This window comes from Micromonospora sp. DT68 (genome assembly GCF_049847245.1).
Lineage (GTDB): Bacteria > Actinomycetota > Actinomycetes > Mycobacteriales > Micromonosporaceae > Micromonospora > Micromonospora profundi.
In genome coordinates this window covers 319,997-435,339 of sequence record NZ_JBNCNZ010000005.1, presented here as the reverse complement: position 1 = coordinate 435,339, position 115,343 = coordinate 319,997, and the positions used below count along the sequence as shown (strand labels likewise).

Genomic DNA, 115,343 nt, shown 5'->3' with positions numbered 1-115,343 from the left:
GCCGGCGGTGTCCCGCATCGATCCGGCTGCGGCGGCGATGCCGTTGACGAGGGTCCGTTGCAGGCCGTCGAGCATCATCGGCATCATCGCGCAGAGCTGACCGTAGGCGTCGGTGCCCAACCGGATGTGCTGGCCGGCCTGCTGGGCGGTGTCGAGGCCGGTGGCGCAGCGGTCGAGACGTGCGGCGTGTGCGGTCAGGTCGGCTGGGTCGACCTGGATCCCGTCACCGGCGGGCATCGTCTCGCCCCTCGTCAGCTGTCAGCCGATTGCGATATGAGTCGATGACGGCGCTCGCGTCGTCGCCGAGGGCGGCTGTGGTCACGGCGGTGAGCTGGGTGAGCAGGTCGGCTCGGGCCGCTTGTGTGGTCGCCAGGATCTGCCGGGCGGTGCTGGCGGCCGGATGGTCCCGGACACGTTCGTCGAGCCGCAGGCCGATCAGCAGGCCAGCCGAGTCGACGGTGACCTCCACCGTCCGGTCAGGGCTGCGGGCGGTGCCGGTCAGACCTTGGATCGTGCCCGCCAGTGTCTGTGCCCGTCGTGCCCGTTCGGCGAGCGACGACTCCCACTCGTCGAGCCGGCGTCCGGCCGCGTCGAGCGCGGCGTCGTCCGCCCACATGTCGACCCTCCCCAGGGGACCACCACCGGCGGCGGCGAGATCACCGGTACGCTACCAACCGGCGTCGATGCGTGTATGCCCCGATTGCCGGGCCGGCGGTACGGGCGCGCAACACAGTCGCCCCAATCCGAACCGGGTGGCGATCAACTCGGGGAGGATCATCCCGTGACGAGCAGCAACCCGCGCCGGGGATGGTCCGCCCGGACCACCTGGGAGGGCCGGTTCAACGCTCCGCTGCGCGCCTTCCTGCACACCGAGACCGGCGGCGCGCGGGTGGTGGTGGTCGCCGCGTTGGCGGCCCTGGTGTGGGCCAACCTGCACACGTCGTCGTACGAGTCGCTGTGGAGCACATCCTTCTCGGTCCAGTTCGGCGACTGGCGCGTGGCACACGACCTGCGCTTCTGGATCAACAGCGGCCTCATGACGTTCTTCTTCCTTGTCGTCGGGTTGGAGCTGCGCCGGGAATTCGACATCGGCGAGCTGCGGGAGCGTCGCCGGCTGGCGTTGCCGATGCTGGCCGGGATCGCCGGCATGCTGGTGCCGGTCGGCATCTACCTCGCGATCACCGCGGGGCACACCAGCGCTGCGGGCTGGGGCGCGGTGATGGCCACGGACACGGCGCTGGCGCTCGGCGCGCTGGCAGTCTTCGGGCCGCGCTTCTCGGATCGGTTGCGGGGTTTCCTGCTGACGGTCTCCGTCATCGACGACCTGGTCGCGATCGCGGTGCTGGCCATCGCGTACCCACACCATCCGTCGCCGACGGCGCTGCTCGTGGCGGCGGCGATCTTCGGCGTGGTCCTGCTTGTCCGGGCGTTGGGCGTACGCTTCGGGCCGGTCTTCGCTCTGCTGGGGGTGGCGGCCTGGGTCGCGGTGTCGGAGTCCGGTGTCGACCCGGTGGTGGTGGGCCTGGTCATGGGGTTGCTGACCTACGCCTACGCGCCCGGTCGCACCGAGTTGGAGCAGGCGAGCGACCAGTTCCGCCTCTTCCGGGAGCAGCCCACACCGCAGCTCGCCCGGATGGCTCAGGCCAGGCTCACCTCGACGTTGTCGCCGAACGAGCGGTTGCAGACCCTCTACCATCCGTTGGCGAGCTACCTGGTGGTGCCGCTCTTCGCACTGGCGAACGTCGGGGTCGTGATCGACGGCCAACTGCTGGCCGCTGCCGTTACCTCGCCGGTCACGATCGGCGTCGTGGCCGCGTACATCGTCGGTAAGCCGGTCGGGATCGTTGTCACCTCGTGGCTGGTGACGCGGCTGAGCGGCAACCGGTTGCGGCCACCTGTCGGCTGGGTCGCGGTCACCGGGGTGGGCACCATCTCGGGCATCGGCTTCACCGTCGCCCTGCTGATCGCCACCCACGCTCTCAGCGGCCCGGCCCTGGACGAGGCGAAGTTCGGCATCCTCGTCGCGACGATCGGCGCGTCCGCCATCACCTGGCTGGTGTTCCGCTTCGCCGCGCGGATGCCGCCGGCGCGGCGCGCGCGGGCGCTGCTGGGCGTCACCGAGGGGATCGTCGACCTGATGCTTCCGGTCGATCCGGAACGCGACCACGTGCGTGGGTCGGACGATGCGCCGGTGACGGTAGTGGAGTACGGGGACTTCGAGTGCCCCTACTGCGGGCAGGCCGAGCCGGTGGTGCGGGACCTGCTGGAGGCCTTCGCCAACGTCCGGTACGTCTGGCGGCACCTGCCGCTGACCGACGTCCACCCGCGTGCCCAACTCGCCGCCGAGGCGGCCGAAGCGGCAGGTGAGCAGGGCGCGTTCTGGGAGATGCACGACCTGCTTCTCACGCACCAGGACGCACTCGACGCCCCCGACGTGCTCGGCTACGCCGGCCAGCTCGGCCTTGACCTCGACCGGTTCCGTGAGCACATGGCCGAGCGAAGGGGAGTCGACCGCATCGGCGAGGACGTCGACTCCGCCGACCTCAGTGGGGTTACCGGGACCCCGACCTTCTTCGTCAACGGCCGGCGCCATCACGGCGCGTACGACATGGTGGCGCTCTCGGCGGCGGTTCAGGCGGCGTTCGCCAGCGCGAAGCTCCGCCCCGAATACCACAGGGAACCTGAGGGCGAAGGGTCCGAGGACGAACGCTCCGAGGACGAACGCTCCGAGGACGAACCGCCAGCTGACCGCCGGGGCGAGGCCGGAGTGGGTGGGTCGCCGTAACAGGGGCGCTCTACGATCCCCGGCATGCGGACCGAGCCCGCCGGCATGCCCTCTGCCCCTGACGTCGGGTCGCTTCCGCCCTCGTCGGACGTCGCGGACGTCGGGTCGCTTCCGCTCCCGCCGGACGCCGCGGACGTGTACCAGGACCTGTTGCGTCCTGCCTCGCGGCAGCGGCGACGACGCCGACGCGATGCTTGTGCACCGCTCCCGCCTGCTGCACGGGCTCTCCGAGTTGTTCGAGGTGTTCTGGCGGCTCGGCGCGCCCATCCACGCCACCACCGACGCCGCCCAGCCGGAAGCCGAGCCGACGGCCGCCACGCAACGGCTCCTCGCGCTGCTCACCGCCGGTCTGACCGATGAGGCCATCGCCCGTGACCTCGGCGTCAGCAACCGTACGGTGCACCGCCGGGTCAGTCGCCTACAGGAGTTGCTCGGCGCCCGGAGTCGGTTCCAACTCGGCGTGCAGGCCAGCCGCCGTGGCTGGTTGTGATTGGCCGGATCATGCCATGGCCGGTCTTCGTCACGCCGGAACCGTAGCGGCGAAACACTCCTGGCCCAGGGTGAAGGTCGTTCGAGCATCCGCTCCAGGAGAGGACGGGACGATGCCCCATCCCACGACCGGGTCGCGCCGCTCACGGCGGCCGGCCGCCCTGCTCACCGCGACGCTTGTCGCGGCCGTCTTGACCAGCGGTGCGGCCGTGACCCCGGCCGCCGCGGCAACGGTGGCCGAGCCGGACACCGCCGCCCTGGCCGCGTCACTTACCAACCAGCGCCTCTCCTGGGAGCCGTGCGGGTTGGACGGCGTCAGCCCCGAGGACGTCGCCGACCTGCGCCTGGCGTGCGCGACGGTCACCGTCCCGCGCGACTGGCACAACCCGCGCGACGGGCAGACGATCCAGGTACGCATCAGCCGCACCGTCGCCTCCGGCAGTGACCGCAAGGGCATCCTGCTCGTCAATCCGGGTGGCCCCGGTGGCAGTGGCCTGTCGCTGGCGCCGTACGTGGCGCGGTCCGCGCCGACGCTCGCCGAGCACTACGACGTGATCGGGTTCGACCCGCGCGGCGTCGGGCAGAGCACCCCGCTGCTGTGCCGGGTGACCTATCGCGACACCGACGTCACGAACGACCAGATCACCCAGGCCAACGTGGCCGGCTGCCGCAGCACCGGGCTGACGAGGTACATCACCACCGAGCAGACCACGTACGACATGGACTTCATTCGGGTGCTGCTGGGGGAGCGCAAGCTCAACTACCTCGGCTACTCGTACGGCACGTGGCTGGGCACCTGGTACGCGGCCACGTTCGGCAGCCGTACCAACCGCATGGTGCTCGACTCGGTGGCCGCCGTCGGCTCGCCCACGTTGCAGGAGACGTGGGACCTGCAACCGTTCACCCGTGACCGGGCGTTCCAGGAGCAGTTGATGCCGTACATGGCCCGCCATGACGACCTGTACGGCAGGGGCACCGACCCGATGAAGATCCGGGAGATGTTCGAGCGGGCCGGCGGCACCCGCGTCGGCATGGGTCCGTTCATGTTCGGCTGGTTCATTCTCGGCGCCCTCTACGACACCCAGAACTACCCGACCGCGGCGGCGGCCGTGAACACCGTGATCCAGTACTACGAGGAGTGGAACGGCTGGACGCCCGAGCAGATCCTCGCCGCCGCCATCGCGAAGCTGCTCGTCGCGCCCGGGATCACCGCCGACGACCGCGCCTACATCAAGCAGGCACGGGTCACCGCCGAGGCCGCGCTGAAGACCCAACGTGACCGGAGCCGGCTGGCGCAGGGCACCGGCGAGTACACGTACGACATCGACTACGTCTTCGAGGTGATCCGCTGCCAGGACGGGCAGTGGAACGACAGCATCGGGCACTGGAACGCGTTCAGCCGCCGCCTCACCCGCGACGCCCCGCTTGTCGCCCCGTACCTGCAGAACCCGCCGGCCTGCGCGTACTGGCCGACGAGCAACCGGATGCCCAAGTTCGACAAGAAGACGTTCCCCAAGGTGCTGATGCTTCAGGACGAGCTCGACGTCGCCACTGCCTACGAGGGTGCGCTGGCGGCGTCGAAGAAGCTGCCCGGCGCGTCGATGATCAGCGTCGACAACGAGGGCAGCCACGGCGTCTTCCCGTACTACACCCCGTGCGTGGACGACCCGGTCTACGCCTACCTGCTCGACGGCCGGCTGCCCGCCGAGACGTACACCGGATGTCAGGCGGTGCCGTTGCCGGGCGAGACGGCGGTCTTCGAGGTGGGCGGCAAGCTGACCGGCAAGGGAACGGTGCGCACCCGACTGATCACCGATGACATGCGGGAAGCCAACCGCATGCTCAAGCGGATGCTGCGGACCGAGCCGGGGCCCTCGTACCCGGAGTGATGGGGTGTCGTGTGCGGGCGGCGACCGGCCGCCCGCACATCCGCCACCTGATGAGGGCGTTTAAGGGCTTTGACCGCACCCCCAACCAAGGTCGACACCCATGCTGTACGCGGGGTCGGCCGCCACGGTGCGGGGATGTGGGTGGCGGTCCCGCCGTGATGGCCGAGCCCCGGAGGGACTGACCATGCCCAACGCCACCCACGCCGACGGCGCGACGGCACGGCCCAGGTCCACCTCGGCGGCGGTACGCGTCGCGTTCGCGTTCTGGATCACCCTGGTGGGGACCACGGTGCCGACGCCGCTCTACCCGCTCTACGAGGTGGAGTTCGGCTTCTCGTCGTTGACGGTGACAGTGGTCTACGCGTTGTACGCGCTCGGCGTGGTCGTGGGCCTGCTGCTCTTCGGCCGCCTCGCCGACCAGATCGGCCGCCGCCCGGTCATCCTCGCCGCGCTCGTCCTCTCGGTCGTCGCCGACGCGGTCTTCCTGGGCGCCGTGGACCTCGCGATGATCGTGATCGGTCGGGTGCTCGCCGGCCTGTCCGCCGCGCTGGTGATCGGAGCGGGAACGGCGGCGTTGAGCGAGCTGATCAGCCCGAGCCATCCGAGGCGGGCCGCCACCGTGGCGATCTTCGCGAACCTGGGTGGTCTGTCCGCCGGCACCCTGTTGGCGGGGATCGTCTCGGACGTCGCTCCCGATCCGCTGCGGGTGCCCTGGGCCATCGTGCTCATCCTGGCGATCGTCGCGATCGTCCTGATGATCGGAGTGCCCGAGACGGTGCCGCATCGCTCGCCGCTGAACCTGCGGCCGCAACGACTGCACGTGCCGCCGGAGATCCGTGGCGAATTCGTCCGCTCCGCGCTCACCGCGGGCGCCGGCTTCGCGGCGCTGGGCGTGCTCACGGCGGTGAGCGGCCTGTTTCTCGGCATGGAACTGCACAGGACGTCGCACACCCTGGCCGCGCTCGTGGTGTTCGTGGCGTTCACCGGCGCCGCGTTCGGGCAACTCCTGACCCGGGTGCTGCCCTCCCGCGCCGCACTGATCGCCGCCTGCGCCGGCCTGATCGTGGGGGCCGCCCTCATCGGGCTCAGCATGTCGATGGTGCTGCTGCTCCCACTGTTCCTCGGTGCGGCGGTCAACGGGGTGGCCTCCGGGGTGGCGGTGGGCGACGGCATCGCAACCATCACGGTGAAGGCCCCGCACGAGCACCAGAGTGCGACGGTGTCGACATTCTTCGCCATCCTGTTCACCATGCTGGGCGTGCCGGCGGTCGCGGTCGGCCTGCTCGCCCAGGCGATCGGCCTACGGACCGCCGCCGAGATCTTCAGCGCGGTCGTGGCGTTGCTCGCGCTGCTCGTGCTTGTCACGCTGGTCCGCGACGGTTCCGGCCGGGGCCGCACAGACGAGTGAGGTGTTGCCATGACGTTCACCACCAGGCCGACGCTGCGGGGAACCTTCGGCATGGTGTCCTCGACGCACTGGCTCGCCAGCCAGGCCGCCATGGGAATGCTGGAGCGCGGGGGGAACGCCTTCGACGCGGCGGTCACCGCCGGGTTCGTGCTGCACGTCGTGGAACCGCACCTCAACGGACCCGGCGGCGAGGTGCCCGCCATCGTGGCCACCGCCCAGGACCCGACCCCGAAGGTGCTGTGCGGGCAGGGACCGGCACCGGCTGACGCCACCATCGCGCACTTCCGGTCCCTCGGGATGGACCTCATCCCCGGCGCCGGTCCGCTCGCGGCGGCAGTACCGGGCGCCGTCGACGCCTGGCTCCTGCTGCTGCGCGAGCACGGCACGCTCACGCTCGCCGAGGTGTTGGCGCCGGCGATCGACTACGCCGACGCCGGTCACCCGCTTCTGGGCAGGGTCGTCGACACGGTGACGGCCGTGCGGTCGCTGTTCGAGGAGCACTGGCCGACGTCCGCCCAGCTGTGGCTGCGCGACGGCCGGCCACCGACGGCGGGGGAGAGGTTCGCCAACCCGGCGTACGCGCGGACCCTGCGGCGACTGGTCCAAGCCGGCCTTGCGGCCGGCACCGACCGGGAGGCCCAGATCGAGGCGGCGCGACGAGCCTGGGGTACGGGGTTCGTCGCCGACGAGATCGACAGGTTCAGCCGCAGGCCGTTCCAGGATTCCAGCGGACGCCCGCACGCCGGTCTCGTCACCGGCGACGACATGGCCGCCTACTCGGCCACCTGGGAGGAACCGGTGACCCTCGACTGGCACGGCTACTCGGTGGCGAAGACGAGCTTCTGGGGGCAGGGCCCGGTGCTGCTGGAGACGCTGTCCGTCCTCGACGCCCTCGACGACCCCGGCGCGTACGACCCGGCGACCGCGTTCGGCATCCACGCCCAGGTCGAGGCGCTCAAGCTCGCCTTCGCCGACCGTGAGGCGTGGTTCGGCGACGGCGCGGACGTGCCGGCCAAGGCGCTGCTGTCCCGGGAGTACGCGCGGGAGCGGGCAGCCCTCATCGGTGACCGGGCATCGTGGGAACTGCGTCCGGGGCGCCCCGACGGGGCGCAGCCGCGACTCCCGGCGCACGTCCGGGCCGGTGCCGTCGGGCGCGCCGACCGGTCGGACGCCACGACCGGGGAGCCGACGGTGCAGTCGGACGGTGTGACCCGGGGCGACACCTGCCACGTGGACGTTGTCGACCGCTGGGGCAACATGATCTCCGCTACCCCGAGCGGCGGCTGGTTGCAGAGTTCACCGACGATCCCGGAACTGGGGTTCCCGTTGGGCACCCGGTTGCAGATGTTCTGGCTGGAGGAAGGCCTCGCCTCGTCGCTCGCACCGGGCCGGCGACCCCGCACCACGTTGAGCCCGACGATGGTCCACCGTGACGGGCAGCCGGTGCTGGCCTGCGGCACCCCCGGCGGCGACCAGCAGGACCAGTGGCAGGTGCCGTTCCTGCTGCGCCACCTCGTCGGCGGCCAGAGCATCCAGGAGGCCATCGACGCGCCAGCGTTCCACACGGTCGGGCTGCCGGAGTCGTTCTATCCGCGCGACATGGAACCCGGCGTCATGGTGGTGGAGGACCGGCTCGACGAGGCGACGGTGGCGGCGCTGCGGGCGTACGGGCACGAGGTGCGGCTCTCCGACGCGTGGAGCCTCGGCCGCCTCTGCGCGGTGAGCCGCGACCCGGCCACCGGTGTGCTCGCGGCCGGCGCGAACCCGCGAGGCATGCAGGGGTACGCCTGCGGTCGGTGACGGCGACTCCGCAGTCACCGGCGGGCGGCGGCTACCCGAAACGCTGGATACTGCCGCCCCGACCCGCGTACCGCGGCCAGCCCTGCGCTGTCAACGCCTGCGCTCCGCTGGCGGCGAACGCCAGCCAGGCTGCGCGTAGCGGGCCACCCCGCGCGGCCACCTCGGCCCAGGTCTGCCCGGCGAGCATCGGCGCCTGCGCCCAGTCGGCCTCGTCACCGAAGAGCAGCGGAAGGTCGCTGCAGTGGCAGGCGTGGTACGGCGACGTCGGTGCCGGCCCGTCGATGCGGTACGCGAAGACCTGCGCGCCCGCCTGCGCCAACTGCCTGCCGAAGCGCAAGGTGGGTCGGGTGAAGACCGACCGGGTCGAGAGCCGGATGGCCGCGTTCTCCACTGCCCGTCCGACAAGCGGTACGTGCCGGGAGAGCGGGCCGCCGGCCAGGAAGTAGGCGATCTCGCGGTGGGTCGTGCCGAGCACCACCTCAAGGCCCGGGGCGCCCGCGCGCCAGGCGGCCCGCCAACCCGCCACGTCCGGGAGAGGAGACACGCCGGCCACCGGCTGGTACGCCGGGGCGAGCCCGAATCCGCTGCGCGCGGCCACATCCCGCTCGGCCAGCTGCTGCGCGGCGACGATCTCCGCGAGGGACGCCTCCCGTGGGTCGCGCCCCAGCCGGGCCATGAAACGGTCGGCGACCCGGCCGGCCGCGCGCTCGCCGGCAAGCCCGATGCCCAGCGGTGGACTCTGCAACACCGCCCGACGGAACAGCGGTCGGGCCTGCTCCACGCCGAGCAGGCAGGCGACCGAGTGGGCGCCCGACGACTGACCCACAAGTGTCACGTTCGCCGGATCGCCGCCCAGGTCGGCCGCGTTGTCGCGGACCCAGCGCAACGCCTCGATCTGGTCCAGCAGACCCAGGTTGCCGGGGGAGATGCCCGGCGCCCGCAGGTAGCCGAGCGCCCCGAGCCGGTAGTTGACGCTCACCACCACCACGTCGCCCTCGCGGGCGAGCCTGTCGGTGCGGTAGCGGTCCCAGGAGCCCGCGCCGGAACGGTACGAGCCGCCGTGCAGCCAGACAAGCACCGGCCGCGCGGCGCGGTCGGCCGCCGGGGTGACGACGGTCAGGTTCAGGCAGTCCTCCGACTGCACGCCCACCTCGCACCAGCCGCCGGCTGTCGTGGCCCGGGCCGGAGGTTGAGGGCTGACGGCACCGTGTTCCCGCGCGTCGCGGATCCCCGACCACTGCCGCTCCGGCACGGGTGCCGCGAAACGGTCGGCGGTTGCGTACCGGACGCCCCGCAGGACCGTCAGCCCGTCTGCTCGCCGGCCGCGCAGCGTGCCCCCGCGCACGGTGACCAGCACGTCCGCATCGGCCGCCGCCGCGTCCGGGACAGCCCGGATGACCTGCTCCGACGTCACTGCCGACCCCGCCATACGGACGTCACTGCCACTCCGCCCTTCGGACGTCACTGCCCAGACCCCGCCTCTCGTGGACCCGCCCGCCGCCCGCGCGGTGGCAACCGGCGACGGGACGCGACAGCCACGGTAATCCGCCGCCCGTACGCCCGGAGCCTGGCGTCGTCGCCACGAGACGCATGTCATCAGTGCGCGGCGATCAGTCGGCCGGAGAGCCTCAGCGGCTGCTGGCGAACAGGGCCAGGCGTACCCGATTGGGGCTTTCGGTCTTGGTCATGAGGCTCGTGATGTGGGTCTTGACAGTGGTGACGCCGATGTGTAGCCGTTCGGCGATCTCGGCGTTGGTGAGGCCCTCGGCGACCAGTGCGAGGACGTCCTGCTCGCGGGCTGTCAGGCCGTGCACCGGTCGCGGCGCCCCGGCGCGGGCGTGCACGGCGCGCTGGACGAGGCGTTGCAGCACCTCCGGGCTGAACGGGCTGTCGCCCGTGGCGGCGCGGCGGATGCCGTCCAGCAGTTCGGTCGGGGGTGCGTCCTTGAGCAGGAAGCCGCAGGCGCCGGCCGTGAGGGCGGGGTAGAGATGGTCGTCGTCGCCGAACGTGGTCAGCACCAGTACGCGGGCGGCGGGCCGCTCGGCGAGGATGCGGGTGGTCGCGGTGATCCCGTCGACGCCCGGCATGCGCAGGTCCATGACGACGACGTCGGGGACGAGCCGCGCGGCGAGGGTGACCGCGTCCCGGCCGTTGTCGGCCTCGCCTACCACCTCGATGTCGGGCTGCGCTTCGCACAGCATGCGCAGGCCCGCACGGATGAGGTGCTGGTCGTCGACAAGCAGGACGCGGATCATGCCGGCTCCGGTTCTGGCGAGGGCGACAGGTTCGGCGTCGCGCGGTCCCGGGGCACCGATCCGGCACGCGTCCCGGCGACGGATGCGTCGGTCACATGCGGGAGGACTGCGCGTACCCGCCACCCCGTTTCGGTCGGCCCCACCTCCAGCCGGCCACCGAGGACGTCGACGCGTTCCCGCATGCCGGTGATGCCGTGCCCGCCGCCGCCCGGCACCACCGGCGGCCGGCCGCCGCGCCCAGCGCTGTCCGGCCCCAACCCGCGCCCGCCGCCGTGGCGATCGTCGGTGACCTCCCAGTGCACGGTGTCGTCGTGGACGGCGACCGTCAGGTGCGCCAGCGCGGCCGGGCCGGCGTGACGGGCCACGTTGGTGAGCGCCTCCTGGGTCAGCCGCAGCACCGCCAGGCCCCGCACCGCGTCGAGCGCGCCAACGGCCGGGTCGATGTCGGCCTGCACGGTGATGCCCGCACGACGGGCCCGGTCCACCGTCGCGCCGAGCGCCGCCGGGAGCGCCGACGGGTCGATGGCGGTAAGCGCCGCGTCACCGCGTACCCCGTCGGGGTCGCGCAGCACCGCGACCAGCCGGCGCAGCTCCGACAGGGCTGCGGCGCCCGTGCCGTGCACGTCGTCGAACACCTCGTCCACCCGGGGGTCCAGGTCGGTGAGCACGTGCCGGGCCACGCCGATGCGCAGCACCATCGACGCCACGTGGTGCGCGACGACGTCGTGCAGTTCGCGGGCGATGGCGCTGCGTTCGTCGGCGCGCGCCGCCCGGCTCTCCGACTCGTGCCGGCGCTGCTCGGCCGCCGCCCGCTCCACTGCCTGCCGGCTGAGCTCCCGGTTGGTGCGGATGACAAGCCCGAGGAGCACCGGCACGCCGACCTCCAGGGCCAGCCCGACGACGCCGGAGGCCACCTTGTCGAGCGGGTCGCCGATCGAGTCTGTCAGGTTGACAGCGGCCAGCGCCACGGCGGCCATCCAGACAGTGCGGGATCGACGTGCCTGCATGGCGACCTCGAACAGCGCCCAACTCGCGCCCACCTGGTTGATCATGATGTCGTCGATCAGGCAGAAGGCGACCGCCAGCAGCGCGGCCTGCGCCGCCAGGTTGAGCACCGGCCGACCGTGCAGCAGCAGGCCGACCGTGAACGCGGCCACCCCAAGGATCCACTGCGTCCCCGTCGGTGGGTGGCTGCCCTGCGTGCCGAAGACCAGGTAGCCCAGCCCGCTGAGGTTGAGTAGCACCATCCGCACGAGAGTCTCCCGCGCGTCGAACAGTCGCCGCTCCCACGTCACCGGATCAGCCTACTGCGGGTGCGGCGGCACGAGCGGGCGCCGGCCAGCGGGTCCGCACGCCCAGGTAGGCGGCCAGACCGAGCGGTCCGAGCAGGATGGTCAGCACCAGCACCGGAGCCATGACCAGCGCCGGCACCTCCCGTTCCCGACTGTCCAGCCACGCCCAGCGACCCACGAACAGATCGAACGCGATCATGTGTGCCCAGCCGGCCGCCGCGCCGTCGGAGGTGCCCAGCAGGTCGCGCATCTCGTCCAGGGACGGTGCTGCCACCGCCGGCAGCACCTCCCCGAGCGCCGGGACCACCAGCAGCCCGTAGATCATCACGACCGGCAGCACGATCAGCGGCGAGCCGATGATCCGGGCGGTCCACGACCAGCGCGGCAACAGGATCATCAGCGCCCAGAACGGCGCGGCCACCGCGAACGTCAGTGTGAACAGCGTCGCGGTCATGCGGCCAACGCCAGATCCGGGTGGCGGCGTCCGCGCGCCAGCACCCGGCCGGCGGCGGTAGCGGTCGCGACCGCCAGGGCGGCCACGGCGACCAGCGTGAGGGCGTCCGGGCGCAGCAGCGGCTGTCCGCGCAGGGCCTGCCAGGTCAACAACAACGTGAGTACGCCGAACGCCGCGCCCGCGACGACCAGCAGCCGGGCACGGGTCCGTTCGTCCAGCCGCGTCGCGAACCGGTTCAACAGGATGGCCAGGATCGGCAGCGCCTGCAGGGCGTGCAGGCCCACGAAGTGCCCGATCCGCAGGTCGCCTCCGATGGTGCTCCAGCCGACCATCGGCAGACCCGCCTCGCCGTCAGTTACGCCCACACTGTGCGCCCCGCTGATTCCCTCGATCCCGGGGTTCTGGGTGGGTAGCATCATCGGCACCGCCAACAGCATGCCCAGCAGCGACAGGCCGAGCCCCCAGGCGACGGCGGTCGCGGCGACCCGGTCCGGAATGCGCTGTATCAGCACCACGATCCCGATGACGAGGTGTGCGAGGAACAGGATCGTGATCGACGCGCCCATCGCCGCGAAGATGATTCCGTTCAACGGGGTGGTGCCGTTGAAGTGGCTTGTCGTACCCCGTGCCACCTGCACGACCATCAGTGCCAACTCGACCACCGCCATCGCGACGATGACCGTGGCCGCCCACTCCGCGGCCCGGATCCGGCGCGGCAGCAGGGAGAGCATCCAGGCCAGCGTCGTCCCGTACAGCACGAAGGACACCGCGAACTTGAACGGCTTGAGCCAGATCGGCGAGCCGGTGAGGACCCGCGAGTCGACGACGATGCCGACCACGCAGGCGACGGCGATCACCGCCATCGCGGCGACGAGGAACATGAGTGGGCGGTGCCAGTGTGCCGCCCGGCGAAGTTCGAATCTCATGCCTGTAAGACTGCTGGCTGGGCGGATCGCCCGCGTCCGACCGGGAGCCCCGGCTGCGACCGGCGGTCGGAGCGCCGTCTCCTCCCCGGGTAGGAGACGGAAAGGCACGCGACACCTCGTCGATGCTGGCACAATGGCCGGCCTGTCTACGGGATCGGAAGTGGCATGACGACCGACGAGGACCGCGTCCAACCCAACGAGACCACCGTTCCGCTGCTGCACTGTGTGTCGCCCGAGGAGACCCTGACGTTCTGGCGCGCACTCGGGTTCGACGTGACCTACGAGCAGACCAGACCGTACGTGTACCTGGCGTTCGCGTGGAGTGGGTTCCAACTGAGCTACGGCTCCGCGCCGAAGAACCTGGACCCGACGAAGGAGACCACCGGCGGCTGCCTCGTGATGGTGGACGCGGTCGCGCCGTACCACGCGGCGTTCACCGAGGCGATGCGCCGCACGTACGGCAAGGTGCTGGTCAAGGGTCTGCCCCGGATGACCCGCTACCGTTCCGGCGCGTCGCGGTTCACCATCTTCGACCCGTCGGGAAACTCCATCGTCTTCATCCAGCGCGACGAGCCGCAGGATCTGGAGTACGGCGGGTCGAAGGAGTTGCAAGGGCTGACTCGGGTGCTCGACAACGCGCGGATCCTGCGCGAGTTCAAGATGGACGATCGGGCGGCCTACCGGGCGCTGGACTCGGGGATGCGACGGCGTGCCGAGGACGCCCCGGTGGTCGAGCAGGCGAAGGCGCTCGCCGGGCTGATCGAACTGTCAGTCGCGCTGGGCAAGACCGACCGGGTGCCCGAATGGGGAGCCCGGCTGCGCGAGCTCACGTTGACCGAGCCAGAGCGTACGCAGGTCAGGAGCTACGTCGCCGACCCGGCCCTGCTCGAACCGTGGTGGCGGCCCGAGGCGACCTGATGCCCGACGACCGGAGGCCGTGACCAGCGGCCTGACCGGCGGGGTATCGGCACCCCGCCGGTCAGAAGGGCCACTGGTCGCGGGACCCGGCCTCGATGAGCGGGATCATCGCGAACGCGGCGTCGGACAGGCCTCCGAAGGTGTGCCGGTTGTCGACGGTCGGCGTGTGCCCGGCCCGGTATCCGGCCAGGTTCCACGTGTACACGGGCACCTGTGCGGGCACCGCCGCCGCGACGTCCGCCCTGCCGTGCCAGTGAGCCTGCTCGTCGGTGAGGACGACCACCCGGTCGTGCCGGTCGTAGTGCTCCCGTACCGCCTTCTCGGTCTCCGTCCCCATGCCGTAGAAGTAGCCGTCGTCCTTGAACCGGCGCACCGCCGCCAGCACCGACTCACCCGCCACCGACGGGAACACCCGGCTGGCATTGGAGAACGACACCACAGTGGCAGCCTGCGCCCGTGTGGCCAGCGCGAGGCCGAACACCGTGGCGGCGTCCCAGAAGCGCAGCGTGCCGTCCTTGCTGAACGGACTCTGCATCGAACCGGACGTGTCGATGAGGACCAGGGTCCGTCCGTCCAGGGCCGGCACGTTCACCAGGGCGTGCTGCAACGCGGTCTCCAGCGGGTACGCCCACCGCAGGCTCGGCGCGGCGTTGAACGCCGACAGGAAACGCATCGGCAGCACCCGTGAGCCGGCGACCTGGCCCGGGTCGGCGAGCCTGGCCGCCACCGTCTGCGCGACCGCGTCACTGACGCCGGCCTGGTCGAAGTTGCGCAGGTTACGCAGCAGGGCCAGGTAGCCCATGTTCGGGATGATCGACTCCCACGCCGCGTCGTCCAGCGCGCTCTGTCGCCACCCGGCCAGAGCCTCCCACGTCATACCGGCCGCGCCCAGCACCGTCGGATCGGTGACCTCCCTGCGCTGCTCGACCGGCAGCGCCATGAGCGCGTGCCGCGCCGCCAGCATCGCGAGGGACGCCGGCAGCGGGTTGTCCCGCCCGTGCCGGCGGTCCAGCGCGTGCCGGAACAGGTCGCCCTGCCGCTCGTCCTTCGCTGTGGGGTGGGTCAGGTCGATGACGTCACCGAACCGCACCGGGTTTCCGACGGAGTCGTACTTGAGCAGGCTCCGCTCGGTGTACAGCCGCACCGCCGCGTCGGCAATGCCCCGCTTCACCGGCTTGGGCAGGGCCCGTCCGTGGCGGGCCAGCCAGTACGCCAGAGCCTCGCCCGGCTCGTCCGCACGCTGCAACGCGGCGTCCACGACCGCCCGCGAACCCGGCACACCTGCGGCGACCTGGGCGCGGGCGCCCTCCAGGGCCGCCACCACGGACGCCGAGCGCATCATCGCGCCGGTCCGCAGCCACGGTACGAAGCGGGCGAACCAGTCGGGATCGGCGACGGCGACGGTGGCGACGAGGTTCCGGAAACGGGCGTCCCGATCGGTGGCGCCCTCGTAGAAGGTGTCCTCGCCGACCATGTTCGACACACCGAGTAGGAACAGTTCGAGGCGCGGCTCACGGGTGAACGCGGGCGTACCCTCGGCGGTCACCGGCCGGAGGCGGCGCGGTTTGAGGTTGAACTTGGCCATGACGTCCCCCACGTCAGTCGGCCGGGGAGGCGCCACCGCACCACACACCCGAGATCAGAGTCGGCCACGGACTAGTCCGCCGTTCTGTCCGTTGAACCATCCACCCGAAGGTGTCGGGGGATTCGAACCCCCATCTGCGGATCCCGAAGTAACCGTTGCCTGCGCACCGGGTGTGTGGTGTGGTCGCGCTCCCCGAAATCGAGGCCAGTCACTGCTGTGCCGGGGCTTGGACCCCTTCGGAAGTGACAGTTGCCTGCGCACCGGGAGGTGCGGTCACGACCGTAGCGGTGGCGGTGACGGCCGGGCAACGGAGTTTGCGATCTTGTGATTGAGGAAGGTGGTCACGCCGCACGGCCGAGATCAAAGGGTGGACACGGTTTTAGCGGGCTCGAACCGCAGGCCCTAATCGGGCCTTGACCATGAAGTAGCCGTGCCCGTCGCACCGGCCGTGCGGCGTGGGCGCACATCCCGAGATCGAAGCGGCGACGGCGACCGGCCCTTGCGGGCCAAGGTGACCTGGGCCGCTGGTCGACACCACCGAAGTGGCGGTGGGATTCGAACCCACGTCTCCCCTTTTGAAGAGGAAGTAGCCGTTGCCTGCGCACCGGGAGGTGCCCCACGACGCTAGACCGACAGCCCTGCGCGGGCAAGCCGATTCGGAGCGCCCGCGAACCCCTGAGCCGCTGAGCCTCCACCGGGTCAGCCGCGATTGGCGGGGACGCCTACTCTCACGGCCATGGGAGCAATCAAGCCGTGGCATCTGATCCTGCTGTCCCTCTGCTGCCTCCTCCCGACGGCGGTGGCGATCGTCGGGGGAGTGTGGGCGCTTCGTCGACGTCGTACCCCTCGCTGAGGCCGCTCGGCGTCTCAGCGGGGCTGGAGCAGCCCACGGTCGGTAATGAACGCTCGCAGCGTTTCGTCGTCCTCGGCGGTCATCAGGCGGCGGGGGATCACCGTCGCCGGCATCCTGTCGACGTACACGATCCAGAACTCCGGGGTGTCCGTCACCTTGGCGACACCGTCCCAGGCGATGCCGCCGGACTCCGAGCCACTACGCATCATGATGTTGTCGTCGGTGATGTCGTAGGCGCCCTCGACGGCGTAGCCACCGGAGCGGCGTCGGGCGCGCCATCGGACCCATGGCGCGTACAGCATCGACAGCACGCCAGCCACGACAAGCGTCAGGTACAGCGACGAGAACCGGTCGCCCCCGGCGAAGCCCCGCGAGACGACGAAAGCGATCACCCCGACCGCCACCAGCACTGCGCCGATATAGCTGAACCGGCGCAGCCGGACACTGCTCAGCGCAGCGGCCACGCGGCCCGGGTACGCGGGATCGGCTGGGACGTCGAAACGAATGTGCACGCCAGAACGATAGTGCCCACCCGCCCCGGGGCCGCACCCCGCCGCCATGCGCTTGAGCTGAACCCTGGTTGAGGTTCTACGTTCGTCGTGACCGATCACCGGGGGAGGCGCATCTCATGACGATGCAGCAGTTGTCCGACGTCGAGCTCGCGCGCCAACCTGCCGCCTACTGGACAGGCGTCGCCTACGAAGCTCTCATCGCCTTCACCCGTGCCCGGCACGCCGAGCACGGCTTCACGCAGCCCCAGTTCTGGCTGCTGCGCAACCTCTCCGCGAACGACCTTCTGCCGCAGGGCGGCGGGATGACCGTCACCGAACTCCGCCGGGAGATGAGCTCGTATCTCCGGGCCGAAGACGATCTGGACGCCGAAGCGGAGGTTCTGCTGGAGCGCGGGTGGCTGGTCCGTGACGACGAGGGAAGGCTGCGGATCACCGAAGCGGGGGAAGAGGCTCGCGTCACCCTCGCGCAGCACGCGCCGGCCGTCCGGGCCCGCATCCACGAGGGCATCGATGACGCGGACTACGTTACGACCCTCAAGGTGCTCCGACAGATGATCCGGAACACCGGCGGCACGGTGTAGTGACCTCCAACCGCCGCTGCCGGTGTCACCCTGTCGCCGGGCACGGACGTTACGACGGCCCGGTGACGCAGGGTGGCGGTCGGACGCCTCAGCGGGCATGATCGTGGTTCGTCTCGACGGAGAGCCGAACCACGCATGGCGGGGAGGTGGGTGCGCCGATGACCCCGACGCAACTGCGCGCGTACGTCGCCGTGGTCCGGCTGGGGTCCGTCAAGCAGGCCGCCGCCGAGTTGGAGGTCTCCGAGTCGGCCGTCTCCCTGCACGTCGCGCAGTTGCGCAAGGAGTTCGGCGACAAGCTGTTCACCAAGACGGCGGCGGGGCTCGCGTTCACCCCGGGCGGGCTCCGGCTGGCCAGCCGCGCTGCGGAGCTGCTGGGCCTTCAGGACCGCACCATGCTCGAGGTGAGCGCCGCGAAACGCGGCCGTCGGCTGCTGCGGGTGGCGGCGTCCAACCTGTTCGCCGAGTTCGCCGCGCCGGGGCTCATCGAGCTGTTCGCGAAACGGGCCGCCGACCTCGACGTCGAGTTGAGCGTGCGCGACCCGGGCACGTTCGAGTCACTGTTGCTTACTCGTGCCGCGGACATCGCTGTCGGGCCACGGCCGCTCGTCGTCGACGAGGCAATCACCTGCCGGCCGGTGATGAACTACCGGCTGGTGCTTGTCGTCGGCCCGGATCATCCGCTGGCCGGTGCGTCGGCGTCCCCCGGGCAGTTGCGGGAGCAGACCTGGCTGCTCGGCCCGTCGGCGGCCACCGATCTGGGCGCGGTTCCGGCGCTGCTGCGCCGGCTGGCCGTGCCCGACGATCGGCAGCAGATCTTCCAGAGTCACGCTGCGGCGCTGGGGGAGGCCAAACGGGGCAGGGGCGTCGCACCGGCGCTCGCCTTCACCGTCGCACCGGACGTGCGCGACGGTCAGCTCAACCTGGTGATGGGGTCGCACGCGACGGTCGAGGCGGTGTGGTACTCGCAGGTGCTCACCAGCCCCGGTCCGATGTCGGCCGCCGCCGAACTGTCGCGGTTCTCGTCGACACCTCGGGCGATTCAGGCGATGATGCGCGGCGCGGGCGTCAGCGTGGGCCATTTCAAGCCGTCGGTGCACGTCACGCTCTGGAGCTGACCGGCGGCGGCCAGCAGGTCCTGGAACGTCCCGGCCGGCAGCATCCGATCGCAGTAGGGCAGCGCGGCGGCCATTCCCGCCGTCCGGGGGGCGAACCCGGGGGCGCCGGCCCGCGGATTCAACCAGACGATCCGGTACGCGCGGCGGCGCAGCCGGGCCATCACGGCGGCGAGTTCGTCGGGCGGGTCGCTGTCCCAGCCGTCCGAACCGATCACCACAACGGCCCCGCGAACGACGTCCGCCCGTTGGCTGGTGAGCACTGCGCGCAGGTTCGTGGCGATACGGGTGCCGCCGTACCGGTCGGTCACGGCAGCGCTTGCCTGCGCGACCGCCTCGGCCGCCGAGCGGTGCCGCAGCACCACAGTGAGCCGGGTCAGCGTCGTCGCGAACGCGAACACCTCCGCCTCGGCGACCACAGCGAACGCCCGCATCAGATGCAGGTACGCGGTGGCCTGCGCCCGCATCGACTCGCTGACGTCGCAGAGCAGCACTACCCGACGGGGTCGCCGTACCGCCCGTTCCCGGACGACATCGACTGGCTCCCACCCGGTGCGGCGTGCCCGATTGATGGTGGCCCGTAGCGCGATGCGCCCCCCTGCCGCGCTGACGGCGTGCCGTCTCGTGCGCCGGGTCGGCCAGTCGAGGATGGCTTCGCGCAGCGCCTCACCGAGCATCGTGACCTGCGTGGCGTCCAATTCGTCGAACGGCCTCTCGGCGAGCCCGGCGAGGGCACTGGGCCGCCGCTCGGGCAGCCGCAGCGCGGTGTCCGACTCCGGCGTGTGGGCGACGGCCGGCGGCAGCGTCGCCCACGGCAGGCCACCACCGGGCCCGTCGTCGGCGGTGGCGGTCGGCACCGGCACGTGGACGTCGTCGCGGTCTCCCGCCGGCGACGCGGACCGGTCCGGCGGCGGCAGCGGCGGCGCGTCCTCGAAGACCGCCGCGAAGACGCTGTCGAACGCCGCGAGGTCCGCGTGCCGCCGGACCAGGCTGACCCTGGCGGTCCAGTAGAGCGTGGACATGTCCCCGGGTGGGCTGGCGTCGAGAGCCCGAACGAAGTCGTCGATCTCGGTGAGCCCTGCCGCGACGCCGGCGTGCCGCAGCCGGCCCGCGAACGCAACGGCGAACGCGGCCCTGTCGACTCCGCGCAGCAGGCCTGGACTCACCGCCGCGCGACGATCCAGGCGATCACCGCGCCGACAGCGACGAGACCGACGACAGCGGGTACGAGTCGCTTGGTGATGGATCCACCCGCGAGGCTGAGCAGGTCGAGCGCCTCCGGTTCGGCAGCCGGCGCGGTGCCCCCGTCGACAGCCGGCGGCCCGCCCTGGGCTGGCCCGGCGGTGGGGTGCCCCATGACAGACCGCTCGTCCGTCGACGGGTCGGCGGGGGACGGCTCGCCGGCCGACGGTTCGGCGAGCGGCGACGGCTCGGCAGGAGCCTCGGTGATCGGGGACGCGGTGATCGGGGACGCGGTGATCGCTGTCGGCTCGATCGGCGACGGCGCGATCGGGGACGGGTCGACCGGGGAGGGCGCGACGGCGGCCGTGGCGGGGGTGGTGTCGACCGCAGTGGCGGACGCGGCCGGGGACAGTTCGGGTGCCTCCGACGCGACGAGAGCGGACGCGGCGGGATCGTCCCCGCTTCGCGCCGCCGGTACGGCTGCGGCGTCGCCTCCGGCTCCCCGCACGTCTGCGACGGTCTGCGGCGCTGCGACGGTCGGCACGCCCGCGGCTGCCGGTACCGCTGCGGCGGACGGCGTCGTCTGCTCGGCCGCCAGCTTCGCCTCCAGGTTGGCGACGAACTGGGCCAGCAGCTTGCCCGACACCTCCTTGATCATGCCGCTGCCGAACTGGGCCAGCTTCCCCGAGATCTTCAGGTCGGTGTCGACGCTCACCACCGTACGGTCGCCGTCGGGCCGGAGTCGGGCGGTGACCAGCGCGGACGCGTTCCCGGTCGACCGGGCGTCGCGGCCCTTGGCGTCGATCACCCCGCGGTACGCGGCGCTGTCCTTCTCGACGAACTGTGCGGTGCCCGCGAACTCCGAGATGACAGGCCCTACCTTGACCTTCACCTTGCCCCGATAGACGTCCCCGTCGACGCCTGTCAACTGCGCGCCCGGCAGGCAGGGCGCGATCCCCGCCAGGTCGGTGAGCACCGCCCACGCCCTGTCGATCGGAACGGCGACAGTGAACTCGTTGGTGATCTTCATGGTTGACTCTCCTGGTAGGCGCCGAGCGCGGCGGCGACCACTGCGCGGTCGTCGGGGGTCTTGGCGATGGTGCCGATGGTGTGCGCGACGTTGTCGGCGGCCAGGTCGGCGGCACCGAGCACGGACAGCGCGGCCACCCAGTCGATGGCCTCGGCCATCCCGGGCGCCTTCTCCAACTCCCGGCCGCGTACGTCGCCGACGAACTGCACTGCCGCACGGATCAGTGGTTCGCCGGCACCCGGTACGGCCCGGCGGACGATCTCCACGGCGCGTGCCGGTTCGGGGAAGTCGATCCAGTGGTAGAGGCAGCGGCGGCGCAGCGCGTCGTGCAGCTCCCGGCTGCGGTTGGAGGTGAGCACCACGACCGGCGGCGTGCGCGCGGTGAACGTACCGAGTTCGGGGATGGTGATGCCTGCCTCGCCCAGGAACTCGAACAGCAGCGCCTCGAACTCGTCGTCGGCGCGGTCGATTTCGTCGATCAGCAGCACCGGAGGGACCGGCCCCCGGTGGCGTACGGCCCGCAGGATCGGCCGTTCCTGGAGGTATTCGGCGCTGAACAGGTCCGCGTCGGTGAGTCGGGCGTGCTGTGCCTCGGCGAGCCGGATCGCCAGCAGTTGTCGCTGGTAGTTCCACTCGTAGAGCGCCTCACCGGCGGTCAACCCCTCGTAGCACTGCAACCGGATCAGCGGCGTCTCCAACGCCCTGGCCAGCGCCTTCGCGGCGGCGGTCTTGCCGACGCCCGGCTCGCCCTCCAGCAGCAGCGGCCGGCCGAGCCGCAACGCCAGGAACAGGGCCATCGCCATGCCGTCGTCGACCAGGTAGTCGACGGCGTCGAGGCGGTGCCGGACGGTCAGCGCGTCCTTCATGCCTCGCCCGCCAGCAGACGCTCGTAGTCAGCGCGGGTGTCCACGTCGATCGGCACCGGCCCGTCGACGGGCACCTCGGTCACCGGGTGGCGGCCGGAGTGCAGCAGCTTCCACACGGCTTTGTCGCCGTGCAGGTCGTACAGCTCGGGAATGACCTCGCGGCCGAAGCGGAACGGATGGCCCAACCCGTCGACGTACCGGCAGACGGCCAGCGGGGTGGCGGCCGTGGCGACCCGGCGGACGTCGGCGGCGCGGACGCCGGGCTGGTCGCCGAGGAGCAGCACGAGCGCGTCGGCGCGCGGGTCGACCGCCCGTGCGGCGGTGCTTACCGAGGACCCGCAGCCGCTGCTGAACTCCGGGTTCTCGACGATCTGGCAGCCGGTCAGGTCCACCCGGTCGCGCACGTCGCCCGCCGCGCCGCCGAGGGTGACGAGCAACTGGTCGAAGCCGCACGAGCGGGCCAGGTCGAGGGTGGCGTCGAGCAGTGTTCGCCCCCGGTACGGCAGCAGTTGCTTCGCCTCGCCGAGCCGCACCGATGCCCCTGCGGCGAGCACCAGGCCGGTCAGGAACACGGGTTATGCCGCCGTGTAGGTAGCGAGGCAGCCGGCGCAGCAGAACCAGACGTCCTGCCCGTCGACGCGGGCGTGCGGGGTGTCCGGCCCGATCAGCACCGTCATCCCGCACACCGGGTCGACGGACTGCTCGGGCCTGGTGACAACAGCGCCCGCGGCCGGGCGCAGACCGTCCACCCGGATGGCCCGGACCACCTCGGACAGGATGGACAGTGCGATCTCCTGCGGCGTACGCGCGCCGATGTCGAGGCCGGCAGGCGAGTGGACGAGGGCGCGTTCGGCGTCGGTCAACCCCAGCTCGTCGAGCACGGCAGCGCCGCGCTTGTGGCTGGCGACAAGCGCCACGAACCCCACGCCCGCGTCGAGCGCCGCCCGGATGGCCTCCTGCTCGCCTCTGCCCAGCCCGGCCACCACGACCGCCGTGCAGCCGGCGTAGTCCTCGGAGGTCACGACGTCGAAGTCGAGGAACCGGGCGAGGGTCGCCACCGCGTCACTGATCGGCGTGGCACCGACCACACGCAGGGCCGGCGCGGGCAGCCTCGGCTGGAGGAAGATCTCGATCGCGCCGCCGGAGTGGCACGGGTTGACCACCACCCGCGCCCCCGGCGCCTCGGGAAACGGTGCCGCGTCCTCCGGCAGCACCCGCAGCAGCAGGGCGGTGCCGTCGCGCAGCGCGTCCAGGGCGGCCGCCCGCACCGAGCCCTCGGCGCACACCCCGCCCACGAAGCCTTCGATCGAGCCGTCCGACCGGATCACCGCGGCGTCACCCGGCCGGGCCGACGTCGGCTCCTGCGCGCGGACCACTGTGGCGTGTACGAACGGCTCCCGGGTGACTGTCAGTTCCTGGGCGCGCTCCGCGATGGTGGTCATCGTCGGCCCTCTCAGATCGGCGGCCGAGCCTGGCCGCGCATCGCGTCCCAGACCCGCGACGGCGTCAGCGGCATGTCGGCGTGACGTACGCCGAAGGGCTTCAGGGCGTCGATGACGGCGTTGACGATCGCTGGCGGCGAACCGACAGTTGCCGACTCGCCCACGCCCTTGGCGCCGATCGGGTGGTGCGGCGACGGGGTGACGGTGAAGCCGGTCTCCCAGTCGGGCACTTCGAGCGACGTCGGGATCAGGTAGTCCATCAGGGACGCGCCGAGGCAGTTGCCGTCCTCGTCGAACGCGATCATCTCCATGAGGGCCATGCCGACGCCGTCGGTAAGCCCGCCGTGCACCTGCCCCTCGATGATCATCGGGTTGATCCGGGTGCCGCAGTCGTCGACAGCGATGAACCGGCGCACCGTCACCTGCGCGGTGCCCGGGTCGATGTCCACCACGCAGATGTACGCGCCGTGCGGGTAGGTCAGGTTCGACGGGTTGTAGCAGATCTGCGCCTCCAACCCACCCTCGATGCCCTCGGGCAGGTCACCCGCGCCGTGCGCGCGCATGGCGATGTCCTGGATCGTGACGGACCGGCCCGGGTCACCCGCGACGTGGAACGAGCCCTTGTCCCACTCCAGGTCCGCCACCGACACCTCAAGCATCGCGGAGGCGATGATCCGGGCCTTGTCGCGCACCTTGCGGGCCACCAGGGCCGCCGCCGCACCCGACACGGGCGTGGAGCGGCTGCCGTACGTGCCGAGGCCGAACGGGGTGTTGTCGGTGTCGCCGTGCAGCACCTCGATGTCGGCCGGCGGAATCCCGATCTCCTCGGCGATGATCTGCGCGAACGTCGTCTCGTGGCCCTGACCCTGCGACTGCACGCTGAGGCGTACCACTGCCTTGCCGGTCGGGTGGACGCGCAGCTCGCACCCGTCGGCCATGCCCAGCCCGAGAATGTCCATGTTCTTGCGCGGCCCGGCGCCGACGGCCTCGGTGAAGAACGCGATGCCGATGCCCATCAGCTCGCCGCGGGCGCGCTTCTCCGCCTGCTCGCGGCGAAGCTCGTCGTAGCCGGCCATCTCCATCGCCAGCCGCATCGTCGGCTCGTAGTTGCCCGAGTCGTACACCCAGCCGGTCTTCGTCGTGTACGGGAACTGCTCCGGCTGGATGAAGTTCTTCAGCCGCAGCTCGGCCGGGTCCATGCCCAGCTCGTCGGCGAGGCAGTCGACGATCCGCTCGACAAGGTAAACGGCCTCGGTGATCCGGAACGAGCAGGCGTACGCGACGCCGCCGGGCGCCTTGTTGGTGAAGACCGCAGTCATCTTGCAGTACGCGGCCTCGATGTCGTAGCTGCCGGTGAACACCCCGAAGAAGCCGGCCGGGTACTTCACGGGCGCCGCGGTGCCGTTGAACGCGCCGTGGTCGGCTAGCACGTTGGTACGGATGCCGAGGATCCGGCCGTCGCGGGTCGCCGCGATCTCACCGCGCATGATGTAGTCGCGGGCGAAGCCGGTGCTGATCAGGTTCTCCGACCGGTCCTCCATCCACTTCACCGGCTTGCCGGTGACGATCGAGGCGACGATCGCGCACACGTACCCGGGGTAGATCGGCACCTTGTTGCCGAACCCGCCGCCGATGTCCGGCGCGATCACCTGGATCTTGTGTTCGGGCAGGCCCGCCACGATGGCGTAGAGGGTCCGGTGCGCGTGCGGCGCCTGGGTGGTCGACCACAGCCGCAGCTTGCCCTCGACGGCGTCGTAGTCGGCGACCGCCCCGCACGTCTCCATCGGCGCCGGGTGCACCCGGGGGTAGACGAGATCCTGGCTGACAACGACGTCGGCGCGCGCGAAGACCGCCTCGGTGGCCGCCTCGTCGCCGGTCTCCCAGTCGAAGCAGTGATTGTTGGTCTTGCCTTCCAGGTCGTCGCGGATCAGCGGCGCGTCCGGCTCCAGCGCACGACGCGCGTCGATCACCGGCTCCAGGATGTCGTACTCGACGTCGATCAGCTCCAGCGCGTCGCGCGCCAGATAGCGGTCGTCGGCCACGACGAACGCGACCTCCTGGCCCTGGAAACGCACCTTGTCGGTGGCGAGCACCGCCTGCACGTCGTTGGAGAGCGTGGGCATCCAAGCCAGGTTCTGCTGCGCCAGCGCGGCCCCGGTCACCACAGCGCGCACACCGGGCGACGCCTCGGCGGCACTCGTGTCGATGCTGACGATGCGGGCGTGGGCAACCGGCGACCGGAGGATCGCCAGGTGCAGCATGCCGGGCAGTTGGACGTCGTCGACGTACCGGCCGCGCCCGCGCAGGAACCTCGGGTCCTCCTTACGCAGCATCCGGCCGTACCCGACGGGCTTCTGGTCGTTGTCGTGGAACGTGTCCACGCGCTCGTGCACGGTGGTCATGCGACGGCCTCCGCAGGCTGGCCGGCGTTGTCGATCTCGCCGGCCTCGGGCGATTCGGTGGTCTCGGTGACCTCGGCCGCGGCCTGCGCCTCGGCGACGGCGGCCCAGCGCACCGAACGGACGATCGTGGCGTACCCCGTGCACCGGCAGATCTGACCCGAGATCGCCTCCCGGATCTCCGCCTCGCTCGGATCGGGGTTGCGGTCGAGCAGCGCCCGCGCGGTCATCATCATCCCCGGCGTGCAGAAGCCGCACTGCAGGCCGTGGCACTGCATGAAGCCTTCCTGGACCGGGTCGAGCTGGGCGCCCTTGGCGAGACCCTCGACGGTACGCACCTGGTGGCCGCCGGCCATCGCCGCGAGCACAGTGCACGACTTCACCGGCTCGCCGTCGAGCCAGACCACGCAGGTGCCGCAGTTGCTGGTGTCGCAGCCCCAGTGCGTGCCGGTCAGACCCAGCACGTCCCGCAGGAAGTGCACCAGCAGCAGCCGGGCCTCGATCTCCCGGGTGACCTCGACGTCGTTGACGGTCATGGTGACCTGCATGCTCAGCTCCTCGCCCGTTCCACGGCCCGGCGCAGGGTCCGCCTGGTCAGCTCGGCGGCCAGATGCCGCTTGTAGTCGGCACTGCCGCGCTGGTCGGTCACCGGGTCGCAGCTGCGCGCCGCGATCGCCCCGGCCTGCTCGTAGAGGGCCTCCGAGGGCTCCTGCCCGCGCAGCGCGGCGGAGATCTCCGGGATGCCCGTCGTGTTGGGACCGACCGCCGCGAGCCCGACCCGGGCGTCGGCGATCACGCCGCCGTCGAGCCACACCGCAGCGCCGGCCGACACCACGGCCCAGTCGCCGGCCCTGCGCTCCACCTTGGCGTACGCGCTGCCGCAGCCCGGCCGCACCGGCAGCCGTACCTCGACGAGCATCTCGCCGTCGGCGACAGCGGTCTCGTACGGCCCGACGTGGAACTCCTCCATCGACACGACCCGCTCCGCGCCGCCCGGACCGCGGATCACGCACCGCGCGTCGAGCGTCGTGCAGACCGCCGACAGGTCCTCGGACGGGTCGGCCTGGCAGAGCGAGCCACCCAACGTGCCCCGGTTGCGCACCACCGGGTCGGCGATCACCCGCTCCGCGTCGGCGAAGATGGGGAACGCCGCCGCAAGCACCTGAGAGTCGAGCAGCTCCCGATGCCGGGTGAGCGCCCCGATCCGCACCTCGTCCGGGCCGGTCTCGATGTAGCCCAGCTCGCCGTGCAGGTCGTTGATGTCGATCAGGTAGTCGAAGTTGGCCAGCCGGAGCTTCATCATCGGCAGCAGGCTGTGCCCGCCGGCGATCAGGCGGGCTGTGCCGCCCAGCCGCTCCAACAGGCTGATCGCATGGTCCACACTGGTGGCTCGCTCGTACTCGAACGGTGCCGGTACCTGCATGTCGTACCTCCGCAGTCCGGTGCAATCTGAGCCCGGCGGTGGGCAAAGTCAACGGCGACCTAAGCAACTGCTTAGGTCGCCGTTGACGGTGCCGCAGGGCCTCGCGGATGGTGCGGGCCATGCGGGACATCGCCGACGGGCTGACGGACTGGCGCACTCGTGGCGTCGCGTTCGCCGTCGCGACAGTCGTCCGGACGTGGCAGTCAGCACCTCGGCCGCCGGGCGCGGCAATGGCGGTCTCCGCCGACGGCGAGGCGCTGGGCAGCATCTCAGGCGGCTGCGTCGAGGCTGCCGTCTACGACCTCTGCCGCACCGCCATCGAAACCGGAACGGCCCACACCGCGACCTACGGTGTCAGCGACGACGACGCGTTCGACGTCGGCCTGACCTGCGGCGGCACCATCCACGTCCTCGTGCAGCCGGACGTCGCGTTGACCGAGCCCGACGAGGTGCTGGCCGCGATACGCGACGGCCGTCCGGTCGCCACCGCGACGATGGCGAACGCGCAACTCGTGATCTGGCCCGACCGGGTCGCGGGCAGCCTGGGCGCACCCGACCTGGACGACGCGGCGGCCCGCCAGGCGGCCGGGATGCTCGCCCTCGGCACCACCGGCACGCTCCACCTTGGACGGCAGGGCGAACAGCGCGGCGACGACGTGAGCGTGTTCGTCCAGTCGTACGTGCCGCCGCCCCGGATGATCATCTTCGGGGCGATCGACTTCGCCGCCGCGATGGCGCGGATGGGTACCTTCCTCGGCTACCACGTGACGGTCTGCGACGCCCGGCCCGTGTTCGCCACCCGCTCGCGTTTCCCGGCCGCCGACGACCTCGTCGTCCAGTGGCCGCACAAGTACCTGGAGTCGACGACCATCGACGACCGCACGGTGCTCTGTGTCCTGACCCACGACCCCAAGTTCGACGTACCGCTGCTCCAGGTCGCCCTGCGTACCCCTGCCCGGTACATCGGCGTGATGGGCAGCCGCCGTGCGCACGACGACCGGATGCGCCGGCTGCGCGAGGCAGGTGTGAGCGAGGGCGCGCTGGCCCGGCTCTGCTCGCCGATCGGCTTGGACCTGGGCGCGCGGACGCCGGAGGAGACGGCGGTGGCGATCGCCGCCGAGATCACCGCGCGGGCCTGGGGTGGTTCAGGTCGCCCGCTCAGCGAACTCGACACCCCGATCCACCACGCCTGACCGGACGCGGCTCCGCCGGCATCCGCGGTGTGCGGAATCTGCTGGTCGCGCTACGCCCGCCCGCCGCGCGCTCACGCCCAGTCGTCGCCGCTGGGCATCAGGATCATCTGGTGGACATCCAGGGCCTCCGCCATTGCGGCGTACCTCTCGGCGGTCCACTCCGGAGGGGGATTGCCCGACGGGTCGGGATCGTCGGCGAAGTCGAGGAAGAACTGCTCGGCTCCGGCCGGCGTGTAGAAGACCATGAGCGTGCCCGTCTCGTCGCCCAGATTCTTGAACGCATGACGGGTGAGGCGCGGAACGTAGATGAAGTCACCGGGGCCGGCGTCGAAGGTGCCCGCGCCGTTTATGAACCGGAACTCGCCGGACGCGACGTAGAACGCCTCGTCCTCGGCCCCGTGGGCGTGCGGGGTGTTGCCGAAGCCCGGGGCGACGTCCATCGACATGAGGCTGAGCTTGCCGTCGGTCTGGTCTCCGGTGACCTTGACCAGTGCCGACTCCTTGCCGCCGTTGACGAGCTTTGGAACTCCCTCGTCCTTGCGTACCACGAAGCCGTTCGCTGCAGTCCATAGTGGACCGTCGGGATCCGGCGCTGGGCGCTGCTGATTCATCCCGCACACACCTTTGCTCGTTGAATGTTGACGGAAAACACCCGGACCGGTTGTCGGCGGGCGCCTGTCTCGGCGTCGAATTCCCGGAGTTTGACCTCGATTCCGGTTCCCTGCGCCATCTGCAACGCTAGCGCCGCAGTCCCGCGTGATTCAACCATGCGTATGCGAAAGGAGGCGTGAATAGCCACACGAAGGGTTAATTGAACTTCCGTGCGGCTCGTCCGTCTGAATCTGTCAGTGCATTGCCGAGGGTGGGCCGGCGAGCCGTCACCCCATGGTCGTGTCGGCTACTTGGCCCTGCCCCACGGGAAATAGAAGTCGTCGTTGTCGGCGAGCCACCAGTAGTATTCCGGGGCCTTGTGGTTCCTGCACGCGACACGCGTGACCGCTACCGACGCCGCCCGGATCCGATCAGCCGCCACCCCGGACTCGACCAGGCGCTCCCTCAGTGTCGTGAGGAAATCGCCGGACATCACGAAGTCGTCGATGATCAGGATATTGCCGTCTTTGTAGCTCAGGACGGCCTTAGGAATCGTGACGATCCATTTCGTCGTCGTGAAATAGAACGACCCGTCGGAAACCGCCGATTCCCAGCCATCGATCGATGTTCACATCCTTTGGGCAGAGTCGCCAATGGTTCGGCCGGCGGCAACCGAGCATAGTGGACGGTGCCTTGATCGCTTATCGTTCGTTCGCACGATTCCGTCGGTCCGTCTGCCCGGCCGGCCATCAGGCGGTGGCGATTCAGCACGAACACTGTGACTTCGGCTGATCCTTGTCGCGGGCGACCGCACGTTACTGTCTGCCGCATGGGATCCGTGGACCTTGTCCTGGCCGCCGCCGTTGCCGTGGTCAACCTCGCCTTCGCCGCCGTGCTGCTCGCCAAGAGCCGTGGCGGCACGGCGCCCCGCATCTTCGGCCGCCCGCAGTCGTCACCGCGCCTGCGGGCAGCGATGCACATCTGCCTGGGGCTGGGGTTGGGCGTCGGATCGCTCGTCGAGGACGTCTTTCCGCCTCATTCCCTGGGCGACGAGGTGGTGTTCACCGTGGCGCTGATCCTGCTGGCGGCTGGTGTCGTCACGGCCCTGCTGAGCGCCTTCCGGCACCCCCGTCCCGTCCGTGACAAGGCCGCCAGCTAACTGAACCTCTGCCGACATGGTCGAGCCTGCTCGTCTCTGACGATCTCGCTGCGGCAGGGCCGCCACCTCGTCTAACGTCAGGTTGTTCATATTTGGCAGGGTGGCCCGAGAGGTGCGGCGATGGGGGTGCGCAGCTGGATCGAGGGCTGGCCGCTCTATCGCCAGCTCACCGGCACCGACCCGCTCGGTCGGGGTGCCGCGGCCAAGTCCGCCCGTTCACTGTCGCTTACCGCCCGCACGGAGACCGCCGACTCGATGGCCCGGTCCGTGTGCCCGTACTGCGCTGTGGGTTGTGGTCAGCGGGTGTTCGTCAAAGACGGGCAGGTCAGTCAGATCGAGGGTGATCCGGACAGCCCGATCTCGCGCGGTCGGCTGTGCCCGAAGGGCTCGGCGAGCAAGAGCCTCGTGACGAGCCCGCTGCGGCCTACCAAGGTCCGCTACCGGCGGCCGTACGGCACCGAGTGGGAGGACCTCGACCTCGACACGGCGCTTAACATGATCGCCGATCGAATCTTGGCAGCCCGGGATGAGACCTGGGAGGACGTCGACGACGAGGGCCGGCCACTCAACCGCACGCTCGGGATCTCCAGCCTGGGCGGGGCGACGCTTGACAACGAGGAGAACTACCTCATCAAGAAGTTGTTCACCGCGATGGGGGCCCTCCAGATCGAGAACCAGGCGCGTATTTGACACTCCGCCACAGTCCCCGGTCTGGGGGCCAGCTTCGGTCGTGGCGGCGCCACCCAGTTCCAGCAGGACCTGTCGAACTCCGACATGATCGTCATTCAGGGTTCGAACATGGCCGAGGCGCATCCTGTGGGTTTCCAGTGGGTGATGGAGGCCAAGCGTCGTGGTGCGAAGGTGTTCCACGTCGACCCGCGGTTCACGCGGACCAGTGCGGTGGCCGACTCGTACCTGCCGATTCGGGCGGGTACGGACATCGCGTTGCTCGGTGGGGTGGTGCGCTACATCCTGGAGAACGAGCTGGACTTCCGGGAGTACGTCGTCGCCTACACCAACGCCGCGACGATCGTGACGGAGGAGTACCGCGACACCGAGGACCTGCACGGCCTCTTCTCCGGCTTCAACGAGGAGAACGCCAGCTACGACCAGACCAGTTGGCAGTACGAGGGAAACGAGGACAACGGCTCCCACCACGACACCGAGACGCAGCGGGAAACCGCAGCCGGGTTGGAGCACGAGTCGCACGGCGCGCCGGTGGGCGGGCAGACGCAGCGTGACGAGACGTTGCAGCATCCGCGCTGCGTCTACCAGATCCTGAAACGGCACTACGCGCGGTACACGCCGGAGATGGTGGAGCGGGTCTGCGGTATTCCGCAGGAGAAGTTCCTGGAGTTGGCGCAGGCGTGGACGGCCAACTCGGGCCGGGAGCGGACGAGCATGCTCGTCTACTCGGTCGGCTGGACGCAGCACAGCGTGGGTGTGCAGTACATCCGTACCGGCGCGATCATCCAACTGTTGCTGGGCAACATGGGCCGCCCCGGTGGCGGGGTGATGGCCCTGCGCGGCCACGCCAGCATCCAGGGCTCGACGGACATTCCGACGTTGTTCAACCTGTTGCCGGGCTATCTGCCGATGCCGCACCACGCCGACCACCCGACCTTCGACGAGTGGGTCGACAGCATCCGGCACCCCGGCCAGAAGGGCTTCTGGGACAACGCCCGCGCCTATGGGGTGAACCTGCTCAAGGCGTACTGGGGGGACGCGGCCACCGCAGAGAACGACTACTGCTACGGGTACATGCCCCGGATGACCGGCGATCACGGCACCTATCAGCAGGTGTTGAACATGATCGACGGGAAGATCAAGGGGTATTTCCTGCTGGGGCAGAACCCGGCTGTCGGTTCGGCGCACGGTCGGGCGCAGCGGCTGGGGATGGCGAATCTGGACTGGTTGGTGGTCCGGGATCTGTTCATGATCGAGAGTGCGACGTTCTGGCAGAACGGTCCGGAGGTGGCCACCGGCGAGATCGTTCCGGAGGAGTGCCGCACCGAAGTGTTCTTCCTGCCCGCTGCCTCGCACGTGGAGAAGGAGGGCACCTTCACCCAGACGCAGCGGTTGTTGCAGTGGCGGGAGAAGGCCGTCGAGCCGCCAGGCGACGCCCGCTCCGAGCTGTGGTTCTTCTACCACCTCGGCCGCATCATCCGGGAACGCCTGGCACAGTCGACCCGCTCCCGCGACCGGGCGCTGCTCGACCTCAACTGGAACTACCCCACGCACGGCCCGAACGCCGAGCCGAGCGCCGAAGCCGTGCTGTACGAGATCAACGGCTACGAGGTGGCCAGCGGCCGACCGTTGTCGAGCTTCACCGAGATGAAGGACGACGGCAGCACTGCCGGCGGCTGCTGGATCTACACAGGCGTGTACGCCGACGGCGTCAACCAGGCCGCCCGGCGCAAGCCCAGCTCGGAGCAGTCCCTGGTCGCCCCCGAGTGGGGCTGGGCCTGGCCGGCGAACCGGCGGATCCTCTACAACCGCGCCTCCGCCGACCCGGACGGCAACCCGTGGAGCGAGCGCAAGAAGTACGTGTGGTGGGACCCGGACAAGGGCGAGTGGACCGGATACGACGTACCGGACTTCGAGAAGACCAAACCGCCGTCGTACCGGCCGCCGCCGAACACCTCGGGTGTGGCGGGCATCGCCGGCGACGACCCGTTCATCCTCCAGGGCGACGGCAAGGGCTGGCTGTACGCGCCCAGCGGCGTCCTCGACGGGCCGCTGCCGACGCACTACGAGCCTGTCGAGTCGCCGGTGCGCAACCCGCTGTACCGGCAGCAGGCCAACCCGACCCGCAAGGTCTACACACACCCGATCAACACGCTCAACCCGAGCCCGCCCGAGGAGCACAGCGACGTCTTCCCGTACGTCTTCACCGTCAGCCGGCTCACCGAGCACCACACCGCCGGCGGGATGAGTCGCACCGTGCCGCACCTCGCCGAGTTGCAGCCGGAGATGTTCGTCGAGGTGTCGCCAGAGTTGGCAGCCCTGCGCGGCCTGAGCCACCTGGGTTGGGCACACCTGGTCACCACCCGTGCGGCAATCGAGGCGAAGGTCCTGGTGACCGACCGCGTCACGCCGCTGCGCGTGGACGGGCGGATCATCCATCAGGTGTGGCTGCCGTACCACTTCGGTTTCGAGGGTCTGGTCACCGGCGACTCGGCCAACGACCTGTTCGGCATCACCCTCGACCCCAACGTGCTGATCCAGGAGAGCAAGGTCGGCACCTGCGACGTGCGGCCCGGACGACGCCCGGACGGGCAGCCCCTGTTGGACCTCGTCTTCGACTACCGGCGGCGGTCGGGGGACCTGAGCCACCGCTACCCGCCGTTAATCACGACCGACGTCGCCGACAGCAGCAGCGACCAGGAGGCCTGATCGATGCCCCACGCCAACGCCCTGTACGGGCCGCTCGACCCGGCGGCCGACGCTGGCTACGAGGACGCGCCGCCGCGGATGGGGTTCTTCACCGACACGAGCGTGTGTATCGGGTGCAAGGCGTGCGAGGTGGCCTGCAAGGAGTGGAACCTCGTCCCGGAGAGCGGCCTGGACCTGCTGGGCATGTCGTACGACAACACCGGGGCGCTGACCGCGAACTCGTGGCGACACGTCGCGTTCATCGAGCAGCCCCGCTCGGCAGGCTGGGCGACCCCGGCGTTCGAGGGCGACCCGGACGGGCCGACGGTCAGCCCGGTCACGGCGGCGGTCGGCGCGCAGACCACTGTCGACACCGGCACGAACCCGGGCCTGCCGTCCGGATCGCCCGGCGCGGCGGCGCGGATGGCGGGCGGTCCGGAGTTTCTGGGGATGCCGGGTGCGCAGCCGCCGGGTCGGGGCACGGGCGCGGAGGGGCGGACGGATTTTCGGTGGTTGATGATGTCGGACGTCTGTAAGCACTGCACGCATGCGGCTTGCCTCGACGTCTGCCCCACAGGTTCGTTGTTCCGGACGGAGTTCGGGACGGTGGTGGTGCAGGAGGACATCTGCAACGGGTGTGGGTACTGCATTTCCGCGTGTCCGTACGGGGTGATCGATCAGCGTAAGGGTGATGGTCGGGCGTGGAAGTGCACGCTCTGCTACGACCGACTCGGCGCGGGTATGACACCGGCGTGTGCGCAGGCGTGCCCGACGGAGTCGATCCAGTACGGGCCGTTGGACGAGTTGCGGGAGCGCGCTGCCGAACGGGTGGCGACGTTGCACGGTCGGGGTGTGTCCGAGGCGCGGTTGTACGGGCATGACCCGAACGACGGTGTCGGTGGGGATGGTGCGTTCTTTCTGTTGTTGGATGAGCCGGAGGTGTATGGGTTGCCGCCCGATCCGGTGGTGACCACGCGGGATCTGCCGGCGATGTGGAAACGCGCTGGTCTTGCCGCACTGACGATGGCCGCCGTCACGGCCGTCGCGTTCCTCGGCAGGCGACAATGACCGGCACGACGCCACCGAACGAGCCCGTCGGCTCCCGGTTCCGCGAGTTCCAGACCCGACTCGACGGACGCGGGGGCGGGCGCGGACGGGGGCGCGGCGACGGCGGCGAGCAGCTCACTGTGCCGCCGGCCGACTTCAGCTCCTACTACGGCCGACCGGTGCTCAAACCGCCGGTGTGGAAGTACGACATCGCCGGCTACCTCTTCACCGGCGGCCTCGCCGCCGGAGGCGCACTGATCGGAGCGGGCGCCCAACTGACAGGGCGTCCCGAGCTGCGCACTGTCGGCCGGTGGACGGCCCTCGGAGGCGTCGCCGCCAGCACGTACCTGCTGGTTCACGACCTTGGCCGGCCGGATCGGTTCCACCACATGCTCCGGGTCGCCAAGCTGACCTCGCCGATGTCTGTCGGCACCTGGATCCTCGCCGCGTTCGGGCCACTGGCTGGCGTGGCGGCGGTCGCCGAACTCGCTCCTCGGCTCCCGCAGCACGGCGTGCTCGGGCTCGCCCGCCGGGTGGCGCCTCCCGTCGGCAACGCCGCCGGCTTGGCCGCCGCCGTCACCGCGCCGGCACTGGCCACGTACACCGGGGTGCTGCTCGCCGACACCGCGGTGCCGTCCTGGCACGAGGCGTACCCGTCGTTGCCGTTCGTCTTCGCCGGCAGCGCGCTCGCTGCCGCCTCCGGGGTCGGCCTGATCGCGGCGCCGGCCACGCAGACCGCCCCGCTGCGGCGACTCGCACTCGCCGCCGCAGCCGTCGAGTTCGCCGGCGGCCACCAGATGGAGCGGATGGGGCTGACCGGCGAGCCCTACACGCGCGGGCGCAGCGGCCGCCTGGTCAATGCCGGTCGGGTACTGCTCGCGGTCGGTACCGCAGCGGCACTGGTCAGCCGCCGCAGCCGATTCCTGGCGGCGGTCTCCGGTGCGGCCCTGGTGGCCTCGTCGGTCGCCACCCGGTTCGGTGTCTTCGAGGCAGGCAAGGTGTCGGCGCGCGATCCGAAGTACACGGTCGTGCCTCAGCGGGAACGCCTCGCCGAGAAGTCGACGACCCGGCTCTGAACAGTGCGAAGGCACCCCCTCGGGGTGCCTTCGCTGTTGTCCGCGTATGACCGCGTCAGCCGGTGAACAGCTTCGCGGCGGTGATTGCGGTCTGGACGACGCCGTACCCGAGGAGCACCGCCACGAGCAGCCACGACAACCAGAGCCGTCCGGTCTGCGCGCCCACGTGGTCGGGCACCGGCGGGTTGCTCTGCGGGCCGAGGGCGACCGGCTCGGTGATGCTTGCCTTCGCCACAGGTGACGTCGACCCCCGGTCCGGCTCGTGGAACCGCTCGGGCACCGGACGGACCAGCAGGTTGGCGATGAATCCGATCGCGAGGATGCCGACCATTGTGAACAGCGCCGGACGGTACGCCGACGCCGTGAGGGTGCCGGGTTTGCCCTGCGTGTCGAGGATGCCGTTGACGATCAGCGGGCCGGCGACGCCCGCGGCCGACCAGGCGGTCAGCAGCCGGCCGTGGATGGCGCCGACCTGGAAGGTGCCGAAGAGGTCGCGCAGGTACGCGGGCATCGTGGCGAACCCGCCGCCGTAGAAGGAGATGATCGCGGCGGCGATCAGCACGAAGACGGCGGTTGCGGAGTGCCCGGCCACGGCGAGCAGCGCGTACAGCACCATGCCGACGCCGAGGTAGACCATGTAGATGGGCTTGCGGCCGATGAGGTCGGACGTCGTCGACCAGACGAAACGCCCGGCCATGTTGAACAGCGACAGCACACCCACGAAGCCGGCCGCCGCCGACACCGAGACGGCGGTGGCCCCGTTGTCCCGGAAGAAGTCCTGGATCATCGGGCTGGCCTGTTCCAGGATGCCGATGCCCGCCGTGACATTGCAGAACAGCACGATCCACAGCAGCCAGAACGCCCGCGTACGCACGGCGCTCGTCGCGGACACGCTCGCCCTCGTCACCAGCGGCCGGCTGGCGACGCTCGCGGGGTCGAACCCGGCGGGCCGCCAGTCCGGCGCGGGAACCCGGACGTTGAACGGGCCGAACATCATGATCACGAAGTAGCCGATGCCGAACGTGACGAAGAGCGCCACGAGGGCGCTTCCCGACGCCACGGCACCTGGGTTGTTCGGGTTGTAGCCGGAGTCGTAGAGGGAGAGCAGTTGCCGCGCGAGCGGACCGGCGACAAGGGCGCCACCGCCGAACCCCATGATGGCCAGCCCGGTGGCGAGGCCCGGCCGGTCCGGAAACCACTTGATCAGGGTCGAGACGGGCGAGATGTAGCCGATGCCGAGTCCGATACCGCCGATGACGCCGTACCCGAGGTAGAGGAGCCAGAGTTGCTGGGTCGCGATGCCGAGCGCGCCCACCAGGAACCCGGTGGCCCAGAAGCAGGCCGAGGCGAACATGGCCCGGCGCGGTCCGTTGCGCTCCACCCAGCGGCCACCCACCGCGGCGGACGACCCCAACATGACGATGGCGATGCTGAAGATCGCCCCGATCGCTGTCTGACTGGTGTCGAAGTGCGCGATGAGGGAGTTCTTGTAGACGCTCGTCGCGTAGACCTGCCCGATGCAGACGTGCACGGCCAGCGCCGCCGTCGGGATGAGCCAGCGGCTGTATCCCGGGGGAGCGACGGTGTGCCGTGGGTTGAAGACCGACAGCATGGACATCGTCCGCGCCTCCTGCGGGTGCGTAGGCCGGCGGTGCAGGGCTGTCGTCTCGGCAGTGTGGCCGAGCGCCGCCCCGGTGGCGGCCCGTGCACGCCTGCGTCAGCCGTTGGCCGGCTGCATTCTCACGTTACGTGGCGGTCGGTTCGCGCCCTGTCGTAACGGCAAAACGCGAGCCGTGGAGACGCCGCGTCGGCCCGCCAGCGGTCGAGGGTCGGCCGGGGGTCAGCTCGTTCCCTTTGCTCTGCTTCAACCGACGCAACACTCACGGCCCGAAACCGTTGCGTGGGTTGAAGCAGAGCAAAGGCGGCAAACGATACCCCGCCGACCCCGCACGGGGACGGCGGCCCGCACGGCGGCGCTGGCCCCGTGCGGGCGCAGAGCGGGGGCGGGCCGTCCGGCCCGCCCCCGACTGTTGTCGTACGGCTCAGTGAACCGCGGCCTTCGCGGCCGCCTCCTCCTGGGCGCGTCGTTCGTCACCGCTGAGGGTGTGCAGCGGCTTCTCCTTGATGAACAGCACGACGATCAGCGCAACCAGCGCGATCGGCGCGCCGACCAGGAAGAGGTCGGCGGTCGCGATGCCGTACACGTCCTGGATGATGAGCCGTACCGGCTCGGGCAGGGTGGACAGGTCGGGCACCTCGGCGGTGCCGCCTCCGGTCGCCGCCGGGCCGAGCCGCTCGGTCGTCAGCGTGGTCACCCGGCTGGCCAGGACCGCGCCGAGCGCGCTGACGCCGATGGCGCCGCCCATGCTGCGGAAGAACGTCAGCACGGAGGTCGCGGCGCCGAGTTCGTGGGCCGGGACGTCATTCTGTGCGGCGAGCACGAGGTTCTGCATCAGCATGCCGACGCCGACGCCCAGCACGGCCATGTAGATCGACAGGACGGCGACGCTGGTCTGGGCGTCGATGGTGCCCAGAAGCGCCATCCCGGCGGTCATCACCGCGGCGCCGGCCACCAGGAAGGCCTTCCACCGGCCGTACTTCGTGATGAGCTGGCCGGCCACCGTCGACGAGACGAGCAGACCGAAGATCATCGGGAGGCTCATCAGGCCCGCGATGGTGGGCGACTTGCCCAGCGAGATCTGGAAGTACTGGGACAGGAAGACAGTGCCGCCGAACATCGCGACACCGACAAGCACGCTGGCGATGGTGGTCAGCGAGACCGTGCGGCTGCGGAAGATCGTCAGCGGGACGATCGGCTCCGCCGCCCGCGACTCGACGAACACCGCCAATCCCAGCAGGACCAGGCCGCCGATGACCATCAGCGCCGTCCAGCCGGAGGCCCAGTCGAACTTGTTGCCGGCGAGCGACGACCAGATCAGCAGCGTGGAGACGCCCGAGGTGATGAGCAGAGCGCCCAGCCAGTCGATCTTCGCCTTGCGGCGGACGACCGGAAGGTGCAGGGTCCGCTGGAGCAGGGCGATGGAGATGATGCTGAACGGCACGCCGATGAGGAAGCACCAGCGCCAGCCCAGCCATGACGTGTCGACGAGAACCCCACCGATCAGCGGACCGGCGATGGTGCCGACGCCGAAGACCGCGCCGAAGATACCGGCGTAGCGGCCCAGCTCACGCGGCGGGATCATGGCTGCCATGACGATCATGGCCAGCGCCGTCATGCCGCCGGCGCCGATGCCCTGGACGACGCGGCTGACAAGCAGCACCTCGACGTTCGGCGTGAAGCCCGCGATGAGTGAGCCCACCACGAACAATCCGAGCGAGAGCTGGATCAGCAGCTTCTTGCTGTAGAGATCGGCCATCTTGCCCCAGAGCGGCACCGTCGCCGTCATGGCGAGCAGTTCGCTCGTGACGATCCAGGTGTAGACGGTCTGGCTGCCCTCCAGGTCGGCGATGATCCGCGGCAGCGCGTTTGCCACCACCGTCGAGGCGAGGATGGACACGAACATGCCGACCATCAGCCCGGAAAGGGCCTGGAGAACCTCCCGACGCGACATGCGCGTGCCGACGGCGGCGGTGTCGGCGGGCGGGATGGTGCTGGTCATTGACGCTCCCTTGTCGGGTGTGCACAGAGTGGTGTGGGCCTCGGGCGGGACGCGGCGAGGCTGAACGGCGGTCAGGAGAGGGCTGGGTCAGCTTCCAGCTGGGGGATCGGGCAGGCCTGCGGCGATACCGCCGAACGCCTCGTCCACCAGCTCGGCGAGCGGCGGTGTCCCGTCGTCGGCGGCCCAGCGCATCGTCGCGCAACGGAAGGCGGCACCGGCCACGGCGGTGAGCAGCGGCGGGTAAGGGTGCTCGGGACCGACACCGAGGCGGGCGGCGATGACCGAGACCATGGCCCGCTCGGTGGCGACGTTGCCGGCGATCAGCCGGGGCAGCAGCGTGGGGTTCTCGGTGATGACAGTCAGCCGCAGCCGCCACAGCTCCCGGTCGGCCTGTATGGGGTCGATCGCCTCGTCCAGGGCGAGGCGGACGGCCCGTAGCGCCGGCACCTGCGCGGGAACGGTGGCCAGCCGCGCCACGACCCGGCTGCCGTCGAGCGCCGGATCGTCGGTGATCGCCTCGTCCTTGCAGGCGAAGTAGTTGAAGAACGTACGCGAGGAGACATCGGCGGCCTCGCTGATCTCCTCCACCGTCACGTGCTCCAGGCCGCGTTCGGCGGCAAGCCGTAGCGCCGCGGCGGTCAGCGCGGCCCGCGTCTGCGCCTTCTTGCGGTCCCGTCGGCCGGTAGCCACGTGGTCGGTGTCGGTCACCCGGCGAGGCTAGGAGCAAACTTGCAGAGCCTGCAAGTTTTTAGTTTGTGAAGTGATTTTCCTGACCCGCCCCGCCGGCCGGCGACCCGCGTCGCCCGCTGCCTGGCACTGCGCCGGTGGTCTCCAGGACCAGCGCGGCCACCAGGTCCGGGTCGTCGCTCATCGGCACGTGCCCGCAGCCGGGCAGCGTCACCACCCGGGCCGCCGGCAGCCCGGCACGGGCTCGTTCGGCCTGGTGGACGCCGAAGATGCGGTCGCACTCGCCCCAGCCGATGGTCACCGGCACCGCCGCCTCGGCGAGCCGTACACCGTCGAACCGGTAGTCGCGGGCGGCCCGGGCCACGGCGGTGAAGCCGAGGCCGCGCCGCAGGGCGAGCGCGTCGCCCAACGCGCGGTCGGCGTCCAGCAGCGTCGGACGGGCCACCAGCGACCCGAAGCACATCGCCCGCAGGTACGCCGAGCGCAGCGCGACCCGCATGAGCGGAGTGGGCAGGTACGAGTTGGCCCGCAGGAGCCGGAGGATGGCCAGTGCCCGGCGGCACTCGGCAGGCGTGAAGAAACCGGCGGGGGAGAAGGCAGTGGCGGAGGCGACCACCCCGCTGGCGGCAAGTTCCAGGCTGATCGCCCCACCGAGGCTGTAACCGGCCACGTGCGGACGATCGAGCCCCCACTCGGTCAGCACGGGCAGCATCGCGGCGACGGTGGCGGCCATGTCGGCGGGCATCCCGGTGCCGGGCATCGGGGAGTTACCGAAGCCGGGCAGGTCCAGCGCGATCACCTCGTGGTGGGCGGCGAGCCTGTCGAACACCGGCTCCCACGCCTGGTGGCGGTGGCCGATGCCGTGGATGAGCACGAGCGGCTCACCGCTGCCCCCACGACGGACGTGAACGCTCACGATCGGCCCCCCACCGACGTCCTGCCGAAGGAGCGTCCGAGCTGGCGAACCTCGTCCTCCATCTCGCCGACCATGCGCGGGCCGCCGACACGGGAGATCAGGGCGTCCGAGAAGCTGCTCAGTACCACCGGTCGCAGCGCCTGCACCAGGGCGAGCGACCGTGGGACGTACACCTTGCGCTTTCGGCGCTCGATGCCGCGCAGCAGGGCGTCGGCGCACTGCTCGACCGGGACGACGGTGGACAGCGGCCACGGCAGCCGGCTCAGCGTGGCGCGGAACGACGCCAGGTCGTCGCGGATGTCGCGGACCAGATCGGTGTCGATCCAGATCGGATGTGCCGTGCCGACGGTGACGCCGCGTGCCCGGGTCTCCAGGCGCAGCACGTTTGCGAACTGCTCCACGCCCGCCTTCGACGCGCAGTAGGCGGCCATGCCGGGCATGGCCGCGAAGGCGGCGGCCGACGAGATGATCAGGACGTGACCACGGGCGGCGGTGACGTGTGGCAGGGCCGCGCTTACAGTGCGGATCGCGCCGCAGAGGTTCACCTCGACGGTACGCACCAGCGCGTCGACAGGCCCGACCGCCACGGTGCCCAGGTTCGCGATGCCCGCGTTGGCGACGACCACGTCGATGCCGCCGAAACGGTCCACGGTGGAGGATACCGCCTCGTCGAGCGCCGCCTGGTCGGTGACGTCGCACTCGTACCAGTGGGCGTCGAGGTCGGCGCTGAGCTGCCGGAGCCGCTCGCCTTCCAAGCCCACGAGGGCGACCTGCGCGCCCCGGGCGACGGCGTCGCGGGCCAGTTGCGCCCCGATGCCGCGTGCCGCGCCGGTGATGAGCAGAGTCCTGCCCGCCAGGTCATACCGCATCGGCGTGCTCCCGTTCCGGTTCGTTGGGTGTGGTGTCGGCCGGAATGATCCGGTGGTCGGCGGGGCGGAACCGGCGCAGCCGCAGCCGGAAGCCTGTGGCGAAGCCCGGCCAGATGGTGGTGTTGCGGCCGGTGGCGTCGAGATACCAGCTCGAACAGCCGGTCTGCCAGACGGTTCCGGTCATCTTCCGGTCGACCCGCTGCGTCCAGCGTTGTTGCGCCTGCGGGGTGGGCTCGGTTGCCTGGACGCCTCTGGCCCGCATGTGCCGCAGTGCCGCGAGCATCAGGCGCAGCTGCGCTTCGATCATCAGCACCACCGAGGTGTGCCCGAGCCCGGTGTTGGGGCCGAGCAGGAAGAACAGGTTGGGGAAGCCGGCGACTGTGGTGCCCCGGTACGCGTGCATGCTGGGGGTCCAGGCATCGCCAAGGTTGCGCCCGTCCCGCCCGTGGATGAGCCGTACGACGGGGGAGTCGGTGACGTGGAAGCCGGTGCCGAGGATGATCGTGTCCGCCCTGTGGTGCACACCGTCGGCGGTGACCAGGCCGTCGGGCACGATCCGGGTGATGCCTGAGGTGACCACGTCGACGTTCGGGCGGGTGAGCGACGGCCAGTAGTCGTTGGAGATCAGCACCCGTTTGCAGCCCATCGCGTACCGGGGGGTGAGCTTGTCCCGCAGGGTCGGGTCGCTGACCTGACGTCGCAGCGTCCGCAGGGACAGCCGCGAGGCGAGGCGGTTGACCGTCGGGTGCAGGAAACCAAGGCCCATGACCTCGCGTACCAGATAGAGCCAGGCTCGCGCGGCCCGCTGCGCGCCGGGCACGGTGCGGAACGCGGCCTGCTCGACCCGGCTGATGCGGCGCGAGCGCCTGGGCATGATCCAGGCGGGGGACCGCTGGAACAGCGTCAGCCTCTCGACGGCCGGCTGGATCTGCGGCACGAACTGGACCGCCGACGCGCCGGTGCCGATGACCGCGACGCGGCGACCGCTCAGGTCGTGGTCGTGCCGCCAGCGCGCGGAGTGGAAGACCGTGCCCGCGAAGTCGTCAATGCCCGGCAGGTCGGGGACGGCGGGTTCGCTGAGCGGGCCGGCCGCGCAGATGAGGACGCGGGCGCTGTGGTCGCCCCCGGAGGTCCGCAGCAGCCAGCGCTGGCGCTGCTCGTCCCAGCGCGCGTCGAGGACCTCGTGACGCAGACGTACCTTCGGGCGTATCCCGAAGCGGTCGACGCAGTCGCGCAGGTAGTCCCGGATCTCCGGCTGGCTGGAGAACGTGTTCGACCAGCGTGGGTTGGGGGCGAAGGAGAAGGAGTAGAGGTGCGACGGCACGTCGCAGGCGCAGCCGGGGTAGGTGTTGTCCCGCCAGGTGCCGCCGACGTCGTCACCGCGGTCGAAGACGAGATAGTCGGTGAAGCCGGCCCGTTGCAGGGCGATGGCAGCCCCCAGGCCGCCGAAGCCGGCGCCGACGATCGCGATGTCTGTCTCCATCACTCCTCCGCGGTCTCGCACTCGGTGCCCGGCTCGCCCGGAGGCGGCCAGGGCGGCTCGCCCACGCCGGTGACCCGTACGCCGCCCCAGGGGTCGATCTCGGCCAGTCGGGCGGGTCGTGCCCGGTCGGCGATGCGCAGCGCGACGTCGCGCCGGCCGGAGCGCAGGAGCCTCGCCACCGTCGGGTCGGGCTCGATCCGTCCACCCCAGTGGTAGCGGCCGTCGACCGGCTCCCACCGTCCACTGAGGTGCGCCCGGACCGGAGTGCCCGCGACGGTCGCCGGCCCGTGGTAGCTCACTGCTCGATCCGTTCGTGGGCGCGGGTCAGCTCGTGTGGCAGGTCGGCGCTGGCCCGGACTCCCTCGATCCCGCTCCACAGCAGGGTGGTCAGGTAGTCGGTGAGCGCTGCCCGCCTGATCGGCTGGCCGTGCGTGGTCCACCAGTCGCCGACCGCCTGCACGAACCCCACCAGGCCGTACGCCCAGGGTTCGGCCGGGCCGGCGTCGAGGCCCAGCGCGCGCAGGCGGTCGCCGATCACCCGGGCCAGGCCGGCCGCGACCTGCCGGCTGGTGCCGGCGACGACCTGGTGGATGCCGGGCTGGCCGGACTGGCGCATCAGGAACCGGTAGAGGGTGGGCTGTGACTCGATCACCCCGAGGTACGCGTCGATCGTCGCCCGGACGAGGTCGCGTTCCTCTCGGACCTCGTCGATCGCGGGCGCGATGGCGTCGACGACCCGGCCCGCCACCACCTCGCTCACCGCGACCCAGAGCTGCGACTTGTCGGCGAAGTAGCGGTAGAGGACCGGCTTGCTGACGCCGGCCATGGCGGCCACCTGGTCCATGTCGACGTCCGGCCCGTGTCGCAACAGGGCCTGCACGGCCGCGCCGATCAGTGCCTGCCGGCGCTGCTCACGGTGGTCGGCCCAGCGGTCCCGACGGCCGTTGGTCTTCGCCTTCGGGACACCCTCGGAGGCCACCGTCGGCGGGTCGGATCCATTGACATCCTTGCGCGGCGCTTGCATGCTACCACTCGTAACAGTTACCGGTCGTCACGTCAATATGGAGGCGCCATGGAGACGACGGAACCCGAGAGCACGGCGGTCGCCGATCGACTGCTCACGTCGTCGCTGCGGACCAGCTACGACCCCGTCGTCGAGATCGACTGGGACGCACCGCACACTCCGGGCGCCTACTGGCTCCCGCCGCATCGCAGCAGCCTCTACGGCACTCCACTCTGGTCGGGACTGACCGAGGAGCAGCGCGTCGAGCTCACCAAACACGAGGTGGCAAGCGCCGCCAGCGCCGGGCTGTGGTTCGAGACGATCCTCATGCAGATGCTGATCCGGCAGTACTACGACGACGACCCGACCAGCCGACACGCCCAGTACGCGCTGACCGAGGTCGCCGACGAGTGCCGGCACTCAATCATGTTCGGTCGGCTGATCGAGGCGATGGGCTGCCCCGTCTACCGGGCCAGCGCCGTCGACCACTGGCTCGGCCGGTTCCTCAAGACCACCGCCAGCGGCCCCCGGATGTACGCCGCGATCCTCATCGCCGAGGAGATCCTCGACGCGTTCCAGCGCGAGATCATGGCTGACGAGTCACTCCAACCACTGATCCGGATGGTCTCGCGCATCCACGTCGTGGAGGAGGCGCGACACGTCCGGTTCGCCCGCGACGAGTTGGCCCGCCAGGTCGCCGCCGCCGGTCCGGTCGGCATGGCGTACGCCCGGCTGCTGATCGGTCGCGCCGCCTACACGATCGCCAACCGCCTGGTCCACCCGAGCGCCTACGCGGCGGTGGGCATCGCGCCGCAGGTGGGCCGGGCAGCGGCCCGTGCCAATCCGCACTGGCAGGCCACCCTGCGCTGGTCGGCAGCCCGGGTGCACGCCCACCTCGCTGACGCCGGCCTGGTGGCCGGGCCGGGGCGGCTGCTGTGGGTACGCGCCGGACTGATCTGACGGCTCCGACGCCCGCCGTCGCGGCCCTGTCGTCCTGACGCTGACGTCGGTCGTGGTGCCGCGCTGACGAACTGCCCACATCAGGCAGACGTCAGGCGCGCCCGATCCGGGGCTCCTGCCGGTCGCTGAGCAGCAGGCCGACGCCGCGTACCGCCTCGATGGTGGCAGCCGTGCCGAGGTCGAGCAGCTTGCGCCGCAGGCGTTTCACAAGCGACTGCACGTCGGCCCTGCGCTCGCGTCCCTCGTCGTGCCAGACCGTCCGGTGCAGTTCGGCGTAGCTCCACACCCGTACCGGCTCGGTGGTCAGGCAGGTCAGCAGGTCGTGCTCAAGGCGGGTCAGGTCGACCTCGCGGTCGCCGTACCGGGCGGTGGACCTGGTCGAGTCGATGACCAGGGCGGCGTCGGCCGCCGTGCCGTGCGGCGGCGCGGGCGGTGACGGCGCGGGCTGTGACGGCGCGGTCGGCGGCCCGCCGGGCGGCGCGGTCGCCGGTGGCGGCGCGATCAGCCGGCGCAACTCGTCCAGGTCGGCCACGAGCAGCAGTGGGGCGATGCCGTCGAGGCGTTCCGCGAGGCGGATGCGCTCGGTCGGCGACGGGGTCACCGCGATCAGCAGTGGAAAGGGTTCGTCGGCCGGCTCGGCCCCGCCCGTCGCAGCTTCGTCGTCCTCGGCCACCACACCCGCCCGGGATCGATGGGCATCTCTGCCCAGCTTTGGTCATGGCCCTGACAGTGATTGGCAAGCGCGCCGCCAGCAGGGCAACCGTTAGCGACAAGTTGCTCACGGCAAGTTCTTGATCGTCCTTTCCTCTCGATCATAGTGTCCACTCGGGCAACCGGCGTGACCCGCGCGGTGCATGGAGGGGCATGAAGGGTTGGTCTGCTCGACTCCGTCGAGGCGGGCCTTCCGCACCCTCACCATGGCCCATCACACCCCTGGGTCGTTCTGAGGGAGGCAGCACCGATGTTCAGACGTCCACGATGGAGGCGCACCGCCAGATCACTGGTGAGCGCCGGCGCGGCGATGATCCTCGCCGCGACGGGTCTGGTCAGTATCGGCACGGGCGCGCAGGCCGCGCCCGGGATGGGAGTGGGCACCGCTCCGGGAGACAAGATCCGGCCGGACCTCGCCAAGCAACTCCAGGCCAAGAGCGGTGGGGACTTCTGGATCCGGTTCAAGGACCGGGCGGACCTCAGCAAGGCCAGCTCCATCAAGGACTGGACGAAGCGCGGCGCGGCCGTCGCCGAGGCGCTGCGTACCACCGCCGCAGCGAGCCAGGGCAAGATCCGTGCCGAACTCGACAGCTCGGGCACGAAGTACCAGACCTTCTGGGCCACAAACGCCATCAAGGTGAACAGCGGTTCGCTCGACATGGCGCAGAAGTTCGCCGCCCACACGGAGGTCGAGGGGCTCTACGCCCCGGTCGAGTACAAGGTCCCGGAGACCGTCAAGGGCGCCGACGAGAAGACCGTCAACGCGCTCGAGTGGGGCATCGCCAACATCAACGCCGACGACGTCTGGTCCCAGTACGGCGTCACCGGCGAGGGCATCACCATCGCCAACATCGACACCGGCGTGCAGTTCGACCACCCCGCGCTTGTGAACTCCTACCGCGGCAACAACGGCGACGGCACGTTCGACCACAACTACAACTGGTTCGACGCTGCCGGGGAATGTTCGACCGCCCCCTGTGACAACGATGGACACGGCACGCACACCATGGGCACCATGGCCGGTTCCGCCGGCGCGAACCAGATCGGTGTCGCACCCGGGGTCAAGTGGATCGCCGCGAACGGCTGCTGCCCCAGCGATGCTGCCCTGATCGAATCCGGTCAGTGGATGCTCGAACCGACTGACCTCGGCGGCCAGAACCCGGACGCCAGCAAGCGGCCGAACATCATCAACAACTCCTGGGGCACCCGGCTGCCGTCGAACGAGCCCTTCATGGAGGACGTGACGCTGGCCTGGACCGCGTCGGGCATCTTCGGTGTCTGGTCCAACGGCAACAGCGGGCCGGCCTGCCAGACCAGCGGCTCGCCGGGCAGCCTCGCCAGCAACTACTCCACAGGCGCGTACGACGTCAACAACAACGTCGCGGGCTTCTCGGCCCGTGGCGCCGGGCAGAACGGTGAGATCAAGCCCAACATCTCCGCGCCGGGCGTGAACATCCGGTCGAGCATCCCGGGCAGCACGTATGGCAGCATCAGCGGCACCTCGATGGCAGCCCCGCACCTCGCGGGCGCCATCGCATTGCTCTACTCGGCCGCGCCATCGCTCGTCGGTGACGTCAACGCGACCCGTACCCTGCTCAACGGCGCGGCCATCGACAAGGCCGACAGCCAGTGCGGTGGCACCGCGGCGGACAACAACGTCTACGGCGAAGGCCGGCTGGACGCCCTCGCACTGCTCGACGCCGCACCGACCGGCGACGTCGGCACCCTCGCCGGCACTGTCACCGACGCGGCCACCGGCGCCCCGATCGCCGGCGCGACCCTCACGCTCACCGGCCCGGCCGCACGCGAGGTGACCACCGGGGCGGACGGAACCTACTCGACTCAGCTGCCGACCGGTGACTACCAGGTCGCCGTTTCCGCCTTCGGTTACGGCACCACCACGAAGTCGGCGACTGTCACCAACCGCGCCACCACGACTCTCGACGTCGCGCTGACGGCGGTGGCGAGCGTCAACATCACCGGCGCGGTCACCGACGGCTCCGGCCACGGCTGGCCGCTCTACGCCAAGGTGACGGTGACCGGTGTGTCGGGTGTCTACGACTACACCGCGCCGTCCACCGGTCGCTACACCATCAAGCTGCCGGCCGGGCAGACGTACACCCTGAGGTACGAGTCGCAGTACCCCGGCTACCCGGCAGTGACCAAGGAGGTAGTGGTCGGCACCCGGAACGTGACAGCCAACGTCGCGATGCCGGTGGACACCACAAGGTGCACGACGGCACCCGGCTACGCGTTCGGCGCGGACGGCGAGTACGAGACCTTCGACGGCACGACCACGCCGGCCGGCTGGACCGTTGTGGACAACGCGGGCACCGGCCAGGTGTGGAAGTTCACCGACGACGGCGGCCGGGGCAACCTGACCGGAGGCACCGGCAACTTCGCGATGATCGACAGTGACGACTACGGCGCCGGCAACCGCCAGGACACGTCGCTGGTCAGCCCGGTGGTCGACCTGACCGGCGTCACCGCCCCGGTCATCCGGTTCAACCAGGACTTCAACCAGCTGGACGAGGACACCGCCGACGTCGACCTCAGCATCGACGGCGGCACCACCTGGACGAACGTGCTGCGGCAGGAGACCGACGTACGAGGGCCACGGGTCACCGAGGTCCCGATCCCGCAGGCCGCCGGCCAGGCGCAGGTCCAGGTGCGGTTCCGCTACTACGACGCCACGTACGAGTGGTGGTGGGAGGTCGACAACGTCCTGATCGGCAGCCAGGTCACCTGCGTGCCTGTCGACGGTGGCCTGGTCGTGGGCAACGTCCGCGACAAGAACGACAACAGCTATCTCAACGGTGCCACCGTCACGAGCAGCGACCGGCCCAGCGAGAAGGCCGTCACAGTGGCGACGCCGGACGACCCGGGGCTGGCCGACGGCTTCTACTGGCTCTACTCGTCGCTTACCGGCACGCACAAGTTCACCGCGACGGCCGGTAACTACGTCAGCCAGAGCAAGCAGGTCGACGTGGAGCCGGACTGGGCGACGACAGCGAACTTCGTCCTCGCGGCGGGTCAACTGTCGGTGACGCCCACCGAGTTGAGCGCGACGCTCCAGATGCCCGGGGGCAAGACCAGCAAGAAGTTCACTGTGACGAACACCGGCGGCGCGCCCGTCGAGGTCGGCTTCAGTGAGCGGGACAACGGCTTCGAGCTCCTGCGGGCGGACGGCTCCCGGGTGACCCGGCAGCAGGTGCTCGGTGCTCCCGGCGCGCCGGAGCAGCGGCTCTCCGTTGCGACGTCGTTCGCCGCGAAGGCGTCCGGCAAGGCGTCGACGGCGGTGCCCGCCGCGGTCGGCCCGCAGGCGGCGCCGTGGACCGACATCGCCGACTACCCGGCCAACATCATGGACAACCGGGTGGTGACCCTCGACGGCAAGGTGTACTCGATCGGCGGTGGCGACGGCAGCGCCTCCACCACGAAGAACTACGCCTACGACCCGACAGCGCAGACCTGGACGGCGATCGCCGACCTCCCCGGCGCGCGCAACGCCCTGACGGTGGGCGTCGTGGACGGGAAGATCATCGCCTCGGGTGGTTGGGGTGACAACGGCCCGGACGCGGCCACCTGGTCCTACGACCCGGCGGCCAACACCTGGACGGCACGGGCCGCCAACCCGGCGCCGCGGGCCGCGGCAGGGCAGGCCGTCGTCGACGGCAAGCTGTACGCCATCGGTGGCTGCACCACAGCGAACTGCCTGCCGATGTCGAACACCGTCGTCCGGTACGACCCGGCCAGCAACGCCTGGGAGACGCTCGCCAACTACCCGAAGTCGGTGGCGTTCGCCTCCTGCGGCGGGATCGACGGTGTCGTCTACTGCACCGGCGGCAACGACGGTTCGGTGGCGCAGAAGGCCAGCTACGCCTTCGACCCGGGTGCCAACACCTGGACCGCCATCGCCGACGCGCCGGCCGACAACTGGGCCAGCTCGTACGCGGTGGCAAGCGGCAAGCTCCTCGTGGTCGGCGGCTCGCAGGGTGGGGCCATCACCAACGCGGGCTTCGCCTTCGACCCGGCCACCAGCTCGTGGTCGAACCTGCCGAACGCCAACACCGCCCGGTACCGGGGTGGCGCGGCGTGTGGCTTCTACAAGGTCGGCGGCTCGTCGGGCAGCTTCAACGCGGCTGCCGACAGCGAGGTGCTGCCGGGCTTCGAGGGCTGCGCCGAGGCGGCGGCCGACGTCAACTGGATGACTATCGACAAGTCGTCGGTCACCCTCGCACCGGGTGCGAAGGTCACTGTCACCGTCGGGATGACGGCGAACGTGGACCAGCCGGGCACCTACTCCGGCGCGGTGGCGATCAAGGAGAACACGCCGTACTCGGTGGCGCCCGTCGAGGTGACGATGACCGCGACGCCCCCGAAGACCTGGGGCAAGCTGATGGGTACGGTGACCGGCACGAGCTGCCAGGGCGCGACCTCGCCGATCTCCGGCGCGGTGGTCCAGGTCGACTCGTGGGCGATGTCGTTCACGTTCGCGACCGACGCGGCCGGCAAGTACGCCTACTGGATGGACCGTCGCAACAACCCGCTCACGATGATCGTCGCCAAGGACGGCTGGAAGCCCCAGACCCGACAGGCGAGGATCGACACCACCACTCCGACGGTGGAGGACTTCGGGTTGTCTCCCATCCGGTGCTGACGCCTGATCGGTAGTGCACAAGATCCGGCCCGCCTGGTCACCGACCAGGCGGGCCGGACCCGTTCCGGCGGCCGGTGCTGCACCGCACGGCGCTGCCACACCGACCGACCCTGCCGCACCGACCGACCCTGCCGCACTGCCCGACCTGCCGCACGGGCCGGGCCCTGCCACCGTTCGGCACTGCCTCAGAGGACGACGTTCGTGTCGGGGTGGTGCTCAGACTGGGACGAGCCGAAAGCCGACCCCGCGGACCGAGTGGATGGTGGCTGCGGCGTTGAGCCGGGCGAGCTTGCGACGGACCCGCCGGACGACCGAGTGCATGTCCGACCCGCGCCCCAGGTGGCGGTTGCCCCAGACCTCGAGGTGCAGCCGCTCGTAGGTCCAGACCTGCCCGGGGGCGTCGACAAGGCAGAGCAGCACGTCGTGCTCCAGCCGGGTCAGGTCGATCTCCTGGTCACGCCAGCGCAGGACCCGACGGTCGGAATCGACGGACAGGTCGGGTGGCGGCGGCTGCGGAGCAGGCACCACCTCGGCGCGGACGATCTGTGCCGGCAGTGCGGCGACCGGTGGCATCTCGACCACCCCGAGAAACTCCCGCGCCTGGTCGACGTTCGAAACGATGAGAAAGGCGTCGCTCCCGCCGAGCAGTCGAGCCAGTTGCCGGCGCTCGGCTGCCGACGACGCGATGCCGATGACAAGCGAGGCGACTGGGATCCCATGCATTGCCCCACCCCTTCCGGTTCCCCACACTCACTCCGGATGGTTTCGTGCCGCCGACCGACACATCGATCAGCATCTTGACCCTAGTGGCGGTGCGTCTCGGCAGGGTAAAACATAGTTGCATGTAAGCATGTGAATGCCGCTCGGGTCGTACCTCGTCGGTCGGTTGGACGACAGCGGCGAGTCTCCGGGCGGCTCTCCCGGTGGGATCGCCCGGTTTGTTCCGGGACGAGCGCCGGCGGTTGTGACAGAACCAAGACACAGCGCGGACGGCGTCCGGACCTGGCGGGCCGACGATGACCGGCATGTCCATCGGATCGTCGTACCCCGTCGGCCGGTCGTCGGCCGCTACCGTGCCGGTCGGCATCGCGCGACCGGCGTCGCCCGAGCGCGTGTCCACGCCGCTGGTCCTGCGGCTGCTCGGCGCGGCAGTGTGCTTCCTGCTCACGCTGGCCCTCACCGGCGCGCTGTTCGTCTGGACGTACCCCGGTCAGTGGTGGGACGGGCTGCTCCTGCCGCGCGCCGAGTCCGGTGGGGGTTACGAGCAGCAGACCGATCTGGTGGGGCCCGCGAAGGCCGTGCTGGCGACCTTCGGCGACCCGCTTCTGCTGGCCGCCCTGCTCGGCGGGGTGCTGCTGGTGGGCCTGTTCGGCCGGCGGCTGCTGGCCGGCGTCGTCGGTGTCGTCATGGTGCTCGGCGCGGTAGTGGTGGCCGGCGCGGTGAAGTCGGCGTTGCCCCGCCCGGATCTGGCGATAGCGAGTTCGACGACGCACAACAGTTTCCCCAGCGGCCACGTCGCGGTCGCGGCGGCCCTGCTGCTGGCGTACCTGTTGGTGCTGCCCGGACCGGCCCGGCGGTGGCTGGCGCTGCCCGGCGCGGCGGGCGTCTCGGTGATCGGCGCGGCCACGATGATCGCGGGCTGGCATCGGTTCAGCGACGTGCTCGGCGGCGTCCTGCTGAGCGTGACGCTGTTCTGCCTGGCGGCGGCAGTCCTTGCCGGCAGGTCGGGCGGTGCCGTGCCCCGCCCGCCTGGTGGGCTGGCGGCCGCCGGGCGCCTGCTGGCCGAGGGCGCGGTTGGGCTTGTCGTCCTCGCCGGGGCGTCGCTGGTGGTGGCGCCCGGCCTGGCCGCCTCGGTGCGGCGGGGTCCGTTGCTGGCCATCGCCGCGGCCGCCGGGCTGACGATGCTTGCGGTGGGCGCGGCGGTGTTCCTGGTGCGGTCGGTCGACTTCGCGGCACCCCGCCCGCGAACGAGCCGTCCGGAGGCGAAAGGCAGGATATTTCCGTGATGGGATACTTGGTGGCATGTCCCAGGTCCTGCTGATCGAAGATCACCAGACGGTCCGTGACGGGTTGCAGTTGGCGCTCACCCGGCAGGGCCACACTGTCGACGCCGTGGCGACCGGTGAGCAGGGGCTGGAACGACTGCGTGCGGCCGCTGCCGACGTCGTGGTCCTCGATCTCATGCTGCCCGGAATGGACGGGTTCGAGGTCTGTCGCCGGATCCGCCAACTCGGCGACCTGCCGATCATCATGCTCACCGCCCGCAACGACGACATGGACGTGGTGGCGGGCCTGGAGGCCGGCGCCGACGACTACGTGGTCAAGCCGGTGCAGCCCCGGGTGTTGGAGGCACGCATCCGCGCGGTGCTGCGCCGTACGACGGTCGAGTCGCGGCGCGCCGACACCGAACGGCCCGGCCTGCGCCAGCACGGTGCCCTGACCATCGACCGGGCCGCACTTGTGGTCAGCAAGGACGGCACACCGGTCAGCCTGGCCCCGACGGAGCTGCGGCTGCTGCTCGAACTCTCCCACACGCCGGGGCAGGTGCTCAGCCGTCAGCAGTTGCTGGAGGCGGTGTGGGAGCACGGCTACCTGGGCGACTCGCGCCTTGTCGACGCCTGCGTGCAGCGGCTGCGCGCCAAGATCGAGGATGAGCCGTCGGCCCCGGTCTTCATCCAGACGGTCCGTGGGTTCGGCTACCGGTTCGGGCCCCTGTGACGCGGTGGCGTGGGGCCGGCGCCAGGGCCTCGGGCCTGCGGCTCCGGCTGGTCCTGGCGTTCGCCCTGCTGGGTGTCACCACCACTGCTGTGGTGGCCAGTGGAAGCTACGTCCAGGCACGTACCGTGATCCTCCAGCAGGCGCAGGACGCGGCGGTGGCGTCGCTCACCGACCGGATCACGAAGGTCTACCCGATCACCAGCCTGCCGTCCGACCCGCAGGAGCTCGACGTGCTGGCGCAGCGCCTCTCCGATCGGAACGAGACAACGCTCATCCACTACCGGGGCGTGTGGTCGTCGGGCATCCAGGTGCCCGATCCCGTCACCCCGGAGCTGCGTGAGGCGGTCGCCGGTGGCCGCATCGCCTGGCAACGTGTCATCCGTGACGGGGTGCCCGTGCTGCTCATCGGCACCCAGTTGAGGATCGAGCGCGCCGACGGGTCCTCCGTGCCGTCCGGCCTGGAGGTCTACTCGACGCGCAGTCTCGTGTCCGAGCAGCAGAGCATCGACCGGCTCGCCACCTTCGCGTGGCTGACCGGCGGGCTCTCCCTGATCCTCGCGGTCCTGTTGGCGCTGCTGGCCGCGCGGGGCGTGCTGCGGCCGGTACGTGAGCTGGGTCAGGCGGCCCGCCGGCTCGGCGAGGGCGACCTGTCCACCCGGCTGACCGTCCGGGGCGTCGACGAGTTGGCCGATGTGGCGCGGACCTTCAACGACACCGCCGGGAGACTGGAGCGGCAGGTAGGTGAGCTGCGGCGGATGGAAGCCGACGCCCGGCGTTTCGTCGCCGACGTGTCACACGAACTGCGCACACCGCTGGCCGCGATGACGGCGGTCACCGACGTGCTCGACGAGGAGGCCGACCGGCTGCCGGGGGATGCCGGCCGGGCCGCCCGGCTCGTCAGTCAGGAGACGCACAGCCTCACCCAACTGGTAAACGACCTGATCGAGGTGAGCAGGTTCGACTCGGGTACGGCGCGGCTCGCCCTCGACGACGTCAACGTCGCCGCGGCTGTCACCGCGACCCTGCGGGTGCGGGGCTGGGCCGAGCGGGTGCGCACGGAGCTGGCACCGGGAGTGGTCGCCCGGCTCGACCCCCGCCGGCTCGACGTCATCGTCGCCAATCTGGTCGGCAACGGCCTCCGGCACGGTGCCGAACCGGTGTCCGTACGCCTGGGCGCCGACGCGGACTGGATCACCATCGAGGTCAGTGACCACGGCCCGGGGTTGGATCCGCAGGTCCTGCCGCACGTCTTCGACCGCTTCTACAAGGCCGACACCGCCCGGACCCGCTCCGAGGGCAGCGGTCTCGGCCTCGCCATCGCGTGGGAGAACGCCCGCCTGCACCGGCGCGACGGCCAGACGGGCAGCCTCGTGGCCGGTAACGGGCCCAGCGGCGGCGCGGTGTTCACGCTCCGCCTGCCGCGCCTGGCATCGGAGACGGCAGCCGACGGAGACGTACGGTGAGCCGCCGAGCGCCGCTGATCGCGGGAGGGCTCCTGTTCGCGCTGCTCGCCACGGGTTGCGGGGTCCGGCCCACCGATGTCATAAACGGCCGCCCCGCGGTGAGAGGCCCGGCCGAGGGCACGGGGATCTACCTGGTGTCGCACGGACAGGTCGTGTTGGCGATCCGGTCGACGAAGACGCCGTCGCCGCCGCTGTCGCTGTCGCCGGCCGAGACGCTCGCACTGCTCGCACAGGGCCCCACCGATACCGAACGGAGTGCGGGGATCACCAGCGAGGTGCCGGCCGACCTCGTGCCGGCCGACGTGGGCCCGACAGCCGACGGAAACGGCGTCACTGTGACGGTGTCGAGTGCCGTGAAGCCGCTGTCGCCCCTCGCCGTCGACCAGATCGCCTGCACAGTGGCCGACGCCCTGGCGCGCAGTGCCCAGGGCAGGAGTTTCGCCCCGGTCACCCTGGCCGGGCCGGACGGCACCCGCCCGGCCAGGACCTGTCCCGTGACGTGACAGTGGCTGGCTACGTCTGAGGTGACAGTGGCTGGCTACGCCTGATGTGATCGCGCTGTCTACGCCGAACCGACCGTCTGCGGCAGTCCACCGAACGAGCGTCGGCCCGCGTCGGCCAGCGCCCCGTCGACAAGGATGTCGAGCAGAGCGGGAAACCCGATGCCGGCGCGCCGCCAGATCTGCGGAAACTGCGACGCGGCCGTGAACCCGGGGAAGGTGTTCACCTCGTTCACGATCGGCTCCGCGCCCTCACCGGACAGGAAGAAGTCGACCCGCAGCAGCCCCCGGCAGTCGAGGGCGTGGAAGGCGCGGATCGCACGGTCCCGCAGAACCTCGGTGGTGGCGGCGTCGAGCGGGGCGGGGATCTCGAAGACCGCCCCGCCGTCGTACTTCGCGTCGTAGTCGAAGAAGCCGTCGCCGGCCACCCGGATCTCCAGGGGCGGTCCGGCCTGCACCTGGCCGTCAGGATGCTGAAGGACTGCCACGTCGATCTCCCGGCCCCGCGCACCCTGCTCGACGAGCACCTTCGGGTCGGCCGCGCGCGCCCGCCCGAGCGCGGCCGGCAGGTCCGCCCAGTCCGTCACCTTGACCACGCCCAGGCTGGACCCGGCCCGGGCCGGCTTGACGAAGACCGGCAGACCGAGGCGCCGCTGGTCGGCTGGCGACAGGTCCTCCCCGGGCCGCAGCGTCACCCCGGGACTGACCCGAAGGCCCTCCGCCGCGAGGAGCCGCTTCGTGACGCCCTTGTCCATGCCCGCCGCGCTGGCGAAGACACCGTTGCCCACGTACGGCACGCCGAGCCATTCCAGCAGCGACGCGACAGTGCCGTCCTCGCCGTACGGGCCGTGCAGGGCCGGGAAGACCACGTCCTGGGCGCGTACCACCCGCAGGGCCTGGGGCAGCGGCGTCGGACGCCCGTCGACGTGCCACGCGCCGTCGGTGCCGATGAGCACCTCGGTGACCTGGTACCTGTCGCGGTCCAGCGCGGCCAGGATGCTCTCGCCCGACCGGCGCGACACCGCGTGCTCGCCGCTGCGCCCGCCGTACAGCACTGCCAGACGTGTGGTCATGAGATGTGTGCTCCCTCGTGGATGTGGTGGCGGCCCACCCGGACCCCGATGCCGGTCAAGATCTCGTGTGGGTTGGTACCGGCCCACCGCGCCCAGTCGGTGACGCTCGGCGCGGCGTCGTCGGCCGTCGCGTCGGGGTTGCCGGCGGGGCCGAACAGCACGACCGGATCTCCGATGGCCACGGGCAGGTCGCCGACGTCGACAACGCACTGGTCCATGGCGATGCGCCCGACGACCGGGCGGCGTCGGTCGCCGAGCCACACCTGGGCGCGCCCCTCGGCGGCGCGGGGCAGGCCGTCGGCGTAACCGAGCGGCAGCAACGCCAACGTCGTGGCCCGTCCGGTCACGTACTCCGGTCCGTAGGACACGCCGGTGCCGGCGGGCACCCGCTTGACGTTCACCACTGTCGTCCGCAGCGTCAGGGCGGGCCGCAGCCCGAACGCGCCGGGCCCGCTCGCGCCGAACGGGTCCACGCCGTACAGGGCGAGCCCGATCCGGCAGAGGTCGAAGCGGGTTTCCGCAGCTGACAGGGCCGCCGCCGAGTTGGCCAGGTGTACGAGGTCGGGGCGCAGGCCGGCGTGCCGGGCGATCCGCAGTGCCTCCTCGAACGTGGCGACCTGCCGGGGCACGCAGGGACTGCCGGGTACGTCCGCGTCGGCCAGGTGGGACCACACGCCGCGAACCTGGACGCCGCCCTCCACCTCGTACTTGCGGGCCCACGCCACCAGTTCCGGCCAGTCGTCGCCGCTGGCCCCGTTGCGGGACAAGCCGGTGTCGGCCTTGAGCTGCACCGTCGCGGGCACGCCGACCTGGTGGGCCGCGTCGACGATGGCGTGCAGGTGGGTGGTCGTCGACACGCCGACGTCGACGCCCGCTCTGATCAGCGCGGCGAAGTCGTCGTCCGGTCGGTGCAGCCAGCTCAGCGTGGGCGCGGTGATGCCCGCGTCGCGCAGGGCCAGCGCCTCGGCCGCCGAGGTCACGCCCAACCATCCCGCGCCGGCGCCCAGCGCGGCCCGCGCGACCGGCACCGCGCCGTGACCGAACGCGTCCGCCTTCACCACGGCCATCAGGTCGTTGCCGGTGACCGCCGCCGTCGTCCGGACGTTGCCGGCGATCGCCCCGAGGTCGACCACCGCCTCGGCCAGCGGGCTCATCCGGCTGCCTCCGGGTGGGCGGCGACCGGGGCCGCCGGCCGGCGGGGTCCGGGGAGCGCGAACAGCCAACGGGCGCGTACCGCCAGCAGCCAGCTGTGGATGGCCAGGCTCAGACCGATGACGAGCCCGGTCAGCACTATCGGATAGCCGAGCGCCGCCAGGACCTGACCGATTCGGCCCAACCCGGAGACGGGGGAGTGCAGCAGCCGGTGCAGCAGCGCCAGGACGGGCATGTGGATGACGTAGATGGGCAGGGTGATGCGCCCCAGGGTGGCCAGCCGGTCGCCGAGGACACGCCACCTGCACAACCGGGCGGCGGCGGTGACGCCGAAGGCCACCGCCACGACGGAGACCGCCGGCCAGACGCCGAACCATCGCTGGGCGCCGGCCGCCGCCATGGCGACGAGCACTACGGCGTACGCCCCGGCGGTCAGCACCAGCCGGCGCCGGGTGGCGGTTGCCGCCCACTCTTCGATCAGGGGTCGCAGGTGCAGGCCGGCGAGAAAGAAGACCAGGTTCTGGTAGAGACCGGCGCGGTTGCCCGGAGTGTCCAGCAGGCCGGCCGCGGCGACGGCCGACAACACGGCGGCGGGTACGAGCACCAGCGCCCGGGGCGCCCGCCTGGTCACCTTGGCGAGCGTGAAGTAGAGCGCCAGGGCGTACAGGTACCACAGGTTGGACGGGGTGATCGTGAGCTGTTCCAGCAGGCCGAGGGCGGAGGTGGCACGGTCGGTCGGGAAGTCCGGTGCCGCCGCGAGGACCACCGTGTGGATCAGCAGCCAGAGGGCGTACAGGTAGAGGAGGCCGGCGACGCGGCTGCGGACGACGCGTCGCCAGGGCCGCGTGACGGCGTGCGCCGCGAAGACCCCGGAGATGGTGAAGAACAGGGGCATCCGCAGCGGCAGGAACTGTTCGCCGAGCGCGCCCCACAGGCCCGGCACGGGTACGTCGAGGTGCCAGTCGATCTGCAGGTAGTCCTTGACGATCACGTGCCAGGCGACGACGAGGATGATGCAGACGCCCTTGGCGGCGTCGGCCCACTGCACCCGTCCCGACGCCGCCGGTGCGGCTGCGGCCAGAGCCCGGGGCCGCCGGTGACGGAATCGGTCACGCGGCGTGTCGGGCTGGTGCCCGGCGGGCCGGGCGACGGTGGAGGCAAGCGTTCGGGTCACCCGTCAGAAGCTGCCAGCGGGATATCCGCGCATGATCCACGAGATGTCATGAACAGGTAATGGCTGTCGCCGGACCCTTCTCGCGGACGCCGTCGACAGCCGTGCCGGTGACGCCGCGGGACACTAGGCTCGCTCCGGAGGTGCCGAGATGAAGCTTGGTCTGCACTACTGGAGTTTCTCGAACCCGGCCGACCCGGCCACGATCGCGCCGACGCTTGCGGAGGCGGCAACCACCGCCGAGCAGGCGGGCGTCGCCTCGTTCACAGTGATGGACCACTTCTTCCAGATGGACGCGGTGGCTCCGGCCGAGGAGCCGATGCTTGAGGCGTACACGACGCTCGGCTACGTGGCGGCGAAGACCCAGCGGATGACGCTGGGCGTGCTGGTCACCGGCGTGATGTACAGGTACCCGGGCCTGCTCGCCAAGACCGTGACGACCCTCGACGTGCTCTCCGGCGGTCGCGCCCGCCTCGGCATCGGGGCGTCCTGGTACGAGCGGGAGCAGCGCGGCCTCGGCGTGCCAGTGGTGCCGGTGGCCGAACGGTTCGAGCGGCTGGAGGAGACGCTGCGCATCTGCCTGCAGATGTGGAGCGACGACAACGGGCCGTTCGAGGGGCGGCACTACCAGCTCGCCGAGACGATCAACTCGCCGCAGCCGTTGAGCCGCCCCCGCCCGCCCATCATGATCGGCGGCGGGGGAGAGAAGAAGACCCTGCGCCTGGTGGCCCGGTACGCCGACGCCTGCAACCTGTTCGGCACTGCCGCCGGTGCCGGCGAGGTGGCGCGCAAGCTGGACGTGCTGCGCGAGCACTGTGCCGCCGAGGGCCGCGACTACGACAGCATCGCCAAGACGGTTGTCGCCCACCGGCCACCGCTTGACGACGTCGACGCGTTCCTCGCCGAGGCCGCCGAGTACGCCGCGCTCGGTGTCACCGAGGTGCAGGTGACGCCGGACCGGCACCCTGTGGAGTTCGCCCAGCGGCTCGGCGACGAGGTGGTGCCCCGGCTGGCCGACCTCGGCTGATCCAGAGCCGGAGACAGACAAGGGGCTGCCCTCCACAGACGTGGAGGGCAGCCCTTAGTCGAGCTCAGGCGACAGTTGCGGGGAACCTCTCCCACACCCGGTGCGCGGCCATGAGCCGCTGTACCGCGGTCAGCGCCTCCGGGCCGGAGCCGGCCGACACGACGCCCGGGGCGCCGGCCACGCCGGCCTGCTCCAGGACGCCGACACCGGCACCCCAGGCGCCGATCGCCTTGGCGTGCCGCCAGCACTCCTCGACGAGCAGGAGCACGCGGGGGTCGACCGTCGCCGGGCCGGGCTTGCCGGCCTTGGCGTCGCGGGCGGGCAGCGCGTCCGGCGCGGGAGCCGGCGCGCCGGCCAGCAGGAGCGCGTCCAGCTCGACAGACCGGCCGGTGGCGAAGGTCCGCTGCACTGGCAGGTCGCCGACCATGCCGCCGTGCGGGGCGATCAGCAGCGGCACCATGCCGGCCGCGAACACGGAGTGGCGTACCTCGTGCAGGTCGTCGAGGCCACCGTCGGGGTCGACGACGATCCCGACCATCCGGCCGTCGGCCGGCCACTCCTTGCCGACCTGCGACAGTGCCGGGCTCGGCGTGACATCGGCCAGCGGCACCGTCGGCTGCGGCGTGGGCAGGCCGAGGCCGGTGGCGACCTGCTCGCACAGCACCGGGTCGATGTTTGCCAGGCACTGGAGCTGGCGCTCCTTGATCGCCTGGTGGTAGCACTTGCCCAGCTCGAAGGTGTACGCCCGGATGATGTGCTCCTTCTCGACCGGCGACATGCTCAGCCAGAACAGGCGTGCCTGGCTGTAGTGGTCGTCGAAGGAGACCGGGTTCGCGCGTACCTTGGGCGCCTGCGCCACAGTCACCGGTACGTCCAGGAAGGCGTGCTCGGCGTCACCGGCCGGGAAGGGGTTGCCCCCGTCGAGCGAGTTCGGCCGGTACGGCGCCACCCCGGCGTGGACGGCGTGCTGGTGGAAGCCGTCGCGCAGCATGTCGTTGACGGCGGCGTGCGGCCGGTTGATCGGGATCTGCGTGAAGTTCGGGCCGCCCAGCCGGGTCAGCTGCGTGTCGACGTAGGAGAACAGCCGGCCCTGCAACAGCGGGTCGTTCGTGACGTCGATGCCCGGTGGAAGGTGACCGAGGTGGAAGGCCACCTGCTCGGTCTCGGCGAAGAAGTTGGTGGGCGTCCGGTTGAGGACGAGCCGGCCGACGGGCTGCACCGGCGCGAGTTCCTCCGGCACGATCTTCGTCGGGTCCAGCAGGTCGATCCCGGCGAAGGTCTCCTCGGGGGTGTCGGGGAAGACCTGGATGCCCAACTCCCACTCGGGGAACGCGCCGGCCTCGATGGCGTCGTAGAGGTCGCGGCGGTGGAAGTCCGGGTCCATGCCGCTGAGCATCTGCGCCTCCTCCCAGTCCAGGGAGTGCACGCCGAGCTTCGGCTTCCAGTGGAACTTCGCCAGCGCCGTCTCCCCGGCCTCGTTGATGAGGCGGAAGGTGTGCACACCGAACCCCTCCATGGTCCGGTACGAGCGCGGGATGCCCCGGTCGGACATGTTCCACAGGGCGTGGTGCTGCGCCTCGGTGTGCAGCGAGACGAAGTCCCAGAAGGTGTCGTGGGCGCTCTGCGCCTGCGGGATCTCCCGGTCCGGGTGCGGCTTGCCGGCGTGGATGACGTCGGGGAACTTGATGGCGTCCTGGATGAAGAACACCGGGATGTTGTTGCCGACCAGGTCGAAGGTGCCCTCGTCGGTGTAGAACTTCGTCGCGAAGCCGCGGGTGTCGCGGACCGTGTCGGCCGACCCGCGCGAGCCGAGGACCGTGGAGAACCGGACGAACACCTCGGTTTCGCGGCCATTCTTGAGGAAGCCGGCCCGGGTGACGGCCTCGGCGGTGCCGTAGGCGGTGAACAGGCCGTGCGCGCCGGCGCCCCGGGCGTGCACCACACGCTCCGGGATCCGCTCGTGGTCGAAGTGCGTGATCTTCTCGCGGAAGTGGTGGTCCTGGAGCAGGATCGGCCCGCGCGGCCCGGCCTTGAGCGAGTGGTCGGTGTCGCGCAGTCGCGCCCCGTTCGCCGTGGTGAGGTACGCGCCCTGCTGGCCCTTTGCGGTCTTCGGCGCCCCGGTCTCCGCGCCCGTGGGCGTACGGGTCTGCGGCGCGCCCTGCTCCGGTTTGGGCGGCAGTGGGTCGCGGGGCGTCGTTGGTTCGTCGACGGTCGGCGGCGCGCTGCCGGGCGCGCCGGGCACCTCCGGCGTCAGTGCGTCGGTGATCTTTTCGGTGGCGGTCTTGACGGCGTTCTTGACCGCCTCGGCGGGCTTGCTGGAATCCACGGAAACGGAACCCCTCCGTTGAGCGTTTCGAGCGGGCGTCTGCCCTGCTACCCCTGGTCAGGGGGTCAAAACACAACAGCGGTGGGCAGGACTGGTGATTTCACCGATGCGGGGGGCGCGCCGAGCGCACAACACTGACGGACGTCGATATCGCTCGACTCTAGGGAGTGCCCGACGTGCCGTCACCAACCACCACCCGTCCCCGTTCCGTGGCAGCCCGAGCCGTCCGGTTCGCGCTGGCCGCCACCCTCGTCGCCGGCGGCGTCCTGGCCGGACCCTCCGGTGCCGCCCAGGCGGCGAGCCCGTACGAGCGGGGCCCCGCTCCGACCACCGCGATCCTGGAGGCCAGCCGCGGCCCCTTCGCCACCGCCTCGCAGAGCGTCTCCTCGCTGAGCGTCACCGGCTTCGGCGGCGGCGTCATCTACTACCCCACAAGCACAAGCGAGGGCACCTTCGGCGCCATCGCCATCTCGCCCGGCTACACGGCCTCCTGGTCAAGCATCAGCTGGCTCGGCCCGCGGATCGCCTCGCACGGCTTCGTGGTGATCGGCATCGAGACCAACACCAGGCTCGACCAGCCGGACAGCCGGGGCCGGCAACTGCTGGCCGCGCTCGACTACCTCACCGAGCGCAGTTCGGTGCGGAGCCGGATCGACAGCAGCAGGCTCGCCGTGGCCGGTCACTCGATGGGTGGCGGCGGCAGCCTGGAGGCGGCCTCGTCCCGGCCGTCGTTGCAGGCCGCCGTGCCGCTGGCACCGTGGAACCTGGACAAGAGCTGGTCCGAGCTGCGGGTGCCGACGCTGATCATCGGTGGCGAGAGCGACTCGGTCGCGCCGGTCGCCACGCACTCGGTGCCGTTCTACAACAGCATCCCGGCCTCCGCCGAGAAGGCGTACCTGGAGTTGAACGGGGCGAGCCACTTCTTCCCGCAGACGACGAACACGCCTACCGCGCGGCAGATGGTGGCCTGGCTGAAGCGGTTCGTCGACGACGACACCCGCTACGAGCAGTTCCTCTGCCCGGGCCCGAGCGGCTCGCAGATCCAGGAGTACCGCAACACCTGCCCCAGCTACTGAGCGCGACAAACCGGGGCGGCCACCGCTGGTGGCCGCCCCGGTCGCGTGCCGGCCCGACGGCGTGCTGGTCGGGGGCATTGAAGGTATTGACGCCGTACCCGAGAAACGTACACTGCGAGTGTAAATAACACCCCGCCACGACGCGAGGGATGGGTGATGGAACGCGGGCTCGAACTGCACCACATCGGCGTCCGTTTCGGCGGCCTCACCGCCCTCGACGACGTCTCGCTGCGGGTGCCACCCAACCGGGTGGTGGGCGTGATCGGGCCCAACGGCGCCGGCAAGACCACGCTGTTCAACGTGATCTGCGGTTTCGTGACGCCGGAGACGGGTTCGCTCACCCTGGACGGTCGGCCGCTGCGACCACGGCCGCACGGCCTGACCCGGCTGGGCATCGCGCGGACCCTGCAGGGGACCGGGCTCTTCGCCGGGCTCACAGTGCTGGAGAACGTGATGACCGGTGCTTCGCACACCGCTCGTGCGGGTTTCGCCTCCGCCCTGTTCGGGCTGCCCCGCAGTGACCGCGACGAGCAGCGACTGCGCCGGCAGGCACTGGACATTCTCGACGACCTCGGCATCGCGGGGCACGCCGACGCCGCGCCGACCACGCTGCCGTTCGCCGTACGCCAGCGGGTCGCCCTGGCCCGCGCGCTGGCCGCACGGCCCCGGCTGCTGCTGCTCGACGAGCCGGCCGGTGGCCTCGGCGCCGACGACATCACCGAACTGGCGGAGCTGGTCCGGCAGTTGCCCCGCCGCGACGCCGACCCGTGCGCGGTGCTGCTCGTCGAGCACCACATGGACCTGGTGATGGCGGTCTGCGACGAGATCGTGGTGCTCGACTTCGGCCGGGTGATCGCCGCCGGCACGCCGGACGAGATCCGCGACGATCCGGCGGTCACCGACGCCTACCTGGGCGCCGCGATCGAGGACGCCGCCGTCGACGGTGTCACCTCGTGAGCGCGCCCGATCTGCTCGTGGTGCGCGGGCTGGTGGCCGGCTACGGTGCCGCGCCGGTGTTGCAGGCCATCGACCTGACAGTGCCCGCCGGCACCATAGCGGCGGTGGTGGGCGCCAACGGCGCCGGCAAGACGACACTGCTGCGCGCGCTCTCCGGCATGATCCGCCCGTCCGCCGGCCAGGTCGTTCTCGCCGGAGACGACCTGCGGGGTACGCCGGTGGAGCAGCTCGTCCGGCGCGGCATGGCGCACGTGCCGGAGGGGCGGGGCGTGATCAGCGAACTCACCGTCGACGAGAACCTGCGGCTCGGCGGCCTGTGGCGGCGGGACCGGGCGGACGCCGGCCGCGCGCTCGACGAGGTCTACCAGCTCTTCGAGCCGCTCGCCAGGCGTCGCCGGCACCTCGGCCACCAGCTGTCCGGCGGTGAGCGGCAGATGCTCGCGCTCGGTCGGGCGCTCGTCGGCAGGCCACGCCTGCTGCTGCTCGACGAACCCTCGCTCGGCCTGGCCCCACGGGTGGTCGCCCGGACCATGGCCCTGCTGCGCCAACTGCGCGACAGCACCGGCCTGACGGTGCTGCTCGTCGAGCAGAACGTGCGCAGCGCGCTCGCCGTGGCCGACCAGGGCGTGGTGATGTCGCTGGGCCGGGTCGTCATCGCCGCCCCGGCCGCCACGCTGCGCGACGACGACGACCTGCGCCACGCGTACCTCGGCTTCTGACCACCACCTCGTTTCCGAAGGGAGGACTGTTGGACCGCTTCGTCTTCCTCACCATCGACGGCCTGTCCCGGGGCGCGGTGTACGCCGCGTTCGCGCTGGCCCTGGTGCTCATCTGGCGGGCGGCGCGGGTCGTCAACTTCGCCCAGGGAGCGATGGCCGTCGCCGCCGCGTACGTCGCGTACACAGTGTCCGCGGCGACCGGCTCCTACTGGCTGGGCTTCGCGGTCGCGATCGTCGCCGGGCTGCTGCTCGGCGCGCTCGTGGACCGGGTCGTGATGCGCCACGTCGACCACGCCTCACCGCTCAACCCGGTGATCGTGGCGCTCGGGCTGGTGCTGTTGATCCAGGCCGTGCTGGGCATGGTGTACGGCAACGAGTTCCGCCCCGCCGAAGCGCCGTTCAGCCGGTCCGCCCTCACAGTGGGCGGGGTCGCCGTGCTGTCGCCGTACGACCTGTTCGTCTTCGCCACGATCGGTGTGGTGGTGAGTGCGCTGGCGTGGATGTTCGCGCGTACACCTGTGGGGTTGCGGATGCGCGCGGCGGCCTTCGCGCCGGAGGTGTCCCGCCTGCTCGGCGTCAACGTGGGCGGGATGTTGACGCTCGGCTGGGCGCTCGCCTCCGGCGTGGGCGCGCTTGCCGCGATGCTTGTCCTCCCCACCGAGCTGGGCCTGCATCCGCACGCCATGGACCTGGTGTTCGTCTCGGCGTTCACCGCGGCGGTGGTCGGTGGGCTGGACAGCCCACCGGGCGCGGTCGTCGGTGGATTGGTGGTGGGTCTGCTGCTGTCCTATGTGAGCGGCTACGTCGGCAGTGACGTCACCCCCCTGGCGGTGCTGGTCCTGCTGCTGGCTGTGCTGCTGGTTCGTCCCGGTGGGCTGTTCGCGCCGGTCGTGGCGAGGCGGGTGTGAGCGCCACCCGGGCGGCAGTGCCGCCGAAGCAGCGATCCGGCGGGGCCGGTGACCGCCCGGTCGACAGTCGGCGCGGCTCAACACTGCTGCGGCATCTCGCGGTGGCGCTCGCCGTGGGTCTGGCGCTGGTGGCGGTCAGCTACGCCGTCGAGCCGTTCCGCAACTTCCAGCTCGCCACAGTGGCGGCGTACCTCTGCGCCACAGCCGGGCTGACCGTCCTCACCGGGCTCAACGGTCAGCTGTCGCTGGGGCACGGGGCCCTGATGGCCGTCGGCGCGTACACGGTGGCTCTGTGTCAGACCGCGTTCCTCGACCGGGGGATGACCGGCGGGTGGCTGTTGGCGGTCTCGCTGGGAGTGGCGATCGTCAGCACTGTCGCTGTCGGCGCAGTGGTCGGTGTGGCCGCCGCCCGGCTGCGGGGCCCTTACCTGGCCGGTGTGACTCTCGCCGTGGCCGTCGTCGTGCCGGCGCTTGCCGTCACCTTCGACGGGGTGTTCAACGGGGAGCAGGGGCTGTCGGTGCCTGTGGAACCGCCACCGATGGCGCTCGGCGCGTACTTCCCCTATGAGCGGTGGCAGCTCTGGCTCTCGGGCGCTGCCACCCTGCTCGCCCTGGTGCTGCTGGCCAACCTGATCCGCAGCCGGTACGGGCGTACGTTCCGGGCGGTCCGCGACGACGAGGTGGCGGCCCGCCTCGCCGGGATCCACGTGGCGCGTACCCAGGTCCTCGCGTTCGTGGTCAGTGCCGCCACGGCCGGGCTCGGCGGCGCCCTGCTCGCGGTGCTCGCGCAGAGCGTCTCGCCTGGCGCGTTCTCGCTGACGCTGTCGCTGTTCCTGCTGATGGCCGTGGTGATCGGCGGCCTCGGTCGGCTCGCCGGGGCGTTGTGGGGGGCCGTCCTGCTCGTCGCCCTGCCCGACCTCACCCATTCGGTGACCGAGCTGTTCACCCTCTCGCCCGCTGTGGCGCAGCGGCTGGAGGGCAACCTCCCGCTGGCGATCTTCGGCGTCACGCTGATCGTCGTGATGATCGTCGCGCCGGGCGGCGTGCAGGGCGTGCTGTCCCGTCTCGGCCGGGCCCTGCTGGCCCGATGGCCGGCGCGGCGTTCCTGAGCTGTTCTCGGCCCGGCCTCGGCCGGGCGCCCCACCACACCACACCGTTCCCCGAGAATCGGACCGAGAAAGGTCGGTGTTCCTCATGCACCGTACGGCACAACGCGGTCTCGCGATCGCCAGCACAATAGCCCTGCTCATCGCCGCCGCCGGTTGCAGTGGCGACGACGGCGGCGGCTCCTCCGGCGGGGCTTCGGTGCCGGGGGTCACCGACACCGAGATCGTCGTCGGTACGCACATGCCGCTCACCGGGCCGGCCTCGGCCGGCTACTCCAAGATCGCCCCGGCGACGAAGGCGTACTTCGACTACGTCAACGCCAACGGCGGCGTGCACGGCCGGAAGATCACCTACAAGATCATGGACGACGGCTACAACCCGGCGAACACCCAGCAGGTGGTCCGGCAGCTCGTCCTCCAGGACAAGGTCTTCGCCGTTCTCAACGGGCTCGGCACCCCGACCCACACCGGCGTTCTCGACTTCCTCAAGACCAACCGGGTGCCCGACCTGTTCGTGGCCTCCGGCAGTCGCAGCTGGGACCAGCCGGACAAGTATCCGGGCACGTTCGGGTTCAACCCGGACTACACGGTCGAGGGCAAGATCCTCGCCAACTACGTGAAGGCGAACCACGCCGGCCAGAAGGTCTGCTTCCTGGGTCAGGACGACGACTTCGGCCGCGACAGCCTGGTGGGCGTGGAGAAGGTTCTCGGCGCCGGGGGCGTGGCGGTCAAGCAGACGTACGTCACAAGCAACACCAACGTCGCGCCGCAGATCGGCGCGTTCAAGGCCGCAGGCTGCCAGGTCGTCGTGCTCGCCACGGTGCCCGGCTTCACCGCCCTGTCCGTCGGCACCGCCGCGCGGCTGGGCTTCAAGCCGCAGTGGCTGGTCTCCAACGTCGGCGGCGACCACCCGACCCTCGCCAAGCAGCTCGGCGAGGCGGCTCCGCTGCTGGAGGGCATGGTCGGCGCCAACTACCTGCCGATGCAGAACGACACAGCGAACCCGTGGATCCAGCTCTTCACGAAGATCAACAAGGAGCACAACGGTGACGCGCCGTTCGACGGCAACACCGTCTACGGCATGTCCGTCGGCTACCTCTTCGTGCAGGTGCTGCTCGCCGCCGGCAAGGACCTCACCCGGGAGAAGGTGCTCAGCGCGGTGCAGAAGGGCGGCTTCCAGGGGCCGGGCCTCGCGCCGCTGCGCTTCTCCGACAAGGACCACTCCGGGTACGGCGGGCAGCGCCTGACCAAGGTGAGCGGGGGAGCGCAGAGCTACTTCGGGCCGACGTACGAGACCGACGAGGAGGACGGCCCGGTCACCGAGTTCTCGGCCGCCCCGGTCGCGCCACCCGCGAACGGGGTGCCGACCGTCTCCTGACGACTCGTACACCCGGCCGTCGACCGGGCGTGGTCACCGCCGACCGCGCCCGGTCGTACGGCTGTCCGGCGGCGCGTCGGGGCTCTCGGCGGTGCTGGCGGTCCTTCGGCGGCGCTGTCGGGAAGGCGTTGACCGACACCGATCACCACTCCTACTATCTGCACTGTGGATGCAGAATCACGCAGGCTCGTCGGTCGGGTCGCCATCGTCACCGGCGCCAGTCGGGGGATCGGCCTGGCCATCGCGCGGCGGCTGGTGGCCGAGGGCGCGCGGGTGGGTCTCACGGCCCGCCACCCCGAGGCGCTGGACGAGGCCGTCGCAGCCCTCGGCGGCTCCGCGTACGCGGTCGCCGTCGCCGGCCGGGCCGACGACGCCGCGCACCGGGCCGATGCGGTACGCCAGGTCAGCGCGGCATTCGGGCCTGTCGACCTCCTTGTCAACAACACAGGCATCAACCCGGTGCACGGCCCGCTCGTCGAGCTGGACCTCGCGGCGGCGCGCAAGATCCTCGACGTCAACCTGGTGGCCGCGCTGGGCTGGGTGCAGGCGGTCTGCGCCGCCGGCATGACCGAGCGCGGCGGCTGCGTGGTGAACGTGTCGTCGATCGCCGGCCTCGCGCCGGCGCCCGGCATCGCCTTCTACGGCGTGAGCAAGGCCGCGCTCAACCACCTCACCGCGAGCCTCGCCGTGGAGTTGGGGCCGACGGTCCGGGTCAACGCCGTCGCGCCCGGCGTGGTCAAGACCCGCTTCGCCGCCGCCCTCTACGAGGGCCGGGAGGAGGAGGTCGCCGCGCGGTACCCGCTGGGCCGGCTCGGCGTCGCCGACGACGTGGCGGGCGCTGTCGCCTTTCTGGCCTCCGCCGACGCCGCCTGGATCACCGGGCAGACGATCGTCTGCGACGGCGGCGTCACGCTGGGAGGCCGGTCCGGATGACGCCGCCAGTGGTCGCCCGATGTCGCCTGATCATCGCCTGTCTAGACTCGGCGGTGCGTCGGGGGACGCCGTGGCGGTGAGGGGGCGGGGGCGGATGAACAAGGTCGAGGCCCCGGGACGCGTCGACGGGCGCACGGCCCGTGCCGAGCGCACCCGGGCGGCCATCGTCGAGGCGCACCTGGCGCTCATCGCCGAGGGTGACCTGCGGCCGACCGGCGAACGCATCGCCGAGCGGGCCGGCATCTCGCTGCGGACGCTCTGGACCAACTTCAAGGACATGGAGACGCTGTTCGAGGCCAGCGGCGCGGAGGTGCTGCGTCAGCAGGACGCCGCGTACCGACCGATCTCGCCCGCGTTGCCTCTGGCCAAGCGCATCGACGCGTACTGCCGGCAGCGCGCCCGGCTGCTCCAGCTCATCGCGCCGTCGGCGCGGGCCGCGCAGATGCGCGAGCCGGTCTCCGACCAGCTGCACCTCAACCGCCTCAAGCACATCGACCGGGTACGCGACGAGGTCGAACAGCTCTTCGCCACCGAGTTGGCGCGGGCCGGGCGAGGGCGCGAGCAGTTGCTCAACGCGCTGATCGCGGCGAGCACGTGGCAGGCGTGGTCGATGCTGCGGTACGGCCTCGGGCTGGGCGTGGACCAGGCCCGGGGGGTCATGACCCGGACGGTCGGCGCGCTGTTGGCGGAGGTGGCGGCCGACTGATCCCGGCCTGTCCTCTTTCCTTCCGCTTATCGATGAGTGACACTGTGACGCATGGTTACTGCATCACGAGTGCAAATAACTGTGCTGCGCGGCCGGGATGACCAGTGCCGGGCCGTCCGGAGCCTTCTCGACGGCGTGACCGACGGCGGTGGGGCGCTGCTGCTGCACGGCGAGCCGGGGTCGGGGCGTACGGCGCTGCTGTCCTACGCCCACCGGTATGCCGAGAACTGCGTCGTCCTGGCCGGGGCCGGGCTGCCCGCGGAGGCGGCGCTGCCGTACGCCGGGCTGCAACGCCTGCTCGACCCGGTGCGCGACCGGGCCACCGACCTGCCGGAGCCGCAGCGGAACCTGCTGCGTCGGGCACTGGACGGGGAGGGCTGCCCGCCGGAGCGTCGGCTGGCCCTCTCGGTCGCCGTGCTCGGGCTGCTCGCCGCCGCCGCGCGGGAGCGCCCGCTGCTGGCCACGATGGACGACCTCGACCGGGGTGACCCGCAGACCGCGCAGGTACTGGCGTTCGTGGCCCGCCGGCTGCGGCACCTGCCGGTCGCCGTCCTACTCACCGCCGACGTCACCGCCGCTGTCGACGGGGTCGCGACGTGCCGGCTCGGGCCGCTGAGCGAGCGGGACAGCGTCGCCGTCCTGGCCGACCGGCTGCACGAGCGACCTACCGAGCCGGTGGCGGCCACCCTCGCCGTGATCGGCGGCGGCAACCCGCAGGCGCTCGTGGACCTCGCCGACGCGCTGAGCCCGGGGCAGTGGCGGGGGGAGGAGCCGCTACCCGCCACGCCACCGACGGACGGCGCGCTCGGCCGCGCCTACCGGGCCCGCATCGACCGGTTGCCGCCGGACACCCGTCGCATGCTGCTGCTCGCCGCCCTCGACGAGTCGAACGAGCCCGCGACACTGGCCCGCGCGGCCGACGCCGCCGGCATGGCCGTCGAGGCGCTAGCCCCGGCAGAGGTCGCCGGCCTGGTCCACGTCGAGCCCGGGGGCGTCACGTTCCCGCAGCCGCTGGCCCGGGCGATGGTCGCGGCCAGCGCGCCGCTCGCGCAGCGACGGCAGGCGCACCGGCTGCTCGCCGGGGTGCTCGACGCGGACGCGCAGCGGCTGCGCCGCGCCATGCACCTCGCCGCCGCGACGGCGGGCACCGACGCGGCCCTCGCCGACGAGTTGGAGCGTGCGGCGACAGGCGTACCTACCGACTGGGCAATGGCCTCGGCCGCGCTGTGCCGGGCCGCCGAACTCAGCGACCGCCCGGGCGACGCCGCCGGCCGGCTGCTGACCGCCGCCCGGTACGCGTGGACCGCCGGCCAGCCCACCGAGGCGCGCCTGCTGCTCGACCGGCTTCGCGCGACCTGCGCCGACCCTGCCGTCGCCGGGCACGCGGCCGTGCTGCGCGGCGAACTGGAGTTGCGCTGCGACGCCGCCTCGGGTGCGGCGTCCACGCTGCTGGCCGCCGCCGGGACGGTCGCGGCCACCGACCGCGCGCTCGCCGTGCAGGCGTTGGCGAGGGCCGGCGAGGCAGTGTGCTTCGCCGGCGACCAGTACCGGTACGCGGAGGTCGGCCGCCGGGCCGCGGAATTGCGCCGTCCGCACGACCCACCGGCCGTCGAGTTGACGAGTTCGCTCGTCGCCGGTGTGGCGGCCACGCTGCGCGGCGACCATGAGCGGGCGGGTCCCGCGTTGCGCCGGGCCGTCGTACTCGGTGGCCGGTTGACCGGGGCGGAGCTGACCCCGACCGCCCTCGCCTGCGCGGCGGCGGCCGGGCTGGTGGTGGCGGTGGACGGCGCGGCGCACCGGCTCGCCGAGCGTGCCGTCGGGTTGGCCCGCGAGCGGGCCGAACTGTCAATGCTGTCCCGGGCGTTGGAGCTGCGGGCGGTCGCCGAGTACTGGTTGGGTCGGCACGAGGCTGCGGCGGAGACGTCCCGCGACGGACTGCGGGTCGCCCGTGCCGCAGGCCAGGTCAACTGTGCCAACGTCCACCTGGGCATGCTCGCCGTGCTGGCCGCCGTACGGGCCGACCGGGAGACCAGCCTGCGGCGGATCCGGGAGATCGGAGAGGCTCCGACACCGGGCAGCCGGCCGCACGCGCTTGCCGGGTGGGCGCGGGCAGTCCTCGACCTGGCCGACGGCAGACATGCCGAGGCGGCGACCAGGCTGGCGTCGCTGGCCCGACTCGGCACCGGGCGAGGTCAGGTGCTCGTCCAGGTGATGGCAACTCCGTACCTGGTGGAGGCCGCCGCCCACCTGGCGCACCGGCCGGCGGCGACGGCCGCGCTCGCGGTTTTCGACAGGTGGGCAAGCAGCACCGCCAGCCCGTTGCGGCGGGCACTGTCGGCCCGGTGTCACGCGCTGCTCGCGCCGAAGGGCAGCGGTGAGGCGGAGCGTGAGTTCCGGACCGCGCTGCGGCTGCATCCGACCGAGGCCGGCACGTTCGAACGTGCGCGCACCGAGTTGCTCTTCGGTCAGGAGTTGCGGCGCAGCCGTCGCCCGCGCGACGCCCGGGAACATCTGCACCGGGCCCGGGAGACGTTCACGCTGCTCGGGGCGAGCCGTTGGGCCGAGCAGGCCACCGCAGAGCTGCGGGCCGCCGGGGAGTCGGTCGGCCCACCGGACCTGCCTGCCGCGCGGCTGCTGACCGGCCAGCAACTGCGGATCGCCCAACTGGTCGCGGAGGGGGCCACCAACCGGGAGATCGCCGCCCGGATGTTCCTCTCCACCCGCACTGTCGACCACCACCTGCGCAACGTGTTCCATCGGCTCGGCATCAGATCGCGTACCGAGCTGGTCCGTGCGTTCGCCACCGACCGGCACGTCGGTCTGGCCTCCGACAGGTGAGCGAGGTCGGTCGCCGTCCGCTCTGGACGTCGTAAACTATCACCGCTAGTTTATTCGCCATGGAGCTGACCCTCACCGCCGAGCAGGCAGCCGTCCGCCAGCTCGCCGCCGAGTTCGCCGACCGGGAGTTGCTGCCGTACGCCGCCGAATGGGACCGGCGCGAGTCGGTCGACCCCGCCATCGTCGGCAAGCTCGGCGAGCTGGGCTTCCTGGGGCTGACCATCGCCGAACACGACGGCGGCTCCGGCGGCGACCACCTCGCGTACTGCCTGGTCCTTGAGGAACTCGGCAGGGGCGACTCGGCGGTGCGCGGCATCGTCTCGGTCTCGCTCGGGCTTGTCGCCAAGTCCATCGCCGCCCACGGCTCAGCCGCGCAGCGGGCCGAATGGCTGCCCCGGCTCTGCTCCGGCGACGCCCTCGGCTGCTTCGCGCTGACCGAGCCGGACAGCGGCTCGGACGCCGCAGCGCTGCGCACGCGCGCTGTGCGCGACGGCGACGACTGGCTGCTCACCGGCACCAAGATGTTCATCACCAACGGCACCACCGCCGACGTCGCACTGGTCTTCGCCCGCACCGGCGGCCCCGGGCACCGGGGCATCACCGCGTTCCTGGTGCCCACCGACAGCCCCGGCCTGACACGCCGGGAGATCCACGGCAAGCTCGGCCTGCGCGGGCAGGCCACCGGCGAACTGGGCCTCGACGAGGTACGCGTCCCCGACGCGGCCCGCCTCGGCGACGAGGGCAGCGGCTTCCGCCTGGCCCTCGGCACGCTTGCCAAAGGCCGGATGTCGGTTGCCGCCGGCTGCGTCGGCATCGCCCAGGGCTGCCTCGACGCGGCGGTCGGCTACGCCGGGCAGCGGACCCAGTTCGGTAAGCCGATCGCCGCCCACCAGCTCGTCCAGCAGTTGCTCGCGGCCATCGCCGTGGACACCGCCGCCGCGCGGCTGCTGGTCTGGCAGGTGGCCGACCTGATCGACCGCGGCCAGGCGTTCGCCACCGAGGCGTCGATGGCCAAGCTCTTCGCCAGCGAGGCCGCCGTCCGCGCGGCAAACAACGCGGTCCAGGTCTTCGGTGGGTACGGCTACATCGACGAGTACCCGGTCGGCAAGTACCTGCGCGATGCCCGCGTCGCCACCCTCTACGAGGGCACCAGCCAGATCCAGCAGCTCCTGATCGGACGCGCGCTCACCGGCGTCAACGCCTTCTGACAGCTAAGGACACCCGGATGCGAGTCTTCACTTCCCTCGACGAGTTGGCCACAGCGGTCGGCGAGTCCATCGGCCCCGGGCCCTGGCAGCCGATCGAGCAGAGCCGGGTGGACCTCTTCGCCGACGCCACCGACGACCACCAGTGGATCCACGTCGACCCGGCGCGGGCGGCGTCCGGACCGTTCGGCGGCACTATCGCGCACGGCTATCTCACCCTGTCGTTGCTGCCGACGTTGGCCGGCCAGCTCTACCGGGTCGAGGGGATCGCGATGGGCGTCAACTACGGGCTGAACCGGGTGCGTTTTCCCGCGCCGCTGCGGGTGGGCGCCTCCGTACGCGCCACCGCCACCATCGCCGACGTGTCCCCGGTGAGCGGCGGTGTGCAACTGGTCGCGACTGTCGCCGTGGAGACCGACGGCGGCGGCAAGCCGGTCTGCGTCGCCGAGACGATCAGCCGCCTCTACCCGCGTACGGATCGCTGACCCTCGCGCCGCCGTACGGGTGTCAGTGGCGCGGGCGGCAGGACGAACGGATGACCAGCTCGGTGGGGAGCCTGATGTGGGTGTCGCGCTCGACGCCGGCGATCAGGTCGATGAGCAGGCGCAACGCCTCGGCGCCCATCCGCTGCAGCGGTTGCATGATGGTCGTCAGCGGCGGGTTGACAAGCGCCGACTCCGGTACGTTGTCGAAGCCGATCACCGACAGGTCGTCGGGCACCGAGAGGCCCATGTCGCGGGCTACGTCCATGGTGGATATCGCGGAGAGGTCGTTACCCGCGAAGATCGCGCTCGGCCGGTCGGTGAGGGCGAGAAGCTCCGCGGCCGTGCCGGCGGCGCTCTCGATCCGGAACCCGCCGACACGGACGAGCCGCTCGTCCACCGGCACGCCGGCCTCGGCCATCGCACTGCGGAAGCCTGCCTCGCGCAGTTGCGCCGACTTCAGGTCGGCACGGCCACTGATGTGCCCGATCCGTCGGTGCCCGAGGGACAGCAGGTAGTTGGTCGCCAGCACGGCGCCGGCGAAGTTGTCCGAATCGACGGTGGGCAGGTCGGACGGCCCGGTGTGCGGGTCGACGGCTACGACGTGGAAGCTGTGTTTGGTCTCGACAACGGTCGGAGTGACGATCACGGCCCCGTCGATGAGGGTGCCCGAGAGGCGGGCGAGCGAGCGCCGCTCCCAACCCACGGCGGCGCCCTCGCCGTCGCCGCTGGAGTAGGCCAGCAACTGGTATCCGCTGCCCGCGACCTCCTGGGAGGCTCCCTTGAGCAGCTCGGTCGAGAACGGCTCGAACTCGGCGACCAGGATGCCGAGCACGTTGGTGCGGTGGCTGCGCAGGCTCTGCGCCCCCAGGCTCGCCTCGTAGCCGAGCTCGTGGATGACCTGCTGGACGCGCTCCACGGTTGCCTGGGCCACGCCGTATCGTCCATTGACAACCTTCGATACGGTGGCAACCGAGACGCCGGCAGTGCGTGCGACATCTGACATCTTGACGCGCTGCTGAAACACCACGCCGATGATGATAGGGCCGTCGGTGGCGACCCGTCGCGAGTGAATCGAAAACGTTATCGATACCGATTGACATCAAGTTACGTGACTGTAAAACTTCGCCGCAGGCCGAGTACCGCGACTGAGTAGTCGAGGAGACATCGATGGCAATGAAGCGCCGCGCAGGTGCCGTTCTGGCAGTACTAATGACAAGTGTTCTCGTAGTCGCCGGGTGCAGCGGCGGCGGCGAAGAGGCAGCCCCTCAGAGCGAGCTGTACAAGGACCCGGTGACCCTGACCTGGTGGCACAACGCCTCACAGGACGGGCCCGGCAAGACCTACTGGGAGAAGGTCGCCAAGGACTTCTCCGCGCTCCACCCGACCGTCAAGATCGAGATCGAGGCGATCGAGACGAACCAACTCCAGCGCACCCGGCTCCCCGCCGCGCTGCTGAGCAGCGACCCGCCGGACATCTTCCAGGCGTGGGGTGGCGGCGAGATGGTCGAGCAGGTGGAGGCCGACTACCTCAAGGACATCACCGACCAGGTCAAGACCGAGGTCGGCAGCATCGGTAGCGCCGCCGAGATCTGGCAGGTCAAGGGCAAGCAGTACGGCCTGCCGTTCCGGATGGGCATCGAAGGCGTCTGGTACAACAAGGACATGTTCGCTCAGGCGGGCATCGCGGCACCGCCGACCACCTTCGCAGAGCTCAACGACGCAGTCACCAAGCTCAAGGCGATCAACGTCGTCCCGATCGCGGTGGGCGCCGGTGACAAGTGGCCGGCCGCGCACTGGTGGTACAACATGGCGCTGCGTGCCTGCTCGGTCGACACGCTCAAGAAGGCGTCCACCGACAAGGTCTTCGACGACCCGTGCTTCGTCAAGGCCGGCCAGGACCTGAAGGCGTTCATCGACACCAAGCCGTTCCAGCCCAACTTCATCGCCACGCCGGGCCAGAACGACCCGACCAGCGCCAACGGCATGCTCGCCAACGGCAAGGCCGCGATGGAGCTCATGGGTGACTGGAACCGCGGCACGCTCGACACCGTCGCCACGGACAAGGCGAAGCTCGCCTCGTTCCTCGGCTGGTTCCCGGTGCCGGCGATCGAAGGTTCCCCGGGTGACCCGAAGGCGGCCCTCGGTGGTGGCGACGGCTTCTCCTGCGCCAAGAACGCCCCCGCCGAGTGCGTCGAGTTCCTCAAGTACATCGTGAGCCCCGAGGTGCAGAAGGGCTACGCCGAGACCGGCACCGGCCTGCCTGTGGTCAAGGGCGCGGCCGACGGTGTGACGGACCCCGCGCTCAAGTCCATCCTGGAGGCCACGGCCAACGCGAGCTACGTCCAGCTCTGGCTGGACACGGCCTACGGCAGCACCGTCGGCACCGCGATGAACGACGCGGTCGTCGCCATCTTCGCGGGTAACGGGACTCCTGAGAAGGTCGTCTCGGCGATGAAGGCGGCCGCAAGCAAGTGACCTCCGCCAACCAGATCCGTACGTCCGCCGGCGACGCTTCCGCGTCGCCGGCGGGCCCCCACCGCGCGGGGCGTCCATCCGCCCGCCGAGCCGACACACGCCGCAAGTGGTACGAGATCATCGGGCTCACCGCGCCGGCCATCGCCGTCTACGTGATGTTCGTGCTGGTGCCGATGGGCTTCGCGGTCTACTACAGCCTCTACCGGTGGCGTGGCGTCGGGCCCCCCACCGAGTTCGTCGGCCTGCGGAACTACACCCTCGCCTTCCAGGACCCGATCTTCCTGGACGCGTTGCGCAACAACGCCCTCATCGTGTTCGGGTCGCTGCTGATCCAGGGCCCGATCGCCCTGGCCATCGCCCTGCTGCTCAACCGCCGATTCCGTGGGCGCTCCGTGTTCCGCCTGCTGGTGTTCGTGCCGTACGTGCTCGCCGAGGTCACCGTCGGCATCATGTGGAAGCTGCTCCTGACCGGCGGCGGCACTGTCGACGCGATGCTGGAGTCACTGGGACTGGGCGGTCTGGTGCGGCCCTGGCTCGCTGACCTGGACCTGGTCATCTGGACGCTGCTGGCCATCCTCACCTGGAAGTACGTCGGCTTCGCCATCATCCTGCTACTCGCCGGGCTGTCCAACGTGCCCGACGAGCTGACCGAGGCGGCGGCCATCGACGGCGCCAGCTGGTGGCAGATTCAACGGCACGTCACGATTCCGCTGCTCGGCCCGACGATCCGGATCTGGATGTTCCTGTCCATGATCGGCTCACTGCAGATCTTCGACATGATCTGGGTGACCTCGGTGCCCGCAGTGCGGTCGCTCGGCGCGTCGGCCACCATGGCGACCTACATGGTGGACAACGGGTTCTTCGCCCGCTTGTGGGGCTACGGCAACGCTGTGGCTGTCATCCTGTTCGCCATCTCCTTCGTGGCGGCACTGCTGTTCCAGCGGTTCCTGCTCCGCCGCGACATCGAGGGCGCCATCACCGGAAAGGTGAAGTGACGATGGCTGTGAACTCCGTTCCCTCTCCGTCCGCCGGGCGCCGTCAGGTGTCCTGGGGCACGCCGCTCACCTACGCGCTCGCGCTCGCGATCGCGGCCGTGTCGATCGCCCCGGTCGTCTACGTGGTCATCGGCGGCTTCCGCACCACCCCGCAGATCGTCGCGAACCCGGCCGGCCTGCCCGACCCGTTCGTCTGGGACAACTACGCCAGGGTGCTGACCCAGAGCAACTTCTGGCAGCAGGCGTTCAACAGCGCGGTCATCGCCCTCGGCACCACACTCGCCGTCGTCGTGCTCGGGCTGTCCGCCGCGTTCGTGCTCGCCCGCTACAGCTTCCGTGGGCGCGAAGGGCTCTACACCTTCTTCACACTCGGCCTGCTGTTTCCGGCCGGCGCGGCGATCCTGCCGCTCTACCTCATGCTGCGGGACCTGAACCTGACCAACTCGTACTACGCGGTCATCCTCCCGCAGGTGGCCTTCTCCCTGCCCCTGACGATCGTCATCCTGCGGCCCTTCCTGGCAGCGATCCCGAAGGAGTTGGAAGACGCCGCCGCCATCGACGGTGCGAGCCGGCTCGGGTTCCTCTGGCGCATCGTGATGCCGCTGTCGCGGCCCGCGCTCGTCACCGTCGGCGTCCTGGCGTTCGTGGCGAGTTGGAACGCGTTCCTGCTGCCGTTGCTCGTCCTCAGCGACGTCAGTCTGCACACCCTGCCGCTGGGGGTGCAGAACTTCTCCAGCCAGTACACCACCGACACGGCAGGCGTCCTCGCCTTCACCTCGCTGGCGATGCTTCCGGCGCTGCTCTTCTTTACGCTCGCGGAGAAGCAGATCGTCGGTGGCCTTCAGGGTGCGGTCAAGGGCTGAGCGGCAGCGGTACGAGCACAACCAGAGGAAGGCACAGCATGACTGAGGTCCACGCACTGGTGGACGGGCCGGCGCCGGCCCAAGCAGGTCCGGACCACGGTCGACCGAATGGGCACGACGGCGGGGCACGCGTACGCGATCTCCTCGGCCGGATGACGATCGAGGAGAAGATCGCTCAGATCGTCGGCTTCTGGGAGAAGGAGGACGGCGAGGCCGTCGCGCCGTTGCAGGGGGAGTTCGGCGAGGACGCGAAGCTCGGGGACTTCTCCCGGCACGGGCTCGGTCACCTCACCCGCGCCTACGGCACCCGCCCGGTGGACGCGGCGGCACGGGCGTCCTGGCTGTGGAAGTTCCAGCGGGAGCTTGTCACGGGGACCCGGCTCGGCATCCCGGCGATCGTCCACGAGGAGTGCCTCACCGGGCTGTCGGCGTGGAAGGCGGCCACCTTCCCCACGCCGCTGGCCTGGGGCGCCGCGTTCGACCCCGAACTGGTCACCGAGATGGCCGCGGCGATCGGCGCCTCGATGCGGACCCTGGGTATCCACCAGGGGCTCTCTCCGGTGCTCGACGTCATCCGTGACCCCCGCTGGGGTCGGGTGGACGAGTGCATAGCCGAAGATCCGTACCTGGTCGGCACCATCGGCACGTCGTACGTGCGCGGGCTGCAGTCGCAGGGGGTGCACGCCACCCTCAAGCACTTCGCCGGCTACTCCGCGTCGCAGTCGGGGCGCAACTTCGGCCCGGTGCACATGGGCCGCCGGGAGTTGGCCGACGTGCTGCTCGTCCCGTTCGAGATGGCGATCCTCGACGGTGACGCCCGCAGTGTCATGCACTCGTACGCCGAGATCGACGGGGTGCCCGTCGCCGCCGATCCGACGATGCTGACCGGCATCCTGCGCGACGCGTGGGGCTTCGACGGCACGGTGGTGGCCGACTACTACGGGGTCGCGTTCCTGAACCTGCTGCACCACGTGGCGGGCGATCACGCCGAGGCGGCCGGCCAGGCGCTGACGGCAGGTGTCGACGTCGAACTGCCCACCGGCGACGCCTATCTGACCCTGCGGGAGTCGGTGCGGGCGGGTCGGATCGACGAGGCGCTCCTCGACCGCGCGGTGCTGCGGGTGCTGCGCCAGAAGCAGGACCTGGGTCTGCTCGACGCGACGTTCGACGACGAGCCACCCTCGGCGATCGACCTCGACTCGCCCGAGCACCGGGCGATCGCCCGCCGGCTCGCCGAGGAGTCGATCGTGCTGGTCACCAACCGGGACGCGCTGCCGCTGCCGGCCGGGCGACGGGTGGCACTCATCGGCCCGAACGCCGACCGGCAGGGCGCGCTCTTCGGGTGCTACTCCTTCCTCAACCACGTCCTCGTCCAGCACCCCGGCGTGGAGACCGGCATCGAGGTGCCCACCGTGCTCGACGCCGTACGGGCCGAGTTCGGCGACGATCTCGTCACCTGGGCACGCGGCTGTGACGTGGACACCGACGACAGGTCCGGCTTCGACGAGGCGGTCGCCACGGCCGCCGCCGCCGACGTCGCGGTCCTGGTCGTCGGCGACCACGCCGGCCTCTTCGGGCGCGGCACGGTCGGCGAGGGCTGCGACAGGGACGACCTGGAGCTGCCCGGCGTCCAGCGCGACCTGATCGAGGCGGTGCAGGCGACCGGTACGCCCGTCGTCCTCGTGCTGCTCACCGGCCGGCCCTACGATCTCGGCTGGGCGCTCGCGGGCTGTGCGGCGGTGGTGCAGGCGTTCTTCCCGGGCGAGGAGGGCGCCGGCGCTATCGCGGGGGTGCTCTCCGGGCGGGTCAACCCGTCGGGCCGGCTGCCGGTCACCCTGCCCGGGTCGGCCGGCGCGCAGCCGTACTCCTACCTGCATCCCACCCTCGGTGAGGGCAACGAGGTGACGAACCTGCCGGCGACGCCCGTGGCGCCGTTCGGCCACGGCCTGTCGTACACGACCTTCGCGTACACCGATCTCACGGTGCCCGCCACGGTGCCCACCGACGGGGCGGTGGCCGTGACGGTGCGGGTGACGAACACCGGCGCGGTCGCCGGCGACGACGTGGTCCAGCTCTACGGTCGCGACCTGGTCGCCTCGGTGACCCGGCCGGTGGCGCAGCTGCTCGGCTACCGGCGGGTCCACCTCGCACCGGGCCAGTCCGTCACGGTCGAGCTGACGGTCCCCACCACCCGCCTGGCGTTCTCCGATCGCAGCTTCACCCGCGTCGTGGAGCCCGGCGACATCGAAGTCTGGGTCGGTACCAGCGCGCAGCGTGCCACCGAGGCGGTGACCACGCTTGTCGGTGACACCGTCGCGGTCACCAACGCATCCCCTCGCTGGAGCACCGCCGACATCCGCTGAGGCCGGTCCGCCGACGTCTGGGGGACGTCGGCGGACCGCTTCGGACGTCCGGCGTTGCTGACCCGGACCGACGGGCGTGAAACCAGGTCAGGCCCCGCTCGTCAGGACGTCAGGGAGGGCGACGGCGGTGCCGGTCACCGCGATCCCGCTGCCGGTTTCGGCGGGGATCCCTACCGCGAGAAGGCTTGGACGGCCCATGTCGTCGCCCTGCCGCACGGTGACCGTCGCGGGCGGGTTCACCAGGTGCAGCTCGCGCAGGTAGCCACCCAACGCCGCAGCCGCCGCACCTGTCGCGGCGTCCTCGACGACGCCACCGGGTGGGAACGGGTTGCGCGCATGGAACACCAGCGGCGATTCGCGGTAGACCAGGTCGATGGTTGTCCAGTCGCGCTCGGCCATCAGGCTGCCCAACGCCGCCATGTCGTAGTCCAGGTCGGCCAGGCGCTGCCGGCTCGCGGCGGCCACGATGGGATGCCATGCTCCGGCGAACGCGATCCGCGGCGGCATCGTCGGGTCGAGGTCGTCCAGCTTCCAGCGCAGCGCGTCGAGCAGCGCCGCGAGGTCGCCATGGGCGATGGGTTTGCTCTGCGGTTCGACGCTGATCAGCGTGGCGGTGGTGGTCCCGTCCGCCCGTACCTCGGTGGTGACCTCGACGAGGCCGGCGCGGGTGTCCAGACGCAGGGCTCCCGGACCGTGCCGCTCGGCGTAGGCGACTGCCGACGCGATGGTCGCGTGACCGCAGAAGGGAACCTCTGCCTTCGGGCTGAAATAGCGCACCGTGAAGTGCCCATCGCGGCCGGACGTGAGGAATGCCGTTTCGGAGTACCCGACCTGGGCCGCCACCCGCTGCATCTGCGCGTCGTCGAGCCCGGTGGCATCGAGGACCACACCGGCCGGGTTGCCACCGGCTGGATCGGTGGTGAAGGCGGCGTACCGCAGGATTTCCATGATCGGATTCTAGCTCCGGCCGGCGTCAGCGTCGGCGCACCGCATCACCATGACGAGATCATCGGGGAAGACCGGCATTGGTGGCTGGTTCCGAGGCCAGGATGGTGGAGCTGATCTCGTGCACGAACGTGTGGATGTCGTCTGCCCTGTCGGTGTCGGTGTCCTTGCCGCCGTCGTACCACCAATCGCGCGCCCAGGTGATCAAGCCGTCCCACTGTGGAAGGTCGGCGATGGTCAAGTCGGCGGCCCGTCGCTTGGACAGTTGCCGGCCGTTCTGAAGACGGTGCAGGGCCCGGCAGAGGGTGAGTACTGCGTAGGACTGGGCGCCGGGGGTGGTCATCCGGGTCACCCAGATCGGCCAGTCGCGGACGTGCTCCAGCAGAGCCGACCGGACGAGGTCGGGGGCGACGGCGGGTAGCAGTGCGACGGCTGCGGGCCCCACGAGCACGCGGCCGTGATCGCGGACGGCCGACCAGGTGACGACGCGATGGATGGTGGCGGGTAACAGGTGCAACGATTCGCCGGGACTGATCCGGGCGATGGCGTGGGTCTGGCTGGCACGGCCGTGCGCGGCATCGCGCGTGGCGCCAAGGGACACGTACTCCACCTCGATCCGGCCGGCCCACTGCGGGTGCCGTCGATCGAGGTCCGCGTGCAGACCGGCGAGCACGGCGAGCAGCGTCTCGTCCGGGTCGCTGTCGAGTACCGCGAGCAGATCAAGGTCGCTGCGATCCGGGGCGAAGTCGCCGGCGACCAGTGAGCCGTGCAGGTACAGGCCCAGAAGCGTGCGGGACAGCGAGGCACTCCACGCGTCACGAAGATCGGCGAGAACCATTTCGGGCGATGCCATCAGGTCATCCTCCGCTGCGGACCGTCCGCCCCACCACCGAGTAATTCCGATCGCCGGGCGGCGATGTTCAGGCGATAGGGTCCTGCGCGTGACTCGCACAGTGTTGCTCGACTGCGACCCCGGCATCGACGACATGGTCGCCATCCTCACGGCGGTGGCCAGCCCGGAGGTGGAACTCGTCGGGGTCACCACAGTGGGCGGCAACGTCGGAATCGACATCACCACCCGCAACGCGCTGGACGTGCTCGCGCTGGCCGGTCGGGCCGACATCCCCGTTGCCCGTGGCGCGGGCCGCCCCTATCTGCGGTCGCCGGGCGACCGCACCGCGTCGGTGCACGGGGACCGGGGGTTGGGCGGCATCACGCTGCCGACCTCCACCGCCGGCCCGGTCGACGCCACCGCGCTGGAGTTGATCGTCGAGACGATACGCGCCTGCGCCGAGCCGGTGACGCTGGTGGCGACCGGACCCCTGACGAACGTGGCGCACCTGTTCGCGGTGTACCCCGAGGTGGCGTCGCGGTTGGCCCGGCTGGTGGTCATGGGCGGCTCGATCGGCGCCGGCAACCGGACTCCGGCCGCCGAGTTCAACATCTGGGCGGACCCGGAGGCCGCCTACCGGGTGCTCACCGAACCGGGGTTGCCCCGGCCGGTGCCGACCACGCTCGTCGGGCTGGACGTCACGTACCGCACCACCTACGGCCCGGACGACCTGCGGCGGCTCCGCTCGGCCGGCAGCGTCGCCGCTCTCTGCGCGGACGCGCTCGAGTACTACCTCGCGGGGTACCGGCGCGACCACGGCATGGACGCCGTGCCGCTGCACGACCCGCTGGCGATGGCGGAGGCGATCCGGCCGGGTTTGGTCACCGCCGAGCCGGCGTACGTCGAGGTGGACACCACGACCGGGCCGAGCCGCGGCAACACCCTCGTGGACCTGCGTGGCCTGCTGAGCCGACCGACGACCGAGGTGGCGGTGGACGTCGACGTGCCGTCCGCGTTGGAATTCATCACCTGTCGGCTGGCGTCGCTGACGATCAGGTGACCTGGACGCGGTGCCGGGCAGCCGTTGCCGCCCGGCACCGCGACCCGGTGTGTCAGGCGACCGCGCAGGCGGCGCCGTTGAGGGTGAAGGCCGACGGTCGGCCGGCGTCGCCGGTGTGGGTGGCCTGGAAACCGATGTCGACAGCCGTGTTCGGGGCGATAGTGCCGTTGTAGGAGACGTTGCGGGCGGTCACCGCCCCACTGGTCGGGGAGTACGTGGCGTTCCAGCCGCCCGTGACGGTCTGCCCGCTCGGCAGCGTGAACGCCAACGACCAGCCGTTGATCGGCGCGCTGCCGGTGTTGGTCACCGAGATGGCCGCCGTCAGGCCGTTGTTCCAGGCGTTGACCGTGTACGAGACCCGGCACCCACCGACCGGCGGGGGCGTGCTCGGCGGGGGAGTCGTGGGCGGGGCGGTGGTGGGCGGGGGAGTCGTGGGCGGGGCGGTGGTGGGCGGGGGAGTCGTGGGCGGCGTGTCACCGCCGATGCTGCCGGGCACCGCGCGGAGCGCCGTGTACCAGGCGTCGGCCATCTTGCGGTAGCCGGTGGCGTTGGGGTGGACGCCGTCGGCGAGGTCGCTCAGCGTCAGGGCGCGGTACATGTCGACAAGGTGGACGCGCTTGCCGGCGGCGGCTCTGGTCTGGACGATCCCGGGGATCGCCGCGTTGTATCCGCGCACCTGGTTGTCGGCGCCCGACTTCGGGACGATCGTCGCCACGAACACATCGGCGTTCGGCGCGTTGTTGGTGATCTTGTCGACGAGTGCGGCGAGCCGGCCCGGCGCGCCGGACGTGTCGCCGTACATGTCGTTGGTGCCGATGTGCAGCAGCACCGTCCGGGGGGTCGTCGCCCGCAGCCAGTTGACGACGTTGGCGTCGATCTGGGCGATCGTCCAGCCGGAGTGGCCCTCGTGGTCGTGGTCGCCGAGGCTGGCCGGGCCGTTGAACTGGGAGCCGACGAAGTCGACACGGTATCCGCCGCTGGTGAACCGCTGCCAGAGTTCGATGCGGTATCCGCCGGGGACGTTGAAGCCGTCGGTGATCGAGTCGCCGAGCGGCATCACGCGTACCCCGCCGTTGGACTCGGCGCTGGCGGGCATCGTCGCCACCGGGACGGCGGCGGCGACGGCCGCGACGGCGGCCAGGGCCGCCCACCACAGGCGGGCCCGTCGGGGCCTCGGCGTCGTGGCGGTGGTCGCGGGTGTCGGGGGGACAGGGGGTCCGAGGTGCGGAGCGTTCATGTGGGCTTCCTCCGGTGGTGGGGGAGTGTGCGTCAGCGACGGCGCCACCATTTCGCGGTACGCGTGCGAGAGCTGGCGCGTACGACCAGGAACCCGGACGTCAGCACTTGTCGTCGACGGGCCGGCTGCGACGGATCGACGAACCGCGACGGAGGTGTGCCCTGCACCCCGTCGGACGCACGATAGCGTGTTATCGCTAACAATGGCAATCGACCGACGTCTTTGCGAGCGGGCTGGTTCGTCAGCCCGCGCCGGCTGTCGCGGCCGGCCGGCGCGCCGAGGCGAGCGTCGACGCGAGCCAGCGCAGCTGCCGCCGGACGTGGACTGCCTCACCGCCCTCGTGGCCGTTGAACGGGTAGACGTGCATCTCGCGCTCCGGTGGGGTGGGCCGACCGGTGGCCGCGCCGTACTGGTTGTAGGCGGCGAAGCCGGTGCTCGGCGGGCACACCGTGTCGCGCAGGCCGACCCCGAAGTGCGCCGGAGCCGTGGCCCTGCGGGCGAAGCTCACTCCGTCGACGTAGGACAGCGTGCGCCGCACGGCCTCCTCGGCCTCGCGGTGCACCGACAGGTAGCGCGCGATCTCCCCGTACGGCGAGGCGTCGGTGAGCGAGACGGCCCGCTGGACGTCGCAGAGGAACGGGGCGGTGGTCAGCACCGCCGCGAGGTCGCCGACGAGACCTGCCACCGCGAGGGCGAGACCGCCGCCCTGGCTGTTGCCGACCACGGCGACCCGGCCCGCGTCGACCCCGGGCAGGGCGCGGGCGGCCTCGACGGCCCGGACGGCGTCGGTGATCAGGCGACGGTAGTGGTAGTCGTGCGGGTCGAGTATTCCCCAGGTGGCGGGCCACGGGCCGCCGGGCGCGCCGTGCGGGTCCGTGGTGTCGCCGGCGCCGTACTGCCCGGCCTGCCCCCGGTTGTCCATCAGCAGGTGGGCGTACCCGGCGACCGGCCAGGTCAGCCGCTCGTGCGGTAGGCCCCGGCCGCGCCCGTAGCCGGCGTACTCGACAACCGTGGGCAGCGGGTCCAGCACGCCCGCCGGGCGCGTGTACCAGGCCCGCACCGGGTCGCCTGCGAAGCCCGCGTACGTGACGTCCCACGAGTCGAGCAGTCGCAGGTCGGTGGGCTCCGGTCGGACGTCCACGAGCGCCGGTCGGGCGGCGGCCTCGGTGAGGGTGTCGCGCCAGAACCCGTCGAAGTCGTCGGGCTCGACGACGGTGGGCGCGTAGCGCCGGAGTTCGTCGAGCGCGGAGGTGAAGTCGGTCATGGCTCCTCGTGGGTCCGGGGGCGCGGATCGGGGCGGTTGTCGCGGCGGCGTGGGGTCAGCGCGGGTGGGCCGGCGGGGCGGTGCTCTCCCGCACGATCAGCTCGGTCACCAGGTCGATCCGGCTGGTCGCCGGCTCGTTGCCCTTGGCCAGGTCGAGCAGCATCTGGGTGGCGATGCCGGCCATGTCGCCCAGCGGCTGGTTGATCGTGGTCAGGGCGGGGTCCGTCCAGGCCGAGACCGGCAGGTTGTCGTACCCGATGACCGAGAGATCCTCGGGCACTCGCAGGCCGCACTTGCGGGCGGCCCGCAGCACCCCCATGGCCTGGATGTCCGAGCCGGCGAAGATAGCCGTGGGCCGGTCCGGCCGACTCAGCAGCCGCAGGCCGTGGGCGTGCCCGGCATGCGCGGAGAAGCTTCCGTAGCAGACCAGCTCGCGGTCGACGGTGACCCCGGCCTCCTCGTGGGCGGAGTGGAAACCGGCGGCGCGGGCCCGGCTGCACAGCATGTCGGGTGGCCCGGAGATGACGGCGATCCGCCGATGGCCCAGCTCCAGCAGGTGCCGGGCGGCCAGCAGACCGCCGTTGAAGTTGTTGGAGCCGACGGTGGGCACCGAGGCGGAGGTGGCGCTGTCGGTGTCGACGACGACGAACGGGATGCCCTGCCGCCGCAGGTGCTGCTGCTGGCTGTCGGTCAGGTGGCAGAGCACCAGCAGTACGCCGAGCGGACGGTCGGCGAGCAGCGCGTCCATCCATCGCGACGGCGGTCGGTGCGCACCGTCGAGCTGGGACACGGCGAGGCCGATTCCGGCGGCGGCGGTCACCGCCTCGGCCCCGCGCAGGATCTCCAGTGCCCAACCGGTGTCGAACTCGTGGAACACCAGGTCGATCCGACGTTGGCCGGTCGACGGCCGTCGGTTGCGGCGCTGGTACTGGTGGCGGTCGAGGCTCGCCTCGACCCGGGCCCTGGTGGCGGGCGCGACATCTTCGCGCCCGTTGAGGACCTTGGACACCGTCGCGACTGACACGCCGACGTCGTTGGCGATCGTCGCGATGGTGGAGGCCTGTGGGCCGAGCGGGCGGTGCTCTGTCATCGCAGCCCCATACAGCATCCGAAAATTTCGGACGACCATAACACGACTGATCGGACGGCCTGGCGCACGCCATTCGGTATGTTCGATGCCTTGTTCCGGTGTGTCGGTCGGCAGCGGATCGCGGAGGTTCGGTGTCACCGGCTGGATGGCCGAGTCGGCCATCGACGCATCGAAGGTCTTGACACGCTCAGACGGTGCACTTAGGTTGCCGAAAAGGTTACGCGGGTTTCCGGAAAGTTTCGGCTCGTGGTCGCCCGCCACGGAACCGTCCCACGGGGGTGCGGGACGTGGCCGGAGCTAAGGGGTCTCGGCATGAGAAGTAACGTGCCCGTCGACGGCGCACCGGCGGCGTCCCGCGACGTCACGCCCTGGCGCGACGCACGGCTGTCGCCAGCCGAACGGGCCGAGGCGCTGCTGCCGCAGATGACGCTTGAGGAAAAGCTCGCCCAGCTCGTCGGGGTGTGGGTGGGCGCCGACGCGTCCGGCGAGGGCGTCGCTCCCCACCAGGCCGACATGCTCAACGAGCTGCCGCCGTGGAGCACCGTCATCCGGTACGGGCTGGGTCAGCTCACCCGACCGTTCGGCACCGCACCCGTCGACCCGGTACGCGGCGCGCGATCGCTTGCCGCGTCCCAGGCGCAGATCGTGGCGGCCAGCCGGTTCGGCATCCCGGCGCAGGTGCACGAGGAGTGCCTCACCGGTTTCGCCGCCTGGCGGGCCACCGTCTACCCGACCCCGCTGAGCTGGGGCGCCGCCTTCGACCCGGAGCTTGTCGAGGAGATGGCCGCCCAGATCGGCCGGTCGATGCGCGCCGCCGGCGTACACCAGGGGCTCGCACCGGTCCTCGACGTCACCCGCGACTACCGCTGGGGACGTACCGAGGAGACGATCGGCGAGGACCCGTACCTGGTGGGGACTACCGGCGCGGCGTACGTGCGAGGGCTGGAGAGCACAGGCATCGTGGCCACCCTCAAGCACTTCGCCGGATATTCGGCCTCCCGGGGCGGGCGCAACCTCGCGCCGGTGCCGATGGGCCGCCGGGAGTTGGCAGACGTGATCCTGCCGCCGTTCGAGATGGCGCTACGGCTCGGCGGTGCCCGCTCCGTGATGCACTCGTACGCCGAGATCGACGGCCTGCCCGTCGCCGCCGACGAGGAACTGTTGACCGGGCTCCTGCGCGACGAGTGGGGCTTCACCGGCACCGTTGTCGCCGACTACTTCGCCATCCGGTTCCTGCAGACCCTGCACGGGGTGGCCGAACGCTCCGCCGACGCCGCCGGGCTCGCCCTGCGCGCCGGAATCGATGTCGAGCTGCCCACAGTGGACACCTTCGGCGACCCGCTGTTGGCGGCGGTCCGCGCCGGCGAGGTCGACGAGGCGCTCATCGACCGGGCGCTGCGACGTGTGCTGATCCAGAAGATCGAACTCGGCCTGCTCGACGACGGCTGGCAGGATCTGCCCGACGACGTGGCGGGCCTGCGCCTCGACGACGAGGCCAGCCAGGACGTCGCGGTACGCCTGGCCCGGGAGTCAGTGGTGCTGCTGCGCAACACCGGTGTGCTGCCGATGCCGGCCGGTCGTCGGGTCGCGCTCGTGGGCCCGGTCGCCGACGATCCGATGGCAATGCTCGGCTGCTACACCTTCCCCAACCACGTGGGCGTCAAGCACAGCGAGTTCGAGATGGGCGTCGACATCCCCACGCTCCGCGACGAGTTGGCCCGGCACGTCCCGCAGCTCAGCTACGAGCCCGGCTGCGCCATCACCGGCGAGGACACCTCGGGCATCGCCGCCGCGGTCGCCGAGGCCACGGCCGCCGACGTGTGCGTGCTCGCCGTCGGCGACCGGGCGGGAATGTTCGGCCGGGGCACCTCCGGTGAGGGCTGCGACGCCGTCGACCTGACACTGCCCGGAGTGCAGACAGACCTGGTCCGCGCCGTGCTTGCCACCGGCACACCTGTCGTGCTGGTGCTGATGACCGGCCGGCCGTACGCGCTCGGCCCGGAGTTCGACGCGGCGGCGGCAGTGGTGCAGGCGTTCTTCCTCGGCCAGCGGGGCGGGCAGGCGCTCGCCGAGGTGCTCACCGGCGTGGTGAACCCGTCCGGGCGGCTGCCGGTCAGCGTGCCCCGCGACGCGGGCGGCCTGCCGGGCACCTACCTGGCGCCACCGCTGGGGCACGCCAACCAGGTGTCCTCGATCGACCCGACGGCCGCCTACCCGTTCGGCCACGGGCTGAGCTACACGACCTTCGACTGGTCCGACGCCTCGGTCGTCGGTCAGGCCGGCGAGGCGTACTCCGATCCCACCGACCCGGTCACCTGGCCTGTCGACGGCGAGGCGCGGGTACGCGTCACGGTCCGCAACACCGGCTCCCGAGCCGGCGTCGATGTCGTGCAGCTCTACCTGCACGACCCGGTGGCGCAGACCACCCGACCGGTGACACGGCTCGTCGGCTACGCCCGGGTGCCGCTGGGGCCGGGCGGGGCTGCCGACGTGACGTTCGACGTACCCGCCGACGTCACGTCGTTCACCGGGCGGTCCGGGCGGCGCATCGTCGAACCCGGCGCCGTCGAACTGCGGCTCGGCCGCTCCAGCGGCGAAACGGTGGCCGCCCTCGCGCTGCGGCTGACCGGCGCCGAACGCCAGGTGGGCCACGACCGGCAACTGCTCACGTCGGCGCGGATCGAGCACCTCCTGGCCGTTCCGCACTCCGCATAGGAGGCCGCTCATGACATCCGAGACGCTACGGCCGCCGCCGGCGCCGCCCCCCGCTCCGGCGGCGGCTGTCGCACCTGCCCCGCCCGCGCGGCGACACCGTCGGACCTGGCGGCAGGCGCTGCGCCGGGACTGGCAGCTCTACTCGCTCGCCGTGCTCCCGCTGCTGTTCTTCCTGATCTTCCGCTATCTGCCGATGATCGGGAACGTCATCGCGTTCCGCCGGTTCAAGCCGGGCGGCAGCATCTTCGGCGAGTACTGGGTCGGGCTGCGGTACTTCCGGATGTTCTTCACCGACCCGACGTTCTGGGAGGTGTTCACCAACACGCTCGTGCTCGGGACGTTGACCCTGCTGTTCTGCTTCCCGCTGCCGATCATCCTGGCGCTGCTGCTCAACGAGGTGCGTGCCCGCCGGTTCAAGCGGTTCGTCCAGTCGGTGTCCTACCTTCCGCACTTCCTGTCGATAGTGATCGTGGCGGCGATGGTCATGCAGTTGACCTCGGTCGACGGCACCGCCAACCAACTCGTCCGGCTCGTCGGCGGCGACCCGGTGGCGTTCCTGCAACAGCCCGAATGGTTCCGCACCATCTACGTCTCCTCCGAGGTCTGGCAGACCGTCGGCTGGGGCACCATCCTCTACCTCGCGGCGCTCACCACGATCGACGAGGACCTCTACGAGGCGGCCCGGATCGACGGCGCCAACCGGCTGCGGCAGACCTGGCACGTGACGCTGCCCGGGATCCGGCCGACGATGGTGACGCTGCTGATCCTCAACATCGGCAGCTTCATGGCCGTCGGGTTCGAGAAGATCCTGCTGCTGTACAACCCGTTGACGTACCCGACCGCGGACGTGATCTCCACGTACCTGTTCCGGATGGGTTTCCAGTCCAGCAACTTCAGCTACGCGGCAGCGATCGGTCTCTTCGAGGCGGTGATCGGGCTGGTCCTGGTCCTGTCGGCGAACCTCATCTCCCGCCGCACGGTCGGGACGAGCCTGTGGTGATCCTCGGCCGGAAGGCGGACGCCCCGACGACGCGCGGGCCGGTGGACAGCCGTGGCTACCGGATCTTCCGGATCGTCAACGCGGTGGTCCTGACCGGCGTGGTGATCGTGACGCTGTATCCGTTCCTCACCATCGTGGCCCGTTCGCTCAGCGACGAGGCGTACATCATCGCGGGGAAGGTGACCCTGGTCCCGCGCGGGTTCGACGTGACCGCGTACAAGCTTGTCATGTCGGATGCGATGTTCTGGACGAACTACCGCAACACCGTCGTGTACACGGTGGTCGCCACGATCATCTCGATCGTCCTGACCACCTGCTACGCGTACGTGCTGTCGAAGCCGCAGCTCAAGGGGCGTGGCCTCCTCGTCGGCATCGCGCTGTTCACGATGTTCTTCTCCGGCGGCCTGATCCCCAACTACGTGCTGGTCACCAGCCTCGGCATGAAGAACACCATCTGGGCCGTGGTGATCCCCAACGCCATCAGCGTGTTCAACCTGCTGGTCATGAAGGCGTTCTTCGAAAGCCTGCCGACCGAGTTGGAGGAGGCCGCGGCGGTCGACGGGCTCAACACGTACGGCATCCTGCTGCGCATCGTGCTGCCGCTGTCGAAGGCGATCATCGCGACGATGGTGCTCTTCTACGCGGTCTCCTTCTGGAACTCGTGGTTCAGCGCGTTCCTCTACTTCGACCGGCAGGACCTGCTCCCGGTCACCGTCTACCTGCGCAACCTCATCGCGGGCGCCACCAGCGCCGAGTCGGCCGCCGCCGACGCCGACAAGGTCCAGGCGGCGGCGACCTTCCAAGCCGTGACGATCGTGCTCACCACCCTGCCCATCCTGGCGGTCTACCCCTTCGTTCAGCGGTACTTCGTCCGCGGCGTGATGCTCGGCGCGGTCAAGGGCTGAGCCGCCGAACCCCCCACCCCACCACCGAAAGGACCAGCCATGCTCCACCAGACGTGGCGCCGCGTGGCGTTGGCCACCGCGGGTCTGCTCGCGCTCAGCCTGACCACCGCCTGCTCCGAGGACCCCGGCGAGTCGACGGACCTCTCGGAGAACCGTGCCGGCGCGATGGCGAACTACGGTGTCGGCGACCAGTTCAAGGCCACCGAGGCGCTCTCCTTCTCGACCCTCTACAACAACCACACGTTCTATCCGCTCAAGGAAGACTGGCTGTTCTGGTCCGAGCTCACCAAGCGGACCAACGTCAAGATCGACCCGGTCGCCGTACCGCTCAGCGACTACGAGCAGAAGCGCAGCCTGCTCATCGGCGCCGGGGACGCGCCACTGATCATTCCCAAGACGTACCACCCGCAGGAGGACGCGTTCGTGTCCTCCGGGGCGATCCTTCCGGTGAGCGACTACCTGGACCTGATGCCCAACCTCAAGGACAAGATCGCCAAGTGGAACCTGAAGCCGGAGATCGACAACCTGCGGCAGTCCGACGGCAAGTTCTACCTGCTGCCCGGCCTGCACGAGAAGCCCACGCAGGACTACACGGTGCTGGTGCGCACCGACATCATGCAGGAGCTGAACCTCCCCGTCCCGAAGACCTGGGACGACCTGTACTCGGTGCTCAAGGCGATGAAGGCGAAGTACCCGAACGTCTACCCGTACTCCGACCTGTTCAGTAAGCCCACACCGACCGGCGCCCTGCTGAACATTCTCAGCGCGTCCTTCGGCACGCGGGCCGGTTGGGACTACCAGCACGCCACCTGGGATCCGGCGGCGAAGAAGTTCATCTACACGGGTGGGTCCGAGCAGTACAAGCAGATGCTCACGTACCTGCACAAGCTCGTCGCCGAGGGTCTGCTCGACCCGGAGAGCTTCACCCAGACCGACGACCAGGCGCGGCAGAAGCTCGCCAACGGGAAGTCGTTCGTGGTCACCGGCAACGCGCAGACCCTTGTCAACAACCACCGGCCCGACCTGGCCAAGACGCTGCCGAACGCGAAGATGGCCAAGATTCCACTGCCGGTCGGCCCGGCCGGTGAGATCAACCCCTTCTCCCGCCTGGAGAACGGGATCATGATCTCCACGAAGGCCCGGGAGAGCAAGAACTTCGTGGCAATGATGCAGTTCATCGACTGGCTGTGGTACTCGGACGCCGGCCTCGAGTTCGCCCGCTGGGGCATCGAGGGCACCACCTTCACCAAGGACGCGTCCGGGAAGCGCACCCTCGACCCCGGCGTCGACTTCCTCGGCCTCAACCCGAAGGCGCCCAAGCACCTGCAGAAGGACTTCGGCTTCCAGAACGGCGTCTTCGCCTACGGCGGCAGCCCCGACCTGGTCCGCGGGTTCTTCTCCCCGGAGGAGTTGGAGTTCCAGAAGGTGATGGACGCCCGCACCCCGAGGGAGGTGGCACCGCCCGCCCCGTTGACCGACGAGGAGCGCGAGCAGGTGTCGCTCTGGGAGACGCCGCTGAAGGACTTCGTCTCGCAGAACACGCTGAAGTTCGCCCTGGGCCAGCGGCCGCTGAGCGAGTGGGACGCGTACGTGGCCGAACTGAAGGCCAAGAACGCCGACCAGTACATCGACACGGTCAACAAGGCGTACGAGCGGTTCCAGAAGAACAACGGCTGACCAACGGGGAGTCCGGTCGGGCTGCTGATCGCGGCCCGACCGGGCATCCCGGCGACCACTGCCGGCGCGGTGCGCGTCACCCGTCCGGCAGGACGATCCGAGGACAGCGATGCGCATCACCGTTCCCGACCAGCCCACCGGCCGGCTCACGGACGCCTGGCGACGCTGCGTCGGCACCGGCCGTTTCGAGCTGGCCCTGCGTCGCGACTACCAGGACTCGCTGGCCCTCGTCCAGGCCGACATCGGGTTCCGGCACATCCGTGGGCACGGTCTGCTCAGCGACGGCGTCGGCGTGCACCGCCCGTACGAGCACGACGGCAAGCGTCGCGTGCACCACTGCTTCACGTACGTCGACCAGGTCGTCGACGCGTACCTCGACCTGGGCATCCGGCCGTTCGTCGAACTGGGCTTCATGCCGTCGGGCCTCGCCTCCGGCGGCCAGACGGTGTTCTGGTGGAAGGGCAACGTCACACCACCCGCGTCCCTGTCCGAGTGGGCCGACCTGGTCCGCGCCACAGTGGCACACCTGGTCGACAGGTACGGCCTCAACGAGGTGCGCGGCTGGCCCATCGAGGTGTGGAACGAGCCGAACCTGGAGCCGTTCTGGCAGGGCGCGGACCGCGACGCCTACCACCGCCTGTACGAGGCCAGCGCGCACGCCGTCAAGGACGTCGACGCGTCGCTGCAGGTCGGCGGGCCGGCGATCTCCCCGGGTGCTGACGACTGGCTGACGTCGTTCGCCGAGTTCGTCACCGACAAGCAGGTGCCCGTCGACTTCGTCAGCCGGCACGCGTACACCTCGGGGCCGGCCCAGCACGTGCCGTTCGGCACCCACCAGACCCTCGCCCCGGCAGCGGACCTGCTGACCCAGTTCGCCGCGCCGCGCCAGCACCTTGCCGGCACCCCGTTGGCGGACCTGCCGGTGCACATCACCGAGTTCAACTCGTCCTACCGACCGGACAACCCGATCCACGACACCGCTTTCCACGCCGCGTACCTGGCACCCGTGCTCGCCACCGGCGGCGACCTTGTCGACTCGTTCTCGTACTGGACGTTCAGCGACACGTTCGAGGAGGTGGGGGTGCCGACCGCGCTGTTACACGGCGGGTTCGGCCTGCTCACCCACCGCCAGATCAAGAAACCCGCCTACCACCTGTACGCGTTCATGGCCCGCCTCGGCGGCGACGTGCTCGCCCGCGGCGACGACCACCTGGTCACCCGGCACCGCGACGGCCGGATCGCCGTGCTGGCGTGGGCGCCCGTGGACGTCACAGGCCGGTCACCGGCACCCGACCGGCACCCGCTGGCGCTGTCCGTCCCGCTCGGCCCGCCCGGAACGACGTCGGCGTTCCTGCTCCGCTCGTCGGTAGGCGAGGAGGCCGGCAACGCATGGGCGGCGTGGACCGAGATGGGTTGCCCCCGCTCGCCGTCCCTGCGGCAGCTCGACGCCCTGCGGGAGGCGGCCGAGCCGGCGCGTACGCACCGCGCGCTGCCGGTCGCCGCCGGCCGGGTCGAGGTGGAGTTCACCCTCGGCCGACACGAGGTCACCCTCCTCGAACTCAGCGCGGTCGAGGACGAAACCCCACAGTGGTGGAACGTCGACCGTCTGCTCGGGCACCCTGTCGCGACCGACCGGAAGGAGCAGCGGTGAGCAGCGCACAAGCCCTGCGACAGTTCGGCGACGGGCCGCTGTCGCGGATCACCTCCCGCGTCTACATCCTGCTCGTCGTCGAGCTGCTGTTCCTGCTCACCACACTGCCCGGCCTGCTGCCGTTGGTGCTGCTGGGCCGCGACCCCAGCAACCTGCCGCTGGTGGCGGCCCTGCTGGTGCCTGTCGGTCCCGCCCTCTCGGCAGCCCTGTACGCAGTGCGCCACCAGCGCTGCGACCTGACCGACCTGCGACCCGCGGCGCTGTTCTGGCGCGGCTACCGGGCCAACCTGCGTGCCGTGCTACGCGTCTGGGTGCCGACGCTGCTGTGGCTGACAGTGCTCGCCGTGAACCTCTCCTACCGGGACGCGGTGGGCCTCGCCACCTGGTGGACGGTGCCGCTGGTCCTGATCGGTGCGGCGGTGACGCTCTGCGCGGCGAACGCCCTGGTGATCGCCTCGCTGTTCGACTTCCGTACCCGCGACGTGCTCCGGTTGGCCGTGCACTTCCTCGCGCGTACCCCCGGGGTTGCCGTCGGCAACGCCCTGCTGCTGGCCGCGGCGGCCGGGATCACAGCGGTCTTCTCCGAGGTGGTCCTCGCGATGCTGGGCTCGATCGCGGCCCTGGCGCTGCTGCGCGTCGGCGACCCCATGGTCCGGATGATCCGTGAGGAGTTCACCAAGTGAGCACGCCGGAGTTCGTGGACGTGGAGGGGCCGATGTTCGTGGCGGATCCGTTTGACGTCGAGGAGCCACGGGTGCACGCCGCCTGGCTGCCACCGGAGGCGTTCCGGTCGCTGGGCGCGCGACGCGTGCTCGTGCACGGCGACGGGCTGCTCGTCGACACCGTCCTCGATGAGGTGGCCCGCGCCTGCGCACGCTACGGCGGGCGGATGTGGCACTCGCCGTCCTGGGACGTCGACGTCGATCTGGTGCTGACGCTGCGCCGGGCGGACGCGCTGCCGAGTTCGACGGCGCAGGCGGCGCGGGCGGCGGGCGAGGCGGCGCTTGTCGAGGACGGCCGGACGCTCGGCGACGAGGGGTTCCTGCTGGCGCGGGCCGGCGACGTGACTGTCGTGCTGGCCGACGCTCCCGCCGGCCTGCTGTACGGGCTGTTCCACGTGGTCCGGCTCTGCGCGGCGGCGTTCGATCCGGCCCGTCCGCCGGAGCTGCACCGGCCCGCACTGCGCCGCCGGATGCTCAACCACTGGGACAACGTGGCGGTGCATCCGGTGATGGGCCAGGTCGAACGAGGGTACGCGGGCGGCTCGATCTTCTGGCGCGACGGCCGTCCGCGTGGCGACCTGGCCCGACTTCGGGCGTACGGGCGGCTGCTGGCCGCCAGCGGGATCAACGCGATATCGGTGAACAACGTCAACGTGGCGCGGGCCGAGGCGCGGCTGCTCACCGACCGGCTCGGCGACGTCGCCGAGATCGCCGACGTCCTGCGTCCGTACGGCATCCGGGTGCACCTGTCGGTCACCTTCGCCGCGCCGGTGGCCCTCGGCGGTCTGAGCAGCGCGGACCCGGCCGACGAGGCGGTGCGCGCGTGGTGGGCCGCCACGACCCGGGCGGTGTACGAGCGCATCCCGGATTTCGGCGGCTACGTGGTGAAGGCGGACTCCGAGGGGCAACCCGGCCCGTTCACCTACGGCCGTGACCACGCCGACGGGGCGAACCTGCTCGCCGAGGCCCTCGCCCCGCACGGGGGAGTGGTGCACTGGCGGGCTTTCGTCTACGACCACCACCAGGACTGGCGGGACCGGTCGACCGACCGGGCGCGCGCCGCCTACGACCACTTCACGCCGCTCGACGGGCGGTTCCGTGCCAACGTCGTCCTCCAGGTGAAGTTCGGCCCGGTGGACTTCCAGGTGCGCGAGCCCGTGTCACCGGTGCTCGCCGCGCTGCCCGCCACGCGGGTCGCCGTGGAGTTCCAGGTCACCCAGGAGTACACGGGCCAGCAGCGGCACATCTGTCACCTCGGCCCGTGGTGGAGCGAGGTGCTGCGGTTCGCGCCGTGGGGTCCCGGCGGGCGGACGATCGCCGACGTGGCCACCGGCGAGCGGGGGGAGGGCGGCGGGCTGGTCGCCGTGGCCAACACCGGCGACGACCCGTTCTGGACCGGGCATCCGTTGGCGCAGGCCAACCTGTACACGTTCGGTCGCCTCGCCTGGGATCCCCGGCTGGACCCCGGGGCCGTCCTGGACGAGTGGATGACGCTTACCTTCCCGCCGTCGGCGACCGCCGACCCGGAGCTGGTGCGGCGGACCCTGCACGAGGTCATGGACGACTCCTGGCGCACCTACGAGCGGTACACCGCCCCGTTGGGCATCGGCTTCATGGTCCACCCGGGTGACCACTACGGCCCCGACGTCGACGGGTACGAGTATTCGCGGTGGGGCACCTACCACTTCGCCGACCGCGACGGCGTCGGTGTGGACCGCAGCCGCGCGTCCGGCACCGGCTTCGCCGGCCAGTACCCGCCGTACTGGGCGGACGTGTACGAGTCACCCGAGCGCTGCCCGGACGAGCTGCTGTTGTTCTTCCACCACGTGCCGTACACCCACGTGCTGCACAGCGGGTCCACGGTCATCCAGCACATCTACGACACCCACTTCGCTGGGGTGGAGGAGGTGGAGGCGATGCGGCGGCGCTGGCAGACGCTGAACGGGATGATCGACCCGGCCGTGTACGTGCGGGTGGCCGAGCGCCTCGACGAGCAGGTGCGTTCGGCAATCGAGTGGCGTGATCAGATCAACACGTACTTCCTGCGCAAGTCCGGGGTGCCGGACGCGCACGGCCGCCGTATCTACTGACCGGTGCCGGCCGCGCTCACCAGGGGTGCACGGTGCCGTCCTCCAGCCGGTTCACCGGCAGGTACGCCGGAGCGTACGGGTACCGGGCCGCCGCCTCCTCGTCGATGTCCACCCCGAGGCCGGGGGTCTCGGCGGGGTGCAGGTAGCCGTCGGCGTAGTGGTAGCCGTGGGGGAACACCTCGTCGGTCTCGGCCGTGTGCCGCATGTATTCCTGGAGGCCGAAGTTGGGGATCGAGATGTCGAGCTGGAGCGCGGCGGCCATGCAGACCGGCGAGAGGTCGGTGGCCCCGTGCGAGCCGCTGCGTACGTGGTGCAGCGCCGCGAGGTCGAAGATGCGGCGCAGGTGGGTGATCCCGCCGGCGTGCACGACGGTGGCCCGGATGTAGTCGATGAGCTGTTCCCGGATGAGCTGGGCGGCGTCGTGGATGCTGTTGAAGACCTCGCCCACGGCGATCGGCGTGGTGGTGTGCTGCCGGATCAGCCGGAAGCCCTCCTGGAGGTCGGCGGGGACCGGGTCCTCCATCCAGGTCAGCGCGTACGGCTCCAGGCTGCGGCCGAGTCGTGCCGCCTCGATGGGGGTGAGCCGGTGGTGCACGTCGTGCAGCAGCCGCAGGGTGGGGCCGAACTCGTCGCGGACACGGGCGAACACCGTCGGCACGTGCGCCAGGTAGCGGGCCGTGGACCAGGTCGCCTCGCTGGGCAGCGCCGCGTCGGCCGGCTCGTAGAAGAGCTTGTCGGCGCTTACCCCGTACGTCTTGGGCAGGCCCGGCACGCCGCACTGGACCCGGACCGCCCGGTAGCCGAGGTCGAGGTAGCGGGCGACCTCCACCAGCACCTCCTCGACGGACTCGCCATTGGCGTGGCCGTACACGGTGACGCCCTCGCGGGACCGGCCACCCAGCAGCTGGTAGACCGGTAGGCCGGCGACCTTGCCCTTGATGTCCCACAGAGCGGTGTCCACCGCCGCGATCGCGCTCATGGTGACGGGTCCGCGCCGCCAGTACGCGCCCTGGTACAGGTACTGCCAGGTGTCCTCGATCCGCGCTGGGTCCCGGCCGATCAGCAGCGGTGCCACGTGGTCGCGCAGGTACGACGCGACGGCCAGCTCTCGGCCGTTGAGGGTGGCGTCTCCGACGCCGGTGACGCCCTCATCCGTGACGATCTTGAGGGTGACGAAGTTTCGGCCCGGACAGGTCACGATGACCCGGGCGTCGACGATCTTCACTCGATCTCCTTCGGGCCCACGGGTCGGCTGTGGACGCCGCAGGGGGTGGCGCGAGGGGCGGGGGAGAAGCGCGATGTGCTTATCGGGAACGTCCCGATAATAGCCCGTCGCCTGTCGACGGCGACCAATGCGGCGACGCCGCCTTCGTGCCCAGGTCGCCCGCAATCCGTTGCACCGAAAGGTTTCCGGAATCCTTGACAATCGAGTGCGCTCGATTGAAGCTGACTTGGTCACGCGAGCCGCGGTCATGGTCGGGCGAAGGGCAGTCCTCGACTAACCCCCCTTCCATGCGTCAATTCCCGAGGAATCGCGAACGATGACACTGAAGACAAGGATGCTCGGCGTCGTCATGGCGGTCGTGACACTGGCCGCAGCCGCTCTGACGTTCGCCGCCCCCGCGTCCGCGGCGACGCTCACCCAGGTGACCGGCTTCGGCACCAACCCCACAAACCTCCAGATGCACCTGTACGTCCCGGACCGGGTGGCGTCCCGACCGGCGGTCCTGCTGGCCTTGCACTACTGCACGGGAACAGGCCCGGCGTTCCACTCCGGCACCCAGTACGCGTCCCTCGCCGACAGGTACGGGTTCATCGTGATCTACCCGTCCGCGACCCGCAGCAGCAAGTGCTGGGACGTGGCCTCGCCGCAGGCGCTGCGTCGAGGCGGCGGCAGCGACCCGGTCGGGCTCATGTCGATGGTCGACTACGTGCGGCAGCGGTACACCGCCGACCCGGCCCGGATCTTCGTCACCGGCACGTCGTCGGGCGCGATGATGACCAACGTCATGCTCGGTGACTACCCCGACGTGTTCGCGGCGGGCGCGTCCTTCGCCGGTGTGCCCTTCGGCTGCTTCGCCACCGGCGGCAGCTCGGAGTGGAACAGCGAGTGCGCCAACGGCCAGCTCATCAGGACCCCGCAGCAGTGGGGGGACCTGGTCCGTGGGGCGTACCCCGGCTACACCGGGCAGCGACCACGGATGCAGATCTGGCACGGCACCAACGACGAGACGCTGCGCTACCCGAACTTCGGTGAGCAGGTCAAGCAGTGGACGAACGTGCACGGGCTGAGCCAGACCCCGACGTACACCGACTCACCGCAGTCCGGTTACACAAGGACCCGGTACGGCAGCAGCGGGCCGATGGCGCCGGTCGAGGCGATAAGCATGCAGGGCGTCTCGCACAACCTGCCTGTCGACGCCGCCCAGGTGATCCGCTTCTTCGGCCTGGACGGAACCACCACGCCGCCGCCGACCACCCCGCCACCGACGACGCCTCCACCGACGACGCCTCCACCGACGACCCCTCCGCCGACGACGCCGCCCCCGACCACGCCGCCGCCATCTGAAGGCGCCTGCCGGGTGGGTTACACGGTCAACGCCTGGAACAACGGTCTGACCGCAAGCGTGACCATCACCAACACCGGGACCGCAGCGGTGAACGGATGGGCGTTGACCTTCACGCTGCCCGCCGGCCAGAGCATCACCAACGGTTGGAACGCGCAGTACGCCCCGACCAGCGGCGCGGTGACCGCCCGCAACGTCTCCTACAACGCCACCATCGCGCCGAACACGTCGGTCGAGATCGGCTTCCAGGCCACCCACAACGGCGGCACCGGCAAGCCCTCCTCCTTCGCCCTCAACGGGGCGACCTGTTCGGTCTCCTGACCCACCTCTCCCACACCACCAGTTCAGAAACGGAGTGGCACGATGAGAAAACCGAAATGGAGGGCGGCAACGAAGGCCGCCCTCGCGCTTACCGGCGCGGGCGCCCTCGCCGCCAGCATGGCGATGATCCTGCCCGGCACGGCGAGCGCGGGCACCACGTTGGGTGCGTCCGCCGCCGAGAAGGGCCGCTACTTCGGCACGGCGGTGGCCGCCAACAGGCTCTCCGACGGCGCGTACACGACGATCCTCAATCGTGAGTTCAACTCGGTGACGCCCGAGAACGAGATGAAGATCGACGCCACCGAGCCGCAGCAGGGCCAGTTCAACTTCACGAACGCCGACCGCATCGTCAACCACGCCCGCAGCCAGGGCATGAGCGTACGTGGACACACCCTGGCCTGGCACCAGCAGCAGCCGGGCTGGATGCAGAGCCTCAGCGGCAGCGCGTTGCGGCAGGCGATGCTCAACCACGTCACCCAGGTGGCGACGTACTACCGGGGCAAGGTGGTGGCCTGGGACGTCGTGAACGAGGCCTTCGACGACGGCAACTCAGGTGCCCGCCGCGACTCCAACCTCCAGCGCACCGGCAACGACTGGATCGAGGCCGCGTTCCGGGCCGCCCGCGCCGCCGACCCGGGCGCCAAGCTCTGCTACAACGACTACAACACCGACAACTGGACCTGGGCCAAGACCCAGGCCGTCTACAACATGGTGCGCGACTTCAAGTCCCGTGGGGTGCCGATCGACTGCGTGGGCTTCCAGTCGCACTTCAACAACGACTCGCCCTACGTGAGCAACTACCGCACCACGTTGTCGAGTTTCGCGGCGCTCGGCGTGGACGTGCAGATCACCGAGCTGGACATCCAGAACGCACCGGCGAACACCTACCGGGCAGTGGTCGAGGACTGCCTGGCCGTGCCCCGCTGCAACGGGATCACGGTGTGGGGTATCCGCGACAGTGACTCGTGGCGCTCCGAGCAGAGCCCGCTGCTGTTCACAAGTGGTGGTGCGAAGAAGGCGGCGTACGACGCGGTGCTTTCCGCGTTGAACGCCGGTGGCACCACCCCGCCGCCCACGACCCCGCCGCCGACCACTCCGCCGCCGACGACGCCGCCGCCCACGACCCCGCCGCCCACCACTCCGCCGCCGACGACCCCGCCGCCGACCGGTTCCTGTACCGCGACGGTGTCGGTGAACCAGTGGCAGGGCGGTTTCGTGGCCAACGTGCGGGTGACTGCGGGATCCTCGGCACTCAACACCTGGGCGACGACGATCACGTTGCCGTCGGGCGCCGCGGTCACCAACGCCTGGAGCGCCAACCGCAGTGGTAACAGCGGCACGGTCCGCTTCACGAACGTCGACTACAACAGTCAGGTCGGCGCTGGGCAGACCATCGAGTTCGGCTTCCAGGGCACCGGCACCGCCGGCAACCTGAGCGCTACCTGCGCGTGACGCTGACGTGACACCGGCCGGTGCGGAGGGTCGTCCTCCGCACCGGCCGCACCACCCCGCCCCGGTGATCATGAGCTTTGCGTCCCGACACGCCAGGAGGGACGACGCAAACCTCATGATCGCCAGGGCTGGTTGGGCGGGGAGCCGGGAGCGGTCAGCCTTTGCAGATCTTTCTGTCGGGCTGGACGTCTAGCTTGTTGAATACATTGTCGACCTGTCCGATGCCGGCACTTGCCGCGATCGGCCCCGCGTTGAACAGGTCCAGGAACTTGTTGATCACCTTCGCCAGGCCGCCGGGGAGTGTGTAGCCGACGCCGTAGTCCAGGGTCAGGCCGAGTTGGGTGCTGCGGCACAGCGCGAGTGGCGCTCCCAGAGCGGAACCGACTGTCAGCCCCGCAGAGGCGGTGACGATCGCGTACAACCCGGCCGTGAGACCGAACATACCCAGGCCGGCCCGGAACGCCGCCTGGTAGTAGATGATGATTCCGTTCACGCCGACCGACGGTCCACTGATCGAGTCGGTGATGCTGTTCTGGACGGTGAGGTTCCAGGGCTTCGTGACACCGAACGCGCCGTCGGCGTAACCGAAACCGACGGAGCCCCCCAGCGACCACTCGCCGGCCGCTTTGATGTTGCCGTCCTTGGCGCTGAAGGCCGTCTGTATCCCGATGACCTGGTTGGCGGTGACGGAGAACGGCACCCCGAGGATCTCGCCCACCGGGACGCTGAAATCCAGCGGGATCGGGATGCGCTTGTTGATGTTCTGACCTCTGTCGGTTGCCCCCTTGATCTCGATCCGCAGCCCGACCATCCCGCTGACCCGTAGCTCCGCCCTCCGGATCGTGGCGCCGCGAATGTCGAGGTAGAACTGGGCCGTCGGGCTCTTCATCAGCAATGTCGCCAAGCCCACGATGCGGATCCCGCCGCCGTCATAGCTGAACCGCGCGCCCACCGCGTTCACGCAACAGATCGAGGTGACGTCGAATCCGCCGATCCGCCGAGCGTCGGAGAGGCCCGCAGGGGACACGCGGACACCACTGCCGACCGGTCGCACCCGAAACGTCGAGGAGGACGGCGTCGCCGCCGCGGGCACAGCCGTTCCGCCACCCGACCCGCCACCCGCTGCGTCGTACTCGGCCCAGAAGGGCGTGCCGGCGTCGTGCCGTACCGGTTTTTCCAGGGAAACCGGGCCGTCACTGGCGAAGGTCCCGTCCCGGATCACGTCGGTGATGTTCACCGGCCCGAGGGTCACCGCCAGGTCGTCGGCGTCGCGGCGCACGTCGAGCACCCGGCCCACCGCCCGCCCGGTAAGGAACATGACCTTCCCCCGGGCGAGCTTGTCGGCGCCACTGGCACCGGGGTCGATGCGCCAGGTCAAAGCGTCCTCGGAGAGCCCGCGCACCGACCCGCCACCGCCGCCCACGAACACCACGTCCGGCTGGTAGGTCACCTTCGGGTCGGGCGCGGGCGCCACCCCGTACCGCTGGTCCTCAGCGGCGACGTCGGCCGGCGGGCGGGGTGGTTTCGGGCCGGCGTCACCCCGCTGGCAGGCTGCGAGAGGCACCAAGGTCACGGTGAGCAGCACGGCCACCGCCCGGCGACGCCGCGACCCCGGTGCCACCACAACGCCTCCCTCGCCGTTCAAAGGCGGCCGGCGGCCGTGCGCGCCGCGGTCTCCAGGGCCGTGCGGTACGTCGCCGGGTCCTCGCTGCGGACCAGCCGGATGCAGGCCCACACCCCGCCCTTGCTGACGAAGACCGTGCCGTCCTCGGCGTACGCCTCATCGCCCGCACCGCTGATCGCAGTGAACTTGTGCCCGAGTTCGCGGTCGATGTCGAGGAACTTCTTCGCACCGTCACCGACGTACACCTCGACCTGCGCGGTCGGGCCGCTCGGCGCCCCGGTGTAGGTGCAGGTGTCCCGATCCTCCGGCTTCTCCAGCGGGTCCTGAAGGGGAGTGCCCGCCAGCTTCTCCGCCTCCCCCTTGGTGACCAGTGCGCAGGCGTCGATCTTGGTGGCGGACGGAGGCGCTTCCGGCGACGCTGCGACGACCGGGTCGCCCTCGGGCGTGGCCGCCACGCTCTGTTCCGCGCCGGCCGCCGGGTTACCACCGTCGTCAGTGCCACCGAGCATCCCGCAGCCGCCGAGCGCGGTGAGCGTCGACACGGCGGCCACGGCGGCCAGGAGTTGGACACGCAGCCGCGTGCCGGGTCCGAGGTGAGTCATCGTGGCTCCACTTCCTGTCGCGAGGTCGGCCGGTCGTGGCTGTGCATCACAGCGGGAGGGCGTCGAGCACCTTGCGCAGCGTCGGCTCGTACCCGCCAGGGCTGGCACTGATCGCCTGGAAGCTGCTCATGATCACGGTGTAGGTGCCCTTGTCGCTGACCACGACGGCCTCACCTTCGATGTCCTTCACCGCGAGGTACGCCTTGCGGCCCTTGTCGACGTCCTTCACCTCCCGGTAGACCTGGGTGGCGTTCTTGCGCTGGTAGTCGTAGGTGCTCTCACCGGCGAGCGGCGAGGCGGTGGTGATGGTGAGTGAGGCGACGCCCTTGCCGTCGCCGAACAGGCAGTTGCCCTGGTCCTCCATCGGTTGTCCGACGAGGTCGGAGACCTGGGCCGCGCTGAACGGGCACGCGGGCCGGGACACGTTGGGCAGGTCGGCGTCACCGTCGACCTCGACGCCGGCCCCGGCGGCGGGATCGGCGTCGCCGGAGTCGTCGGGGCCGCAGGCGACCAGCGGAATCAGCAGCAGCGAGCACCACAGAGGTGCGATCAGTCGGCGCACGGTCATGCTTCCTTCACCTGTCGTGGGAGGTCCGGGTTGGTGGAGCTGAGCTGAGGTGGACGGATCCACCGGGCCGGAATCAGCCGGTCGACCCGCCACGCGCCGTCGGCGGCGGCCGCGGCCACCACCTCCGCGTCGGGGCCCTCGACCAGTGCGATCACGACGTTGTCGGTGGGCAACCGGATGGCGGCGACCAGCCGACAGCCCGGTGTGGTGATCTGCGGTGCGGCCGTGCCCGCCTCGGAGGAGCTGTCGTACTGCTCCAGGACGAACAGGTGATTGGCCATGAGCTGACGCTAGGCCGCAGCGGCCGGCGAGGAATCGGGCGTTTCCCTATGGTTGCGCGTCGGCCCTGGTCATCGCCGCACCCAGCTCGGCGCGGGTGGAGATGCCGAGCTTGCGGTACACCCGGGCCAGATTGGCCTCGACGGTCTTCGGGCTGACGAACAGCTCGTCGGCGATGGCGCGGTTGGTCCGGCCGCGCGCCGCCAGGCGGGCCACCCGATCCTCGGTGGGGGTGAGGTGCCGGGGTGTCGGCGCGCGACCGCCGACGCGAACCAGCTCCGCGCGGGCCCGCTCGGCGAACGCCGCAGCGCCGATCGCGCTGAACTCCGCCACCGCCGCCTCCAGCGCCTGCCGCGCCGGCAGCTTGCGGCGCGACCGCCGCAGCGCCATCCCGGCCACGAACAGGCAGCGGGCACGATCCAGCGGAAGAACATCCGGGGGTACGGAGTTCCGCGCGGCCGTCAACTCCTCGAGCGCCGGGCCAGGATCGCGGCCAGTGGCGCTGTCCAGCAGTACGCGGGCCCGTGCGGTGCCCAGGATCGTCCAGGGCCTCGGCAGCCGGCGGTGCCGGGCGTCCAGCCGGTGCAGCACCGCTGCGGCCCTGTCGAGTTCGCCGGCACCGACACACGCCTCGATCCAGTCCGGCTCGAAGCGCATCGCGAGTGGCTCCACCAGGCCCTGCGCGTCGATGGTGGCTGCCAGCGCGGTGTACGCGGCGGCTGCCTCCGCCATCCGTCCCGCCGACAGGGCCACGAACCCGGCCAACTGCTGGTGGATGCGCCGGCACCAGTCGTCGTCCAGTTCCTCGGCGAGCCGCAGGCCGGACTCGGCCACCCGGGCCGCCTCGGTCAGCCGGCCCCGGTGAGCGTCGAGCAGGGCGCCCAGCCAGGTCTCGGCGACCAGACCACTGCCGAGCTGGTCACCGAGATCCCGCGCGGCGGCGATGTGCCGTTCGGCCTCGTCCCACCGCCCGGCCAGCAATTCGGCCTCACCAAGGTGCGACAGCAACTCGTGTTGCAGGGGCTCGTCGCCGCGGGCCTCGGCCCGGCCGAGCATCCGGTGCAGCCGACTGCGGGCACGCTCCGCGTCGTCAATCGACTTCCACCAGATTGCCGGCACGGTGCTCGCCAGCCAGGACGGTTTGTCGCCCTCCAGGGCGAGGGCCCGCTCCAGCAGGTCGGTGCGCGGCGTCCGGCCGAGGCGTACCTCCTGGAAGAAGAGCAGGACCAGCGCGGCGGCGAGCAGGTCGTGTTCGTCGTCGCGGCCGTCCAACAGCGCGGCGGCGGCCTCGGCGTGCGCCCGTGCCGGCTCGGTGCGGTCGTTGAAGACGGCCAGGTGTGCGTGAATGCGGCCGGCCACTGCGGAACCGGGCCGGGCCGCCGCCAGTGCCCGCGTGCCGAACTCCACCGCCGCCTGTCCGGCCTCGCCGGTGGACCAGGCGACGATGGCACGCAGCAGCAGTGACTCGGCGCGGAGGTCACCGGAGAAGTCGGCGGCCACCGCCTCGGCCGCCTGCCGGGCCGCCGGCAGGTCACCGCTGTCGAGCCGGCAGCGGGCCGCGGCGAGCCGCCGCTGGCCCTGCCGCACCCGATCGTCGACGGGAGTGAGCTGGCCGGCGCGGTCGTGCAGGTCGGCGGCGAGGTCGGGCGCGCCCCGGCTGTGCCACCGGTCGGCAGCGGCGGCGAGGGTGTCCGCGACCGCCGGGTCCGGTTCCGTCGTGCACAGCGCCAGGTGCCGGGCCCGCTCGTCCGGGTCGGCCACCACGTCGGCGAGCCTGTGGTGCAGCCGGCGGCGGACGCCCGGCGGGATGCCGGCGCGTACGGCGGCGGCGTGCACCGGGTGGGTGAACCGCACGCCCGTCGGTGTCACGACGACCAGCCCGGCCTCCTCGGGGGCGTCCAGTGCGGCGGCGGGCACCCCCGCCGTCGTCAGGTCGACAAGCGTGGGCACGGTAAGCAGCGCGGCGAGCCGTACCGCGTCACGACTGACGGGGGACAACCCGGCGACGACGTCCGCGAGCAGGTGATGCATGGACGCGGCCACCGGCAGGTCGTCGCCGGGCGAGGGTTGGCGCGGCAGGCGTTGCATGGCGCGTACGACCTCGATGGTCAGCAGCGGATTGCCGCCGGCCTCCCGCGCCACCCGCACCAGCATGGGTCGGGAGAGCGTGACGCCCAACTGGTCGCGCAGGACGTGGTGCAGCGCGCCGACGTCGAGCGGCGGCAGCTCCACCCGTTCGAGCCGGCTGCCGTCGCGGCCCTCGTCGAGCCCGAGCGGCACGTCCTCGGGATCGCCCCGGCCGCGTCGGCGACTCACCAACACGCTCAGGCCCGCCACGCGCCGCAGCGCGTACCGCAACGCGCGTTCGCTCGGCCGGTCCAGCCACGGCGCGTCGTCCACCGCCACCAGCGTCGCCGGATGGGCGTCCAGTGTGGCGGCCTCCAGCAGGGAGCGGGTCGCCGCCCCGACCACGCGGACGTCGACGGCCTCCCGGACGTCGCCGGACAGGAGCACCACCTCGGCGGCCGTCCGCTGCGGCTCGGGCAGCGCGGCGACCCGGTCGGCGAGCGGGCGCAGCAGATCCGCCAGGGCGGCGTACGGAAGCTCCGCCTCGGCCTCGGTGGGCGCGCAGCTCAGCACCAGCCAACCCGAGTGTCTGGCCTGCGCGACGAGCGCCCGCCAGAGTTCGGATTTGCCGATGCCGGCTGGCCCTTCCACCAGCACCGGCCCGGGGCGGCCCAGCTGCTGCCAGGCCCGGTCGAACACCTCGTCCCGCCCGACGACGGCGTGTCGCATGGGGAAATTCTGGCACTGGAGACGGACGCCGGGGCATCCCGCCAACGGGTGATCGGGGATGGCCCGCAGACCGGCTGACCGGCGGAGACTACCCGTCGATGCGAGTGATGTTGCGAATCTTGTTGGACGCGTCCAGAGCGGCCACCTTGTACGCCTCGGCCAGCGTGGGATAGTTGAACACCGCGTCCACCAGGTAGTCGATAGTGCCACCGCACCCGATCACGGCCTGCCCGATGTGGACGATCTCGGTGGCGGCGGTGCCGAACACGTGCACCCCGAGCAGCCGCCCGTCGTCGGGGCAGACGAGCAGCTTCAACATCCCGTACGAGTCACCGACGATCTGGCCCCGGGCCAGCTCGCGGTAGCGGGCGATGCCCACCTCGAACGGCGTCGAGGAGTCGGTGAGCTGTGCCTCGGTCTGCCCGACGAAGCTGATCTCCGGGATGGTGTAGATGCCGATGGGTTGCAGGCCGTGCATCTCACGGATCGGCTCGCCGCAGGCGTGCTGCGCGGCCAGCCGGCCCTGCTCCATCGAGGTGGACGCCAGCGCCGGGAAGCCGATCACGTCGCCGACCGCGTAGATGTTGTCGACAGAGGTGCGGTAGTTGGCGTCGACGGTGATCCGGCCGCGTCGGTCCGCCTCCAGCCCGGCCGCCTCCAGGGCCAGGTCGTCGGTCTGCCCCTGCCGGCCTGCCGAGTACATCACAGTGTCGGCGACGATCTTCTTGCCGCTCTTGAGGATGCACAGCGCGGCGGTCTGGTGCTTCTCGACCGCGGCGACCTCCTCGCCGAAGCGGAACGCCACGGACAGGTCCCGCAGGTGGTACTTGAGCGACTCGACGACCTCCTCGTCGCAGAAGTCGAGCATCCGGTCGCGGCGCTCCACGACTGTCACCTTCGTGCCGAGCGCGGCGAACATCGACGCGTACTCCATGCCGATCACGCCGGCGCCGACCACCACCATGCTGCGGGGTACGGCCTGGAGGTTGATGACGCCATCGGAGTCCACGATGGTGCGGTCGTCGAAGTCGACGCTGTCCGGACGGGCCGGGCGGGTGCCCGCCGCGATGATGGCCTTGTCGAAGGTCACCTTGGACTCGCGGCCCGACCCGGCGTCCACCCAGATGGAGTGGGCGTCCGCGAAACGCCCCGTCCCGGTGATCATCGCGACGCGGTTGCGGGCGAGCTGGTTGCGGATGACGTCGGTCTGCCTGGTGATCACGTGCTGGGTCCGGGCGGCCAGGTCGCTTACCGTGATCTCCTCCTTGACCCGGTAGCTGCTGCCGTAGAGATCCCGCTGGCTCAGGCCGGTCAGATAGAGCACGGCCTCGCGCAGTGTCTTGGACGGCACGGTGCCGGTGTTGATGCACACCCCACCGATCATGTCGCGGCGGTCCACGATGCCGACCCGCCTGCCGAGCTTGGCGGCGGCGATCGCGGCCTTCTGACCGCTGGGTCCGGAACCCAGCACCAACAGGTCGTAGTCATACACGATCGCTAGCGTCCCAAGATGTCGCCGACCGCGCCAGAGCCGAGCGCCACTCATCCGCAGGCTCGCGTCGGGCGCTGGCGGTGAATGTCCCTAGCTGACGAGGCGGCGCTCCCAGGCCCAGGCGGCGATCTCGACCCGGTTGCGGGCCGGAAGTTTCATCTGGACGCTTGCCAGGTGGGTCTTGACAGTGCCGACGGCGATGAAGAGCTGCGCGGCGATCTCGGCGTTCGTCAGGCCCCGGGCGACGAGTCGCACGACGTCGAGTTCCCGAGGTGACAGTCCGGCGTCGTCGTGCGGGAACGCGGGCGGGCTGAGGTGCTCCAGCAGACGTACCGTGATGGACGGGCTGATCAACGCGTCACCGGACACCGCCGCGCGGACCGCCTCCACGAGCAGCGCCGGGCCGGAGTCCTTGAGCAGGAAGCCGCAGGCGCCGTTGGAGAGCGCTGTGTGCACGTACTCGTCGAGGTCGAAGGTCGTCACCACGACGACCCGGATCGGATCGGCGACGCCCGGCCCGGCGAGCAGCCGCAGGGCTTCGAGGCCGTCGAGCCGGGGCATCCGGATGTCCAGCAACACCACGTCCGGGCGTAGCCGCCGGGCCAACTCGACAGCCTCGACCCCGTCGGCGGCCTCGCCGACCACAGCCATGTCCGACTGCGCCCCGATGATCATGCCGAAGCCGGTCCGCACCATCGCCTGGTCGTCGGCGATGAGCACGCGGATCACCGGGCCACCGCCGGGCGCAGCGGGAACGCGGCGTCGAGCACCCAGCCACCGGCGACACCGGGCCCGGCGGTGATCGTGCCGCCGAGGGCGCGTACCCGCTCGGTGAGGCCGAGCAGGCCGAAACCGTGCCCGCGGGCCGGGGCCGTGCGTGGGGTCGCGCCGTCGTCGGCCACCCGGACCAGCAACCAGTCCGGTGTACGGCGCACTGACACGTCCACCGATCGCGCGTCCGGGGCATGTTGGCGGGTGTTCGTCAGCCCCTCCATCACCACCCGGTACGCCGATGTCGACACCTCCACCGGCAGTCCCTCCAGGTCACCGTCGACGTGTAGCCGTGCCGGCGCGCTCGCCGTGCCGTTGAAACCGGACAGCAGAGGCGCCAGGTCCCTCACCCCGGCCAGCGGGGCCAGCGGCGCGTCCGGCGGAGCGTCCGGGTTCCGCAGGATCCCCACCATCCTCCGCATCGAGGCCATCGTCTCGGCACCGGCCTGCTCGATCTGCTCCAGGGCGACGATCACCCGACGCGGATCCTGCTCGGCGATGAACCGCGCACCCTGCGCCTGCACCACGATGCCTGTCACGTGGTGGGCGATGAAGTCGTGCAGGTCGCGGGCGAACTCCGCACGCTGTTCGGCCCTGACCAGGGCGATCGCCCGGGCCCGACCGGCGGCGAGCACCCGCAGGTAGAGCCCCACCCCGGCGGCGGCGACAGCCGCGAGCGCCTGGAGCAGTCCGAAGATCACGAGCAGGCTGTCGGTGCCGATGCGCAGCGGCATCGCCGCGACGGCGAGCCCGGCCAGCACCGCCGCCCACACGGCGAACCGGGGTGCGCCCCAGCGGCTCACCACGAAGACCACACCGATCAGCCCGGCCGACTCGGCCAGCCCCCAGGTGCGGGCGAACACGGTGCCGCCGGTGAGGACCACAAGCATTGCGGTCACGGTAAGTGAGGCGGTGGCGACTGTCAGAGCGGCCAGCGGCAGCCGGCGGGAGCCCAGCCGGTGCACCGGAAGCCAGAGCGGCACCGTCGCGACCGCCAACCCGGTCGGCACCAGCAGGAGCAGGAGAGCGGTCACTCCGAAGACATCCGACATGGTGGCCGTGACGTCGAAGAGAGCGAGCAGCCCGAAGACCAGGAGCCCGAGGGCCTGGGCCAGGCGTACCCACCAACGTCGAAGATCCGGGGCGCTCATGATGACCCAGCGTAGCCAGTCGGGTGGAGATGACAGATCAGCCGAAAGGCAGACCCGACGTCGGCGATACCCGGCTGCGGGCCGATGTGCCCACCTGCCCGTGGCGGCGACGCTTCCGGTGTCACATTGCAGCCACTGGAGGAACGATGACAACCCACGCCCTACCGGAGACCAGCCACGCCGCGGTCGCCGCCGTCAACCTGGTGAAGGTGTACGGCAGCGGCGACACCGCCGTCCGTGCCCTGGACGGGGTGTCGGTGGGCTTCGGCCGGGCCGAGTTCACCGCGATCATGGGCGCGTCCGGGTCCGGCAAGTCGACGCTCATGCACTGCCTCGCCGGCCTGGACACGGCAACCTCCGGCCGGATCCTGCTCGGCGGCACCGACCTCACCAGGCAGTCCGACCGTACGCTGACCCGGGTACGCCGCGACCGGATCGGGTTCGTCTTCCAGGCGTTCAACCTGCTGCCGCAGCTCACCGCCGCGCAGAACATCACCCTCCCGCTGGACCTCGCCGGCCGGGAGCCCGACCGTCAGCTCCTCGCGCACCTGGTGGGGGTGTTGGGTCTGGGCGACAGGCTCGGCCACCGGCCCAGCGAACTGTCCGGCGGCCAGCAGCAGCGGGTGGCACTGGCCCGTGCGCTTGTCGCACGTCCCGAGGTGGTGTTCGCCGACGAGCCGACCGGCAACCTCGACTCCCGATCCGGAGCGGAGGTTCTCGCCGTCCTGCGTGACTCGGTCCGCGACCTCGGACAGACGGTCGTCATGGTCACCCACGACCCGGTCGCCGCCGCGTACGCCGACCGGGTGGTGCTGCTCGCCGACGGCCGGCTCGCCGGTGAGATCGACAAGCCGAACCACGACTCGGTCACCGACGCGCTGCGTGATCTGGCGGCCCGGGCATGAGGGCGACAGTGCTGCGTACCCAGACGAGTGCCGCCGCCCGGCGGCCCGGACGGCTGATCCTGACCGGCCTGGCGATCCTCGTCGCGTCGTTCGTCGTCTTCGGCACCGTGCTGGTGCAGGGGATCAGCGAACGGACGGTACGGGACAACCTGAGCGGCACGCCGGCCGTCACCGACCTGGTGATCGGCAGCGTGAACCAGGCGCCACCCACAGTGGCGGACCTGACGCGGATCCGCGCCCTGCCCGGTGTGGCCGAGGCGGTGGGCCGGGTGTCGATCGGGGTGGCCGTCGACAAGACGTACCTCAACCTCCAGGCCGATCCGGGCGCCGGCCCGCTGAGCATCGTCACAGTCGTCGAGGGCAGCTACCCGGACCAGCCCGGGGAAATCGCTGTCACCCCTCGCACCGCCCAACGGGCGGGGCTCTCCGTCGGCAGCACCGTCAACGGCGAAGGCGGTGAACTCACAGCGCCCGCCCGCCTCGTCGTGACCGGCATCGTGGACACCAATGCCGACTCCGGCTACGACGCGTACGCCCCGGAGGGCGCCGTGACCTCGTGGGGACGCCTGAACACAGTGGATCGCGTCGATGTGCGGGTGGCCTCCGGAGAGTCGACAGAGGCCGTCCACCAGCGGGTGACCGCGGCGGTCCCCGGCCAGCCGATCCGCACCGGCGACGAGGTACGCCAGGCGGAGGCCAACGCTGCGGTAGACGAGGTCGGCACGGTCTTCATCCTGGTCGGCGCGTTCGTCGCGATCGCCGTCGTCGCGGCGGCGCTCGTGGTCACCTCCACCTTCCGCATCGTCTTCGCCCAGCGGATGCGGCAGCTCGCGCTGCTGCGCGCTGTCGGCGCGAGTCGAGGCACACTGGTCAGGGCGATGACCGTCGAGGGGGCCCTGACCGGGTTCGTCGCTGGCCTCGTCGGAGTCGGCAGCGCCCTCGCCCTCGGGTACGCGGTGCCGGCGATCCTGCGCTCCGCCGGCCACGCCGTCTCGACGCCGCCCCCACCGCTGGTGGCGGCTGCCGCGGTGGTGCTCGGCGCCGTCCTGCTCACAGTCCTCGCCGTCCTGGCGCCGGCGCTGTCGGCCGCCCGTGTCTCCCCGCTGGAGGCGTTGCGGGCGGCGAGCACCACCGCAGGCCGGCGCGGCATCGGCGTCCTGCGCCTGGTGTTCGGGCTGCTCCTGGTCGTCGGCGCGGCAGTGGCAGCCGTCGCGACGATCAGCCAGTTGCCGAAGCCGGAGCAAACGACGTACGACCCGCTTCTGCCACTGCTCCTGCTTGTCGGGTCCGGCACGCTCGCGTTCTTCGCGCTCGTGGCCCTCGGGCCGCTGCTGGTGCGCCCGGTGCTGGCCGTGGTGGGCTGGCCGTTGCGCCAACTCGGGCCGCTCGGGCGGATGGCGGTAGGCGGGATCGGCGGTGCGCCGCGCCGGGCGGCAGCGGTCTCCGTCGTGGTGGCGCTCGGCGTGACACTGATCTCCGGGGTGGTGATCGGCGGCGCGTCGTTGCAGGTCCTCGCCGACCGCGAGATGGCGTTGTCGGCCCCCGCCGACTTCGAGGTCAACGGCGGCGGTGCGGCGCTGCCGGCGGACGTCGTGACCCGGGCCGAGGCGGCTGGTGGCGCTCTGGCGCGGGTGGTGCCGTACCGGCAGGTCGACGAGGTCACACTGATGCGCGGCGCCGACAAGCTCGGCGAGACCGAGTCCGGATACCCGGCCACCGACCTGGACCTGACAGCGTTGCCGACAAGCCGTGACCTGGACGTCGCCGAGGGCAGTCTCGCCGATCGCGGTCCCGGCGGAATCGTGCTCAACAACTGGGTTGCCCGGGACGCCGGTCTGCGGGCCGGCGACACCGTCACCCTCGCCCTCGCGGCGCGCAGGCTCGACGTACGGGTGGCGGCGGTCCTGCCCGGTGACGGTCCTCTGCACGCAGGTGTTCTCATCGACCCGGCCGATCTGGACCGGCTCGGTGTGCCGACCGCGTACACCGGTCTGCTGGCCGACGCGGCCGGGTCCGGTGAGGACGGTCGCACGGCCGGCGTACGGGCGCTGCGGGCCGCGATCGGCGACAGCGACAGCGTGGGCCTCGTGGTGCTCGCCGACGAGCGGGACCGCAACGACGAGGTGGTGCGCACCCTGGTCGGGATCGCTGTCGGTCTGGTCAGCCTGACCGTGCTGATCGCTGTCGTCGGCGTGGGCTCCACGACCGCGCTCTCGGTTGTCGAACGGGTACGCGAATCCGGGTTGCTCCGCGCGATCGGCCTGTCCCGGGCCGGTCTGCGCACGATGCTGACAGTGGAGTCCGGCCTCTACGGGGTGATCGGTGCGACCATCGGCCTGCTGCTCGGCGTCCCGTACGCCTGGATAGCGGTCCAGTCCCTGGGGATCAACGCACCGCTGACCGTACCGGTGCTGCCCCTGGTCGGGCTGTTCGTGACGCTTGTCGGGCTGACCGCGCTGGCCGGGGTCCTGCCGGCCCGGCGTGCGTCGCGGGTCAGCCCGGTGGTGGCGCTGGGGGCCGATGGCTGAGCCCGCCCCGCCTGCCGCCGCGGGGGCGGGCCCCCGCGACAGCGCCCCCCCCCCGCGGGGGGGGGTGAGAGCGGGCTATTAGGCCCCCAGTGGCCCCAGGTGGACCCACAG

At 71.0% G+C, this 115,343-nt stretch carries 94 protein-coding genes and 1 tRNA gene (1 of these 95 cut by a window edge); 47 read left to right on the top strand and 48 right to left on the bottom strand.

Annotated elements, in window-relative coordinates:
• A protein-coding gene (locus ACPXB1_RS12670) for a type VII secretion target (protein WP_355588733.1) crosses the window boundary here: on the bottom strand, positions 1 to 237 show its 5' portion. It extends 84 nt beyond the left edge of the window; the window shows 237 of its 321 coding nt (coding positions 1-237); its start codon is at positions 235 to 237; the stop codon falls past the left edge of the window.
• Positions 224 to 616: a YbaB/EbfC family DNA-binding protein gene (locus tag ACPXB1_RS12665; protein ID WP_355588735.1), complete on the bottom strand. Its 393-nt coding sequence runs from the start codon at positions 614 to 616 to the stop codon at positions 224 to 226. Before ACPXB1_RS12665 ends, ACPXB1_RS12670 begins: the two co-directional genes overlap by 14 nt.
• A 165-nt stretch (positions 617 to 781) precedes the next feature.
• Between ACPXB1_RS12665 and ACPXB1_RS12660 the strand changes: the two genes are divergently transcribed.
• From ACPXB1_RS12660 to ACPXB1_RS12640, 5 genes are all read left to right on the top strand, one after another.
• Positions 782 to 2,785, top strand: a complete 2,004-nt coding sequence (locus tag ACPXB1_RS12660; protein WP_355588737.1) for a Na+/H+ antiporter NhaA — start codon at positions 782 to 784, stop codon at positions 2,783 to 2,785.
• A gap of 190 nt (positions 2,786 to 2,975) precedes the next feature.
• Positions 2,976 to 3,275 carry a LuxR C-terminal-related transcriptional regulator gene (locus ACPXB1_RS12655; protein ID WP_355588739.1) on the top strand — a complete coding sequence of 100 codons (300 nt, stop codon included), beginning with the start codon at positions 2,976 to 2,978 and terminating at the stop codon, positions 3,273 to 3,275.
• Positions 3,276 to 3,387: 112 nt separating this feature from the next.
• Positions 3,388 to 5,163, top strand: coding sequence for an alpha/beta hydrolase (locus ACPXB1_RS12650; protein WP_355588741.1), 1,776 nt, complete (start codon positions 3,388 to 3,390; stop codon positions 5,161 to 5,163).
• Between the two features lie 184 nt (positions 5,164 to 5,347).
• Positions 5,348 to 6,571, top strand: coding sequence for an MFS transporter (locus ACPXB1_RS12645; protein WP_355630013.1), 1,224 nt, complete (start codon positions 5,348 to 5,350; stop codon positions 6,569 to 6,571).
• A 9-nt stretch (positions 6,572 to 6,580) separates the two neighbouring features.
• Positions 6,581 to 8,371, top strand: coding sequence for a gamma-glutamyltransferase family protein (locus tag ACPXB1_RS12640; RefSeq protein ID WP_355588745.1), 1,791 nt, complete (start codon positions 6,581 to 6,583; stop codon positions 8,369 to 8,371).
• Between the two features lie 31 nt (positions 8,372 to 8,402).
• Here ACPXB1_RS12640 and ACPXB1_RS12635 read toward each other — a convergent pair whose 3' ends face one another.
• From ACPXB1_RS12635 to ACPXB1_RS12615, 5 genes are all read right to left on the bottom strand, one after another.
• A complete protein-coding gene (locus tag ACPXB1_RS12635) occupies positions 8,403 to 9,785 on the bottom strand; it encodes a carboxylesterase family protein (RefSeq protein WP_425735276.1) in 1,383 nt (460 codons plus the stop codon).
• Between the two features lie 214 nt (positions 9,786 to 9,999).
• Positions 10,000 to 10,626 carry a response regulator transcription factor gene (locus ACPXB1_RS12630; RefSeq protein ID WP_355588749.1) on the bottom strand — a complete coding sequence of 209 codons (627 nt, stop codon included), beginning with the start codon at positions 10,624 to 10,626 and terminating at the stop codon, positions 10,000 to 10,002.
• Entirely contained in the window at positions 10,623 to 11,921 is a 1,299-nt protein-coding gene (locus ACPXB1_RS12625) for a sensor histidine kinase (RefSeq protein ID WP_425735275.1), read from the bottom strand. The genes ACPXB1_RS12630 and ACPXB1_RS12625 overlap by 4 nt, the downstream gene beginning before the upstream one ends.
• Positions 11,922 to 11,925: 4 nt before the next feature.
• A complete protein-coding gene (locus ACPXB1_RS12620; protein WP_355588753.1) occupies positions 11,926 to 12,372 on the bottom strand; it encodes an ABA4-like family protein in 447 nt (148 codons plus the stop codon).
• Entirely contained in the window at positions 12,369 to 13,298 is a 930-nt protein-coding gene (locus ACPXB1_RS12615) for a hypothetical protein (protein WP_355588755.1), read from the bottom strand. Before ACPXB1_RS12615 ends, ACPXB1_RS12620 begins: the two co-directional genes overlap by 4 nt.
• Positions 13,299 to 13,463: 165 nt before the next feature.
• Here ACPXB1_RS12615 and ACPXB1_RS12610 point away from each other — a divergent pair, with 165 nt between their 5' ends.
• Complete coding sequence (locus ACPXB1_RS12610) at positions 13,464 to 14,216, top strand: glyoxalase (RefSeq protein ID WP_355588757.1); 753 nt, start codon at positions 13,464 to 13,466, stop codon at positions 14,214 to 14,216.
• Positions 14,217 to 14,277: 61 nt separating this feature from the next.
• Here ACPXB1_RS12610 and ACPXB1_RS12605 read toward each other — a convergent pair whose 3' ends face one another.
• From ACPXB1_RS12605 to ACPXB1_RS12595, 3 genes are all read right to left on the bottom strand, one after another.
• Complete coding sequence (locus ACPXB1_RS12605) at positions 14,278 to 15,801, bottom strand: TROVE domain-containing protein (RefSeq protein ID WP_425735274.1); 1,524 nt, start codon at positions 15,799 to 15,801, stop codon at positions 14,278 to 14,280.
• A gap of 543 nt (positions 15,802 to 16,344) precedes the next feature.
• Positions 16,345 to 16,407, bottom strand: a tRNA-OTHER gene (locus ACPXB1_RS12600).
• A gap of 261 nt (positions 16,408 to 16,668) precedes the next feature.
• Positions 16,669 to 17,166: a YcxB family protein gene (locus ACPXB1_RS12595; protein ID WP_355630025.1), complete on the bottom strand. Its 498-nt coding sequence runs from the start codon at positions 17,164 to 17,166 to the stop codon at positions 16,669 to 16,671.
• A gap of 116 nt (positions 17,167 to 17,282) precedes the next feature.
• Between ACPXB1_RS12595 and ACPXB1_RS12590 the strand changes: the two genes are divergently transcribed.
• Both ACPXB1_RS12590 and ACPXB1_RS12585 read left to right on the top strand, forming a co-directional pair.
• Positions 17,283 to 17,747 (top strand): MarR family transcriptional regulator, encoded by a 465-nt coding sequence (locus tag ACPXB1_RS12590; protein WP_425735273.1) that lies wholly within the window; start codon positions 17,283 to 17,285, stop codon positions 17,745 to 17,747.
• Between the two features lie 158 nt (positions 17,748 to 17,905).
• Positions 17,906 to 18,862 (top strand): LysR family transcriptional regulator, encoded by a 957-nt coding sequence (locus ACPXB1_RS12585; protein WP_355630030.1) that lies wholly within the window; start codon positions 17,906 to 17,908, stop codon positions 18,860 to 18,862.
• On the opposite strand, the gene ACPXB1_RS12580 is transcribed toward ACPXB1_RS12585, so the two are convergent.
• From ACPXB1_RS12580 to ACPXB1_RS12545, 8 genes are read right to left on the bottom strand one after another with little or no spacing between them, the layout of a single operon-like run.
• The gene (locus tag ACPXB1_RS12580; protein ID WP_425735272.1) at positions 18,787 to 20,025 is read right to left on the bottom strand and encodes a vWA domain-containing protein; all 1,239 of its coding nucleotides are present in this window, start codon (positions 20,023 to 20,025) and stop codon (positions 18,787 to 18,789) included. The genes ACPXB1_RS12585 and ACPXB1_RS12580 overlap by 76 nt on opposite strands.
• Positions 20,022 to 21,071, bottom strand: coding sequence for an SRPBCC domain-containing protein (locus ACPXB1_RS12575; protein ID WP_425735271.1), 1,050 nt, complete (start codon positions 21,069 to 21,071; stop codon positions 20,022 to 20,024). The genes ACPXB1_RS12580 and ACPXB1_RS12575 overlap by 4 nt, the downstream gene beginning before the upstream one ends.
• Positions 21,068 to 21,937 carry an AAA family ATPase gene (locus ACPXB1_RS12570; protein WP_425735270.1) on the bottom strand — a complete coding sequence of 290 codons (870 nt, stop codon included), beginning with the start codon at positions 21,935 to 21,937 and terminating at the stop codon, positions 21,068 to 21,070. Before ACPXB1_RS12570 ends, ACPXB1_RS12575 begins: the two co-directional genes overlap by 4 nt.
• Complete coding sequence (locus tag ACPXB1_RS12565; RefSeq protein ID WP_355588768.1) at positions 21,934 to 22,509, bottom strand: nucleotidyltransferase family protein; 576 nt, start codon at positions 22,507 to 22,509, stop codon at positions 21,934 to 21,936. The genes ACPXB1_RS12570 and ACPXB1_RS12565 overlap by 4 nt, the downstream gene beginning before the upstream one ends.
• Before the next feature lie 3 nt (positions 22,510 to 22,512).
• Positions 22,513 to 23,379: an XdhC family protein gene (locus ACPXB1_RS12560; RefSeq protein ID WP_425735269.1), complete on the bottom strand. Its 867-nt coding sequence runs from the start codon at positions 23,377 to 23,379 to the stop codon at positions 22,513 to 22,515.
• Positions 23,380 to 23,390: 11 nt separating this feature from the next.
• Positions 23,391 to 25,781: an aerobic carbon-monoxide dehydrogenase large subunit gene (locus ACPXB1_RS12555; RefSeq protein WP_355588772.1), complete on the bottom strand. Its 2,391-nt coding sequence runs from the start codon at positions 25,779 to 25,781 to the stop codon at positions 23,391 to 23,393.
• Positions 25,778 to 26,326 (bottom strand): (2Fe-2S)-binding protein, encoded by a 549-nt coding sequence (locus tag ACPXB1_RS12550; protein WP_355588774.1) that lies wholly within the window; start codon positions 26,324 to 26,326, stop codon positions 25,778 to 25,780. The genes ACPXB1_RS12555 and ACPXB1_RS12550 overlap by 4 nt, the downstream gene beginning before the upstream one ends.
• Positions 26,327 to 26,328: 2 nt before the next feature.
• Positions 26,329 to 27,201: an FAD binding domain-containing protein gene (locus tag ACPXB1_RS12545; RefSeq protein WP_355588776.1), complete on the bottom strand. Its 873-nt coding sequence runs from the start codon at positions 27,199 to 27,201 to the stop codon at positions 26,329 to 26,331.
• Between the two features lie 119 nt (positions 27,202 to 27,320).
• Here ACPXB1_RS12545 and ACPXB1_RS12540 point away from each other — a divergent pair, with 119 nt between their 5' ends.
• On the top strand, positions 27,321 to 28,394 hold the full coding sequence (locus ACPXB1_RS12540) for an XdhC family protein (protein ID WP_355588778.1): 1,074 nt from the start codon (positions 27,321 to 27,323) through the stop codon (positions 28,392 to 28,394).
• 71 nt (positions 28,395 to 28,465) lie between these two features.
• Here ACPXB1_RS12540 and ACPXB1_RS12535 read toward each other — a convergent pair whose 3' ends face one another.
• Positions 28,466 to 29,005 (bottom strand): cupin domain-containing protein, encoded by a 540-nt coding sequence (locus ACPXB1_RS12535; protein WP_355588780.1) that lies wholly within the window; start codon positions 29,003 to 29,005, stop codon positions 28,466 to 28,468.
• Between the two features lie 809 nt (positions 29,006 to 29,814).
• Here ACPXB1_RS12535 and ACPXB1_RS12530 point away from each other — a divergent pair.
• The 4 genes from ACPXB1_RS12530 (at position 29,815) to nrfD (ending at position 35,642) form a co-directional block, all read left to right on the top strand.
• Positions 29,815 to 30,144: a hypothetical protein gene (locus tag ACPXB1_RS12530; RefSeq protein ID WP_355588784.1), complete on the top strand. Its 330-nt coding sequence runs from the start codon at positions 29,815 to 29,817 to the stop codon at positions 30,142 to 30,144.
• Between the two features lie 120 nt (positions 30,145 to 30,264).
• On the top strand, positions 30,265 to 33,540 hold the full coding sequence (gene fdh, locus ACPXB1_RS12525; protein ID WP_425735268.1) for a formate dehydrogenase: 3,276 nt from the start codon (positions 30,265 to 30,267) through the stop codon (positions 33,538 to 33,540).
• Between the two features lie 3 nt (positions 33,541 to 33,543).
• A complete protein-coding gene (locus ACPXB1_RS12520) occupies positions 33,544 to 34,587 on the top strand; it encodes a 4Fe-4S dicluster domain-containing protein (protein WP_355588788.1) in 1,044 nt (347 codons plus the stop codon).
• The gene (gene nrfD, locus ACPXB1_RS12515; protein ID WP_425735267.1) at positions 34,584 to 35,642 is read left to right on the top strand and encodes an NrfD/PsrC family molybdoenzyme membrane anchor subunit; all 1,059 of its coding nucleotides are present in this window, start codon (positions 34,584 to 34,586) and stop codon (positions 35,640 to 35,642) included. Before ACPXB1_RS12520 ends, nrfD begins: the two co-directional genes overlap by 4 nt.
• 55 nt (positions 35,643 to 35,697) lie before the next feature.
• Here the strand turns inward: nrfD and ACPXB1_RS12510 are convergent, their stop codons facing one another.
• From ACPXB1_RS12510 to ACPXB1_RS12475, 8 genes are all read right to left on the bottom strand, one after another.
• A complete protein-coding gene (locus ACPXB1_RS12510) occupies positions 35,698 to 37,254 on the bottom strand; it encodes an OFA family MFS transporter (protein ID WP_355633234.1) in 1,557 nt (518 codons plus the stop codon).
• Between the two features lie 430 nt (positions 37,255 to 37,684).
• Entirely contained in the window at positions 37,685 to 39,262 is a 1,578-nt protein-coding gene (locus ACPXB1_RS12505; protein WP_355588792.1) for an MDR family MFS transporter, read from the bottom strand.
• 87 nt (positions 39,263 to 39,349) lie between these two features.
• Positions 39,350 to 39,970: a TetR family transcriptional regulator gene (locus ACPXB1_RS12500; RefSeq protein WP_355588794.1), complete on the bottom strand. Its 621-nt coding sequence runs from the start codon at positions 39,968 to 39,970 to the stop codon at positions 39,350 to 39,352.
• A 40-nt stretch (positions 39,971 to 40,010) separates the two neighbouring features.
• Positions 40,011 to 40,865 carry an alpha/beta fold hydrolase gene (locus tag ACPXB1_RS12495; protein WP_355588796.1) on the bottom strand — a complete coding sequence of 285 codons (855 nt, stop codon included), beginning with the start codon at positions 40,863 to 40,865 and terminating at the stop codon, positions 40,011 to 40,013.
• Positions 40,862 to 41,734, bottom strand: a complete 873-nt coding sequence (locus ACPXB1_RS12490; RefSeq protein WP_425735266.1) for an SDR family oxidoreductase — start codon at positions 41,732 to 41,734, stop codon at positions 40,862 to 40,864. The genes ACPXB1_RS12495 and ACPXB1_RS12490 overlap by 4 nt, the downstream gene beginning before the upstream one ends.
• Positions 41,724 to 43,217 carry a flavin-containing monooxygenase gene (locus tag ACPXB1_RS12485; RefSeq protein WP_387158381.1) on the bottom strand — a complete coding sequence of 498 codons (1,494 nt, stop codon included), beginning with the start codon at positions 43,215 to 43,217 and terminating at the stop codon, positions 41,724 to 41,726. Before ACPXB1_RS12485 ends, ACPXB1_RS12490 begins: the two co-directional genes overlap by 11 nt.
• The gene (locus tag ACPXB1_RS12480; RefSeq protein ID WP_167944069.1) at positions 43,217 to 43,516 is read right to left on the bottom strand and encodes a DUF4873 domain-containing protein; all 300 of its coding nucleotides are present in this window, start codon (positions 43,514 to 43,516) and stop codon (positions 43,217 to 43,219) included. The genes ACPXB1_RS12485 and ACPXB1_RS12480 overlap by 1 nt, the downstream gene beginning before the upstream one ends.
• Positions 43,513 to 44,241 (bottom strand): TetR family transcriptional regulator, encoded by a 729-nt coding sequence (locus tag ACPXB1_RS12475; RefSeq protein WP_053653713.1) that lies wholly within the window; start codon positions 44,239 to 44,241, stop codon positions 43,513 to 43,515. Before ACPXB1_RS12475 ends, ACPXB1_RS12480 begins: the two co-directional genes overlap by 4 nt.
• Before the next feature lie 48 nt (positions 44,242 to 44,289).
• On the opposite strand from ACPXB1_RS12475, the gene ACPXB1_RS12470 reads away from it, so the two are divergent.
• The gene (locus tag ACPXB1_RS12470) at positions 44,290 to 45,180 is read left to right on the top strand and encodes an AurF N-oxygenase family protein (RefSeq protein ID WP_425735265.1); all 891 of its coding nucleotides are present in this window, start codon (positions 44,290 to 44,292) and stop codon (positions 45,178 to 45,180) included.
• A gap of 91 nt (positions 45,181 to 45,271) precedes the next feature.
• On the opposite strand, the gene ACPXB1_RS12465 is transcribed toward ACPXB1_RS12470, so the two are convergent.
• Positions 45,272 to 45,853, bottom strand: a complete 582-nt coding sequence (locus ACPXB1_RS12465; protein ID WP_425735264.1) for a winged helix-turn-helix domain-containing protein — start codon at positions 45,851 to 45,853, stop codon at positions 45,272 to 45,274.
• Between the two features lie 288 nt (positions 45,854 to 46,141).
• Here ACPXB1_RS12465 and ACPXB1_RS12460 point away from each other — a divergent pair, with 288 nt between their 5' ends.
• Positions 46,142 to 50,551, top strand: a complete 4,410-nt coding sequence (locus ACPXB1_RS12460; protein ID WP_425735263.1) for a S8 family serine peptidase — start codon at positions 46,142 to 46,144, stop codon at positions 50,549 to 50,551.
• Positions 50,552 to 50,767: 216 nt separating this feature from the next.
• On the opposite strand, the gene ACPXB1_RS12455 is transcribed toward ACPXB1_RS12460, so the two are convergent.
• Positions 50,768 to 51,274, bottom strand: a complete 507-nt coding sequence (locus tag ACPXB1_RS12455; protein WP_425735262.1) for a winged helix-turn-helix domain-containing protein — start codon at positions 51,272 to 51,274, stop codon at positions 50,768 to 50,770.
• Between the two features lie 302 nt (positions 51,275 to 51,576).
• Here ACPXB1_RS12455 and ACPXB1_RS12450 point away from each other — a divergent pair, with 302 nt between their 5' ends.
• Genes ACPXB1_RS12450 through ACPXB1_RS12435 form a run of 4 tightly spaced genes read left to right on the top strand, consistent with a single transcriptional unit; the run spans position 51,577 to position 55,235 of the window.
• Positions 51,577 to 52,557: a phosphatase PAP2 family protein gene (locus ACPXB1_RS12450; RefSeq protein ID WP_425735261.1), complete on the top strand. Its 981-nt coding sequence runs from the start codon at positions 51,577 to 51,579 to the stop codon at positions 52,555 to 52,557.
• A 16-nt stretch (positions 52,558 to 52,573) separates the two neighbouring features.
• Complete coding sequence (locus ACPXB1_RS12445) at positions 52,574 to 53,269, top strand: response regulator transcription factor (RefSeq protein ID WP_355588816.1); 696 nt, start codon at positions 52,574 to 52,576, stop codon at positions 53,267 to 53,269.
• Positions 53,266 to 54,732, top strand: coding sequence for an ATP-binding protein (locus tag ACPXB1_RS12440; RefSeq protein WP_425735260.1), 1,467 nt, complete (start codon positions 53,266 to 53,268; stop codon positions 54,730 to 54,732). Before ACPXB1_RS12445 ends, ACPXB1_RS12440 begins: the two co-directional genes overlap by 4 nt.
• The gene (locus tag ACPXB1_RS12435; protein WP_425735259.1) at positions 54,729 to 55,235 is read left to right on the top strand and encodes a hypothetical protein; all 507 of its coding nucleotides are present in this window, start codon (positions 54,729 to 54,731) and stop codon (positions 55,233 to 55,235) included. The genes ACPXB1_RS12440 and ACPXB1_RS12435 overlap by 4 nt, the downstream gene beginning before the upstream one ends.
• Before the next feature lie 59 nt (positions 55,236 to 55,294).
• On the opposite strand, the gene ACPXB1_RS12430 is transcribed toward ACPXB1_RS12435, so the two are convergent.
• The 3 genes from ACPXB1_RS12430 to ACPXB1_RS12420 are packed head-to-tail and all read right to left on the bottom strand — an operon-like array spanning position 55,295 to position 58,631.
• On the bottom strand, positions 55,295 to 56,305 hold the full coding sequence (locus ACPXB1_RS12430) for a D-alanine--D-alanine ligase family protein (RefSeq protein ID WP_425735258.1): 1,011 nt from the start codon (positions 56,303 to 56,305) through the stop codon (positions 55,295 to 55,297).
• Positions 56,302 to 57,459 carry an alanine racemase gene (gene alr / locus ACPXB1_RS12425; RefSeq protein WP_425735257.1) on the bottom strand — a complete coding sequence of 386 codons (1,158 nt, stop codon included), beginning with the start codon at positions 57,457 to 57,459 and terminating at the stop codon, positions 56,302 to 56,304. Before alr ends, ACPXB1_RS12430 begins: the two co-directional genes overlap by 4 nt.
• The gene (locus tag ACPXB1_RS12420; protein ID WP_425735256.1) at positions 57,456 to 58,631 is read right to left on the bottom strand and encodes an acyltransferase family protein; all 1,176 of its coding nucleotides are present in this window, start codon (positions 58,629 to 58,631) and stop codon (positions 57,456 to 57,458) included. Before ACPXB1_RS12420 ends, alr begins: the two co-directional genes overlap by 4 nt.
• 148 nt (positions 58,632 to 58,779) lie before the next feature.
• On the opposite strand from ACPXB1_RS12420, the gene ACPXB1_RS12415 reads away from it, so the two are divergent.
• Entirely contained in the window at positions 58,780 to 59,655 is an 876-nt protein-coding gene (locus ACPXB1_RS12415; protein ID WP_355588827.1) for an LLM class F420-dependent oxidoreductase, read from the top strand.
• A 64-nt stretch (positions 59,656 to 59,719) separates the two neighbouring features.
• On the opposite strand, the gene ACPXB1_RS12410 is transcribed toward ACPXB1_RS12415, so the two are convergent.
• A complete protein-coding gene (locus tag ACPXB1_RS12410) occupies positions 59,720 to 61,981 on the bottom strand; it encodes a catalase (RefSeq protein ID WP_355588829.1) in 2,262 nt (753 codons plus the stop codon).
• Between the two features lie 176 nt (positions 61,982 to 62,157).
• Here ACPXB1_RS12410 and ACPXB1_RS12405 point away from each other — a divergent pair, with 176 nt between their 5' ends.
• The 11 genes from ACPXB1_RS12405 (at position 62,158) to ACPXB1_RS12355 (ending at position 74,292) form a co-directional block, all read left to right on the top strand.
• Positions 62,158 to 63,057: an alpha/beta hydrolase family protein gene (locus tag ACPXB1_RS12405; RefSeq protein WP_355588831.1), complete on the top strand. Its 900-nt coding sequence runs from the start codon at positions 62,158 to 62,160 to the stop codon at positions 63,055 to 63,057.
• 156 nt (positions 63,058 to 63,213) lie between these two features.
• A complete protein-coding gene (locus ACPXB1_RS12400) occupies positions 63,214 to 64,014 on the top strand; it encodes an ABC transporter ATP-binding protein (protein ID WP_355588832.1) in 801 nt (266 codons plus the stop codon).
• On the top strand, positions 64,011 to 64,733 hold the full coding sequence (locus tag ACPXB1_RS12395; RefSeq protein WP_355588834.1) for an ABC transporter ATP-binding protein: 723 nt from the start codon (positions 64,011 to 64,013) through the stop codon (positions 64,731 to 64,733). Before ACPXB1_RS12400 ends, ACPXB1_RS12395 begins: the two co-directional genes overlap by 4 nt.
• A gap of 29 nt (positions 64,734 to 64,762) precedes the next feature.
• On the top strand, positions 64,763 to 65,641 hold the full coding sequence (locus ACPXB1_RS12390; RefSeq protein ID WP_355588836.1) for a branched-chain amino acid ABC transporter permease: 879 nt from the start codon (positions 64,763 to 64,765) through the stop codon (positions 65,639 to 65,641).
• Entirely contained in the window at positions 65,638 to 66,750 is a 1,113-nt protein-coding gene (locus ACPXB1_RS12385) for a branched-chain amino acid ABC transporter permease (RefSeq protein ID WP_355588838.1), read from the top strand. Before ACPXB1_RS12390 ends, ACPXB1_RS12385 begins: the two co-directional genes overlap by 4 nt.
• Before the next feature lie 85 nt (positions 66,751 to 66,835).
• The gene (locus tag ACPXB1_RS12380; protein ID WP_425735255.1) at positions 66,836 to 68,125 is read left to right on the top strand and encodes an ABC transporter substrate-binding protein; all 1,290 of its coding nucleotides are present in this window, start codon (positions 66,836 to 66,838) and stop codon (positions 68,123 to 68,125) included.
• Positions 68,126 to 68,290: 165 nt separating this feature from the next.
• Entirely contained in the window at positions 68,291 to 69,058 is a 768-nt protein-coding gene (locus tag ACPXB1_RS12375; RefSeq protein WP_355588842.1) for an SDR family oxidoreductase, read from the top strand.
• A gap of 94 nt (positions 69,059 to 69,152) precedes the next feature.
• Positions 69,153 to 69,764, top strand: a complete 612-nt coding sequence (locus ACPXB1_RS12370; RefSeq protein WP_355588844.1) for a TetR/AcrR family transcriptional regulator — start codon at positions 69,153 to 69,155, stop codon at positions 69,762 to 69,764.
• A 51-nt stretch (positions 69,765 to 69,815) separates the two neighbouring features.
• Positions 69,816 to 72,602, top strand: coding sequence for an AAA family ATPase (locus ACPXB1_RS12365; protein WP_425735254.1), 2,787 nt, complete (start codon positions 69,816 to 69,818; stop codon positions 72,600 to 72,602).
• A 59-nt stretch (positions 72,603 to 72,661) separates the two neighbouring features.
• Positions 72,662 to 73,810 (top strand): acyl-CoA dehydrogenase family protein, encoded by a 1,149-nt coding sequence (locus ACPXB1_RS12360; RefSeq protein ID WP_355588848.1) that lies wholly within the window; start codon positions 72,662 to 72,664, stop codon positions 73,808 to 73,810.
• Between the two features lie 17 nt (positions 73,811 to 73,827).
• Positions 73,828 to 74,292 carry a MaoC family dehydratase gene (locus ACPXB1_RS12355; protein ID WP_355633087.1) on the top strand — a complete coding sequence of 155 codons (465 nt, stop codon included), beginning with the start codon at positions 73,828 to 73,830 and terminating at the stop codon, positions 74,290 to 74,292.
• Between the two features lie 22 nt (positions 74,293 to 74,314).
• Here the strand turns inward: ACPXB1_RS12355 and ACPXB1_RS12350 are convergent, their stop codons facing one another.
• Complete coding sequence (locus ACPXB1_RS12350) at positions 74,315 to 75,295, bottom strand: LacI family DNA-binding transcriptional regulator (protein WP_355589416.1); 981 nt, start codon at positions 75,293 to 75,295, stop codon at positions 74,315 to 74,317.
• A 287-nt stretch (positions 75,296 to 75,582) separates the two neighbouring features.
• Here ACPXB1_RS12350 and ACPXB1_RS12345 point away from each other — a divergent pair, with 287 nt between their 5' ends.
• The 4 genes from ACPXB1_RS12345 to ACPXB1_RS12330 are packed head-to-tail and all read left to right on the top strand — an operon-like array spanning position 75,583 to position 80,988.
• On the top strand, positions 75,583 to 76,767 hold the full coding sequence (locus tag ACPXB1_RS12345) for an extracellular solute-binding protein (protein ID WP_355588852.1): 1,185 nt from the start codon (positions 75,583 to 75,585) through the stop codon (positions 76,765 to 76,767).
• On the top strand, positions 76,764 to 77,762 hold the full coding sequence (locus tag ACPXB1_RS12340; protein ID WP_355588854.1) for a carbohydrate ABC transporter permease: 999 nt from the start codon (positions 76,764 to 76,766) through the stop codon (positions 77,760 to 77,762). The genes ACPXB1_RS12345 and ACPXB1_RS12340 overlap by 4 nt, the downstream gene beginning before the upstream one ends.
• Complete coding sequence (locus ACPXB1_RS12335; RefSeq protein ID WP_355588856.1) at positions 77,759 to 78,625, top strand: carbohydrate ABC transporter permease; 867 nt, start codon at positions 77,759 to 77,761, stop codon at positions 78,623 to 78,625. Before ACPXB1_RS12340 ends, ACPXB1_RS12335 begins: the two co-directional genes overlap by 4 nt.
• Before the next feature lie 38 nt (positions 78,626 to 78,663).
• On the top strand, positions 78,664 to 80,988 hold the full coding sequence (locus ACPXB1_RS12330) for a glycoside hydrolase family 3 N-terminal domain-containing protein (RefSeq protein ID WP_425735253.1): 2,325 nt from the start codon (positions 78,664 to 78,666) through the stop codon (positions 80,986 to 80,988).
• A gap of 87 nt (positions 80,989 to 81,075) precedes the next feature.
• On the opposite strand, the gene ACPXB1_RS12325 is transcribed toward ACPXB1_RS12330, so the two are convergent.
• Together ACPXB1_RS12325 and ACPXB1_RS12320 are read right to left on the bottom strand one after the other, a co-directional pair.
• Positions 81,076 to 81,936 carry a PhzF family phenazine biosynthesis protein gene (locus ACPXB1_RS12325; protein ID WP_425735252.1) on the bottom strand — a complete coding sequence of 287 codons (861 nt, stop codon included), beginning with the start codon at positions 81,934 to 81,936 and terminating at the stop codon, positions 81,076 to 81,078.
• A 58-nt stretch (positions 81,937 to 81,994) separates the two neighbouring features.
• On the bottom strand, positions 81,995 to 82,786 hold the full coding sequence (locus ACPXB1_RS12320; protein ID WP_425735251.1) for an aminoglycoside adenylyltransferase domain-containing protein: 792 nt from the start codon (positions 82,784 to 82,786) through the stop codon (positions 81,995 to 81,997).
• A gap of 88 nt (positions 82,787 to 82,874) precedes the next feature.
• Between ACPXB1_RS12320 and ACPXB1_RS12315 the strand changes: the two genes are divergently transcribed.
• Positions 82,875 to 83,825 carry a nucleoside hydrolase gene (locus ACPXB1_RS12315; protein WP_425735250.1) on the top strand — a complete coding sequence of 317 codons (951 nt, stop codon included), beginning with the start codon at positions 82,875 to 82,877 and terminating at the stop codon, positions 83,823 to 83,825.
• 52 nt (positions 83,826 to 83,877) lie between these two features.
• Here ACPXB1_RS12315 and ACPXB1_RS12310 read toward each other — a convergent pair whose 3' ends face one another.
• The 3 genes from ACPXB1_RS12310 to ACPXB1_RS12300 all read right to left on the bottom strand — a co-directional run bounded on the left by ACPXB1_RS12310 (position 83,878) and on the right by ACPXB1_RS12300 (position 87,416).
• Positions 83,878 to 85,062, bottom strand: coding sequence for a cellulose binding domain-containing protein (locus tag ACPXB1_RS12310; RefSeq protein ID WP_425735249.1), 1,185 nt, complete (start codon positions 85,060 to 85,062; stop codon positions 83,878 to 83,880).
• Between the two features lie 241 nt (positions 85,063 to 85,303).
• Positions 85,304 to 86,326, bottom strand: a complete 1,023-nt coding sequence (locus ACPXB1_RS12305) for an acetylxylan esterase (RefSeq protein WP_355588867.1) — start codon at positions 86,324 to 86,326, stop codon at positions 85,304 to 85,306.
• Positions 86,327 to 86,381: 55 nt separating this feature from the next.
• Entirely contained in the window at positions 86,382 to 87,416 is a 1,035-nt protein-coding gene (locus ACPXB1_RS12300) for a LacI family DNA-binding transcriptional regulator (protein ID WP_355588869.1), read from the bottom strand.
• A 312-nt stretch (positions 87,417 to 87,728) separates the two neighbouring features.
• Between ACPXB1_RS12300 and ACPXB1_RS12295 the strand changes: the two genes are divergently transcribed.
• From ACPXB1_RS12295 to ACPXB1_RS12265, 7 genes are all read left to right on the top strand, one after another.
• On the top strand, positions 87,729 to 90,131 hold the full coding sequence (locus ACPXB1_RS12295) for a glycoside hydrolase family 3 N-terminal domain-containing protein (protein WP_425735248.1): 2,403 nt from the start codon (positions 87,729 to 87,731) through the stop codon (positions 90,129 to 90,131).
• A gap of 10 nt (positions 90,132 to 90,141) precedes the next feature.
• Entirely contained in the window at positions 90,142 to 91,131 is a 990-nt protein-coding gene (locus ACPXB1_RS12290; RefSeq protein ID WP_355588873.1) for an ABC transporter permease, read from the top strand.
• The gene (locus tag ACPXB1_RS12285; RefSeq protein ID WP_355588875.1) at positions 91,128 to 92,036 is read left to right on the top strand and encodes a carbohydrate ABC transporter permease; all 909 of its coding nucleotides are present in this window, start codon (positions 91,128 to 91,130) and stop codon (positions 92,034 to 92,036) included. The genes ACPXB1_RS12290 and ACPXB1_RS12285 overlap by 4 nt, the downstream gene beginning before the upstream one ends.
• A 39-nt stretch (positions 92,037 to 92,075) precedes the next feature.
• On the top strand, positions 92,076 to 93,713 hold the full coding sequence (locus tag ACPXB1_RS12280) for an extracellular solute-binding protein (protein ID WP_425735247.1): 1,638 nt from the start codon (positions 92,076 to 92,078) through the stop codon (positions 93,711 to 93,713).
• A gap of 109 nt (positions 93,714 to 93,822) precedes the next feature.
• The gene (locus ACPXB1_RS12275) at positions 93,823 to 95,364 is read left to right on the top strand and encodes a GH39 family glycosyl hydrolase (protein ID WP_425735246.1); all 1,542 of its coding nucleotides are present in this window, start codon (positions 93,823 to 93,825) and stop codon (positions 95,362 to 95,364) included.
• Positions 95,361 to 96,047 carry a DUF624 domain-containing protein gene (locus tag ACPXB1_RS12270; protein WP_355588879.1) on the top strand — a complete coding sequence of 229 codons (687 nt, stop codon included), beginning with the start codon at positions 95,361 to 95,363 and terminating at the stop codon, positions 96,045 to 96,047. Before ACPXB1_RS12275 ends, ACPXB1_RS12270 begins: the two co-directional genes overlap by 4 nt.
• A 32-nt stretch (positions 96,048 to 96,079) precedes the next feature.
• On the top strand, positions 96,080 to 98,176 hold the full coding sequence (locus tag ACPXB1_RS12265; protein ID WP_425735301.1) for an alpha-glucuronidase: 2,097 nt from the start codon (positions 96,080 to 96,082) through the stop codon (positions 98,174 to 98,176).
• A 16-nt stretch (positions 98,177 to 98,192) separates the two neighbouring features.
• Here ACPXB1_RS12265 and manD read toward each other — a convergent pair whose 3' ends face one another.
• A complete protein-coding gene (gene manD, locus ACPXB1_RS12260) occupies positions 98,193 to 99,401 on the bottom strand; it encodes a D-mannonate dehydratase ManD (protein ID WP_355588883.1) in 1,209 nt (402 codons plus the stop codon).
• Positions 99,402 to 99,717: 316 nt separating this feature from the next.
• Here manD and ACPXB1_RS12255 point away from each other — a divergent pair, with 316 nt between their 5' ends.
• Together ACPXB1_RS12255 and ACPXB1_RS12250 are read left to right on the top strand one after the other, a co-directional pair.
• Positions 99,718 to 101,064, top strand: coding sequence for an extracellular catalytic domain type 1 short-chain-length polyhydroxyalkanoate depolymerase (locus ACPXB1_RS12255; protein WP_355588885.1), 1,347 nt, complete (start codon positions 99,718 to 99,720; stop codon positions 101,062 to 101,064).
• 42 nt (positions 101,065 to 101,106) lie between these two features.
• Complete coding sequence (locus ACPXB1_RS12250) at positions 101,107 to 102,516, top strand: endo-1,4-beta-xylanase (protein ID WP_355588887.1); 1,410 nt, start codon at positions 101,107 to 101,109, stop codon at positions 102,514 to 102,516.
• A 154-nt stretch (positions 102,517 to 102,670) separates the two neighbouring features.
• On the opposite strand, the gene ACPXB1_RS12245 is transcribed toward ACPXB1_RS12250, so the two are convergent.
• The 8 genes from ACPXB1_RS12245 to ACPXB1_RS12210 all read right to left on the bottom strand — a co-directional run bounded on the left by ACPXB1_RS12245 (position 102,671) and on the right by ACPXB1_RS12210 (position 111,799).
• On the bottom strand, positions 102,671 to 104,140 hold the full coding sequence (locus ACPXB1_RS12245) for a hypothetical protein (RefSeq protein ID WP_355588889.1): 1,470 nt from the start codon (positions 104,138 to 104,140) through the stop codon (positions 102,671 to 102,673).
• 17 nt (positions 104,141 to 104,157) lie between these two features.
• A complete protein-coding gene (locus ACPXB1_RS12240; protein ID WP_355588891.1) occupies positions 104,158 to 104,742 on the bottom strand; it encodes a hypothetical protein in 585 nt (194 codons plus the stop codon).
• A 46-nt stretch (positions 104,743 to 104,788) separates the two neighbouring features.
• Entirely contained in the window at positions 104,789 to 105,310 is a 522-nt protein-coding gene (locus tag ACPXB1_RS12235) for a hypothetical protein (protein ID WP_425735245.1), read from the bottom strand.
• The gene (locus ACPXB1_RS12230) at positions 105,307 to 105,591 is read right to left on the bottom strand and encodes a hypothetical protein (RefSeq protein WP_053653796.1); all 285 of its coding nucleotides are present in this window, start codon (positions 105,589 to 105,591) and stop codon (positions 105,307 to 105,309) included. Before ACPXB1_RS12230 ends, ACPXB1_RS12235 begins: the two co-directional genes overlap by 4 nt.
• A gap of 46 nt (positions 105,592 to 105,637) precedes the next feature.
• Positions 105,638 to 108,385 carry an AAA family ATPase gene (locus ACPXB1_RS12225; protein ID WP_425735244.1) on the bottom strand — a complete coding sequence of 916 codons (2,748 nt, stop codon included), beginning with the start codon at positions 108,383 to 108,385 and terminating at the stop codon, positions 105,638 to 105,640.
• Positions 108,386 to 108,473: 88 nt separating this feature from the next.
• Positions 108,474 to 109,877, bottom strand: coding sequence for a Si-specific NAD(P)(+) transhydrogenase (sthA, locus tag ACPXB1_RS12220; protein WP_355588897.1), 1,404 nt, complete (start codon positions 109,875 to 109,877; stop codon positions 108,474 to 108,476).
• 90 nt (positions 109,878 to 109,967) lie between these two features.
• Entirely contained in the window at positions 109,968 to 110,606 is a 639-nt protein-coding gene (locus ACPXB1_RS12215) for a response regulator transcription factor (RefSeq protein ID WP_355588899.1), read from the bottom strand.
• Positions 110,603 to 111,799 carry a sensor histidine kinase gene (locus ACPXB1_RS12210; protein ID WP_355633138.1) on the bottom strand — a complete coding sequence of 399 codons (1,197 nt, stop codon included), beginning with the start codon at positions 111,797 to 111,799 and terminating at the stop codon, positions 110,603 to 110,605. The genes ACPXB1_RS12215 and ACPXB1_RS12210 overlap by 4 nt, the downstream gene beginning before the upstream one ends.
• A 146-nt stretch (positions 111,800 to 111,945) precedes the next feature.
• Between ACPXB1_RS12210 and ACPXB1_RS12205 the strand changes: the two genes are divergently transcribed.
• Positions 111,946 to 112,704 (top strand): ABC transporter ATP-binding protein, encoded by a 759-nt coding sequence (locus ACPXB1_RS12205; RefSeq protein ID WP_355588903.1) that lies wholly within the window; start codon positions 111,946 to 111,948, stop codon positions 112,702 to 112,704.
• Entirely contained in the window at positions 112,701 to 115,232 is a 2,532-nt protein-coding gene (locus ACPXB1_RS12200) for an FtsX-like permease family protein (RefSeq protein ID WP_425735243.1), read from the top strand. The genes ACPXB1_RS12205 and ACPXB1_RS12200 overlap by 4 nt, the downstream gene beginning before the upstream one ends.
• Positions 115,233 to 115,343 lie beyond the last annotated feature (111 nt).

Bases quoted from the DNA above. Each gene is read 5' to 3' on its own strand.
- ACPXB1_RS12665 (WP_355588735.1), bottom strand. From the start codon at position 616: ATGTGGGCGGACGACGCCGCGCTCGACGCGGCCGGACGCCGGCTCGAC.
- ACPXB1_RS12655 (WP_355588739.1), top strand. From the start codon at position 2,976: ATGCTTGTGCACCGCTCCCGCCTGCTGCACGGGCTCTCCGAGTTGTTC.
- ACPXB1_RS12650 (WP_355588741.1), top strand. From the start codon at position 3,388: ATGCCCCATCCCACGACCGGGTCGCGCCGCTCACGGCGGCCGGCCGCC.
- ACPXB1_RS12645 (WP_355630013.1), top strand. From the start codon at position 5,348: ATGCCCAACGCCACCCACGCCGACGGCGCGACGGCACGGCCCAGGTCC.
- ACPXB1_RS12640 (WP_355588745.1), top strand. From the start codon at position 6,581: ATGACGTTCACCACCAGGCCGACGCTGCGGGGAACCTTCGGCATGGTG.
- ACPXB1_RS12630 (WP_355588749.1), bottom strand. From the start codon at position 10,626: ATGATCCGCGTCCTGCTTGTCGACGACCAGCACCTCATCCGTGCGGGC.
- ACPXB1_RS12620 (WP_355588753.1), bottom strand. From the start codon at position 12,372: ATGACCGCGACGCTGTTCACACTGACGTTCGCGGTGGCCGCGCCGTTC.
- ACPXB1_RS12615 (WP_355588755.1), bottom strand. From the start codon at position 13,298: ATGAGATTCGAACTTCGCCGGGCGGCACACTGGCACCGCCCACTCATG.
- ACPXB1_RS12610 (WP_355588757.1), top strand. From the start codon at position 13,464: ATGACGACCGACGAGGACCGCGTCCAACCCAACGAGACCACCGTTCCG.
- ACPXB1_RS12605 (WP_425735274.1), bottom strand. From the start codon at position 15,801: ATGGCCAAGTTCAACCTCAAACCGCGCCGCCTCCGGCCGGTGACCGCC.
- ACPXB1_RS12590 (WP_425735273.1), top strand. From the start codon at position 17,283: ATGACGATGCAGCAGTTGTCCGACGTCGAGCTCGCGCGCCAACCTGCC.
- ACPXB1_RS12585 (WP_355630030.1), top strand. From the start codon at position 17,906: ATGACCCCGACGCAACTGCGCGCGTACGTCGCCGTGGTCCGGCTGGGG.
- ACPXB1_RS12575 (WP_425735271.1), bottom strand. From the start codon at position 21,071: ATGAAGATCACCAACGAGTTCACTGTCGCCGTTCCGATCGACAGGGCG.
- ACPXB1_RS12570 (WP_425735270.1), bottom strand. From the start codon at position 21,937: ATGAAGGACGCGCTGACCGTCCGGCACCGCCTCGACGCCGTCGACTAC.
- ACPXB1_RS12560 (WP_425735269.1), bottom strand. From the start codon at position 23,379: ATGACCACCATCGCGGAGCGCGCCCAGGAACTGACAGTCACCCGGGAG.
- ACPXB1_RS12555 (WP_355588772.1), bottom strand. From the start codon at position 25,781: ATGACCACCGTGCACGAGCGCGTGGACACGTTCCACGACAACGACCAG.
- ACPXB1_RS12550 (WP_355588774.1), bottom strand. From the start codon at position 26,326: ATGCAGGTCACCATGACCGTCAACGACGTCGAGGTCACCCGGGAGATC.
- ACPXB1_RS12545 (WP_355588776.1), bottom strand. From the start codon at position 27,201: ATGCAGGTACCGGCACCGTTCGAGTACGAGCGAGCCACCAGTGTGGAC.
- ACPXB1_RS12540 (WP_355588778.1), top strand. From the start codon at position 27,321: ATGCGGGACATCGCCGACGGGCTGACGGACTGGCGCACTCGTGGCGTC.
- ACPXB1_RS12535 (WP_355588780.1), bottom strand. From the start codon at position 29,005: ATGAATCAGCAGCGCCCAGCGCCGGATCCCGACGGTCCACTATGGACT.
- ACPXB1_RS12530 (WP_355588784.1), top strand. From the start codon at position 29,815: ATGGGATCCGTGGACCTTGTCCTGGCCGCCGCCGTTGCCGTGGTCAAC.
- ACPXB1_RS12520 (WP_355588788.1), top strand. From the start codon at position 33,544: ATGCCCCACGCCAACGCCCTGTACGGGCCGCTCGACCCGGCGGCCGAC.
- nrfD (WP_425735267.1), top strand. From the start codon at position 34,584: ATGACCGGCACGACGCCACCGAACGAGCCCGTCGGCTCCCGGTTCCGC.
- ACPXB1_RS12510 (WP_355633234.1), bottom strand. From the start codon at position 37,254: ATGCTGTCGGTCTTCAACCCACGGCACACCGTCGCTCCCCCGGGATAC.
- ACPXB1_RS12505 (WP_355588792.1), bottom strand. From the start codon at position 39,262: ATGACCAGCACCATCCCGCCCGCCGACACCGCCGCCGTCGGCACGCGC.
- ACPXB1_RS12490 (WP_425735266.1), bottom strand. From the start codon at position 41,734: ATGCGGTATGACCTGGCGGGCAGGACTCTGCTCATCACCGGCGCGGCA.
- ACPXB1_RS12485 (WP_387158381.1), bottom strand. From the start codon at position 43,217: ATGGAGACAGACATCGCGATCGTCGGCGCCGGCTTCGGCGGCCTGGGG.
- ACPXB1_RS12475 (WP_053653713.1), bottom strand. From the start codon at position 44,241: ATGCAAGCGCCGCGCAAGGATGTCAATGGATCCGACCCGCCGACGGTG.
- ACPXB1_RS12470 (WP_425735265.1), top strand. From the start codon at position 44,290: ATGGAGACGACGGAACCCGAGAGCACGGCGGTCGCCGATCGACTGCTC.
- ACPXB1_RS12460 (WP_425735263.1), top strand. From the start codon at position 46,142: ATGTTCAGACGTCCACGATGGAGGCGCACCGCCAGATCACTGGTGAGC.
- ACPXB1_RS12455 (WP_425735262.1), bottom strand. From the start codon at position 51,274: ATGCATGGGATCCCAGTCGCCTCGCTTGTCATCGGCATCGCGTCGTCG.
- ACPXB1_RS12450 (WP_425735261.1), top strand. From the start codon at position 51,577: ATGTCCATCGGATCGTCGTACCCCGTCGGCCGGTCGTCGGCCGCTACC.
- ACPXB1_RS12445 (WP_355588816.1), top strand. From the start codon at position 52,574: ATGTCCCAGGTCCTGCTGATCGAAGATCACCAGACGGTCCGTGACGGG.
- ACPXB1_RS12430 (WP_425735258.1), bottom strand. From the start codon at position 56,305: ATGACCACACGTCTGGCAGTGCTGTACGGCGGGCGCAGCGGCGAGCAC.
- alr (WP_425735257.1), bottom strand. From the start codon at position 57,459: ATGAGCCCGCTGGCCGAGGCGGTGGTCGACCTCGGGGCGATCGCCGGC.
- ACPXB1_RS12415 (WP_355588827.1), top strand. From the start codon at position 58,780: ATGAAGCTTGGTCTGCACTACTGGAGTTTCTCGAACCCGGCCGACCCG.
- ACPXB1_RS12400 (WP_355588832.1), top strand. From the start codon at position 63,214: ATGGAACGCGGGCTCGAACTGCACCACATCGGCGTCCGTTTCGGCGGC.
- ACPXB1_RS12380 (WP_425735255.1), top strand. From the start codon at position 66,836: ATGCACCGTACGGCACAACGCGGTCTCGCGATCGCCAGCACAATAGCC.
- ACPXB1_RS12370 (WP_355588844.1), top strand. From the start codon at position 69,153: ATGAACAAGGTCGAGGCCCCGGGACGCGTCGACGGGCGCACGGCCCGT.
- ACPXB1_RS12365 (WP_425735254.1), top strand. From the start codon at position 69,816: ATGGTTACTGCATCACGAGTGCAAATAACTGTGCTGCGCGGCCGGGAT.
- ACPXB1_RS12360 (WP_355588848.1), top strand. From the start codon at position 72,662: ATGGAGCTGACCCTCACCGCCGAGCAGGCAGCCGTCCGCCAGCTCGCC.
- ACPXB1_RS12355 (WP_355633087.1), top strand. From the start codon at position 73,828: ATGCGAGTCTTCACTTCCCTCGACGAGTTGGCCACAGCGGTCGGCGAG.
- ACPXB1_RS12350 (WP_355589416.1), bottom strand. From the start codon at position 75,295: ATGTCAGATGTCGCACGCACTGCCGGCGTCTCGGTTGCCACCGTATCG.
- ACPXB1_RS12330 (WP_425735253.1), top strand. From the start codon at position 78,664: ATGACTGAGGTCCACGCACTGGTGGACGGGCCGGCGCCGGCCCAAGCA.
- ACPXB1_RS12325 (WP_425735252.1), bottom strand. From the start codon at position 81,936: ATGGAAATCCTGCGGTACGCCGCCTTCACCACCGATCCAGCCGGTGGC.
- ACPXB1_RS12320 (WP_425735251.1), bottom strand. From the start codon at position 82,786: ATGGCATCGCCCGAAATGGTTCTCGCCGATCTTCGTGACGCGTGGAGT.
- ACPXB1_RS12310 (WP_425735249.1), bottom strand. From the start codon at position 85,062: ATGAACGCTCCGCACCTCGGACCCCCTGTCCCCCCGACACCCGCGACC.
- ACPXB1_RS12305 (WP_355588867.1), bottom strand. From the start codon at position 86,326: ATGACCGACTTCACCTCCGCGCTCGACGAACTCCGGCGCTACGCGCCC.
- ACPXB1_RS12300 (WP_355588869.1), bottom strand. From the start codon at position 87,416: ATGACAGAGCACCGCCCGCTCGGCCCACAGGCCTCCACCATCGCGACG.
- ACPXB1_RS12295 (WP_425735248.1), top strand. From the start codon at position 87,729: ATGAGAAGTAACGTGCCCGTCGACGGCGCACCGGCGGCGTCCCGCGAC.
- ACPXB1_RS12290 (WP_355588873.1), top strand. From the start codon at position 90,142: ATGACATCCGAGACGCTACGGCCGCCGCCGGCGCCGCCCCCCGCTCCG.
- ACPXB1_RS12280 (WP_425735247.1), top strand. From the start codon at position 92,076: ATGCTCCACCAGACGTGGCGCCGCGTGGCGTTGGCCACCGCGGGTCTG.
- ACPXB1_RS12275 (WP_425735246.1), top strand. From the start codon at position 93,823: ATGCGCATCACCGTTCCCGACCAGCCCACCGGCCGGCTCACGGACGCC.
- ACPXB1_RS12265 (WP_425735301.1), top strand. From the start codon at position 96,080: ATGTTCGTGGCGGATCCGTTTGACGTCGAGGAGCCACGGGTGCACGCC.
- ACPXB1_RS12255 (WP_355588885.1), top strand. From the start codon at position 99,718: ATGACACTGAAGACAAGGATGCTCGGCGTCGTCATGGCGGTCGTGACA.
- ACPXB1_RS12250 (WP_355588887.1), top strand. From the start codon at position 101,107: ATGAGAAAACCGAAATGGAGGGCGGCAACGAAGGCCGCCCTCGCGCTT.
- ACPXB1_RS12240 (WP_355588891.1), bottom strand. From the start codon at position 104,742: ATGACTCACCTCGGACCCGGCACGCGGCTGCGTGTCCAACTCCTGGCC.
- ACPXB1_RS12235 (WP_425735245.1), bottom strand. From the start codon at position 105,310: ATGACCGTGCGCCGACTGATCGCACCTCTGTGGTGCTCGCTGCTGCTG.
- ACPXB1_RS12230 (WP_053653796.1), bottom strand. From the start codon at position 105,591: ATGGCCAATCACCTGTTCGTCCTGGAGCAGTACGACAGCTCCTCCGAG.
- ACPXB1_RS12225 (WP_425735244.1), bottom strand. From the start codon at position 108,385: ATGCGACACGCCGTCGTCGGGCGGGACGAGGTGTTCGACCGGGCCTGG.
- ACPXB1_RS12210 (WP_355633138.1), bottom strand. From the start codon at position 111,799: ATGAGCGCCCCGGATCTTCGACGTTGGTGGGTACGCCTGGCCCAGGCC.
- ACPXB1_RS12205 (WP_355588903.1), top strand. From the start codon at position 111,946: ATGACAACCCACGCCCTACCGGAGACCAGCCACGCCGCGGTCGCCGCC.
- ACPXB1_RS12200 (WP_425735243.1), top strand. From the start codon at position 112,701: ATGAGGGCGACAGTGCTGCGTACCCAGACGAGTGCCGCCGCCCGGCGG.